Consider the following 115,343-nt stretch of genomic DNA (forward strand, 5'->3'; position numbering starts at 1 on the left):
TGAAAGAAACACAAAAAATGTTGAAATCCAATGAAAAATAACTATATTTGAACCGTCTAATCAGACGCACTTAGTGGTATACTTTTCAATTACTAAGTGGAGTACTTTTCAGTTATTATCTACATTCCTTGCAGGCGGAAACCGCTTCTGGAAAACCTGTCGGTGAATTTGTACAGGTGGAAGTCGATGCGAAAAACTCGGATAACTGTATCGAAGCGACTGTAGAGATGGGAGAAGAGATAAAAACCTGGTCCGAGCATACCCCGAATGTCTACAGGATGAATGTCTTGTTGCAGTCGCCGGATGGGGTTGACAGAAAGACTTGCGATTTCGGTTTCCGTGAGTTCAAGGCAAACGGTACGCGTTTCGAGGTCAACGGGCAGCCCGTCTTCCTACGCGGTACGCTCGAATGCTGCATATTCCCGCTGACAGGATATCCTGCCATGCAAAATGATTATTGGGCGAAGATCTACCGTACCTGCAAGGAGTACGGCTTGAATCATGTCCGTTTCCACTCCTGGTGTCCTCCGGAAGCCGCTTTCCATGTGGCCGACAGTATGGGAATCTACCTGCAAGTGGAATGCGGCGGATGGGCGGAAGTCGGGAGCGGCAAACCGCAGGACCGGTGGTTGAAGGAAGAGAGCGATCGCATCCTCGAAGAATACGGCAACCATCCTTCCTTCTGCATGATGGTCTACGGCAATGAACCCGGTGGGGCGGACCAGGTGCGCTATCTTTCCGGCCTGGTCGATCATTGGAAGAAGAAAGATCCCCGCCGTGTCTACTCCAGTGCCGCCGGATGGCCGTATGTCGAGAATGCCGACTACTGGAACACTCCCGACCCGCGCATACAGGCTTGGGGGGCCGGTATCAACAGCATTATCAACCGCGAGGCTCCCCGGACGGATTACGATTTTGCCGGCAAGATCCGGACAAACATGCCGACCGTCAGCCACGAAATCGGGCAGTGGTGCGTCTACCCCAACTTCAAGGAAATAGAGAAATATACAGGCGTGCTGAAAGCCAAAAACCTGGAAATATTCAAGGAGACTTTAGCCGATAAAGGCATGGAAGATATGGGAGAGAAATTCCTTTATGCTTCCGGGCGTCTGCAGACCCTCTGCTATAAGGCGGATATCGAAGCCGCTCTCCGTACGCCGGGTTTTGCCGGATTTCAACTGCTTGACCTGCACGATTTTCCCGGACAGGGGACGGCGCTGGTAGGTGTGCTCGACCCCTTCTGGGACGATAAAGGGTATGTGACGGGTGAGGAATACCGCACGTTCTGCAACAGCACTGTTCCGCTGGCCCGTTTCCCGAAAATGGTCTGGTTGAATAATGAGAAACTGGAAGTCCCGCTCGAAATAGCCCACTTCGGCGAGAAGCCGCTTCCCGAAACAACGATCCGCTGGACGGTTTCGACTGCGGACAAACAGGTCTTGAAGGAAGGTTCTTTCACGCGTGAGCTGCCCCTCGGCAATTGCTTACCGGCCGGAACGATTGGCTACGACCTTTCTGAGATCAAGGAACCTTCCCAACTTCTTGTCTCTGTCCAAATTGGGGACACGGATATACGGAATCAGTGGAACATCTGGGTCTATCCGGCAGTGAAAAAGACGGTCGATAATCTCCCGTATATCACGACACGCCTGGACCGTACGGCGCAGGATAAACTGGATAAAGGGGAATCCGTCCTGCTGCTGACCTACGGAACCGTCCCGCCTGAAAAGGGAGGCGACATAGCCGTCGGCTTCTCCAGCATCTTCTGGAATACGGCTTGGACCCGTGGGCAGGCTCCGCATACGCTGGGTGTCTGCTGTGATCCGAAACATCCGGCATTGGCCGCTTTCCCGAATGAGGGAGTAAGCGATTACCAATGGTGGGATCTGATGAACCGTTGCGATGCCATGATCTTGGATGATTATCCGAAGGATTTCCGCCCGATCGTCCATATCGTCGACGACTGGTTTACGAACCGCAAACTCGGAATGCTCTACGAAGCCCGTGTCGGAAAAGGCAAACTGTTGGTTTGTGGCGCCGACCTGCAAAACGATTTGGACAAACGCCCGGCAGCAGCCCAGTTCCGGCAGAGCCTTCTGGAATATATGGCCTCCGACCGCTTCGACCCGGCAGTGTCCTTGCAGCCGTACGAACTCGATGCTCTGTTCGATTACGGCAAGATCCATAGCACTGAAACCCGGTCTGGTGAAGCCATTAAGCAATTATTAAATCAATACATCCTTCGATGAAAAGGATGTATTAAAATTCAGTCTTTAAAACAACGAAGCCCCGGAGATGTCGATCACCTCCGGGGCTTGTTTTCTGTATGCTTTCGTCCTTCACAGGGCTACCGGCTACATTGAACTTTTCAATTCAATATACTTTAGTATTATTAATATTAAATCCGACCGCCTGTTCGCCTGTCGCAGGGTAATTGCCGTTTTCACGGCACGCGGCCAAACATTTTAGAATTATTTGATTATAAATATCTTCCTTTATTTTACGATTGCCTTAATAGCAGCTTCGCCTTCGACAGCTACTACTACCACACCTGCCGGAGCAGCGATTGCAGCGTTGTCGGAAGTCAGAACCGTGTTGGCTACTACCTGGCCTAAGATGTTGCTGATAACCACCTTCTTGCCGGCAGCGTTAGCGATGGTTACCTGACCTTCGCCTGCGATAACCGCTACTTCAGATACTGCTACGCCTTCGTTGGCGGTAGGAGCTTCTGTTGCAGCCATATTGAACTGAGCAGCTTCATTGATGCTCGGAACCATTACCAATACATCATTACGAACGGCAATGAATTTGTTTGATTTCTGGTTTTCCAGAGAGATGGAACCGTTTTCGTTAGCAGTGAATGCCCAGTTGGCAATGTTTCTATGATTCTTCTTGATGACAACAGTGTCTTTGTCAGCAATAGCATGTCCGTTGAACAATGTGATTGTATCGGCTTCAACAACACCTTCCAGGAATCCTACGCGAGGAAGCGTCTCACTTGTATAACCGTCAATCTTTACAGAATCTTCGAAAGATACCAGATAGTTCATTTCACCCTTAGCCTTGCAGTCGTCAGAGATATTCTGGCCTGTAGCGATGTAATACAACGGTTTGTTTACGTCAGCCATCGTTGCTGTGTCGACATACATCTTCAGGTTATCGATCGTGTAATCAGCTTTCAGTTCCTGACCTACGCGTTTCAGGGCGGCAAAGTTGTCTGATGTGATTGTCAGAGCCATTGCGTTGTCTGTTGACAGCGTGATAGTCTGGTGAGCCGGTTTCTGGATTGTCTTGTCGTAATCAGGAGTACCGTCTTCGATCATAAAGACAGTGTTGGCAGCTGCGTTGTTGTATGCAGTCTGACTAACAGCGCCGTCGGTGATGTTTACAGATACTTTCTGGTCATACAAACCGCTCTGCGTGCGAACACCGGCTTCTGTATTTTGAGCAATAGTAAACTTTGTGCCATAAGCACCCTCGATAGTAATACCAGAACCTGCAGTCACTTTTGCAATCGGCGTATAGATCTTTTCCATAACCAAAGAATATTTGTCTTTGCCTACAGCCTGGAAGTAAACAAATGCAGTATCCGTTTCTGAAGTAGTCAGCACTTTTGTTGCATCTGTTGCATTCGCATTTTCCCATGCTACAGAAGTCATCTTATAAGAATTCAATGCCTTGTCATAAGCCAGATAAGATTTCTTGTCGGCACTCAACAACATATAAGAAGTACGTTTCAGAGAGTCATTCTCAGCGTCACCAAACTTCATTTCTTTATTCGGTTTCAGGCGGAACATTACTTTCTTGTCAGCATCAACTGTTGCAACGATAGCAGAGTCTTTTGTCGTCAGATAGACAGGATCATTGCTCAAAGCCTGAACCTGAATAGCAAATGTCAGATTGTCAACCTGGGAAGCAGTGAATTTCTTATAACCGACATAGTTGCCAGTAGCTTCCGGACATTTAACCAAAGTAACAGTCTTAGAACCGATCATATATACTCCATTGGCAGCATCCACGTCATAAGCTGTCCCATTAGCGCCAGTCAGTTCTTTTCCACTTTCGCGGTTAACCAACTTGTAAGAAGTGCCGCCATTAGAAACCAGATTCCACTGTGTTGAAGGAACATAAGCAGAGGCAGAAGCCGATTTAGCGTCACCGGCAACCCAATAGTTATCTGTAGCCTTGTTGTCTTCATCCATTTCTTTTACGAAATAAGCAACCTTTGTATCAAGGTTCTTAACTGCGGTAGAAGAACCGAAAGTGATGGACATGTTCTTGTAGGCTTCCAATGCTTCAACTGTAGCCTTATCACCCAATGTCAATGCTTTTGCATCTTTCAATACGTTGATGAATGCCAGGTATCCGTCTGTGGCAGTCGTTACATCTAAATCATCATTTGCAGAGGAAATATTTGCAGCATAAGTACCTTTCTTTTCAACATCGCCCCAATATTCATCATCTCCAGGAGCAGTCGGTACAGCAACAGGATAGATATCTACATTGCCTTTAGAATAGTTATAGCTAACAGAGAACATATAAGAAGCGAGGTCACGACCCTTTGCCGGAACTAATGAAAGACCATTTGCTGAGATACCAATTGTATCTTCAGTAAATGCAAACTGAGTAGTACCTGCGATATAAGCAGTATCGACAACTGCGAAATATTTCACAGTCTGTTTTGCACCGTTCTTAACTGTCTTACCGGTTGCCAGGAAGAACATCTGGTTTGCGTCATCAGTGGCATCGAAAGCGATATCACCAGTGGTCGTTGTGGCAATAGTTAAATTTGCAGTAGTTCCATTATTAGCATTATCTCTTGTATAAGTCACCGTATTAGTCGCTTTTACCGACAACGCCTGCAAAGTCTTTCCCGTAAAGATGTTATCATCCGAATTCGGAGTAAACGTCAGGTCGAAACCTTTTTTGTTTTTCTTTGCGTTCAGGTCTTCAGTGGTCATTACTACAGGAGAGTTGTCGTCAACAAGTTTCAACTGCAATAGAGTGGCTGTTGCAGCATCACCTCCAGAAACAACAGCACCACTACCATCCAATTCTGCAACAGAGACAATATCTGCTTTATCTCCCCACAAAGTAGCAGTAACCAAACCATACTCTTTACCATCTTTATAAGCCGTAAATTTTCCCGCGCTTCCCCAAGCAGCAGCAGAACTGTTTACCCATTGATTCAAAACACCATTCGCTTTGATAAGGGCTGCAGCAACATTTCCGGTTTTGCCTGTTTCAGTTGTTTTACCCGGGATAGCCAAAGATAAGACAGCTTTTGTTTCCTTATTTACCAATTTGTAAACATCAGTCGCTGTAGCTGTATTTTCTTTTGTTATTGTCCAAAAGAAACGATCATCTAATGAAGTAGTTTTTGTTGCTAAAACTAAACTATCGGTTTTCAGAGCATCAACACCTAAAACGTTAGACGACCCATCTTCCAAACGATAATACTTGTCCTTGTCCGGTGTTGTATCGGCTGCTGCCATCACCGTCGAAGACAAACCACCGGCTACCAGAGCGGCAGCCAAAAGAGTAGAAAATCTCTTGTTCATAATCATTAAAAATTAATTGTTAATAAAATAGTGTATAAAAATCCAACAACTAATTTCACGAAGGGGAGAAGCAACTCCCCGCGAATGATTATGAACGGGCATAAAAAAACGCGGGCTTGCTGTCTATTACTAACTCAAAGGCTCTGGTAAGCCCGCTAAACAATAATAGAACAACAGCCCGCGCTTATACGATATAACAAACCACCGATCAGAAACGGCAGACATTATACGTGTAAGCGCAAGCATTTACTGTCCATTATCCCGTTTAGCTAAAAATTTACCAGATTTTTGAGTTGGAATAATCTTCGTAAAATGCTTACAATATGTAAACGATCCCGCACTCCGTGAGCCGCTGCCCACTACGGAATCGTTGCAAAGGTAAATAGCTTTTCCGAATCAACAAGAAAAAATACTCGTAATTTTCCAAAATATATGGGTTACAGGACAAAACACTACCCTTTAGGCAACATATCCTTTAGGTTTGAGGATAAAAGAAAGGTACAGAAGGCAGGTGATGACAGCCTGAAGATTTGGATTCAGGAGTTGGAATAGCGTTCGTTACGCTTTTCTTTTGGGTTGGCATAAAGCTATCCGAAGCCGTGTAAAAGTCACATAACGCAAGAGTTCAGTTACTACCTCACTGTAATCTAATTTTGTAACAAAAAAAGAGTGAGTTATGCGAAGTCTTATTGTCTTTCATAAGTCTTTATTTCAACAGCTTACGATTTTGATTATCACCACTTTCCAATATGCTCATTTGATGGATAGCTATTTGGTTTAGCTTAACAAGACGTTCCCTTTGTGTCATATTCTGTTCGATAAACACAGCATTTAGATTCTCCATATTCGACAAACCCACATACCAAAATGATATGCTATATCCCGATGTGCATACGTACCACCGTAGCGACCAGCCTTAGAACGAATGTCAATTGCACTGGTCCGTTCTATCCACGTTTTCACCGAAAGCACAAAATTGTTGCTTCCTGCCGCATTTTTAATTGTACCGAATTCGGTACAATTTACAAAGATTCAATTGGCTAAATCTAACTGATGAAAATCTAAAATACAAGTACCTGATATACTTCGAATGAAGTAAAAAACGGATCTCAGGACAGTCTATTTATGGACATTGATAACCAACCAATTAGAGTTTCCTTGCGTAGGAAACGAAAATTCCCTGCGCGGGGAACGCAAATTTCCTGCATAGGAAACGAGAGTTCCCTGGGCTGGAAACGGGAGTTCCCTTTGCGGGAAACTCCACGGAAGTAAAGGGGCGATGGAACTAAATCCTGCTGAAAGGTACAAAGATACGGTTAAAGAGACCTTTTAATCGTACCTTTGCATGGTAATTGAAGAATAATATCGATTTCGTACGGATGAAAAAGAAATTTTGGATAACCTGCATAAGCGCATGCCTGTTGGCTGCCTGTTGCGAAAAGGAACCACTGCCTGTCACACCGGCAAGCAGTGACCTGCAGTTTGATCACTTGGCCACGACTTGGGACGAAGGTGTCCCGTTAGGAAATGCCACAGTAGGAACATTGGTCTGGCAACGCGATTCGGTGCTGCGCCTTTCGCTGGACCGGACGGATCTCTGGGACTTGCGCCCGTCGGATAGCATTGCCGGCGGGAACAACCGCTTTGCCTGGGTATGCGAGCAGGTGAGGAAAGGCGACTATCTGCCGGTGCAGAAGAAATACGACCACCCTTATAACGCTTTGCCTGCCCCCTCCAAGATTCCGGGGGCGGCTTTGGAATTTCCGTTGAAGATCGGGAAGGTCGCTTCCGTACATCTTTTTCTTACTAATGCCCTCTGTGAGGTGGTCTGGGAGAACGGGACGAAGCTGAAGACGTTCGTGCATGCCGGCGAACCGGTCGGATGGTTTGTCTTCGAGAACCTGCCGGATACGGTTTCGCCGGAAATCATAGCACCCCGATACAGCGATCCGGATGAGGTCGCAGGCGACAACTCGCATGCCGGCCCGGCCTTGGGACGCCTCGGATATAAACAGGGGACGATACGGAAGGAATCCGGCACGACCACTTTCCATCAGGAAGGGTGGGGAGGCTTTTCGTACGATGTGGTCGTCCGTTGGCAGCAGAAAGGCGGCACGCTCAGCGGCGTATGGAGCCTGACCTCTTCTTCGTCCGCCGACCGCGCGGATCGGGAAACGGCAGAGGCGATGGAGCGCGGCGTGGAGGCGGACTACCGCACGCATATGGACTTCTGGAAAGGATTTTGGGCACAGTCGTCCGTCTCGCTGCCGGATACGCTCCTGCAGAAACAGTACGACAACGAGATGTACAAGTTCGGGTCGGCTGCCCGCGAGGACTCTTATCCGATCTCCCTCCAGGCGGTATGGACGGCCGATAACGGGATGTTGCCGCCCTGGAAAGGAGACTACCATCATGACCTGAACACACAGTTGAGCTATTGGCCCGCCTATGCCGGCAACCATTTGCAGGAAGGGATGGGCTACCTGAATACGTTGTGGAGCCAGCGTGACGTATATAAGAAATATACCCGCGAGTATTTCGGAACAGACGGGATGAATGTCCCCGGCGTCTGTACCCTGACCGGCGAGCCGATGGGAGGCTGGGTGCAGTATTCCATGTCGCCGACGGTCGGTGCGTGGCTGGGGCAGCATTTCTACCTGCATTGGAAGTATTCGGCAGACCGTGTTTTCCTGAAAGAGCGGGCCTACCCGTTCCTGAAGGACGTGGCGACTTATCTCGAACAGATCTCCACGGCCGATGAGGACGGAGTGCGCTGGCTGCCGCTGAGTTCCAGTCCGGAGATATTCGATAACTCGATCGATGCATGGTTCAAGGATATGACGAATTATGACCTTTCCCTGATGTACTTCGCGTTCAACGCCGCTTCCGAGCTGGCCGCCGAATTGGAGCTGGCGGACGAGGCGGCCCACTGGAAAGCGATCGGTGCTCAGTTGCCCGATCTGAGTCTGGATGAGGATGGGGCTTTGGCCTTTGCAAAAGGTTTTCCCTACAACCAGTCGCACCGCCATTTCTCCCACGCCATGTCGATCCACCCGCTCGGTCTCGTCGATTGGAGCCAAGGCGGGAAATCTCAGGAGATCATAAAGGCGACCTTGAAGAAACTGCAGGACTTCGGCCCCGATTACTGGTGCGGCTATTCCTATAGCTGGTTCGGTAACATGAAAGCCCGTGCCTTCGACGGGGAAGGGGCTGCCGATGCGCTCCGCACCTTTGCCGAATGCTTCTGCCTCCCGAATACGTTCCATGCGAACGGCGACCAGACGAAGAGCGGCAAGTCCCGATTCACCTACCGTCCGTTTACCCTCGAAGGCAACTTCGCCTTTGCTGCCGGCATACAAGAGATGTTGCTCCAAAGCCATACGGGCGTTATCCGGGTATTCCCGGCTGTTCCGGCTGCTTGGCAGGATGTCTCCTTTGACAAACTGCGTGCGATGGGGGCTTTCCTTGTCTCGGCCGAAAAGGTGGCGGGGCAGGTTCGTCAAGTCCGTATCCTGCCCGAACAGGGCGGGACGTTGCGCCTGGCCATTCCCGAAGGGTGCAAAGTCGCTTCCGTAACAGGCAACAAGGGAGAAAAGCAGGAGAAGGAAGGCATCCTGATCCTGGAAACAGAGAAAGGTAAAACTGTAACAGTACAATATAATTATCCGCATCGGGTTGTGATCGATTCGAAGGAAGATGATAGGTGAGTTAAAACCTTTGTGCTCTCTTTGGATAAAGGAAATACCCGCTTTTCGGAAGCAATGACGATTTTTTAGGCACGGATTTCACGGATTTACACGGATAAATTTATTTTCTTTCTGTGTGATCCGTGAATCCGTGCCTAAATTATATCTATTGTAAACAGGATTTTGTTTCGACACACCTTCACCCTTTTGAGAAAGCGTGCATGCTAAAAAAATACCCTCTATCCTGTCTGGAGCCACCTTATAGGGTGCAGCCGGACGGGATAGAAGGTATATTTTTTAGCTTTAAGAGTATAGATCAGAACAGGTCTATTCCAGCAAGAGCGGCAGCCTCCGTACGGGCGGCGATTTCCGCTGCCTCCACTTTTACGTAACGGGCTTTTACTGCTTTCTTGAAATGATGGTAGCGTTTGGACGGATCGTTGATCAGGTTGCCGAATTCGAAGCGTTCCACCTCTTTCCAGTTCTTCCCGTCGTCGCTGATCCGGATGATACCGGCGACTGTCCCTTTTCCGCCCTGCTTTTGGGGCGTGTAGGCAAAGCCGCTTATTGTTTGTTCGTTGCCGAGGTCGATGGCAACGTAATCCGGGGTCTTGCCGGCTATCTTCCATCCTTTCTTGACCAGCCCGAACCGTTCCTGCAAGGTGGCTCCCTTTTCTCCGTTCAGGATGGCTACCGCTTTCAGTTCGCTGTTTCCCATCTGGAAAGGAGCTTTATATTCGGTAGAACTTGCCGATGGTTCCGTTCCGTCTGTCGTATAGTAGATCTTGAAACCCGCGTTCAGGTTCTCGGCAATGTTCTCGCCATGCGCTTTCCAGCCGAATTCCTGTGCCATCGGTTCGATGGTAACCAGTCCGTCCATGCTTCTCTGTGCGCTCAACCGGGGCGGACGGGCTTTGTAGTGATGGGCGGAGATGGTACTGATCGCGGGTGTCAGGCGGGATTCGAGTATGCGGACCCGGATCTTGTCCGTCGTGACATCCGGGAAGCGCAGGATTCGCTTGTAGCCGATGTTGGTGGCATGGGCGATCTCTTTCCATCCTCCGTCGATCCAGGCGTCCACGGCGTGTTTCTCCACCCGTTCCCCGTTGGCGGCAATCGCTTCCTGGAGAACCAGGCGGTTGAGGGTGACGGGTCGGGGAGTGGAGATGACGATTCCCGTCCCGTCCTTATCGGCCATCAGGTAGGTGTCTGCATTTTGGTCGAGCACCTCTTTCGGGCCTTCTGCCTGACGGAACAGGTCGGTCCCGTAGGTTTCCCGGATTCGCTGGCCGGTTTCCTTCAATACGGCTACATCCGTCGGAGAGAATTTGCCGTCCCGGTTGGGCGGGATGTTCAACAGGAAGGTGGAGTTGCCTCCGACGGCGCGTTCATAGATGTCGAACACATCGTCGGTGCTTCGTACCTTCTGGTGCGTGTCGTCCCGGTAGAACCAGCCTTCGCGGATGGAAGTGTTGGTTTCGGCCTGCTGGTAATGCAGGTAGCGGGCTTTATAGAGCTGTTCACGGCTTCCGAGGTCTTTGTCCGTCATATCGGCAAAGTTCGACATCGTGTCCGGATTTGCCTGGTAGGGGATCACGTTCCATTCGGTCGACCGTGTGGCGCCGGCTTCGTTACCGCACCAGCGGACATCTTCCCGTCCGAATATGACGGCGTTGGGAGCAAGCGCCTTGATCAGTTTCTTCCAGGCGGGGTAGTTGTAGGTCTGTCCGCCTTTCCGCTTGGGGTGTGCCCCGTCGAACCATACCTCGTGGATCGGGCCGTATTCGGTCAGGATTTCGAAGAGCTGGTTCAGGAAGTACTCGTTGTAGTCGTCCACCACGAATTCGAAACGGGTCTTGTTGGCAAAAGGCCGTCCGGGGACTTCGCGCGGGATGGTCCGTTTGGTGTATGGGCTGAGGTTGCCGTACAACCCTTCCGGGTTTTCGATATGGTACAGGTCTGCCGGTGACAGATAAATACCTAACTTCAATCCGTACTTGCGGCAGGATTCGGACAGGTCTTTCAGGATGTCGCCTTTGCCGTCGCGGAAACCGGTGGACATGATGCCGTGTTTCGTGTAGCGGCTTTGCCACAGGACAAACCCGTCATGATGCTTGACCGTCAGGATCACCATCTTCATGCCGGCCGCTTTCATGGCCTCGCACCACTGGTCCGTGTCGAGTTCTTTCAGGTCGAAGACTTTCGGGTCTTCCTTTCCGCTTCCCCATTCCAGGCGGGTGAAACTGTTCGGCCCGAAATGGATGAAGGCGATAAACTCGTTTTGCAATGCTGCCAACTGGTTGGGCGAAGGCACGACATGGGCGGCTTTCGCGATGATGTCCGCGTGGCTGTCGCCTGCTTCGACCTTGATCGTGTTTTGAAATGGCATCTGCTTGTCCTGAGCTTGCCCTTGTAGGGAGAGCATGGCTCCGAGCAGGAGGATAAAGGTGTGTCTCATGTTTATAAATGATTATTTGGAGATATTGAAATTGTTTGTTTCTACTATTTGCCCATCCCGGAGGAAGACTACCTGGTAATCCGCCTTATCCGTCCATTTCCCCTTTTCAGGGGTAAAGGTGAGGCTTGCTTTTTCATACGGTTGCAGGGGCTTGACCGTATGACGGCCCATTCCTGCCCCGGCCTGCTTGATTTCGACTGTCATTTCTCCCGATACCGATAGTCCGAAGTTCTGGACTTCCAGTTCGACTTCGTTCCGGCCTTCCCGGTAAACGGGACGTCGGCAGGACAATAGAGCCGGCTTGTAATCGACATAAGGCAGGTTCGCATATCCGAACAACAATTTTCCGTTTTTATCCTTTCCGATCATCTTCGGAGCGAATTCATCCGGTGTGATGCCGCTTCCCTTACCGTCGAATGTCAGGATAAGGTCTTTTCCGGATGCTTCGGTTTTGACCACTTTACACCCTCTGCCGAAGTTCACTTCGTTGTAGGAGCCGAACCGCAGGGACGGCACATCGATCTCCCGGAGCGGGTCGAAGCCTTCTTCCGCCAGGACCTTGACCCGGATGGTTTCAGTGGAGGCCGTTATCGGCGTTCGGTTCAGGACGGATAATAGCATCCCCTTGTTCATCGGGATACAGATATTCTTCGAACTGTGGTTGTCATTGCCATGATCGTCCCATTTGACGGTATCGATGACGGCAAAGTTCATCTGCTCTACACGTCCCTGTTTGTCCTGGAAGACTTTAGGGCGTTCGTATTTGAACCAATGCTCGACATGCCCGTCCCGGTGGAAGGAGATGCCGGGCACATAGGCTTCTCCTTGTTCCGTCACCCAGTGGATGCCGTCTTTGGAGCGTTGGTAGAAGGCGATACGTCCCAGCCAGTCATTCACGATCAGGTGGTATTGCAGGGAATCCCGCCAGATGACCGGGTCCTCGAACTCTCCTTTGACAGGCGGATAGACCCGCTTGTCCGTGATCTGCTCGTAAGGGGCGATGCCGTCTTTGCTGATCCAGATGCCTCCTCCGCGGCAAACCGTCAGGTAAGAGCCATCCTGCCTTTTGGCAAAGCTGAGGTTGCTCAGTCCCTCGATGATCTTCCGGTCGCGGGGATCGAACGTGAACTTTCCGTATTGCCAGGGGCCGTTGACATTGTCCGCTATGTAATACCCGTCGATGACATATACGACGACCCGGCCGTCGTTGAGGACGAAAGCCTCCGGGTTATGTCCTTTCCCGATCGTGTCCTGGAGGACGAAAGGCCCGTGCAACCGGTCGCCGGTCGCATGGTAAACGGTGGAGTTGGGCCATTCCATATGCCCTTTGGGAGCGCTTTCCGGCCATCCGCATACGAACAGGTGGTATTTCCGGTCCGGCGTTTGCAGGATATTGCCTCCCCAGAAGGAGATATCGGGACGTTCGATGCCGTTGTCGATATAGCGGGGGCGTACACTGTCCGCTCCCCACGTGTCTCCGGAGAGCGTACCTTCGGGCATGGCTTCGAAACGGTCCATATAGCGTCCGCCTGTTATGAGACGGTCCCAATCGGCGGGGCGTTCCCTTTCCGTAATCTGGGCGGTCAGTGACAGGGGAACCAGACAGGTTGCTGCGAGCAGCAGGTGTAGTTTGTGTGTGTTCATCTTGTTCAGGTATATAAATGTTTGCCTCACGACGCTTGTTGCAAGGCAAATATACGGAAGACTATTCTATATATCGGTAAATGGACTCCGGTTTTTCATGGAAACTTCAATTTGATATCCAGGGGGAGAGCCGGGTGCAATTGTGCGATAGTGAACTGCCTTTGTGCGTGTTCGCACGATGATAGGGGAACGTATGGGTCTATATCGTATTATATAATAGATATTTAGCAATATGGCATGATTCTTGCAACATAATGGGAAAAACAGGAATAGAACCATGATTAAGCATTACTTGAAAGTTGCATTACGCAATTTGATGAACTTCAAAGTTCATAGTCTTATTTCGGCTATTTGTTTGGCGATAGGCATCACCTGCTTCAGTATGATGAATTATTTTATTGATGCCGTATCCGGTAATATTAAATTGTCCGATGATAGCCATATCCAGTTGGTGGGGACATCTCCCCAGACAGCCGCTGATATCTATTTGTTTAAGGAGGATTTTGATTATCTGAAGGGGTTGCCGATAGCGGGCATGGATGCCCTTGTGGCTTCTTCCTCCTATAGCGATAGAAAAGAAATTACGGCGATTGATAAAGAACAACGGGAACTGCCGTTTCTGGTGTCGTTCAAAAATGTATCCTCTAATTATTTCGCCTATAATTCGTTGAAATTGAAGTATGGCAATCAAGAAGTAACAGCTCCCGACGAGGTGATCGTCTCCCAATCGTTTGCCCGGAAAGCCTTTGGAAAAGAAGATCCGATAGGCCAGGTTATCCGTCAGGAGACAGAGGCTAACAGTCCGTCTGATTTCATCAAAGTGTATAAAGTGGTCAATGTCGCTTTGACAGAAGAGAAGGACTACCGTGGAAAAGCAATCGATTGTTATTTTCCTCTGTCCATGCAGTCCCGTACGCCACTCAGTATCAGATCACGCCTCACCGGACCAACTACGGCGGAGAACCTGAACGAACAGTTAAAGAACATGACTTGGAAGCATGGAGACCAGGATATCTGTTTATATGCTTTTTTGGAGTCGGAACGGAATGGCAGTGTCCAAAGAACGATAAGTATTCTGCTCTCCCGGTTCATAGCTTCGCTGATTTTGTTGTCGGGTTTGATCAATTTCCTGAAGTTCATTATCCAGATGTTCTATAACCGGCAACGCGAACTGGTGCTTCGCAAATGTATCGGTTCGGACATCAAAGGATTGTTTGCCCTGCTTTTCGCCGAAATCTTCTGGATGCTATCCGTCGCTTTCTTTCTGTCATTGGTCGTGACGGAAATCATCCTCTCTTTGGCATATACGTACATCCCTCCGGACGACATGATCTCATTCTCCTTGGTAGATCTATATGGTTCGCAGTTAGGTTTGTATCTCGTTTTGTTGTTGATCTGTATGCTCGCCATTCTCTATCCTATCTATCGGTTACGCCGGTTGAGTGCCCTCCATTCGATCGTGCAGAGACAGAAGCGGCATGTGTTTCGCAATTTCATGATCGCTTTGCAATTGGCGATCTCCCTCTTTTTCACAGGCGGTGTATTCGGCATAACGCTTTTGTTCGATGAGATGTTTGGAGGAATGTACCATCCTTTGAGCGCGGAAGAAGAGAACCAGGTTATTTCGATATCGATCAATACCATACGCATGCAGAACAATATGGATGCCATTCTTTCGGATATCCAGTCCTTGCCGGAGATAACCGACCGGATATCCGCTTTTAATACCTTCGATGCCGATGTTTATACCTACATGACCTACATGAAAAACGGAAATCCGAGAGGAAATGTGCTGATGGTCCAGGCAGAACCCCACTATTTTGAGTTCTTCAAGATCCCGTTCTCCGGAAAATTGGTGGATAAGGATGCCCGAGGTTTTGTTTATGTAAGCGAACGGTTTAAAGAACAATTGCAGAGGGATAGTATAGAAGGTAGTGTCACGTTGGATGGCGAAGAATACCGGATTGCCGGGACTTACCGTGCACTGAACAAGGAGGGCGCTCTGAACAGGGAAGTCGGTTCTGTCTTTTTAGTTAACCCGCAAGCCTACACTTATTATTTCAAGACCTCCCATCCGGATATTACTCCGGTCGCCCTGAAAAAAATAACGGAGATCTGCCGGCGTTATGTACCTGAGACGTTGCCTCTTGACATCCGTAATATGGGTGATTCCAAACAGTCCGTTATGGGAACTGTGGCACTCTTGAAAACGGCATCCCTGTTGTTGGCGATAGTCAGTATGCTTTTGTTGATATTGAGCATTTATTCCGGAATCTCCATGGATGTGGTAAATCGGCAAAAGGAAGTGGCCATCCGAAAAATAAACGGAGCTACCCCGAAAGTGATTGCCCTGTTGTTCGGCAAAATCTATCTGATTATTTACCTTTCTGTCTTCGTCATTATCTATCCGTTAGTACGATTGGTGTTGATAGGGATCGCTCAAAAAAGCAGTTTGAAAAGCATCTATAGTTGGAATTGGGGAATCTTGTTGTTCTTCACGATGGCTCTTTTGATCTTTCTGGTTACGGCATACAAGATTTATAAAGTAATGCACCTGAATCCGGCAAGTATTCTGAAGAAGGAATAAAAACGATCCCTACTGCGTCTACCTGTTATGGAAGTGTGTCAGAACTCCTTTATCACGATCTTTTAGGCACGGATTTACACGGATAAATTTATTATCTTTCCGTGTAATCCGCGTAATCCGTGCCTAAATTATGTCTATTGTAAGCAGGATTTTCTTTTTGACACACCTTCTTTCCTTCTATATCAGTAAATGGACTCGGGTTTTTCCCGTGAACTTGTTTGTCCGGAAGTCAGGAATGCGCCGATGGCAGCGGGTGAAGTATGCTGTGCCGGATTGAATTTACCGGATTTCATATACTCTATGATGCTGTACAACAGTTGTTTCTTTTCCGGATTCTTTTCCTGCTCGCGGAGCAGGTCCATGCTGCATACGACTAACTTCCCGTTCAGGCAGTTCGTTTCGAACAGATTGGTCAGGCGGCGGTTGTTGGCGAAGTTGTCCACGCATTCGATGAGGGGAGTGACTTCGGTATACAGGCTGTCGATACAGAGTGTCTTCGACTGTGTCGTGAGCCGCCACCATTGCCAGTCGGTATGGCTGTCGGTCGGAAAGTGTGCGAATGCCGGGTGGGCAGGGTCGAGCAGCAATCCCATTGTTCCTGCCTGTTTGGGGAAATGCACCGGGCTCCAGAATACGGGGACGAACTTTCCTTCCAGTCCTTTCAGGGATTCGTAAGGAGGGTTGAACAGCACCTTCTTCCCTTCTTGCAAGGCCTTTTCGGCAATGGCGAAACGGTCTGTGACGACGATGTCCCCTTTGTCGACGGTTAGGGATGCCGGGTACACCCATATCTTCCATTCGTTTGTGTAGGAGCTTCCTTTCAGTGTTGCCGACAAGGTCAGTTCTTTAGCTTCCGTGATTGGGTCCAGGGGGCAACGGATGTCTCCGGCAGGGCTGTTTTCTCCGACGGGCAGCGAACGTGCCGGAAATTCTCCCTGCGCAACGGCTTGTCCGTCCGGGGCGGTCAGTTTCCAGCCGATAACGGCATTTTCGATCGTTTTGTCACTGTAGTTCACCACTTCGATGGCGGCTTCAAACGGTTCGCTGGTAGTATATACCGCTTTGGTGAAACGGGCCAACGGGGTAACCGGGGCGCAAGACTGGCGGAAGGCAGCGGCCTTTGTGACGCCTTTGCTTTCCCAGAAAGCATTCAGCAGCCCGACAAGAGCTGTCCCCTGTCCGGGGAAGTCGTGCAGGTCGAGCAGTTGGAAACCGCTGATTCCCGGAGTTTTCATTGCTCTTTCGATCTCTTCTTTGTAAAGCAGGGCTGCCAGTTTGCCGGTTGCCATCAGGTAGTCGTCTGCCTTGCCGGCCAGTCCTTTCTTTTCGAGGTCTTCTTTCACGCCTTTGAAGTTTAGCGGGTCCAGTACGCCGGTATATTTTCCGATCTCTTTCAGGTCGGGATAGACTGCATACTGTCCTATTTCATGTGTGATAAGCGGCACGTCCATCCCTTCGACCGATGCGGAATAATCTTTGTCGAACCGGGGGGATTCGGTGTTGAACACGCCCTGGCCGCGCACCCATCCTTTCTTCGTCCATTGGGTGATGAAGAAATCATCATCCGCTTCCGGCCAGTCTCCATGTCCTTTCTCAAAAGTGAAGGAGGTCGTCGTGTAGAGATGGCGCGGGTCCTTTTCTTTGACATGATTCAGAAGCGAGCCCAAGAACTCGAAGTCATATTGCAGCTCGTTCCCAAGACTGAACAGGCAGAAGGAAGGATGGTTGCCGTATTCTTCCAATATGCGGTCCGCTTCGGCATATAGATAGGGAGCGCGTTTGTCATTGCATAAATTGGTGGACCAGAGCGGCAGTTCGACTTGCAGGTAGAAACCGAGCGAGTCCGCCACTTCGAACGCCGCTTCCGGAGGGCACCAGGAATGGAAACGGAGGTGGTTCAAACCCCATTCGCGGGCAGTCGTGAATACCTTTTCCCATCCTTCGTGTTCCATCGGAGGGTATCCGGTAAGCGGGAATATGCAGCATTCCAATGTCCCTCTGAGGAAAATCTTCTGATCGTTCAATAATAAAGCCGGCCCGTTCTTCCCCAAATCCCGGAAGCCGAATTTGATTTCCCGGATATCTTTATGAGGGTCTGTTTCAATGGAAGCCCGAAGGGTGTACAAGGTAGGCGTGAACTCGTTCCATACCTTCACTTCGCCTTCGATCGGGCAAATCAGCTCGATCCGGTTTTCTCCAGGCTGAAGTGTCACGTGTTGTTGTACTTGTATAACGGGATCTGTTGCCGTCCGGATGTCGGCTTTCAGGGTACCGGATGTTGCCGTTCCCGTATTGTTTACGAGGCATTTTACTTTTACTTGCTTGTTCTTATTATCCGGGTATGCTTGTAGGTCGCGGATCGAGACGGCATCTTTTGCTGTCAGCGAGATTTCTCCGATGATCCCGTTCCACATGATCTGTGTCTCGTTGGTATAGGCATGCGCCATATCGCCGGCCGTGATATCGTATCGTTTCCGGTTATCGACGCGGATCGTGATTTTGTGTCTGCCGGGAGTCAACTGTTCCGTCAAGTCGTACAGGTGTGGAGCGACCAGGCTTTCCTGCATGCCTTCGACCTGTTTCCCGTCCACCCATACGGATGTTTGCCAGATGACGCGTTCCAGTTTGAGTTCGATCGCTTTGCCTTTCCAGCCGGAAGGTATATCGACTTCTTTGCTGTACCAGGCCGGTCCGACGTAACTGTTTTTACGGGTCAGGTGGAGGACTTGCGGCTTTTGGATGGCAGGTTTTAATTTGTTGGGCGTTCCGTACCCGGCATCGTCGGTTGTTCCGGGCAGCTGGATCGTGTTTTTAAAGTTCTGTCCGGCCCAGTTCTCGTTTATTCCGGTATCGGTACTGTCTAACGCAAATTCCCATTCCCCGTCTAAGGAAATGCGGGCGGGATTGTTTTTGCATGAAAACAGGCACATCAGGAGGCCTGCCGTCAGGAGGTAAATGTTTATTCGTTGCATGGGTATTAAGTTTATCGTGTGCAAATTAAATCCTTTTCCAGCGTTTAAAGAATAGACTAAATAGGGATAATAATGGAGAATCTTATGATTGTATCCGACTGTCGAAAAGTAGCAAAATGTAGTTAATGACAATTTGTTAGATTTGCCCCTTTGGAGGGTGGGGAAATGTCTTTACTGCCGATTTAGCTTCTCGTTCCGGGATGGTCTGCCTTTGACTGAGTTCCGTTTTGTGTTGTTCTTTGTTCCATACAGATGCTTGCTTTGCAAGCTCAGAAAGCTGTTTTCATGCGGGAGCGAAACAGAACCGGCCCTACAAACATTTGATTGATAAGGCCGGTTCTGTCCTATTATCTGATCCCCAACTTTGCTTTGATCGCCTTCGGTATCGCATCCTTATGAACCATCACATAGATGGTTTTGGCGCGGACGAAGCTCTCGGACATGTTCAGGTAGCCGCCGAATTTGTTGCGGTCGGTTCCCCATGAGTTCTTGGTGATGTAATATTTCGTGCCGTTCTGGTCTTTGGTGATGCCGGTCACGTGCATCAGATGGTCGTCGGTAGTCACGAACGATTCGAAGCCTGCCTGGCGCACTTCCGGGGTCACGTTGATTTCCGGGTAGGGACGTTCGAACTTGAAGACTTCTTCCAGGCGTTCCTTCTCACCTAATTTCTCGAAGCGGGCGCGGTCCGTATTCGACAGGTCTTCCACCTTCTTCACTTCCGGGTTGATGGCGACACCGTTTGTAAAGGAGAATCCCTTCTCGCTCACGTCTCCGTCCCAGCAGACCGTATAACCGTTGTTCAGGGCATAATCTATCGTTTGCATCATCTCGTCGAGCGGCAGGTTGTACATTAGGGAATGTTCCCAGTTGTCGGGTACTTCCACGTCGAACTTTACATAATACGGATGATGCGTGAAACTGGTCAGCTCGATGTAGTCGTCCATATTCAACCCTAATGATTCGGCAAACGACTTCGGTGTATATTCCTTCCCCTTATACGTGAATTTCTCCGGCAGCTTTCCTAAATAGGTGTCGAACAGGTTGGCAATCAGTTTGTCATATTCCGGACTGCGCTGTTTCGCCTTTACTGCCACATCGGCGATGGCGTGCATGTAGCGGACCATCTCGCTGTGGTTATGCCGTTCGGAGTCGTAGTTGATACCCGTGTACACCTCTTCGGGTACGATCCCCACCTGGCGATACGCGTTCATAAAGGTATGCGAAAGGCTGCCCTGTCCGATGTTACCGTCCCCACGGCGCAGGTAGTTGTCCTGCAACTGGTTCATGTATTTCTGGCGGACGATGAACATCTCCGAAAGGTCATACGTGCCCTTCCCCATACGGAGCAGTTCGGATTCCATAAACGAAGTCGTGGCAAAGCACCAGCAAGTCCCCGTTGCCGCCTGGTTCTTAACCGGGGTAGCGGGAACCGTTACCACCTCTGTAAACTGATACCCCTGGCCGAACGCCGCCGAAGCAGAGAACGCCAACATGCAAGATAGAATAAGTGATTTCATAACATCCATTATTTTTTAATTTTTAATTCTTAATTCTTAATTTCCAATTAATCAAAATCCCCTCGCGAACATCTTCCAGAACTCGTCCGCCATCTCCTGCCAGCGCAGGATTGTCGCTCCTGTGAAGTCAGCCGTGTAGCCAGTCAGGAAAGCCCGTGCGGCCTCTTCCCCTTTGCCGTCCTGCAACTCTTTGTAGCGGCTTTCCACGAAAGGCATTTCCGATAAGCCCTTTTCCTCGAAGTGGGCGACCGCACCGTTGATCTTGTCTTTGGTCAGTCCCCAGCGGACCGTAGCCAACTTGTTTGCTGTCCGGTATTTCCAGACGATGGCATCCTCACGGTGGCGGTGCTGTCCGCAGATACCGAAAGCGACCGGCAGGTCGGTCGTACCCGCAAAGATCGGGATACGCGGGCTCTGTCCCGGATTGTCGAACGACAGCCAGGCGACGCCGCCCACGGCATCCGGCAACCAGCTGCGAAGCTGTATCACGTGCGAATAAGAACATTGCGGAACGGCTACCAGGCGATTGCGTGTCACTGTCCCTTCCTTCACACCGTTCAGCATATTCAGCATATCGGTTCCCATCCAGGGATTAGCTGCCGGACTCGTGATCGTATCCGTTTCCTTTGTCTCCCTGTTCTTGACAGCCACTTTCAGATTCTTCGTCATATCCCATTCCGTCCCTTCGTAGGTCTGGCGCAACAATGCCATCACATCCGTTACGGCGACCGCTTTGTCCGGCTTTACGCTGATCGGCAGCTCTTCCGCATCGTACGACAGTTTGAGCGAAGGAGCCAGTGCGTTCAGGATGAAATACTCGCGGATGCTGAATGCCTTCGGCTCGCCGAAATAGTTGCCCCCGCTGTAGGCTTTCCAGAACTTGAACGGTTCCTTGCCGTCCCAGAACCCCATCTTTTTGGCAACGGAGAATACATTTTCCGAAGCCATATAACGATCCTTGTCTTTCAGGTCGAGCGTAGAGATACGCGAGATATTGGCCGATACCCCCACATGATCGTCCGGAATGCGGACAGCCGCCCATACGCCCCCGATCTTGTCCGGCCCTTCGCCGAACACCTCGAAATGCCAGACCTCGTTCGGATCGGCAATCGTCAGGCATTCGCCCGAATCCCCGTAGCCATGTTCGGCAACCAACTGTCCGATCAGCCGGATCGCCTCGCGTGCCGTCGTGCAACGCTGCAAGGCGATCTTTTCCAGTTCCTCGATCATGAACATCCCTTTCTTGTTCTGTAATTCTTCACGTCCGGAGATGGTCGTCTCGCCGATCCCCAATTGCTTTTCGTTGAGGCAAGGATAGGAAGTATTCAGGAACTGGTAGGTGGAACGGGCTTCCGGGATCGTCCCCTTCAGCTCCATCCGCGTACGGTCGGCAGGATATTCGGTGTGCATCCGTCCGCTATAGATGGCGACTGTCGTGTCGCGCTCGTAGCGTGCCGCCGGGATGATCTCCATCCATGTGCGGTAGTTCCCGTCGCAGGTGTGGCTAGTCATGACCGAACCGTCGGCTGATGCTTTCTTGCCGACCAGGATGCTTGTACAACTTTCGGGAGTGTTGACCGGACGGGAGTATTCGATTTCCTGGGCCCGGAGGCTGTTCCCGTAACAGGTAAGTGCAATAATAAGGATAATTAGTCTATTCATGGCATTATATTTAATTTTGCGGCTAAAGATATGAAATTTTGTTATATTTGCTACCTCTTGCCAGGGGGTAATCCTTTGGCAAAAGAGAAATATCTCTGCCTTGCCGGGGGATTAATCCCCTGGTAAAAGAGGAATATCCCTGTAAGGAAATAATTAAATATAAATATGCCATGAAGAAACTAATTTATTTAAGCACATTACTATTTCTATTCGTATTGCCGATGATGGCACAACAACCTTTGTTCCCGACGCCGGCAAAGGTGCAGAACGCGAAAGGTACGTTCACCATTGGAAAGAATCTCCAAGTACAAGGCAATGGCGGGTATGCCGACAAGTTAGCCGCCGCCCTGCCGGCCGAGTTGAAAGAAGCCGGCCTGCAATCGTCACCTGCCAGCGGAACCATCCGCCTGGAACTGACAAACGACTGCAAGATGGCCGATGAAGCCTATACGCTTGTCGTCCAACCGAACAGCATCCTGCTGCAAGCCTCTTCCGAAGCCGGGCTGTTCTATGCCAAGGAAGCCCTTCTGCAACTTTCCCGCTTCGGCAAAGGCAACGTGCGTGCCTGCAAGATACAGGACCAACCCCGCTACGGCTGGCGTGGATTCATGCTCGACGAGAGCCGCCACTTCTTCGGTAAGGAAAAGGTAAAACAATATCTGGACATCATGGCGTCCCTTCGCCTGAACGTGTTCCACTGGCACCTGACCGACGAACCGGGTTGGCGCATTGAGATCAAGCGCTATCCGAAGCTGACCACCGAAGGGGCTGTCGGCAACTGGCACGATCCGAAAGCGCCCGCTACGTTCTACACCCAGGAAGAGATCAAGGAGATCGTCGCCTACGCAGCCGCCCGCCACATCATGGTCGTTCCCGAATTCGACATGCCGGGCCATGCTACCGCCGTCTGCCGTTCCTATCCCGAAATCTCCGGCGGAGGCGAGGGTAAATGGCAGCATTTCACGTTCCATCCCTGCAAGGAAGAGACGTTCGAGTTTATCAGCAACGTGCTCGACGAGATCGTCGCCCTGTTCCCGTCTCCCTATATCCATATCGGAGGCGACGAGGTGCACTACGGCAACCAGAGCTGGTTCACCGATCCCGAAATCCAGCAGTTCATCAAAGATAAGAACTTAGGCAACGAAACGGGCCTTGAACAGTATTTCATCCGCCGCGCCGCCGATATCGTAGCGTCCAAGGGCAAGACCATGATCGGCTGGGACGAGATGATCGATGCCGGTGTCTCTCCCGACAAGGCTGTCATCATGTGGTGGCGCCACGATCGCAAACACCAGCTGGTGAAGGCGCTCGAAAACGGCTACCGGGTGATTATGACCCCGCGCCGTCCGTTGTATGCCGACTTCATCCAGTACGGCGGCCATAAGGTGGGCCGTGTATGGGGCGGTTACAACACGATCGAGGACATCTGTCGTTTCCCCGAACCTATCATCCATCTGACACGCGATTATGAGGACCAGGTGATGGGCCTCCAGTTCTCCCTTTGGACGGAACGGGTCGCCGATGCCAAGCGTCTGGACTATATGACATTCCCCCGCCTGGTCGCTGTCGCCGAATCCGCCTGGACCCCAGCCAAGTCGAAGGAATGCAGCCTCTTCATGCAGAAGCTCCCCTACTTCCTGCAATTCCTCGGTGAAAAAGGCATCTACTACTTCAACCCTTTCAACCCCGAATCGACCCCCGAACCCGGTGCACCGGACAAGGATGATGTGCTGAAGAATGGATAATATATAGATGGAAAAAGTGTATATTTGCATTTGACGTAACAGAAAGATAAGAAAGGAAAACTGGTATGGATCCGGATGTCAAAAACAAAGTGGAATATATTATTGCTGTGATAAGTGAGTTTGCTGCGGCACACTCACTTAACACATTGCAAGCCTATCGCTACCTGGAGAGGTTCAAAGGCCTTGACTTTGTGAGCCGTTTTTACAATGTGGAGCATACACTCTCGTTTGAAGACGTAATAGAAGATCTTACAGCTTATTGTCACAGGAAAGGAGGGGCATTGGTATGATATTGTATCATGGCTCAAACACTGACATTGCAGAGATAGACCTTTCGATGTCAAAGGTAGGTAAAGATTTCGGATGCGGTTTCTATCTTTCGGCTGATAAGGAGCAGGCTTGGGAGCTTGCTGCCCGGAAAACAGAACAATTGGGAGCAGGGGTTCCTATGTTGAACTCTTACGAGTTTGACGAGAGAAGTTTGCACGGTATAGGTTTGTCGGTTCTCGAATTTCGGGAATACAGTAGGGAATGGGCCGAGTTTGTGTTGATGAACCGTCGGAATCGTACGCGTGTACCCTCGCATAGTTATGATATTGTTATTGGTCCTATTGCAAATGATTCGGTCGGCTTTCAGATACGACGACTCACTTCCGGTCTGATAGATATGGATAAGTTTCTTGAAGAACTTAAATATATGAAAGGGGTGACTATGCAGTACTTTTTCGGTACGGAGAAGTCTATCCGATATTTAACCAAAGTAAGAAGTGGATTATGACCAAAGAACTATTTATGATAGAAGAGATTTCCAAGGAAATCGTATTGTTGCTTATGGAGGAGCATCAAATGGATATGAGTGAGGCTCTCAAGGCACTCTATACATCTGATACATATAGCCGGCTCATAGATCTTGATACAGGGCTATATGCTCAGAGTACAGCCTATGTGTACGAATATCTTGAAAAAGAATTGGTAACGGGGAAAATGATGTAAAGAATTTCCGATACCCGAACCCAGTGCACCGGACAAGGATGATGTGCTGAAGAATGGATAAAATATAAAGCACTTCTTTTGCCGTCGGCTTCAGCCGACGGTAGATAAAATCTCCGGCTTTGCCGGTTCCTCTGTGGGGTTTAGCCCCTTGAAAATAAGATATACTTTTTTCTTTCAACCGTCGGCTGAAGCCGACGGCAAGGGAGATAGATTCCTATTGCTTGGATTATATGCTGATTTTATAGGAAAAACAGCTCATTTTTCCCCCTTTTTGAAAAAAGCGCAAAAAAAGGGACTGCTCGAGACTTGCCAGAAAACATCTCTAAACAATTGATTACGATCTATATAGTAAAGTCTTTTATCTCCTGGTGGAAAGTACATTTCTTACCCTGTTTTTGAGGGTAGTTTTTGCTCTGTTTTTTGCTTGTATATTATTGGGAATGAACAAGATAAATGGCTTTTTCCAAAATGACTAAAAAAACGTACGTTTAAATTCGTCATAATTCAGCTACAAAAATACAACTACTTTTTAAACCTGCAATTCTTTCTTCAAAGTTTTTTCCTTTTCTATATCGTTTCTTATCAATTAGATAGCCTTACCTGTACGAAAAACCTTCTTTTGACTACAAACCTTCCGAACCGCCTCCGAAAATGACGAATTTAAACGTACGTTTTAGCTGTCAAAGTACAGATGTTAACATACATCTATATAAGGTATGGCAGCTAAGGGTTGGACGATATTATTTCAATATTCATAGTATTATTAATTTAAATGTTTAAAGTATGAAGAAGAGAATCTTTACTCTTATGACGGCGGCTCTGCTCATGACAGGTCCTGCTGTTAATGTTGCGTATGCTGCAGCTGGCGTTGGAGATAATGTAGCTGTTGCAGCAACTAAATCTTCTGTTTTGGAAGGAACTAAATTTTATTTAGGGAAAGCTGGTTCTGGTAATGTTGCTTTTAAGGCTGTTGCAGAAGTTGAAATTGACGGGACAAAGTATTTCACTTGGGCTGCTGCAGATGAAACTGTAAATGATGCTGATGCTATTACTACTGACGTAGCTGTTTTTGAAGTTCGTGATGTTAAAAGCTATGGTGCTAAAGGAGTATCTTTTGAGTTATGGTCTACGGGTAAGAAAGTCGTAGTTAAATCAGTAGATGGCACTGCTGCTAAAGCAACAGACAAATTAGATGCGTTATCAACTCGTTTTGTAGCCAGCTATGATGATGCAAAGGATTTGTCAACTCTTGGTTTTACTGTACTTTATACAGAGAATATTCCATCTGTAAAAATAGATGTACAGGCTTATCTGGCTACTGCAGAACAAGATGCTGCTTTCTTGCAGGATTACAATAGCAAAGGCCTTACTTTTGGTTTCGAAGGTAAAAATGTGATTGGTAATGCTTTTGAAGAAACATTACAGGTGGTTCCGGTTGTGGATAAAGCTCTTGATGGAACTAATCCTACTACAGGTGGTTTTGTTTTGGCCAAAGGAACAACTGATGATATGAAAGCATTTGTAGCTGCTGCTGCTAAAACTGATGGAAGTATTATCGCAGCTGCAAAGAAGGTTTCATTACTCTCTATTACAGACGAAACTTACAAGATTAACGGTGCTCAGGATAAAGAAGCTGCTGTTATCAAAGTTTTGGAGAAAGGTAAATATGTACCTGTTGTTGCTACTCAAATGCCTGAAGTTCTTTTCACTAAAGTTGAACAGGCAGACGTGTTGAACAACCCGGCAGCTTTGACGCTGACAATGGGAGATGTTGTTGTCGGTGGTGTTCAGCCTGACGGTAAAGGTGACAATGTGTATGTTACAACTGTTTTGAATAATGGTACTTCTACTTTGACAGCTAACCCTGCTATCTTAGGTACAAGCACCTACCTGGATGCCTCTGTTCTGTTGAAGAAAGATGCTGTTAACACTGTTAATATCTATTTCACAAGCGGAAAGCAGAGTATTGATGGTGATGCTAACCAACAGTATGAATATCACAAATATCTGGTTGCCGGTGCCGGTGCTTCTGCTTATCAGTTGGAAGCTTGTGCTAAATCAGAGATCGACTTGGCTTCTCCGATGACACAGTGGGTTGTTTCTGGTTTCGATGGTAAATATACGTTTACATTGACTAACCGTGAAGCACATACTGCCGGTGCAACATTGAAACTTGCCTTGAAAGCTACAGATGTAGATGGTGAATATGAGATTATTGGTGGTATGCTTGATGGAGGTTCTCTTTCAACTTCTGGATCAGGTGAAGAAATCAAGGGTGGTGTTACTGCAAGTGCCACAATTGAAGGAAATGCAGAACTGGTAGGAAAAGTAGTTCGTTTCAACTCCGTTGCCACAGCAAAGACTGACGGTTTCCTGGAAATGACAAAGGCTGAACGTGAAGGTGGTTTCCATCTGTTGTTCTCTGGTAAAGTGCCGGGTGGTGTTGCTGAAATGTATGGTGTGCTGAGTGCTAATAATGCTACCGGAACTTACACTCCTGCTGAAGATAAGGGTGATTATGCTTTCACTGCTGAGGTTGTTAAGGATGGCACTCCGGCAGTTGCTAACTATATCATTAATGATGTAGATGCTGCTTATCTGGATAAAGATGGAAACATCGTAACGGTTAAAGATACGTTGGCTGTTCCTTCTTATAAATTGGTAGTTGGTACGAACAGCTCATCTAAAAAGGTCCTTTACCTTAAGAAGGATGCTGCAACGACGATCGATAAAGACGATACTAACGAAGGTGAATTCTTCTTCCGCAAGAACTATGACGGAACTTATGCAATGGGGTTGATTAGCACAGATTATGCTGGTAGTGTTAAAGCTACTGCCAAAGCTGTAGAAGTTAATACTGCCGGTACTGCTTTTGCTGCTGCTGGTACCGCTACCCTTTACGCTCCTACAATCAGCAACGTTACCATCGAGTTCAACGACAACTCCGATGCAACCTCTCTGCCTGCCGAACCGCGTCACGTATCATTCGATAACGTACTGGGTTCTGTAGCTATGCAGATGAATAAGAACAATCTGGAAGAAGGTATCCTGAGCAAGGACGGTTTGACTTTCTGGTTGGATACAGTGGGTAAGGCTGACGTTCCTAAGTTCTATATCTCTCGCGGTGTAGAAGGACAGGATGAAAGACTGTTCATGTTCAACTCTTCCGATTCTCTGGGTATCTTCTCTGAAGACGACGCTCAGTTGTCTGAAAACAAGAACTACCTGTTGGAAGGTTCTGCCAATGATCCGAAAGCCATCTTCCGTGCTGCTACTTTGACAGCCAAAGATACACTGACAACTGCTGTGGACGGTGATCTGGTTAAGAATGATCTGAAAGCATATCAGTACACGATCCAGTTGAACGACGAAGATGTAGACAACGAATATGTTGTGAAATCTGTTAAGGGTGGTTGGTTGTATGCATTGAACGGCAAATTAGGCTTCACTGCTACACGTTCACAGGCTATGGTCTTCACCCTCGGCGACGAAGCTCCTACCTCCAATGATGCGGTCGAAGTTTCCGAAATCAAAGTAATCGCCGGCGAAGGTCAGATTCAGATTGTTGGTGCTCAGGGTAAGAAGGTGGTTGTTTCCAACATCTTGGGCCAGGTGATTGCTAATACGGTTGTTGCTTCCGACAATGCTGCGATCGCTGCTCCGGCAGGTGTCGTTGTGGTAGCTGTTGAAGGCGAAGCTGCTGTGAAGGCTATCGTTAAATAACGATTGATACTAAATATACAATACTGTCTGTCGTAAGGGCGGTTTGCGAACCGCCTCTACAGATAGATGACATTTTATAATCAAATAATCTAAATAATATCACGCGGTGTCCATCCGCTTTTTGGCGGAAGGCCCAATTACCCCGCGAGGGAGAACAAGTGGTAGTATTAATACTAAAGTAATGAAATTAAAAGTTCTACTGCCAGTACCTCTGTGAAGAAAGAAAGCAGATCAAAAAGGAGGCTGTGTCGTAATTAAGTTTTACGGCGCAGCCTCTGTTTTTGTGGTTCCGAGATACACGTATAAATAGGTCAGGATGGGGCGTATTCCCCCCATTTTTGACCTGTTTCGCTATTTTTGAGCACATTTTCTTTATGTTGAAAGCAATGGCGAAAAGGGCAAAGTCCATTGTGATCTTATCCTTTTCGAAGTGGTGGAAGCGTTTGTATGTATGCCATGTTGGACTTCATCTGTCCGAAGACAGCCTCCGGTTCGATACATCGTCGTCCGCGGTATCTGAGACCTTCTTCGGATGTCAACAGTTTCCGGGCTTTTCGTTTGTATCCGTTGAGTCTGTGGTTGACCTCGATTGTCCGTCGGTCACCACGGGCTTTGTAGCAGAGGCAGCGTAGCGGACACCCCTTTGCAAAAAGTAAAATCTCACCGGCAACATTTGCATATTGGTAAAAATTGTTTACCTTTGCAGTCGCAACGCGCCTGTGGTGTAATTGGTAGCCACGCCAGACTTAGGATCTGGTGTCGAGAGACGTGTAGGTTCGAGTCCTATCAGGCGCACCTTCAAAGACAAAAGAGCTTGTTCTGATGAGAACAGGTTCTTCCTATTTTATATTGATTATCAATGTAGTGAAACTGAGATTTCATAATAGGCGAAAAGATACTCACGATTCATGATTCCTGCACCACAGAAACCCCTATAAACAATTAAAGGCTGTCTCACGACAACCCCTAACCAACTTTGTTAACCTTAAATCTAATACTATTATGAAAAAACCACGATGCAAAGATACGGCCTTTTTCCAATTTGCCAAGAGTTGAAATGCTAATTTGTGTTGTAAAGTATATAAGAAAAACTAATTCATGAAAAAGTAAAGAAAATATGCAACCGTAACATCTCCTTGCTCGTCTATAAAAGAAAATAAACGAAAATACGACAAGACATGAAAACAAGAGCATTTTTCTTTATGGTTTGTATCTGGCTGCTGGTAACGAACGGATTTGCCCAGAATACGATAAAAGGAGACGGGAATATTATCACGAAAGAAATTTCCATATCCGATTATGATGAAATCTCATATGTGGGAAAGGTGAACATCGAATATGAACAATCCAATGCATCTCCCTTTTTTAAGATAACGATAGACGAGAACATATTGCCCTACCTCGACATAAAAGTAAAGGGCAAGACATTGATCGTACAGCCAAAAGATGAAAAAAAATATTTTAACGGAAATTCTTATGGACTCAACCTCCAACCGACTGTATGTGAAATAAAGACCAACTCCCGTGAGCTGAAAGAGATAAGTGCAGTAGGTGGCGGGGAGTTTGTCACCAAAAGTCCTCTTAAAACCGATAAACTGGATATCAGCATTGCCGGGAGCAGCACAATAAACCTCGATAAGCAGCTAGAAGCACGCAAAATCAACTTTAGCGTGGCTGGATCGGGAGATATCAAAGCAACCAAACTGAAAGTAGACAACCTGGATTGCAGTGTGGCAGGCAGCGGCTCCATCCGGCTCAAAGGAGAGGCCGAAAGAGGAGACTTGAGTGTAGCCGGCGGTGGGGATATCAGCGCATTCGAATGTATCCTTCGGAAAGCGGAATGCAGCGTTGCAGGTGGCGGAGACATTGAAGTACATGCGGCCGAACAATTGGACGCCAGCATAGCCGGCGGTGGCCACATACGATATGAAGGAGATCCGGAGCTCAGCAAAAGCGTCATTGGCGGAGGTTCGATCAAGAAAAATTAATACTTATAATACCATAGAATATGAAAACGACATTAACAGCATTAATAGCTTTCTTGTTTATATGTACGGCAGGTGGATATGCCGAAAAAGTGAAAGGTAACGGAAATATTATTTCCAAAGAAATCCAGATATCCGATTACACGGAGCTGAATATCAAAGTAAAAATCAATTTCAACAATAACGGTTCCCTATTCAATAAAAAAGAATACAAAGGTCCGGCATTTAATTATATGCAAGGATCAGGAAGTTCCAACCTGCAAATTACAGTAGACGAGAATTTGTTCCCGTTACTGGACATATCTGTTTCGGACGGATGCCTGTATGTCCGGACAAATGAAGAAAAACAAGAATTATATCCGACGGAGTTTATTATCAACAGCTCTTCCCAGATCCTGGAAAAAGCAAAAATATCCGGTTCCATAGATTTCTTTTTGCAGAATAACCTTTCAGGTGAAAACCTGAAGGTAGAAGTATCCGGTGCGTCGGATGTATATATGAACAAACCGGTCCGTATCGCAAACGCATGTGAAATAAAAGTCAACGGTGCCGGCGATATGGAAGCAAAAGACCTGATATGCGGGAATATCAAAGCAGGCGTTGCCGGAGCAGGTGATCTGAATCTGAAAGGAAAGGCCGAGAAGGGAGAATATAAAGTATCCGGCAGTGGAGACATAAGTGCATACGGATTCATGGTAAAAGACCTGAGATGCAAGGTGAGCGGCAGTGGAGATATTGAGGCATACGCAACCGAAACGCTCGAAGCATCCGCTTCCGGAAGCGGAGACATCTGTTACAAAGGAAATCCTAAAGCTAATACACGCTGTTCGGGAGCTGCCGATATCACAAGAGTGAAATAAATTTCCTACATTTGTAACCGAAGTGCGGCAAACGCGTCCATAAGTATAACATAAAGAAGACATACATGAAAACAAAAGGTTTACTAATGATCGCTTTCCTGATAGGAATGTTTTTCTCTGTCCAGGCAGCAGACCATGTGAAAGGAAACGGAAAGCTCTCGACCAAGAAAATAACGATCGACGACTTCAATGCCATCAAGTTCGACGGGGTGATCGACTTCAACTACGAGCAGTCGGAATCCACTCCGCATATTGAAATAACCGTAGACGAAAACCTACACCCGTACGTGAACATCGACATCAAAGACCGTGTTCTTACCGTCGGGTTCAAGGGCGTAAAGGTCGACCATTTCACCAAATTCATCGTCAAGACCAACTCCAAATGGCTGAAAGAAGTAAAAGCTTCCGGCAACGCGAACTTCATGGCTAACAGCCCTCTGACAGGTGACGAGTTGAAAATCAACGCTAATTCCAACTGTCTCGTCCAACTAAAACGGAAAGTCGAAGTCGGCAAGCTCGACCTGAACGTCTCCGGTAGCGCCAATATGGTCGTGAATGAACTAAAAACCGACAAGTTAGAATGCAGCATTAACGGATCCGGCACGATCAACCTGAAAGCAGGAAGCGCCGAAGAAGCAGACTACAACATCACGACCGACGGTGAAATCATGGCTTTCGGGGTAGCAGTGCCCGAAGTAAACTGTAAAATCACAGGGAAAGGTTCCGCTCAGATCCATCCGACCAACAACCTGAAAGCAACAGTCGTCGGTAAAGGAAATATCCGCTATAAAGGTCCGACAGCCGTACAACAGAAAGTCATCGGCAAAGGAACCGTTGAAGAAGTAAAATAAAACTACAGCCAGCCTTCCTTCCGATACCATTCTATGCTTTCTTCCAGGCCACGGCGTAACGGGTAAGCCGGGACGAAGCCCAATTCATCCTGAAGCGGTGTAACATCACAAATCCAGTTACGCTGTTTCAGGATTATATATTTATCCGTATTCAATGTCATACTCTTCTTCAGCAACTTGCCTATCCACTCGGAACCCTGGCAGGCTATATGCACCAGCCCCATCGGAATACGGGCATGCAGGACATGTTTCTTCCGCAGGATTTCCTGTATCATCCGGGCAAACGATTCATCCGTATAGACATCACCGTCCGCCACGAAATAATGACGGTTCCGGACAGCCTCATTCTCCAAAGCAAGGAAAGCGGCGGTAGCCAGATCCTTTACATATATAAAAGTAATGCGCTGGGGCGTAAAGCCGACGGCAAAATCAAAACCGGACTTTATACTTTTGATCTCCATGAAGTAATCTTTCTCGCCCGGCCCGTACACTCCTGTCGGACGCAGGATCACATACGGGAAATAAGATTGGTGCCGCAAATAATTCTCCGCTTCCAGCTTGCTCTTTCCATAGTCCGTATCGGGCAATTGAGGATCATTCAGCGAGATAGGACGGAACGTTTTCTCGTCCCCACGGCCATAGCTGCTCAGGCTGCTCATCAGCAAGAACTTCTCCGGCTTGCAACCTGCTGCGGCAAGCGCTTCGATCAGGTTGGCCGTATTTCGGGCATTGATACGATAAAAGTTTCTTTTATCAAGCGTCTTGGTCAATCCGGCATTATGGATCACATAATCCCAAGGACCATGTTCACGGACAAAACCGGCCAACTGCGCGATCAAGGACTCACGGTCGGAATATTTCAAATCGATAAAACGAATCCGTTCATCCTGCAAATTAGCACGGCTACTTGTCGAACGGACACCCGCCCAGGTTTCATATCCCCGTTCAAGCGCCTCCTTCACCAGGAAACCGCCGATAAAGCCACTGGCCCCCGTAATCAATATTTTCTTCTTCATTGAAAAATCAGGAATTATCCGTTTTCTAATTCTTTTTAATGTAATAAGTATAGTAATACAGCAACAGACCGATCCAGTTCAATACGACAATAGTCAGTATCCAAAGGATTTTTTGTCCGCGACTGATGAAAGGATTCTGCCTCACAGCGGTAATGCCGAAAATAAGGACAGCGATACCGACAATATATCCGACCTCCGGTAGGCCTATCAAACAAAGTTTATTCATGTTCGTGTTTTTTCAAAACCCGGTGCGGCAAATCGCCATGTCCGATCAGTTCTATAGGACAAGCATATTTTTCGCCCAGCCACTCTTCGGACACATCCGCTCCAGGATGGTAATGTAATGTTTCGTTTACACAAGCAATGTTTTTCACCATCGCCAATACAGTCCCGATATCATGTGAAACCAGAATGATCGCGCTCTCCTTATTGATTTCGTCCAAGAGCTTATAGAAATGAGATTCGAACCGCTTGTCCACATACGAGTTCGGCTCATCCAGGATCAGCACTTGCGGACGGGAAACAATGGAGCGTCCCAGCAACACGCGCTGTAACTGTCCGCCGGACAGTTCGCCGATCGCCCGGTTCGCCAAACCTTCCAGTCCCATTTTTCCAAGCACTTCCTCCACACGCTGTTTTTGGCTTGCATTATAAGAACGGAAAAGCGGCTTTTCCGAAGCCAGCCCCGAAGCGATCACCTCGCGCACCGAGATCGGGAACTTCTTATCGATGTTGTTCAATTGGGGAAGATAGCCGATCCGGAGAGAAGGGACAGCCTGTCCGTCCTCATAAAAACGGACTGTACCGGAGACAGGCGGCAACAGGCCGAGTATAACCTTCAGTAAGGTTGTCTTTCCTCCCCCGTTCGGTCCGATAATCCCCAGGAAATCATCTTTCCAGACCGTCAGAGAGATGTCCCGCAATACGGTTTTATTGCCGTAGGCGGCCGTCACATGTTCTATGTCAATCAGTTTCTCCATCGGCCAGTGCTTTCGCTATATGAATCAGTTCCGTATTCCAATGATAATCCAGCGGGTTGATCTTCACGAGCCGGCAACCTGTTTCCTTCGCAATCAGTTCGGCATTTTTCTGGTCGAACTCCTGTTGGATAAAGACAACTTTCGCGTGGCGCTCTTTTGCCGTCGTCACCAATTGCTTCAACTGGGCCGGCGAAGGTTCTTTTCCATCCATCTCGATACAGAGCTGGATGAGGCCGAATTCATCGGCAAAATAGGTCAAAGCAGGATGATAGATGATAAACGTACGGTCGGTCAGCGGATCGAGCAGGCGCTTGATCTCGGCCTCCGTCTTTTCAATCTCCGCCAGCAAAACTTCATAATTCTTCCAATAATACTCCGTATTCTCTTTATCCAGTTCGATAAAAGCGTTCAGCGTATTCCAAGCAATGACCTTTGCCCCTTCGATGGAACTCCAGATATGCGGATCGATACCGCCTGCATGATGGTGGTGATGTCCGTTATCGTTATCCGTTTCATGCCCATGCTCTTCTTCTTCCGTCTCTTTTACAAACTGCATACCCTTCGATACATCGAATATCTTCAAATCGGGATTGTTCTCGCGGATCTTCTGCATCCATACCTGCTCGAAGCCGATATGACCGATTTGCAGATACGCTTCGCTCTGTCCGATCTGCACCATCTGCCTCGGAGTCGGATCATAGGTCTCCGGACTCTGCCCGGATGGAACTACACAATGGATAGCAAACTTATCTCCTGCGATCTTTTCGGCAAAGAAACGTTGCGGCTCTATCGTCACCGTCACCACCTTTCCTTCCGTCAACTTTCCGGTACATGCGGCAAGTAGCGACAGTACCGTCAACAGGATATATATTCCGGTATATTTCATCTTATTTTTTATTTTGACAAGGATACAAAGATAAAAACATTCCGGCAAATAACCATTCATGTTTTTATATAGTATCACCGCAGAGAAAATTATTCTATTGGCTCATATCCTTAAACATGAATATTTTGAAAATAAATTTGTTTTCGCCTTTCCTATACATAATATTTGCCTATATTTGTCCGTGAAGTATCAATAGTTCAACTAAAACAATTAATTATGGACAAATTTATCAATCCCTTCTCTGATTACGGCTGGAAAAAGATTTTCGGCAGTGAAGTAAGCAAAGATCTTATCATCAGTTTCCTCAATGAAGTCATCCAACAGGAAGTCATCGTCGACATCACGTTCCGCAACGTCGAGATGCTCGGTTTGAAACAAGACCAGCGCCGGGCTGTTTTCGACATCTTCTGCGAGAATGAAAAGGGGGAAGTCTTCATTGTTGAAATGCAGAAGAGCCGACAGAAGTATTTCTCCGACAGGGTGTTATACTACGCCTCGTTCGCCATCCAGCAACAATCCATGATCGTAAAGGAGAGACTCGAAAAGGAACCGGACGAAATAGTCCGCAAACGCTGGAACTACCAGATCAGCAAGGTATATGTCGTGTGCATCCTTAACTACGTGATGGACCCGTCCCGTCCTGATAAATACCGCTGGGATGTCGTGCGCATGGACCGGGAGTTGAAGATCCCTTTCAGCGAGACGCTCAACGAAATCTATATCGAAATGCCGAAATTTGTATTACCTTTGTCGGAGTGTGATACACTTTACAAGAAGTGGTTATATGTCTTAAACAACATCGAGATCATGGAACGATTACCGAAAGAACTGAACAATCAGATATTCCGCAAGCTGAAAAGTATCGTGGAGGTAGAACGCATGACGCCCGACCAACGCCTGGAATACGAACTGAGCCTTTCCGTCGAGCGTGACCTCTCCGCCGCCCTCGACACCAGCTTCGAAGACGGGATGGAAAAAGGATTGGAAAAAGGCAAGGCGGAAGAGCAACGCCTTATCGCTGCCAATTTTAAAAGACAAGGGATCAATGTCGAGACGATTGCTCAATGTACCGGTTTGTCGGTGAAAGAAATTAACGAGTTGTAACAGAAAAATCATCATTTAACAATTCAAATCTTCTTAAACACGATTATCCCTTCTTATCCTGATCTGGGAAGGGGGTTATTGTGTAATATTGTTTCGTTAACAACAAAACACATTCTTTGGGAATAGCTGTAAATTCTGGTTCTTCATCGGGAAATAAAGGTTTTCTGCCATGAAGTGCGCGGTTTTTCACAACGAAGACGGTCGCTATCACCGTGAGCTGCCGTTGCCACGGACTATGAAGACGGTCTTCATGGTAACGAGGACGGTCGTCACGGTGATGAAGACGGTCGTCATGCCGGCAAAGGAGTAAATCTCTTTTGAGATATTCAGACCTGCGGCAACATTTATTTGCTACAAGCGATTCTCCGGGAGTTCAGTTTTTCCATAATGTCAGGATATTCAGCTTTTCGGAAACAAAGGAATTTTGTTTTTCGATTTTCTGCCGTGCTCGTTTTACCGGTTGCTTATTAATTCCAATCTGAAAGAGGAAAATGTCAGACACGAATCGCCCGGGATTTCATACCAAATAGAAAAACATTCCAATAAGGGTTATTGTCTGTTTTGCAAACATGGCTTATCCTTGTGTTTATCTCTTATGTTTTCGGTATGAGCCATTTCTATTTCTTGGTTGGAGAGATAATTTCCGTCCTTTATCAAAATCTGATGGGTGAAAGTGATGGAATCTTCTTTTTTTAGGAGGATTTGAACTGTTTCCGCCTGTTTATCGAAACATCGTCCTCCCAAGTTATTAATCGCAAACAGGCCGTATCCGCGTGCATGCGACCAGCCCGGATAATTGGGATTTTCAGGATGGTCTATGAGAGCGATCGATATTTTCTCGTTTTTTATTTTTCCGTTCAAAACAACCCAAGCCGAACGTTTTCCCCAAACGTCGTCACCGGCGTCTCCTTCTTTATTTTGATAGATCCCGGAAATGTCGGCTTCAAGGTTTCGATCTAAACGCATACCGAGTAAGCCTTCTTTATTTTCTATGATGAAAATAGAATCTCCGAAAGCGGTCAGTGTAGTGGTTCGCTGAATGCCTCTTTCGTGTGGCTTACCGGTGAATGCGTAGGTGGTTTTTTCTTTTAGTAGAATAAATCCATTGTGGTTTGTCCAATCTGCTTCGACTGTAAATTTGTTTTCTTTCTCGTTTATATTCTTGATGCCGGTAAACCGGATAATGCCGTAATGCTCTTTTTTATCATGGGGAATGTGATTCGAATTGTTCCAGAAATCCAATCCATTGATATCTCCGAAGCTAAACCATAATCCCATCTGATGAGGATGGTCTATCCGTTCATTGGCTTTCGGGCGGGCAGGGTAGCCGCGAGTGATTTCAGTACCGGATGCAGTGTAGATAGGATAAAGAACTTGTTTATATAGAGTGTCGGAGTAAAGAAATTCTGTAAAAAGAACTTGGTCTATGTATATGCTTATCTTTTGTGAGTCGGGCTTCTCTATAAAATGCATGTATGAATCCTGACCTATTACAAAACTACAATAGGAAAGAGAAAGGAGGATAAGTAGAATCAGTTTGTTCATGGAGTAAAAGTAATCAAAAATGGGGTAAAAGGAAGGGACAAAACTACCCTGTCCCGCACTTGACACGGGAACAGGGTAGTTTGATATCCTCTTTGATGTTTATAAGATACGTTTATACAACTTCTTTTCCTGTGGCTGGATCGAAGTTAAATCTGCGATTTTTACCGGTTGTCCGGATGCTATGCTGTTGCGGGCTGCGATTCCGATCAGGCAGGCCAAAGCACCGTCGCGGGTGTTTGCACACTGTTGGAACGGATCTTCGATATTGGGCAGGAATATCTGGTCTTTTAATAACGCATCTCCGCCTCCATGACCGGATGTTCCGAATGGAATCTGGATATATTGCCGTTTATTGAAGTTCTTGAACAGAACGATTTCGTCATAATTGGCATCCGATGTCGGTTTGGATTCCTGAATCCAGGCTTCCAGACGTCCTTTTGTTCCGTTGAACGCGATCCGGTAGCCTTCGTACGGAGAATAGGTTGTCAACGAATAAGCTACTTGTACGCCATTTTTATATTTGATTGTTGCTGCCATCTTGTCGAAGATGTTTACATCCTTTTTGAACACACAACCGTCGCGCAGGTAACCGTCGTATTTTTCATTGGCCACGTACAGTTCCATGTAGTTCTTGTTTTTGGTGATGTCAAAGAAGAACTTGCATTTGTCTGTATGCGGGCATGTACGGCAGTTTTCTGCCCGTATGGTACCATTTTTCCCATAATGGTTGAGAGCTCCAAGCGCATAAACGCTTTCGGGGTCGCTGTCGATCCACCAGTTCAGAAGGTCGAAATGATGGCTGGCTTTGTGTACCCATAATGAACCGCTGCATTCAACGAGTCTGTGCCAGCGGCGGAAATAGTCGGCTCCGTGTGAAGTGTCCAGGTACCAGTGGAAATCGACCGAGGTGATATCACCGATTTCTCCGGCACGAAGCAGTTCCCATATTTTAGCCCGGTGAGGGGAATAACGGTAGTTGAACGTGACCCGGCATGTCTTACCCGTTCGCTTTTCAGCATCCAGAATCGCCTGGATTTTCTTTTCATCGGTCGTCATCGGCTTTTCCGTGATAATGTCGGCTCCCAACTCCATTCCCCGGATAATGAATTGATGATGTGTGCTATCCATTGTCGTGACAATCAAAACATCCGGTTTTGTCTCGTTCATCATTTTCTCAAAGTCGGTATATGTCGGACAGGAAGTGCCGATGATACGTTTGCCGGTTTCAACACGTCCTTCGTTTTTATCGCAAAGGCCTACGAACTCAAGATAATCAGGATAACTTTCCAGAATGTCCCTTCCCCACATGGATGTCCCACGGCCACCTGTCCCGACAAGTGCGATCCGGAGTTTTTTACCTGTGGGTGTTGCAATACCGGCAGTTTCTGCTTTTATATCAGATAGAGGATTGAGCAAGGCCGTTCCGGCAATCGCCCCTGTTGTTGCAAGAAAATGTCTTCTTGACATTTGATTTGTTGTGTTATGCATAGTAAACGATATTAAGTGTTTAAAATTATTTATCATATTCTGGTAGCTGGTGGAATTCGTCTTTATTCGTGACAACATCCACTTCATTCTGAGGAATCGGACGGATGACATGATAGGCTTTCATCTTATCTTTGACATCTGGATTGTATTTCAATGCGCGTTCCAACAGTTTGCCGGTACGTTTCAATGTGTACCACCTGAAACCTTCCATACTTAATTCGCGCATATACTCATCAAGGATAAAATCGAGCGTAATCATATCGGGGGTGACTTTCAGTGCTTCCTCATGTCCTTCGGTCAATGCCCTTTTCCGCAATTCCGTAATGACTTTAGCTGCTTCCTCTTTTTGTCCCATATACATATATAGTTCTGCTTGGGACAAATATACTTCACCTAAACGAAACCAGATAAAATCTTTGTGACCTTTTTCATCTTTTGCAAATTCACGGGATGAATCCAATAGTTTCAGATTGGTATGGTAGCAGGAACGTCCGTTCATCGTAGGTTCCCCTGTTTGTAGATTGTACATATGGTTCAATCCTTCAACAAACAGTTCATGACCTAATGGGTGAGTCTCTCCTCCCTTTCGTCCAGCCGCTACTTCTTCGTCTGTCACAGGTCGGAAATGGCGGATTAGGACTGTGTCGGAATAAACAGGCTTCTGATTCCAATCGGTCGGAATCCAGCACCAGTATTCTTGTAATGAACCATAAAGGCGCTTATCGTATTCATTGAAATTTTGAATCATAAATAAGGATGGCATAGTCCAGCGATATTCGCGTCCATAATATAGGGAATGGCTCCATAAGGTTGTGATTGCTTTGTTGTCGACAGCAGATTTGTTGTACCAACCGACACCGTAGCGATGAAGTCCGTTTTCACCTCCGCCATTATAGGTTTTATCAGTCGAATATTGTACAGACCAGATAATTTCGTCATTAACCTGGTTGTCAACATCGAATATCTGTGTGTAATCGTCCAGTAATCTGTAATTATAGTCGGATCGTAACGATTTTGTCAAAGCGAGAGCATCTGTGTAGCAACGCTCTTTTGTGTATCCGGCAGCAGAAATCACATCGTCTGGATAACCGGCCAGCGACATCAAAACTTTCATTAGGATGAATTTGCGTATTCCTTCATTCATGCGCCCCCATTGACAGTTTTGTGGCAGCTTCAATCCGATAGCGGCAATGTTGAGATCTTCCAGCATTTGTTTGTAGAAAGTTGCAACGCCGGGTTGATATCCAATTGTTTTGACACCGGTGGTACTTTCTGTCGTGAAATGTGCTCCGTCTCCATAGGTTTCCGTGATGATCCAGAAATAAAAAGCGCGTAGGGCGTGTGCTTCTGCGCGAAGTTCAGCTCGTCTGTTTTCATCTTTGATCTCTGCCGTTTCAATGATTTCGGTTGCCAGGTTCGCAACATTGAGAGAGTTATACAATTGTTTCCAGAAATCCCGGTTCCAGCCATTGTTTATCATTTGGGTATCGAAATATTCTCCGAAATAACGCCAGTCATTTCCATTTACGGCAACCAACTGCTCATCTGCTCCCATCGAGCCGAACAGATACAATCTTTCGAGAAAATCACGGTGCGTATTATACAAACTTAGTACTAATCGTTCACAACCCTCTTCTGTCTCCGAATAATTGGTTGTTATATTCCCTTTAGGGTCTTCAGAAAGAAAGTCGGAACAGGAACAAAGAGTACCTGCGTATAATGCAATAATAAAGGTCCAATATTTTAGTTTCATAATTTATTACAGTTTAAAAGTCAATATTTATACCCATCGTATAAGTTGTCGGAATATTATAGTCAAAATCAGGAGCTTCCGGGCTTACATCATTTTTACATGCTTTGTAGATATATCCGAGATTCCGGACTTGTGCATAGAGCCGTGCTCGTAAGATCTTCCAGTTTTTCGGCATTATTTTGCTAAAATCGTATCCTAATGTTATATCCTGAATTTTGATATAGTCTCCTTTCATATATCCACCTGTTCCGGCAAATGGGTCATATCCGCTTAGTTTATCTGCGCGGGTATATTCGTTTGTCGGATTGTCGGGTGTCCAGTATTTGAAGTTGGACGGCATCCAGCGCAGTCCGTCACGTGTGATTAAGCTGGCATAGGTATTAGGATGGATCAGGCTTCCGAAATTCATGTTTAGATTGATGGAGGCATCAAAAGCACCGAAACGGAATGAGTTCAGTAAAGATGCGATGATTTTTGGATCTTTTTGTCCTAATATTACTTTGTCCAACTCTCCGATCGAACCGTCATTATTCTGATCTTTAACCTTGATGTCTCCAGGGATAGCACCATATTTTTGTGCTTCCTTTTCTTCACCTAACTGCCATATTCCTATCATTTCATAGTTGTAATGTACTTGTAAAGGTTTACCTATAAACCATGAATTGTTACGGATGTCGCCGCCTCCCAACAGTTCCGTGATTTTGTTCCAATTGCGGGCAAAAGTTACAGTTGTTTCCCAAGAGAACGATTTAGTCTTCAACGTATTTGCCTGGATATTCAGCTCAATACCTTTATTTTCGGTTTTACCGATATTTTGCCAAACCTTGGAGAAACCGGTGAAAAAAGGTAACGTACGTTCCATCAGCAAATCGCTTGTTTTGGTGATATAACCCTCAAGGTAGCCGGATACACGATTGTTCCACAAGCCGAAGTCTACTCCGAAGTTTGCCGTACGCGAAATTTCCCATCCCAAGTCTTTATTTGGTATCATAGAAGGACGATATGCGAAAAATTTGTTGCCGGCATCCTCTCCGAATAGATAGTCGTATTTGCTTAATCCGGCAATCGTTTGGTAAGGATCGATGGCAGAGTTTCCTACGGCTCCGTAGGAGGCTCTTAATTTCAGAGAATTAAGCCATTCTCTTTTTCCGAAGAACTTTTCTTCTGAGATACGCCAGGCAACGCCTCCCGATGGGAAAAAAGCCCATTGGTTCCCTGCCGCCAATCGGGAAGAACCATCGGTACGGATAGCGATGTTAGCATAGTATTTACCTTGATAATCCCAGCGTGCACGCGCAAGGAAGGACGCTAAGGTCCAATGTTGGTATGAACTTCCGATTTGTAGGTTTTCGGCAGCGGTTCCCAAGTTGTGGAATGATGTGGAGGCCACCGGCTGATTTTCCCCGCTCATTTCTCCTGTCTCTTTTGTATAACCCGTCGCTTCAAAGACTCCGTCCAATACAAGGTGATGCTCTCCGAAATCTTTGTCGTAAGAGAGAATATCGTTGAAGGTATATTCTACTTCATCCTGATATTTTTTACCGGCAAGCGGAACAGTTCCTTTTCGTTCGTATGAGTTTTCTCCGAAAAAATAACCGTTTTTACGATCGATGATGTTATAAGAAATATTGGCTCTGTTATTCAAATATTTTGAAAAACGGATATTGATATATCCGGTGAGGTATGCCGCATTTTTAATAAATTCATTTGTATAGTTGTCTTTGCCATAGTTGGCTAATACGTTATAGCCGGATGTGTTCTGCGGTGCCGGATAATAATTCAGGCTTCCATCCTCGTTGTAAGGTTTTGCGAGTGGAGTCATGTATTGTAGCTTTTCCTCGAACTTTGTCATACCCTGGCTATTATTTCGTTGTAAGCGGGCAGATAATCCGACTGACACGTACTTATTGATTTCATGGTCGAGATTCAATGTGATATTATATTTGTCTTTGAAATTTATTTTGGAATAACCCTCATCTTTGGTATAGTTTAATCCAAGATGTAATTTGGTTGTTTTATTTCCTGCACTGAGACCGATATAATGACTTTGTGTCTGGCCATTTCGGTACAACAAATCGATCCAGTCTGTAAAATCGCGGCTTTTTATGACTGCTAATTCGGCCGGTTCGAATACGTCTTCATCTGTAAAGGGCTGGTCCCATCCGTTTCTGTATCTATAACCGTCACGGCGGAACTGAATATACTCGTCTCCACTTTGCATTTTCACTAAATTAGGTACGCTGATACCTATATAACCGCTATATGAGATACGGGTTTGCTGCTCTTTCGCTTTCTTTGTCGAGATCAGAATTACCCCGTTTGCGCCTCTCGAACCGTATATGGCTGTGCTGGCTGCATCTTTTAATACTTCTATAGACTCTATATCGTTGGTATTAACAGCTTCCATACGTCCGGGAACTCCGTCTACGATAACCAGAGGATCATTACTTGCATTCAGTGAACGATTGCCACGGATACGGATAGAACCGGATTCATCGACTTTAGAGGAAGATGTGATGTTCATACCGGCTACTTTTCCTTGTAGGATATCAGTAATATCGGTTGAGGCAATCGCCGAAATCTTATCTCCTTTTACACTGGAGACAGCGCCTGTCAAATCGGATTTTTTCATTGTTCCGTATCCGATTACAACGATTTCGTCTAAGTTTTCGGAGTCTTCGACCAAGGTGATGTTAAATGTATTTTTTTTGCCGACTTTGATCTCTTGTGACAAATATCCTATGTAGGATACCGTAAGGATAGAGTTTTCCGGAACCTCTAATGTAAATCGACCTTCGTGGTCGGAAATATTACCGATAGTAGAACCTTTGACGACGACGTTTGCTCCTATTATGGGTTCTCCGTGTTCATCTTTAATGACGCCGGATATTTTTTTGTTTTGTTGAGGTAATCCGGCTCCTGCTGATTGGCTTAATATCTCTTTTTTAACAATAATGATATGATTCCCTTTTAGTTCAAAACCAAGATCTTGTCCTTTCAATATGGTTGATAAGACCGATTTGACCGTTTCGTTTTCTACATGAATAGATACTTTGCGATCGATGTCGACATCTTTCACATCAAACCAGAATGAATAGTTTGTCTGAGCTTTGATTTCAGAGAAAACTTCATTGATTGTCGTGTTATTTACTGTAATGGAGACTCGGGCTTCCTGTGAATATCCTGTAGCTGAGACAGAAAATATTCCAAACAAAAGTAACAGAATTGATATTTTCATGATATTCAAGGCCTTATTCTTGCATATAAGCGGGTATAATTTTCCTATATCCTGATATTTTTTATACATTTGTATCGGATTTAAAGTTAGTAATCAGAAATTTAAATCTATTCTCGGGATCGGAGAGTGTTGCAGCATTCTCCGGTTCTGTTTTTTTATTGTACTACTTCATAGGCAAATGATTATTTAAGATTAAACACAAATATGAATTAATAGACGTCTATGATATTCCCTTTTATCGTATATGTGAATTTTTCATTAGATGACATGACTTTAAATATCTGTTCGATTGTTTCGTTATTAACAAAGTCACCAATGAAACAACGTTTTTTGATGGACTCTTTGTGGATGTTTATTTTTACGTTGAAGGTCCTTTCCAGTATTTTAGTGATTTGCTCGAAACTTTCTCCGTTGAATATAAATTTGTTGTCAATCCATCCAATACAATTTTGGGAGCATCCGGTGTTATGGCAAATGCCGGTTTCTTTTGTTTGTGTATTGAAGTGGGCGATATCTTTAGGAATCAATTTCAACATATCCCCGTTATTTGTTTCCATTTCGACAGAACCTCTTAGCAAAGCGACTTTGATTTCTTCGTTATCTTTATAGGCTCTTATATTAAAGCAAGTACCCAATACTCTCACTTTTACTTCTCCTGCGTCGACAATAAAAGGACAGTTCTCATCTTTTGCTACTTCCAGATAGGCCTCGCCTGATAATTTGAGCAGGCGGTTTTTCTTTCCAAAATCGGAGTCATATTGGATCTTTGAACCTGCATTCAGCCATACTTTCGTCCCGTCTTGTAATGTCAGTCTTGTTTTTGAGCCATTGGGAACTACGATTTCTGACAATCGGAGGATATTCTGATCTGAAGAATGAATGTAATATTGATAAGTCAGATAGTTGAGAACAATGAATGAGATTAGGATGGCTGCATATGACAAAATGTTCTTTAAGCGAAACGATTTTCGCGTGTTGATCGTGCGCTCTGTCCGGATACGTTGTTTAAAGAGCAAAAAGGCACGATCTGAATCGTATTGTTCTCCTTCCTGGACAACCTCCATTGAATCCCAGAGCTGTTCCATATTTTTGAAATATCGGCTGTTCTCATCAGAAGCATGGATCCATTCCTGCAGGCACAAGTCGTAGTCTTCCGATATCGTCCCTGTCAGCCGGTCGATTATGAGATTTAACCAATGTTCTTTATCTTGATTCTGTGTGTTCATTTTTTCTGCTTATATAAGTAAGACAAGTCGGAAAAGATTTAGGGTAAATGAAAAACGGATTTATTTTCCGAAAGGGAAAAAAATAAGTAAAAACAAGGGTAAATAGTCTTTTAATTCTTCCCGTAATTGAGATAGAGCAGACTTGATGTGGTATTTGACTACATTGACGGAAACGTTGAGCTCTTGAGCAATTTCTTCGTATTTGAGGTTTTCGAAACGGCTCAGGCAGAATATGCGCTGGGTAAGTGCCGGTAAATTGTTTATGCAATTTTTTATTTTGACGTCGAGTTCTTTTTCTATCAGGCTGGACAGCGGATAGCCGTGTTGTTCTTCATAATGGATCTGTTCTTTTTCCAGCAGATCTCCAATATGCGAACGGACATCTTCCCTTTTGTCCAATTGGGCAAGATAATTCAGGCACCGGTTGCGGACAGCTTTAATTAGATAACTGCGTAACGAATGGTTAATGTCTATTTCTTTCCGGTTTTTCCATAGGGCAAAAATAACATCGCTTACAATCATCTCTGCGGTGAAAGTATCATCTACATATTCTTTAGCGATGATACAAAGTATTTTGTATTGCCGCTCGTATATGTATTTGTATGCTTTTTCGTGGCCTGCTTTAAGGCCTTCGATGATTTCTGTTTCCGGATTCATTACATTTTTTTACATTCCTGTCGTAAATAGACAATATTTTACTTTTTGACAGCCGGTAAAAGTATAGATGAAAAGAAGTGGGCTGTTGTCCACACTTCGTAAGGTATCGCCAGAAACCTATGCATACATAGACAAACAGCCCACTCTATAGTGGTTGCTTGCACCTTGTATGCTGTTAAAACTGGCGATTTCAACGAAGTAAGGCACTTCCAAATTTTCTCGAATAGTTCCTCTGAACATTGCAAATATAAGAATTTCTGGTATATTTACATGTGCCAAATGAATAACTTTGGGATAAATTGAGGGGCTTTTTTATCGGGAGTATTCCGTTATTCGTCGGGATTTGGCCGTTGCTGGCCGTTTTTCTATTGTATAAACGGTTGTGTGACGGTAGTTTTGCAACAAAATTAAAAATGTACGAGTATGAGAACAGATCATGAGGGGAATTTTGTCAGAGGTGGTTATCCCCGCCACAGTAAACTGAATACAATTGTGACGGCTGCTGTATTTATTATAGTAGGTTTGTTGTTCCTTGGACGGAATTTCGGGGTAATCGATTCTTATCTGTTCGATATCCTGGTTTCCTGGCAGATGCTGCTGATCGTGGTCGGTATTGTCAATTTGATTAAGCGGCATTTCCTGGGTGGAGTGATTACGATTGCAGTGGGAGCTTATTTCCTGTTGCCGGATATAACCGGAATAGAAGGTGAGTGGGCGGGAATGTTCTGGCCTGTCTTGCTTATTCTGGTGGGAATCATGATCCTCTTTAAACCGAGGCATCACTGTTTTAATGGTCATGGAGAGGGAAGATGGCCGGAGTATGCTAAGGAGGTATATAGCTCTGAAGACGGTTTTGTTGTGTCGGACAATACTTTCGGATCGGTCCGGCAGATTGTTTTGGACCCGGTGTTCAGAGGAGCGCGGATTAAAAACACATTTGGCGGGACTATCCTGGATTTGAGGCGTAGCAAGCTGGAGGCTCCACAGACATGCATAGATATCGATTGTACATTTGGGGGAGTCGAGATTTATTTGCCGGCGGACTGGAATTTGCAGACACAGATTGATGCGCTTATCGGAGGATGTGACGATAAACGATATAATACTTCTGTGGAGATAGATCTGGAGCATACTTTGATTGTGAGAGGAAAAGTTTCATTCGGAGGAATCGAATTTAAAAGTTGATCTATGCAGACGCATCCGTTTATAGAATCGGTCATAAATCGTATGGTGGGGATCGCCCTGACGATTCTGGTTTGGATGATTTATTCATGGCTCCTGTTCTGCTATGGGGAAGAGGGGTTTTGGATGGCTTGCCTGGATGGATGGGTCTCTGTCGGTTTATTGGCTGTCGCCGGATTTCTGTACGGGTATATCGACGGTGCTATTCATGCCTTGCAGATACAGATTGCCTTGGTTGTGTTGGTGCAGGCGATCAGTTTGGTAGGAGCCTTTGAACTGCAAGTACTTCTGGAATGGGGAAGTATCGGGGATTTTATGAATAGTATATCCCTTCGTTTGGTCTTTGGTGTATTATGCTGGATTATCTTACTGCAATGGTATCGGATGAACCGGATAAACGAGCCGGATTTAGAGGAGATGCCCGAGGATACCGGTTACAAGCTCCTGAAAGAACGTCTTTCTCTTTAAAAAGGAAAGGTCGAGATGTTAATTTTAGCATAATTTGATCCCATTGTATAAAGCTTTGCCCTTTGTAACATTTTTTACCGAAAAGTTCCTCCTGGCTTAACATATATTGTCTGTGAAAGGCTTGACAAACGGGCTTGACGCATGTATCTTTGCATCGTGGTTTTTTCATAATAGTATTAGATTTAAGGTTAACAAAGTTGGTTAGGGGTTGTCGTGAGACAGCCTTTAATTTTTTATAGAGGTTTCTTTTCCTCTTTTTTATCTTTCAGATGATGAGTCTTGTTATATTTATATACACTCTTCCTTTGTTTTAAAAAAGAACGTGTATCTTTATCTTCAAATAACTGGAATGTGATGGAATTACGAACAGCGAATGTGACGCGCTATATCATGCCTCTCCGCGAAGGCGGATCGTTGCCGGCATTGGCCGAAGCCGATGACGAATTTAAATATGTCGTGAAGTTCCGCGGGGCAGGCCACGGGACGAAAGCGCTGATAGCCGAACTGGTTGGCGGTGAAATAGCCCGTGCACTTGGTTTCCGGGTTCCCGAACTGGTCTTTTTGAATCTGGACGAGGCCTTCGGACGTACCGAGGGTGACGAGGAAATCCAGGATTTGTTGCAAGGTAGCCGGGGGTTGAACCTCGGACTGCATTTTCTGTCGGGAGCTCTTGCCTTCGATCCGGTAGTGACGAAGGTCGGGGCTGAGTTGGCGTCCCGCATCGTGTGGCTGGATGCATTCCTGACCAATGTGGACCGTACGTTCCGGAATACCAATATGCTGATGTGGCATAAAGAACTGTGGCTGATCGATCATGGCGCTTCCCTTTATTTCCATTATTCATGGGTGAACTGGCAAAAACATGCCGTAAGCCCTTTTGTGCAGGTCAAAGATCACGTGCTGTTGCCCGAGGCTTCCGGGTTGGAAGAGGCAAATGCCGATATGAAACGCTTGCTGACGGAAAAGAAGATTCGGGAGATCGTGGCTCTGATTCCCGACGACTGGTTGCATTGGAGCGAAAGTCCCGGTACGCCGCAAGAGATAAGAGAGATTTATATCCGGTTCTTATGTGAGAGACTGGCACATTCCGAAACATTTATAAAAGAAGCACAGGATGCAAGGAAAGCACTTATATGAATATGCCGTTATCCGTCTGGTTCCCAGAGTAGAGCGGGAGGAGTTCTTCAATGTGGGAATTATCCTGTTCTCGAAAAGAGCGAAGTATATCAAGGCGCTTTATAAGATAGACGAGAACAAGCTGGACCTGTTTTCTTCCGAGTTGGATCGTGAAACGTTGTTTGCCAATTTGCATGTTTTCGATAAGATCTGCTCCGGTGCGAAGGAGGGTGGTCCTATCGCCGCCTTGGACATCCCGGAACGGTTCCGCTGGCTGACAGCCGTGCGGAGTGCCTCTATCCAGACTTCGCGTCCGCATCCAGGCTTCTCCGACGACTTGGACCGAACGTTGGAGACATTGTTCAGAGAACTGGTTCTGTAGCGATTGCCTTGTCCGACGGCCATGCCCATGGAGTGATTGTCGCATGCTCATGGAATAACCGCCGCATGCCTATGGAACAAAAGAGTGACGGCGGGCGGGAAGTCATGGTTCTGCCGGAGGCGGGAGAAAGGGCGTGTCAAAAATTTGGACGTTCGGGCGTCCAAAAATTAGACGGTAGGCGGGAGATGTTTTTGAAATGTCGCTGAAAACCTGATTGTTACATTTCTGGCACGTCATTTGCTCCCTTTCTGCCATGATGAATGCGCAAATAACGATTAAACGAAGCTTATCTCTTTTCCTTCTCGTCTTCCTGGTCTCGCCGGGAAGTTTGCGGGCACAGTCCGGTTGGACGGTGGACGATTGCATGCGTTATGCTGTCGAACAGAACTACCGGATACGGAACAGTCGCTTAAATACGCGAATTGCAGAGGAAGACCTTACCGCCGCTTATGGCGATTTCCTGCCCTCGGTGAGTGTTAACGGTGCGTTGGGCAAACGTGTGGCGGGTACTGTGGATCTGAATGTGTCGCTTCCGGTGTTCGATGGGTTTACACGTGTCAACCGTTTACAGTTCCGCAAGCTGAACAGGCTGATCAGCGGCCTCGCGGAGAAGACCGAGGAGAATCGGGTCGCTTTTGAGGTGATGGAGGCTTTCTTCCGCCTCTGCTTCGACGAAAAGATGCATCAGCTTGCCGTCGAACAGCGGAAGTTGAGCGAGCGTTATCATGAGCAGATGCTCGAATATGTGGATCTGGGCATGCGTTCCCCTTCCGATTTGCAGGAAGTGAAGGCACGCTTGCAATCCGATGTTTACCAGGAGACGGTAAAGGCGAACGGTTGCCGCTTGTCGTTGCTTGCCTTGAAGGAATTATTGAATATGCGGGATACCGATACATTGGCCATCTTTCCAGATGAGGAGAGCGAACTACCCGTATTGCCTGCTCTCGAATCCAACGAGATCTGTGCCGCCTCCGAAACTTCCCTGCCGGAGTTCCGGGCGATGGAGTTGAGGGAAAGAGCTTCCCGCAAGTCCTTGGCGCTGGCATCCGGCGCTTTCTTTCCCTCTGTCAAGGCGGAGTTCAGCCTCTATTCCGGTTACTACGATACCGGAAGGGATGAGCAGGGCGGGGTCGTCCCGATAAAAGAGCAGTTGAAGAATAATATGAATAAATATATCGGTGTGAGTGTTTCGCTGCCTTTGTTCAGTGGACTTTCCCGCCTGACCGGTGTCAGGAAGGAGCGTTTCCGCCTGCGCCGGATACAAAATGAGAATGAGCAGCGACGTCTTGGTCTCTATAAAGAGATAGACGATGCTTGTCTGTCTCTTCGGGCAGCCATTGAGGAGCATAGGCTGGCGCTCGAACAGCTTCGTGCTTCTTCTATCATGTTGAAAGAAAGTGAGGAAAAATGGGAGGAGGGAATGATCTCCGTCTTCGAACTGATGGAAAAGCGGAACCTTTACATCATGGCAAAGGCGGAGTTAAGCCGTGTCCGGTTGCAGTATGCGTTGAAAAGGAGATTGGTGGAGTTTTACCGAACAGGGTCGTTTGTTGCGTTGGGCATGATCCGAAAGTAACGGGTATAAATATAATAATGAATAATGATGAATAATAACATGGACACCCGCATCAAGCGGAAGTCTCGGCTTCGGAAGAAACACATCTATGCCGTATCAGGAGGTGGCATCGTGCTGTTTTGTCTGTTTTGGTTTATCTTTCGTGACACATCCTCTTCCATGAAGGTGGAGAAAGAACGAATTACGATCGCCACCGTGCAGAAGGGAGAGTTTAACGATTATATCCGTGTCATCGGACAGGTATTGCCGGACCGTATCATCTATCTCGATGCTATCGAAGGAGGCCGTGTCGAAGAACGTCTGATCGAAGAAGGGGCGCAGGTTCGGGCGGGCGACGTGATCCTCCGTCTCAGTAACCCGCTCTTGAACATCGGTATCCTGCAGAGCGAAGCTGATCTGGCCTATCAGGAGAACGAACTGCGCAATACCCGTATCAGTATGGAGCAGGAGCATCTTCGGTTGAAACAGGAACGCATTGCCTTGAGTAAAGAACTGACGCAGAAGGAACGCCGTTTCCGGCAATACGACCGTCTGTATAAGAAGAATCTGTTGTCCCGCGAAGACTATTTGCAGGCGCAGGAAGATTATGAAGCCGCCCTCGGACAATTGACTGTCGTGGACGAACGGATCAAACAGGACGACTTGTTTCGCAGTAGCCAATTGCAGAGCCTCGACGAGAACATCCGGAATATGAAGAAGAGCCTCGCTCTGGTTCGTGAACGACTGGAAAACTTGAAAGTGAAAGCTCCCGTCGACGGACAGTTAGGAAATTTGGAAGCTCAGATCGGCCAGTCCATCGCACAGGGCGAACGTATCGGCCAGGTGATCACGCCCGAACTGAAGGTGGAAGCTAAGATCGACGAACACTATGTGGAACGTGTCATGCCCGGTCTTCCTGCGAGCTTCGAACGCGAAGGAAAGAAATACGATATGGAGGTGGCAAAAGTCTATCCCGAAGTGCGGGAAGGGCAGTTTCGTACCGACCTGCGTTTTGTCTCCGGCCGGCCGGAAAATATCCGTGCCGGGCAAACCTACCACCTGAACCTGCAATTGGGCGATCCCGTGCAGACGGTGATCGTCCCACGCGGGAGCTTTTATCAGGCAAGCGGCGGCGAGTATATGTATGTGGTGGATGAGGAAGGAAAGACGGCTCGCCGCCGCCCTGTCCGTATCGGCCGGCAGAACCCGCAGTATTACGAGGTCGTGGATGGACTGCAACCGGAGGAGAAGGTGATTGTTTCCGGATACGACCTGTTTGGTGATAACGAGAAACTGATACTAAAATAATATATTTGCTTTATGATTAAAACAGAGAATCTGTCTATGGTCTTCACAACGGAAGAGGTGCAGACGAAAGCATTGGACGAAGTGAATCTTGAAATCAAACAAGGTGAGTTTGTCGCCATCATGGGACCTTCGGGCTGTGGCAAGTCGACCTTGCTGAATATCTTGGGAACGCTCGATTCGCCGACTTCCGGCAAATACTTCTTTAACGGCAAGGAGGTGGACAAGATGGGAGAGAGCCGGTTGACGGCTTTCCGCAAAGGGAATATCGGTTTCGTCTTCCAGAGCTTCAACCTGATAGACGAGTTGACGGTGTTCGAGAACGTGGAATTGCCGTTGGTCTATCTCGGCGACCGGAAGTCTGAACGCAGACGGAAGGTGATGGAAGTTCTCGACCGGATGAATATCGCCCATCGTGCCGGACATTTCCCGCAGCAGCTATCCGGAGGACAACAGCAACGTGTGGCGATCGCGCGTGCCGTGGTGACGGATTGCCCTTTGATTCTTGCCGATGAACCGACAGGAAACCTGGATTCGACGAACGGGGCGGAGGTGATGGAATTGCTTCGCGAACTGAACAGGCAGGGGACGACAATCGTCATGGTCACCCACTCGGAGCGGGATGCCGGCTTCGCACACCGGATTATCCATCTTTTGGACGGCCGGATCGTTTCCTGAATATTCATCTTTGAAAATCTTCATCATAATGATAATAACAAACTATTGGAACAGTGCGTGGCGTAGCCTTACCAAAAGGAAAGGTTTCAGCGCCATCAATATAGTCGGTCTGGCAATCGGCATGGCGGCCGCCCTGTTGATCCTGACCTATGTGGCTTTCGAGTACAGCTACGACGACATGCACAGCCGGCAGGACCGGCTCTTCAGGGTTGAAGCCCGCTTCTATGAGAACGGGGAGCTGACGGACGATTGGGCCAGTTCGTCTGCCGGCTATGCTACGGCTATGAAGCAGAACATGAGTGCTGTCGAGGATTATACACGCGTCGGAAGCCAGTATTATCCGGAGCAGGTCGTGAAATACAACGAACTGTTGTACCGCGAGACCGGTATCGGCTATGCGGAGGCCAACTTTTTCGACTTCTTTGACTTCAAACTCTTGAAAGGAAATAAGGAGAGTTGTCTGGACGGACCGAACAAGGTGGTTATCACCGAACGTATCGCCCGGAAATATTTCAAAGGAGAGAATCCGATCGGGAAAATACTGATCTTCCGGAGCAATATAGGGGAAGAAGCTTGCGAAGTGACGGGTATCATGGAGGATATGCCGGTCAATACGCATGTCCGCTATCATCTCCTGATCTCTTACAATACGCTGCCGAAGTGGATGGATGAATATTGGTATCGCCACGAAGTCTATTCGTATGTCCTGCTGAAGTCGGCAAACCTGAAAACGCAGGTGGAAGAGGATTTCCCGGCAATGGCGGAGAAGTATAAGACGGAAGAGGCATTGAAGAATAAAACTTGGGCGATCCAGTTGACGAACCTTCGCGATATCCACCTGAATCCGCAGAAAGCGTACGAACCGGAGGTGAAGGGGAATCGTTCTTCCATCTGGGTGTTGATCTGTACGGCGCTTGCCATCCTTTGCATTGCCTGGATCAACTATATCAATATGACGGTGGCCCGTTCGATGGAACGTGCCAAAGAGATCGGTATACGCCGGGCTTCGGGGGCAAGCCGGAAGCAGGTTATTTCACAGTTCCTTTTCGAATCGTTGGTGACGAACAGCCTCGCTTTTATCCTGGCTATCGGGCTGATGGAGGCGTTGATGCCTTCCTTCAACAACCTGACGGGACGGGATCTGAGTTTCTCCGTCTGGTTTACGACTTCGCTGGGGGGATATCTGTTGCTGATCTTTGCGATCGGTGTGTTTCTGTCCGGCTTTTATCCGGCGACGGTCTTGTCCGGTATCAAGCCGATCCGGATGCTGAAAGGGAAGTTTACCCATACGCGCGGGGCGACGACCACCCGTAAGGTGCTGGTGGTGTTGCAATACACGGCTTCCTTGGTGCTGCTTTGCGGGACGTTGATCGTGTACGCTCAACTTCGATATATGCGGAATGCTTCTTTGGGAGTACGGGTGGATCAGACGTTGGTGCTTAAGTTCCCGGCACAGTGCGAGGAATTGGCGATGAAGTTGGAGGCTTTTAAGAAAGAGGTGGCGTTATTGCCCTCTGTCGGGGCGGTGACGGTTTCCGGTGCAGTTCCCGGAACGGAAGTGACCGACTTCCTGTCTATCGTACGCGAAAGTGATGTGACGAAGCAGACGCGCCTGTTGGAGATGTTGAACTGCGACGAGTATTTTCTGGATGCCTACGATCTGAAGTTTGTTGCCGGCCGCGGTTTCTCCGAAGATTACGGGGGAGATGTTTATAAGATCGTCCTGAACGAATCGGCTGTCCGTACGTTAGGATTCGAATCGTCCGATATCGCTTTGGGGCAACGCTTGTCTGTCGAAACTGTCGACCAGCCGATGCAGATTATCGGGGTCGTGAAGGATTACCATCAACAATCGCTTAACAAAGATTTTACGCCGATCTTGTTTGCCCTGCATGAGAAGTTGAGTTGGATGAAGCAACGTTATATCTCTGTCGTTATGGAGAACGGTAACCCGCGTGATCTCGTGAAACAGGTCGAAGGGGTGTGGGAACGTTATTTCCCCGATTCCAGCTATGATTATTTCTTTCTCGACCAGTTCTTCGACCAGCAATACCGGCAGGATGAAGTGTTCGGGCTGATGGTGGCGCTCTTCGCGATACTGGCGATCTTTATTTCTTGTATGGGATTGGGGGTCTTAGTCATGTTCTCTTGTTCGACCCGTATCCGGGAGATGGGAATCCGGAAGGTTCTGGGAGCTTCCCGGATGCAACTTTTCTATGAGTTGGGACACGAGTTCTTCCTGTTGATCGCCATAGCTGTTGTCATCGCCCTTCCGCTTTCGGGTTGGATCATGGGGGATTGGCTGAACCATTATTCGTTCCGTACGGACTGGAAAGCGTGGTTCTTCCTCGTTCCGGTCGTTTTATTGTGTGTGATCTCCTTGCTGACCATCGGTTGGCAAACCGTCAAAACTATCTTTAGCAAACCGGCTCGCTCTTTGCGTTACGAATAAAGTAAAAATGTACGCTATTGCTGCCAGATTAGCCAATAGCGTACACTTTTATTCTATCGGGGCAAAAGGAAGTTCCGTGTCTTTCCTATAGCCTGTTCCGTTGAAGGTGGCGATCAGCTCGCCCGTTTCGTTGGTGATGCGTACTTCACAGTTGGCGAGCCGCTTGTGGCTGAACGCTTCACGAGCTTCGGCATAAAGAAACCCTTTGCTTTCGGCTTTGAAGAAGTGGATACTGGATGTGATGGAGAGCGTCAGGCGTGCATGGCTATTTGTTGCGGCAGCGAAGGCCAGGTCGGCCAACGTGAAGATGGCTCCTCCCTGGCATACGCCGCCGCCGTTCAGGTGTTCCGGTTTGATTTCCATGCGGGCCTTTGCATACCCGTTGCCGGTTTCCAATAGTTCGACACCGGCCAATAGGGCAAACTTATCGCCTTGAAGAAATTCGTGTATTGTCATAAACCAGTCTTACTTGCTTAATTTCCATTCGGCTCCGTCTTTCGTATCTTTGATCTCGAAGCCGATAGCTGTCAGTTCATTACGAATCTTATCCGATGTCGCCCAGTCTTTATTGGCTTTTGCCTGCTGGCGAATGGTCAGCAACAGATCCATGGCCTTGCCGAACGCTTCGTTGCTGTTGCTTCCGGCTGAAGCAGCTTCATCTTTCATTCCGAGAATATCGAAGATGAACGTATGGAATACATCCTGTAACTCTTTCAGGTCTTCGACCGAAATCGTAGCCTTGCCGTCTTTTACGGAGTTGATGGCGCGGGTTGCATCGAACAGGTGGGCGATCACGATCGGCGAGTTCAGGTCGTCGTTCATCGCATCGTAGCATTTGCGGCGCAAATCCTTTACATCCACGGTTGAAACATCGGCTGCCTTCAACTTCATTAGATGGTTGTAGGCGTCCATCAGACGTTCCAATCCCTTTTCGGCTGCTTGCAGGGCTTCGTTGCTGAAATCCACCGTACTGCGATAATGGGCCTGGAGGATGAAGAAACGGATGGTCATAGGCGAATAGGCCTGGCTCAACACTTTATTGTCTCCGCTAAAGAACTCGTCCAGCGTGATGAAGTTACCCAAGGACTTTCCCATCTTCTGTCCGTTGATGGTGATCATATTGTTGTGCATCCAGTAATGGACCATATCTTCGCCTTGTGAAGCGACTGCCTGTGCAATCTCGCATTCGTGGTGCGGGAAGATCAGATCCATGCCACCGCCGTGGATATCGAAATGTTCGCCCAAGTATTTTTTGCCCATCGCCGTGCACTCGCAATGCCAGCCGGGGAACCCGTCGCTCCACGGAGAAGGCCAGCGCATGATATGTTCCGGTTGCGCACATTTCCAAAGGGCAAAGTCGATCGGATTATGCTTCTCGTCCTGTCCGTCCAACGCGCGGGTCGTATTCAACATATCGTCGATGTTACGTCCGGAAAGAACGCCGTAGTTATGATCCTTGTTGTATTTCTCCACGTCGAAATAAACGGAACCTTCGCTTTCATACGCATAACCGTTATCCAGGATCTTCTTGACCAGTTCGATCTGCTCGATGATATGGCCGGACGCATGCGGTTCGATGCTGGGAGGCAGTACGTTGAGTGCTTCCATTGCATGGTGGTAACGGTTCAGGTAATACTGCACGACTTCCATCGGTTCGAGTTGTTCGAGACGGGCTTTCTTGGCAATCTTGTCTTCGCCGTCGTCCGCGTCATGTTCCAGATGGCCGACATCCGTTATGTTGCGTACATAGCGTACTTTGTATCCTATATGAGTCAGATAACGGAACAGCAGGTCGAATGTGATCGCCGGACGTGCATGCCCCAGATGGGCATCGCCATAAACGGTGGGACCGCAGACATACATACCCACATGCGGTTCGTGCAGCGGGATGAACTGTTCCTTTTTTCTTGTGAGTGTGTTGTAAATGCTTAATGGATGTTCCATATCTATTTGTATTTAAGAGGGGCAAATATAGGAATAATCTCTGCCTTCGCCAACCTGTTTAAAATGTATTTCATTAATTAACCTGTAATGGAGGCGGAGTTGCAGGCGATCGTGAACCGGAATGTACTTCCCTTTCCTATTTCCGACTCCACCGAGATCTGTCCGCCCAGTTTATGCACGATCAGCTGGCAAATGGAAAGCCCCAGACCGGTACCGGGTACGAAACTGTCGAATTTGGTGAAGCGTTCGAATACCTGTTCGAGGTTCTCCTTCTCGATCCCTTTTCCCGTATCGGTTACATAGAACGACAGCTCTCCTTCGGTTACCCGGTATCCCATCGTGATGGAACCTTTGGAAGTAAACTTGGCTGCGTTGCTTAGCAAATTGGATAAGACCTGCGTCAGCCGGTTCTTTTCGGAACGGATTATGCAGGTAGGATAGGGGATGTCGCAAATAAGTTCGACTCCCTTTTCCAGTCGTGGCGTGTACACTTGCCGGAGATCGGTCAGGATCTCCGAAACGTTGAAATCAGTGATAATGAATTCTATCTTTCCGGCTTCTATCTTGGATAAGTCGAGGATGTCGTTGATGATCTGAAGCAACAGGTTGTTATTGTTTTCGATAATGCGGACAAACTCGGCTTGCTCTTCCTTGTCTTCCGTTTGCGCCAGAAGTTGTGAGAAGCCGACGATAGCGTTGAGCGGCGTCCGTATCTCATGGCTCATATTGGCAAGGAAAGCGCTTTTCATCCGGTTGGACTCTTCCGCCTTTTCCAAAGGAGTCAGGTCTATCTGCAATCCGGTCAGCTTCGTAACGAACCCATCCGCATTCTTTTCGAGCGGGACAGCGAAAGAGTTCACCCATCTGTATTCGGTTTCTCCTTCCAGCATGACGCGAAGGTGAAGGGAGTGGGAACCGTCTTTCCCTTCCGTGCGTAAATCCTCTTCATTCTTTAAGATGAGCCGGTCTTCCGGATGGAGGGAGAAGTTGTACGGTTTACGGATAAACAGGTCCGGTTGTGTCGAATCGACGAAAAGACGGGTGAATTTCCGGGTTGCGACATCATAATCCCATTGGATGATGTTGGCGGAACGGATCGCCAGTTCGGAACGCTGGATATACTTGCGAAGGGCCATTTCGCGTTTGGCTTGTGCGGTGATGTCCTTTTGCGTCCCGATCAGACGCCTGACTTTTCCGTTCTCGTCCTTGACTCCCATCGCGTAGATTTCATACCACCGGATGTTACCATCCGGTGTGACAAGCCGGAATATCTCGGCTTTCCTGTCGCATTTTCCTTCTACGATGTCCCAGACGAGGCGGCGATGCTTTTCCTGGTCTTCCGGCACGAGCTGCTTGGTTACATCTTGTAATTTCATTCCTGGCTGGGGAACCGTGCTTGTGTCTGCCAGGTCGAAACCGTCTTCTTCCGGCAGGTATGACCATACCGATAGTTCGCCTGCCTGAAGTGCAAGCGTGAGCTTGTTTTTCAGATCGATCGTTTCCTGCTGGGCTTTCAGCCGTTCGTCGATCTCTCTTTGATGCTTATTGTTCTTTTTGCATAGTAGAAAAATAAGTATGGAGAGAAGAATAACGGCTAATGCCGATAATACCAGAATTAAAATTTGTAGCATTACTTTATTTATATGTACCTATCAAAGTATCCGACAATGGGCAAATTTACAAATAAATGGTATATTTGCCCGTATAATTGAAAATATAATCAACGAAAGATTAAGCCATGAAATTAAACTCTGTTTTGACATTCTTGTTTATCGCCCTGTTTACGGCTTGTAAAGGCGGCGCGTATGATCTGTCCACGTATGGACTGAAACCTGATACCGGCGAAAACGCTTCTCCATTGATCGCGAAAGCCCTTCAGCAAATAGCGGCGGAATCGGACTCCGACACGGTCCGGATCTTCCTGCCGAAAGGCCGCTATGATTTTTACCCTTCGGGTTCTTCGGAGCGTGAATATTTCATCTCCAACCATGATCAGGATAATCCGAAGCAGGTGGGGCTGGCTTTCGAGAATATGAAGAACGTGGTTTTTGACGGACAAGGCTCCGAACTGGTTTTCCACGGACGGATGCTTCCGGTCTCTTTGGTAGGTTCGGACAATTGCACGTTGAAGAATTTCAGTATCGACTTTGCGAATCCGCATATCAGCCAGGTGAAAGTGTTGGAGAACGACACGGTCGGCGGTATGATCACCTACGAGGTCGCTCCCTGGGTGGAATATGAAATACGCGACAGCAACTTTGTCGCCAAAGGGGAAGGTTGGGAACATGTCCCTGCTTGGGGTATCGCTTTTGAAGGAGATACGAAGCGATTGGTCTATACGACCAGTGATATCAGTGTGGGCAGCAAGCAGGTCGCCGAGATCGCTCCGCGTAAGATTCTCGCTCCCTGGAAGAACAAAAAGCTGATACCGGGTACGGTTGTCGTTTTCCGTGGATACGGTCGTCCGACTCCGGGCGTTTTCATGTATCATGATACGAATACGACACTCGAAAATATACAGGTGCATTATGCGGAAGGAATGGGCTTGTTGGCACAGATGAGCGAGAATATCACGCTGGATAAATTCTCGGTCTGCCTGCGTGGCAAGGATGATCCGCGTTATTTCACGACACAAGCCGATGCGACTCATTTTTCAGGCTGCAAGGGACTGATCCGTTCGGTCGGCGGTCTGTACGAAGGCATGATGGATGATGCCATCAATGTGCATGGAACCTATCTGAAAGTGCAAAAGCGGATAGACGACAAGACGTTGGTCGGCGAATACATGCACGGGCAGTCCTACGGTTTCGAATGGGGCCGTCCGGGTGATGCCGTCCAGTTTATCGATTCCAAAACGATGGAAATTTTAGGGGAACAGAACGAGGTAACCGCTATTGAAGCTGTCGATAAACCTGACGATCATGGTGCGAAACAGTTCCGCATCACGTTCGAGAAGCCTGTCGATCCCGCTATCAGTGAAATCGGCACTTACGGCATCGAGAATCTGGAATGGACGCCGGAGGTTTATTTTGCCGACAATGTGATCCGTAATAACCGTGCCCGCGGTTCCCTGTTCAGCACTCCGAAGAAGACTGTAGTCGAGAATAACGTTTTCGATCACACTTCCGGTACGGCAATCCTGCTGTGCGGTGACTGTAACGGATGGTTCGAGACGGGGGCTTGTCACGATGTGGTGATCCGGAATAACAAGTTTATCAATGCGTTGACGAATCAGTTCCAGTTTACGAATGCCGTTATTTCCATCTATCCGGAGATACCGGATTTGAAAGATCAGAAGAAATATTTCCATAGCGGGATCGTGATCGAGGACAACGAGTTCGACACCTTTGACATGCCGATCCTGTATGCCAAATCGGTGGACGGCCTTGTTTTCCGCAATAATGTGATCAGGCAGAATCATGATTATCCGGCTTTCCATTGGAACAACCATCGTTTCTTTTTCCAGCGTGTTATTAATAGGGAGATCAAGGATAATCGATTTGAGGGAGGGTTTGACGAAGCTAAGGATATAATTACTGAGAACTAACCGTCTCAGTAATTATATTTAATGATCCGTCCAATCCCCGTTCTCCTTTATCAGCTGGACCAACCGTTCTACGGCTTCTTCTTCGGGAATGTTTTTCAGGACACATTCTTTGCCTTTGTACAAGCTGATCCGGTTTTTTCCGGCGCCGACATAGCCGTAATCGGCATCCGCCATTTCGCCGGGGCCGTTCACGATACACCCCATGATGCCGATCTTCAAGCCTTTCAGGTGTGAAGTGGCCTCCTTGATACGGGCGATTGTCGTTTGCAAGTCATATAAGGTACGTCCGCAGCTTGGGCAGGAGATATATTCTGTCTTGCTGATACGGGTACGGGTCGCCTGCAGGATGCCGAACATGCAACTGTCCGTTACCATCGTTTCGCAGCCTTCGTTGTGAAGCATGACCCCGTCGCCGAAACCATCTAACAGCAAAGTCCCGAAGTCGGCGGCCGATTTCAATTGCAACGCTTCGATATCCGTCTCCCGATAGTCGCGGTGCAGGACGACCGGCACATCGCAACCGGCTGTCAGCAGGCGATGCATGGCTGCCCGCTCGGCGGCGATACCATTACGGTGATGCGTGCTCAGGATCACGATTACGGAGGTATCCTTTTTCAGAACCTCGATTACGCGGTCGGTCAGATCCCGGTAGGTGAGGCGGATAAATTTCAAAGGGACGGAATAATCTTTCAGTTCTTCTATTTCCGATGCGATAAAGAAAGGATAGGCATTCGGACGTTCTTTCCAGAAGTGGGCGTCTACCAAAAGACGGAAGTTGTCCGGCAGGTTATCCGGATCTTCCTTACCTATATATATATAGTCCGGCTGTGACGCATGATCAAACTCGAAATCACCGTTGCTGCGGTCGGAAATGACGATCGGTGGGAAGTTTCCCCCGATCCCTTCCGTCACCCGGCTGCTGCGGCGTTCGACAGCAACCGGATCATATCCCGGAGCAGGTGCGGCCTTTACCGGTTCGTGCCCTTCGCGTTCGAGTATGTAGTCGACCAGCTTGCGGGCAACCGGGATTTCTGCCTCCGGATCTTCGCTCAAAGAGACGCGTATCGTGTCGCCGATGCCATCGGACAGCAAGGCGCCGATGCCGACGGCACTCTTGATGCGGCCGTCTTCGCCGTCGCCGGCTTCCGTCACACCGAGATGCAACGGGTAGTGCATATCTTCAGCATCCATCGTCCTGACCAGCAGGCGGACGGTTTTCACCATGACAACCGTGTTCGAGGCTTTAATGGAAATCACGACATCGGGAAAGTCTTCATCCCGGCATATACGCAGAAATTCCATGCACGAGGCAACCATGCCTTCGGGAGTGTCGCCGTACCGGCTCATAATTCGGTCGGACAGCGAACCGTGGTTCACGCCAATACGGATGGCGGTTCCGTGTGCTTTGCAGATGTTAAGGAATGGTATGAAACGGTCGCGTATCTTCTGTAACTCTGCGGCGTATTCCTCGTCGGTATATTCCAGCAGGTCGAATGTCTTCACCTTATCCACGTAGTTTCCGGGGTTGATGCGCACTTTTTCCACCTCTTCGGCAGCAGCATCGGCCGCACGCGGGTTGAAATGGATGTCGGCGACTAACGGAGTCGTATATCCGGCCTCGTTGAGTTGTTTGCGGATTACGCCTAAATTACGGGCTTCACGTTCTCCCTGGGCGGTGAAACGTACATATTCGGCACCGGCTTCGATCATCCGGATCGCTTGGCAGACGGCCGCATCGGTATCCATTGTGGAGACGTTTGCCATCGACTGGATGCGAATCGGATTATCGCCTCCTAACGGAGTATTCCCTATGTTGGCAACAGACGATTTGCGGCGGCGATAGTTAAAAAAATCTTCCATCTTTATAATTGAAAATGGAAAATTGAAAATTAAAAATCAAAAAACAGGCAGAGACAGCATCTTCCCATTTTCAATTTTCAATTTTCAATTTTCAATTGGTCAGTTTGTTTTGTATTTGAAAGAAACCTTAGCCAGTTCTTCGTTTGCTTTTACGATTTTCTTTTTAAGATCTTCCTTATAGGCTGCAAGCTTATCTTGAAGCTGTTCGTCTCCGACGGCAAGCATTTGGACTGCCAGGATACCGGCGTTCAAAGCACCGTTGATGCCGACAGTGGCAACCGGGATTCCCGGAGGCATCTGTACGATGGCCAGCAAAGCATCCATGCCGTCGAGCGTCGAATTGATAGGCACACCGATCACGGGGACTGTCGTCATCGAAGCGATCACACCGCACAGGTGGGCAGCCATACCGGCAGCCGCAATAATCACTTTGATACCGCGGCCTTTGGCTCCTTTGGCGAATGCTTCCACCTCGGCAGGCGTACGATGGGCGGACAGGGCGTGCATTTCGAACGGGATCTCCATCTCGTCGAGCAGCTTGGCCGCTTTTTCCATTACGGGCAGATCCGAAGTACTGCCCATGATAATACTTACTACAGGTGTCATTTCGCAATCATTTGTTCGTATTCGGCAGCAGACATCAGTTCATCCAGTTCGGAAGGATCTGAGATGGAGATCTTGATCAACCATCCGTTGCCATAAACATCTTCATTCACCAGTTCAGGTTTGTCATCCAGCTCGGCATTCGCTTCGATCACCTCACCGCTTACCGGCATGAACAGGTCTGAAACGGTCTTGACTGCTTCGATTGTACCGAAAACTTCTTCTTTGGCAACGACTTCGCCTTCTGTCGTGATGTCGACGAAAACGATTTCACCCAGTTCGCCCTGAGCGTAATCAGTAATACCAACGTAGGCTACATTGCCTTCTACACGGATCCATTCATGATCCTTTGTGTACTTTAAATCTGCAGGAAAATTCATAATTTTAGTGTTTTTATTAGATGAATAAATAGATATAACTCAAGAATGAGGCTACAAAGGTACATATAAATCCGAGACAAAACCCGGCATATACCTGCATAGGAGTATGCCTTTTCAGAAAGATGCGCGAAGTACCGACCAGTCCCGCTATTATGATCACGATGATAAAGGCCCAGTAAGGGTTTATCAGGTGGATACGAGCCACGCCCATAATACCGCCCAACAACCCGCCTATCCCGATCGCATGGGCGCTGATCTTCCAGAAAAAGTTGACGAGCAGCGCTAAGATTAATGCCACACAAGCACCTAACAATAAGGAAATAAACCAGAACGGCAACATCATCTTATACATATAAAAAGCGCAGACCATGATCGACGTGATAAAGATCAGATAGGGAACCACGCGCTCATGCCGGTCCGACAACTCCATATCGACCGCCGCCCCGTTTTTTACCATCATAAAGATGAAAACACCGGGGATAACCGCCGTGGACAGGAATGCTCCGCCCGCGAGCAACAACTTCATTGCCGGCGGATAGATTGCCAGATACGTGAAGGTGAGAGCCAGCACGACTCCATACGTCACCATCAGCAACGGATGGAACATACCGGATATGATATTTGAAAATAACCTCATGACGCTTCAAATTTATATTTCTTTTCTGAGCCGTGCAACCGGAATGCCCAATTGTTCGCGGTATTTGGCTACCGTACGGCGGGCGATGATATAGCCTTTCTCTTTCAGGATGGAGGCCAGCTCCTCGTCGGTAAGCGGTTTACGCTTGTCCTCGCCGTCGATATGCTCTTTCATTATCTTCTTCACCTCGCGGGTGGAAATTTCTTCGCCGCTGTCGGTCTGCATCGATTCGGAGAAGAAATATTTGAGCGGATAGATACCGAAATTCGTCTGCACGTACTTGCTGTTGCTCACACGCGAGATCGTCGAGATGTCGTATCCGGCCTGTTCCGCCACATCTTTGAGGATCATAGGCCGCAGGGTCGCTTCATCGCCGGTGAGGAAGAAATCGCGCTGCAAGAGGATGATCGTTTCCATCGTGCGCTGCAAAGTCTCCTGACGCTGCTTGATGGCATCGATGAACCACTGGGCGGAATCGAGTTTCTGCTTCACAAACTGGACGGCTTCCTTCATCTGGGCTGTCTGGTTCGCCTTGTTGCCGGCATAATCCTGAAACATCTCCGCATATTCGCGGTTGATGCGCATATCGGGAATTCCCCGGTTGTTCATGCTCAGGATCAGTTCGCCGCCTACCGCTTCCACTACAAAATCAGGAATGATCTGGCTCAAAGCTGTCTCCATAGAACCGCCCCAACTGGCGCAAGGTTTAGGATCGAGGGTCGTTATTTCACGGATGGCCTTTTTCAGCGCAGTTTCGTCGATATCCAGCCCTCTCATGATCTTGTCGTAATGCTTGCGGGTGAACTCTTCGAAAAAGTCGGTCAACATCCGGGTTGCCAACTCCGTCTCAGGTGTTTTTTCCCGGCGGGCCAACTGGAGCAGAAGGCATTCCTGAAGATTACGGGCTCCGACTCCTGCCGGATCAAAGTCTTGTATGATGGTAAGAACTGCCTCTATTTCTTTTTCCGTCACCTCCTGTCCCGCTTGAAACACCAGGTCATCGGCTATGGCGGACAGGTCACGGCGCAGATAACCGTCATCATCTATATTTCCGATGATATATTCGGCGATCTTCACCAACTTCTCCGGCAAATCCCGCAGTCCGAGCTGTTGGAGCAGATATTCGTTCAAGGATTCGCTGACCGAGAAGGGGACATCCTCTTTCTTCTCCGCCCGCTCGCTCAGCTCACGAAGTTTGTAATCGGGTATGTCGTCCTCGCTCATATAGTCACCGAGTGAAAGGTCGGTGTCTGTCTCGTTTCCTCCCTCCATCTCGTTAGATGCCAACTCCTCACCACCTTCGTCAGTACGGTCAAAGTCATCCGCAATTTCCTTTCCTTCTTCCAAAGCGGGATTGTCTTCCAGTTCATGCTTCACGCGTTCTTCCAGCTCTATGGCGGGGAGTTCCAGAAGCCGGATCAACTGAATCTGCTGCGGAGAGAGTTTTTGCTGTAACTTTTGTTGTAACTGTTGCTTCAACATAATCGAATTCAATAATGAAAGGACAATCAACCCGACCGTCCAATGTTAGAACATGCAAATATAACTTTTTACACCGAATGACCTCGACATACAAGATATAATAGTTCTAAAAGGAAGCATCGAACCGCTATGGTATGGTTCAATACGGCATATATGGAATACACCTGTTTGTTAAAACCGATAAGGGATGTTGTGGGAACAAGCCTCCGTCTTGATGCCTTACGCCCGGGATCCCGAATATTATTATTTCCAAAAACAACTCAAAATCAAAACTATTTTCTATTTTTGCGATCAGATAAAGAATCTGATATGACTCTTAAAACATCGCCATACGATCGGTTGCCCCGGGAAGAATTAATACGATTACTGGAAGCCAGAGATAATGAATCTGACAATGCCGAGGTTTGTATATCCTCGGAAACGCCAACTATCAAACGTATTATTTCTGAAGTCCTGGTGATCCTTTTCAACGAAGAGAACAAGCCTATCGAAAAAGCAATGAACTTGTTACTGGACTATTTCGTTGCCGATTGGGGCTACGTTGCCATCTTTGAGGAAGACGGGCTGACGGCCAATTTTACCTGTGAAGTGTTGAGTGAGTGGACAAAAATCCCTAAAGATGACCGGAATAAGTTGACGTACGACACGATCCCGTGGATTATCGACACCGTCAAAGCCGGACACGATATCGTGCTGGGAGATATTGCCGGCCTGCCCGCCGAAGCGGATATCGACAAAATCCTGTTGACCGAACAGCAACTGAAGTCCATGCTGATCATCCCGCTTACCTTCCATAATAAAGTACAAGGCTTCATCGGTTTCGATTCGATCCGGACGAGCCGTTTCTGGACAGCTTCGGAAGTGGAGGACATGCACATCATTGCCGGTATTTTCTCCATCATAATCGAGCGTTGGCAAACCAATAACAACCTGGAAGAGTCGAGAAAACGCATCTCCAAGCTGAGCACAAAGTTTCAGCAGTTTTTCAATAATCTGCCGATCGGGGTGGAGCTATACGATGCGGAAGGGAGCCTGATCGATATAAACGACGCCGACACTAAAATCTTCGGCAGCTCCCGTGAACAGTTGTTAGGAGTCAACCTGTTCGAGAATCCGGCCGTCCCTGAGAAAATCCTTAATCAGATCAAGAGAAAGAAGGCATTCAGTTTCCCGCTTGCATACGATTTCAATTGCATCCGGGATTCCCGCTACTATCGTTCCGATATTTCCGACCAGACCAAATACCTGATGGTGAAAGGAATCGGGTTGAACGACCGGGAGTTCGGACATATCGGCTATTTACTGATCATCTCCGACGAGACGGAAAATCAGGCCAAAGAGGAGCAGACGCAAAACAACCTGGCGATCCTCAAGGCCGTTCTCTTGTCCGGCCATTCCCTTATTGTCGAATATGATATCGAAAAGAAGGAATTGTTTGTCAATCCGCTTCTGAACGAAACACCGGAAGATAACAAGCTTTTCAACTACTTGAGAAATAATAAGTATATGACGCTCGAAGGCGTACAGCGGATTGTCCGTTCGGCCGATAATGTCAACCAGCTTTTCCAGGTGATAGAAGGGAAGCAGGATCATTGCAGCTTCGAATGCCGTACCGCCATCGAAAACGAAACGATCTGGATCCGTATCAACGCGCAGGCTTATAAGACGAAAGGAAGCAAGCGGCAGAACAAAATGATCTGCCATGTCACCAACATCACCGAAGAAAAGCTGTTGGAAGAGAAACTGCATCATGCAGAATACGAAACCCGGCAGTCGGAACTGGAGATACAGAAGGTACGCGAGGCGGACAAGCTGAAATCCGCCTTCCTTGCAAATATGAGCCACGAGATCCGGACACCGCTCAACGCCATTATCGGATTTTCCAATATTCTCGCCGAGACTGAAGATAAGGAAGAAAAAGAAGAGTTTGTCAAAATAATCAATAAGAACAGCGACCTGCTCCTGCGCCTGATTACCGATATCCTGGACTTTTCCAAAATAGAAGCGGGTATCTTAGATTACTCGCTTGCCGACGCCAGCCTGAAGGAGATCTTCCATGAGCAGTATCAGGTGCACGCGTTGAAAATGCCCGAAGGTGTTTCCCTGATCTGCGACTTCGACGCGCTGCCGGACATCCTCGTCCATACCGATCCGAAGCGGGTCACGCAGGTGATCTCGAACCTGATCTCGAACGCTGCCAAGTTTACGGAGGAGGGAAGCATAAGGATTTCTTACCGCATCGTGGAAGGGCATGTGCTGATCGAAGTAATCGATACGGGCATCGGAATCCCGCTCCAGCATCAACTGACGATCTTCGACCGTTTCGTGAAAGTTAACTCGTTCAAGCAGGGAACGGGCTTAGGCCTGACAATCTGCAAAACCATCATCGAAGCCCTCAACGGGACAATCGGCGTCGATTCGAAGCCGGGAGAAGGCGCACGGTTCTGGTTCACGCTTCCCTACAACGGATAGCCTCTCGCGTTTGCAGCAGGACGGAAAGCAAAATCAATCCCAATCCGGCATAGAAAGCAAGGTTCAACTCTTTCGCCTCGCCGAAAAAGAGCATGGCCAGGATAATGCTATAGACTGGCTCCAGGTTATAACTCAGATTCACGGTGAATGCGGATACCTGTTTCAAGACTTGTATCTGCAAGAGATACAGCCCGATCGTGCAAACCAGCGAAAGCAACAACAGATAGAGGAAATTAGTCATCCCCGGCAAGATCGTCTCCACCGGAAAGAAATGCAAATGGAACGGCAGCAAACAAGTCAGTCCTAAAAAGCCGCCAACCATTTCGTAAAGCAACATCATGCTGGAGGCGTGCCGTACGCCCACTTTCTTGTTCGTGATGGTGAAAAGGGCCGCCAGTGCCGAAGATATCACGCCTATGATGATTCCCGTCCGGTAACGCGTGTCGAACTGGAAGATCAAAACGATGCCGCACACGGTCACCATACTGAACAAAAGCTCTTTTGCCGATACCCGCCGCCCGATGATCAGTGGCTCCAATAAGGCCGTGAAGAAGCCGACCAGCGAAAAGCAAACCACTCCGATCGAGACATTGGCCGCCTTGATGCTTCCATAGAAGAATACCCAGTGAAGCCCTAACAGCAGCCCGGTTCCTGCTATTTTCAGCACTTCGCGAAAGGAAGTCCGCTTCAACTTCCCGCTTCCCCAAAGGATCAGAAAGAGCATAACGGCAGCAAAAAGCATGCGATACCAGACGAGCAATCCCTCATTGAGTGTGATCAACTTCCCGAACAAGCCGGTAAAGCCTGCTAAAAGAATCGAAATATGTAGTTTTATGAATGCTTCTTTCATCTTCCCGCCATTATTCCGCAAAGATACGTTTTTCCCCTGAAAGGCATTCCTCTGACCGGCCGTAACCGGGGCAACCGCCCCCCCCCATAACTATGCCGATCGCGTTTCCTTAGCAGGGAACTACAGTTTCCTCGGCAGGAAACCGGCGTTCCCCAGGCAGGAAACTGTAGTTCCCTCGGCGGGAAATTCTCGTTTCCTACCGTAGGAAACTGCAATATGCTATACAATAAGCGTTTGCAAACATTATCAGTAGCGGAAACTTCCGCCTCCCAAAAACTCGCGTAAAAGGGAAGTACCCGGAAGCCCGACGTCGGGGATATAATTGAAGTAGCGGAGGAAACGGAGCAGACGATACGCCTCGGCATTCTCCGGATCGCATTCGCGCACTTCGCCCAGGATCGGTTCGGCTTCCTTGCGCAGGGCGGCCAGCTCATACAACATGGCGCTGTTGAACATCGCATCCGCGTTCTCCTGATACGGGAATATCCATTTGTCCTCGCCCCGGCGCACACTGGGCCAACGGGCAATCGTGTCACGGGCGGAATATCCGCGGAACCGGTAATCGCGGATGATGCGGCGCAAGAGGCGGTTGTCGGTCGTCGGAATCCAGTTGTGGTTATCCAGCGAGATGGAAGTCAGCACGGACACGTAGATCCGGTATTTGTATCGATCCTCGATCATGGAGGTCAGTTCGGGGTTCAAGGCGTGGATGCCTTCTATCACCAGGACGGAGTTTTTGTGCATCTTCAGTCTCTTTCCTTTGAAAACGCGGCGGCCTGTTTCGAAATCAAAGCTCGGCACATCGATCTCTTCGCCTGAGAGGAGTTTCTGCAATTCACTGTTGAAATAAGGCAGGTCGAGCGCATACAGCGATTCGAAGTCATATTCGCCGGATTCGTCCTTCGGCGTATCTTCACGGTTCAGGAAGTAATCGTCCAGTGAAAGTCCGACCGGATGGATCAGGTTGGTAATCAGCTGGACTTCCAACCGTTTGCAGAAAGTCGTTTTACCCGAAGAAGACGGTCCGGAAATCAGCACCATGCGGATGCCGTTGTCGTAGCGGGCGGCAATCTCTTCCGCGATCTTGGCAACCTGCTTTTCCTGCATGGCTTCGGAGACCATAATGACTTCGGATGCCATGCCTTTCTCTATCGCCCGGTTCAGGTCTCCGACGTTGTCCAATCCGACCGTGCGTTGCAGGGTCAGGTGTTCCTTGTAAACCTGGAACATTTTATCCTGGCGGATGACCGGTTCCAATTCCGCCGGATTCGCCCTTTGAGGCACGCGCAGCAACACGCCGTCGAAATAGGGAACGAGGTCGAAATGCCGGATATAGCCGGTGGAAGGCGTCAGGCAACCATAGAAGTAATTGATGTAGCCGTCCAGTTCGTAATAGGACGTATAAGGCATACCGGCGCTTTCGATCAGGCGGGCCTTGTCGTTCATGCCTCTTTCGCGGAACAGGACGGCGGCATCGACCGTGCGGACCGTCTTCAAATGAAAAGGAAGGTCGGCGTCGATGATTTCACGCATCCGCTTCTTGATTTTGCCGATCGTCTCCTCGTCTATGTCTTTGCCGTTGTGGATGACGCAATAGTAGCCTTTCGAGATGGGATGCTCCAGGTTCAGGGTTGCCGAAGGGAGCACGTCGTTCACCGCTTTCGAGAAGATATGGCAAAGGGAACGGACGTATGTCCGCATTCCCGAAAGCTCGGAATAATCGACATATTCAATGTCTTTCGGATGCCAGCAACGGAAGGTCAGCCCTTCTGTTTTATTATTTACCTGCGCATTCATCGGGCGTAACCGGAGCGGTGCGCCGACCAGCGAATAGATGTCCAACAGCGAAGAACCCATCGGCACTTCTCTATAAGTATTGTTATTTTTGCAATAAATTGTAATAGTTTCAGACATGGTATCTCAGTTATTATTTATACTTTTGTCCCCTAAAGTTAGGAATATTAATCGGATATACATCCACTTAAACGTATTTTAAATGGACTATTCATTTTTTGATTTTCTACGCCTTATAGGTTCCCTGGGGTTGTTCCTGTATGGTATGAAGATCATGAGCGAAGGTCTGCAGAAGTTTGCGGGGGACAGTCTGCGCAGGATTCTGACGGCCATGACGACCAACAGGGTTACCGGTGTTCTTACGGGGGTCTTGATCACCGCCCTGATCCAATCATCGTCCGCCACTACGGTCATGGTGGTCAGTTTCGTAAACGCCGGCCTGCTCACCCTTACCCAATCCATCGGAGTCATAATGGGAGCCAATATCGGTACGACCGTTACCGCCTGGTTGATCTCGGCTCTCGGATTCAAGGTCGATATTGCGGCTTTCGCCCTTCCTTTACTCGCGTTCGGTATTCCGCTTTTGTTTTCCGGGAAAAGTTCACGTAAATCGATCGGAGAATTCATATTCGGTTTCTCTTTCCTCTTTATGGGGCTTCAAGCCCTGAAAGCCAATGCTCCGGATCTCGGAGCCAATCCGGAGATGCTTGCCTTCGTGCAGAATTATGCCGATATGGGCTTTTTCTCTATCATCCTCTTCCTGTTTATCGGGGCTATCCTGACCATGATCGTGCAGGCTTCTGCTGCAACGATGGCCATCACGTTGATTATGTGTGCCAACGGGTGGATCGACTATCAATTGGGTGTGGCGCTCGTATTGGGTGAGAACATAGGAACGACGATCACGGCCAACCTGGCGGCTTTGACCGGTAACACGCAAGCCAGGCGGGCGGCTTTGGCGCATCTTGTCTTTAATATATTCGGCGTGATCTGGGTACTGATTCTGTTTTATCCGTTCACCAATGCCGTTTCCTGGTTCGTCACGAACGTGATGCGCATTTCCGATCCATCGGTGGCAGTCTCTTTCAAGCTGGCGGCTTTCCATACGGCTTTCAATATCAGCAATACGTTCATCATGATCTGGTTTGTCGGGCTGATCGAGAAAACAGTCCGGTTCCTTATCAAAGGCAAGAAGGAGGAAGACGAAGAGTACCGCCTGCGCTATATTACGGGGGGTATGCTGTCGACCGCCGAACTTTCGATCTTGCAGGCACATAAGGAGATCACGTTGTTTGCCGAGCGTACCGGCCGTATGCTGGATATGGTGAAAGAGCTGTTCTACGAGAAGAACGAGGATGCTTTCCTGAAAACCTATAGCCGTGTCGAGAAATACGAAAGCATCAGCGACCGGATGGAGATAGAGATCGCCAACTATCTGACCTGCGTAGCTGAAGGCCGCTTGAGTTCGGAAGGTAAGGAAGAAATCCGCATTATGCTGCGTGCCGTATCGGAAATCGAGAGTATAGCAGATTCTTGCAATAACATGGCGCGAAGCATCAAACGCCGCAACGAGTTCAAATCGACATTCACAGACGAGCAGAACCATAATGTGGACCAGATGCTGGCACTTACGGAGAAAGCCTTGCATCGCATGATCGAGATACTGAAGAAGTCGGAGCTTGTGCGCGACGATGTCAACCCGTCTTACAACATCGAAAACGAAATAAACAATTACCGCAACCAGTTGAAGATCCACAATGTGGAAGACATCAACAACAAGAAATACCAGTATCAGGACGGTGTCTACTACATGGATATCATTGGTGAAGCCGAAAAGTTGGGCGACTACGTGCTGAATGTGGTACAGGCGGTTATCGAGAAGAAGATATAAGAATATTTGAAGCATTAAAGAACCAGGTTCGCGGATGACGCGGATGAAACGGATGAAAGCGGATTTTAATTATTTTATCCGTTAAGATCCGCCCGATCCGCGTCATCCGCGAACCTGGTTCTTTAGTGGGACATTTAGTTTCACACCTTCCAACAACCGAGCTGTTCTTTTATATTGGACTTGAGTGGATCACAGCGTCACACCGGATTTGAAGATTGCGATCTCCCTGTAGCCGTTCTTTTCGTTGTTAGTCGGGATGCCGCTTGCGATACCGATGATAAACCGGATAAAGCATTCACAAAGTTCCTCCATGCTTTTGCCCTCCAAAAGGGAGCCGGCATTGAAGTCGATCCAGTTCGGCTTGCGGGCATATAGATTGCTGTTGGTCGAAACTTTGACCGTCGGAACAAACGTTCCGAACGGAGTTCCTCTGCCGGTCGTAAACAAAACCAGATGACAGCCGGAACCGGCAAGGGCCGTACTGGCCACGAGGTCGTTTCCGGGAGCGCTCAACAAATTCAGTCCTTTTGTCTTTAGCCGTTCGCCGTAAAGCATGACATCCCGGACAGCAGAAGTTCCGGCTTTTTGCGTACAACCCAGTGACTTTTCTTCCAGGGTGGAAATGCCTCCCGCCTTATTACCCGGAGAAGGATTCTCGTAAATCGGCTGTTTGTTCTCTATAAAATAGGATTTGAAGTCGTTAATCAGATGAACGGTCTTCTCGAAGACGGCTTTCGATTCGCTCCGGTTCATCAGAATCGTCTCGGCTCCGAACATCTCCGGAACTTCCGTCAGGACAGTCGTTCCTCCCTGTGCTACCAGAAAGTCGGAAAAGACACCCAGCAGCGGATTGGCCGTAATGCCGGAAAAGCCGTCCGATCCTCCGCATTTCAATCCTACACGCAATTCACTTAAAGGAATATCCGTCCGCTGGTCGTGCGAAGCAATCGCATAGAGTTCCCGCAACAGTTCCATTCCCGTTTCCAGTTCATCGTCCACCTTCTGCGTTTCCATAAAGCGGATGCGTTCCGTATCGTAATCGCCAAGCATTTCCCGGAAAGCGCCGGCCTGGTTGTTTTCGCAGCCTAATCCGACAACGAGAACGGCGCCGGCATTCGGATGCAGGACCATGTCCCGCAAAATCTTCCGGGTGTTTTCATGATCGTCTCCCAGTTGGGAACAGCCATAGTTATGAGGGAATGCGACGATCGCATCGACTCCGGCGCCTTGCGTCTCCTCACGCAATTTGTCTGCCAGCCGGTGGGTGATGCCGTTGACGCAACCGACGGTCGGGATCACCCATATCTCATTCCGGATTCCCACTTCTCCGTTTTTGCGGCGATATCCTTTAAAGGAAAGCGGTTTTCCGGATGGCTGTTCCGGAATGGGCTGCGGATTGAATTCATACTCCCGTAACCCTTCCAGATTGGTCTTGATATTCTTTTCGTTCACCCAACTTCCGGCAGTGATCGTCTCGCGGGCATGTCCGATGGGAGCACCATATTTAACGATAAGGTCTTTCTCCTTAAAGTCCTGTAAGGCTACTTTGTGTCCTGCAGGGATATCCTGCAGGACGACGATCGTTTGACCGTTGATGTCCAAAGTTGTACCGGCCTGTAAATCCTTTACGGCGACAACGACATTGTCTGCCGGATTTATCTGTATATAAGTCCGCATCAGCAAATTTCTTTAACGACATTAAGCATTCCTTTTTCTTCAATGGCATCCAGGAACCCTTTTACCATACCGGTCAATCCCGGAATGCGGTTCAGGTCTTCCCCCCAAATGGAAGTCGCTGCCAATACGCCTTCGGCGACCTGTCCGGTCGAGCCGGTAGCCCAAAGGCCCTGTAGCAGTTGAAGGATTTCGGCGGAATCATTCGGCTCGGATCTTGTCCCGTCGGTACGGACATATCCCTTATAATAGGTAATAATGGCTGCCAAGCCTAACACCAGTCCTTGGGGCAACTCGCCTTTCCGTTCCAGATAGGTTTTCAAACCCGGCAGGTCGCGTGTTTCATATTTAGGGAAGGAGTTCAGCATGATGGAAACGACCGAATGGTCGACGAACGGGTTATTGAAACGCTCCATGACGTCATTGCCGAACTGCACCAGTTCTTCTTTCGGCAAATCCAATGTTTCCAGCAGTTCTCCGAACATCACCTTGCGGATATATTTCCCCAAAATATCGTGTTGGCAGGCATCCCGCACGATATTCACCCCGGAAAGCCAGGAAACGGGAGCCAAAACCGTATGAGGGCCGTTCAAAAGGGTCACCTTCCGCTGGTGGTAAGGCTCCTCGCTCGGAACAAACAGCACATTCAAGCCTGCCTTGTCTGCCGGGAACTCGTGGGCAACCGATTCGGGCGCTTCGATTACCCATAAATGGAATATCTCCGCCTGCACGACCAGATTGTCGTTATATTGCAGTTTCTCTTTGATCGAATCGATCTCTTTACGCGGGAATCCCGGAACAATACGGTCGACCAGCGTCGCATATACACCGCAACAGTCCGTAAACCAGGCTTTGAAATCTTCTCCTAATTGCCATAAATCGATATACTGGTAAATGGTTTCTTTCAGCTTATGCCCGTTCAGGAAAATCAATTCGCATGGAAAGATAATCAAGCCTTTGTCTTTGTCTCCGTTAAATGTCTTGTAACGGTGATAAAGCAATTGTGTCAGCTTGCCCGGATAGGAAGAGGCAGGCGCGTCCTCCAACTTGCATGCCGGATCGAAGGCGATTCCTGCTTCCGTCGTGTTTGAAATGACGAAACGCATCTCCGGCTGTTCCGCCAGTTGCATAAAAGCGGAAAAGTCCGCATAAGGATTCAACGCACGGCTTATCACATCGATCCGGGTAAGGCTGTCGACCTTTTCGCCTTTGTCCAACCCCTGAAGATTGACATGGTACAAGCCATCTTGTGCGTTCAACATGCCGACCATCCCCCGGTCGATGGGCTGGACTACCACGACACTGCTGTTAAAATCTACTTTCTCGTTCATTTTCTGGATAATCCAATCCACGAATGCACGGAGGAAATTGCCTTCGCCGAACTGGATGATCCGTTCCGGATACAGCATTTTGCCGGCAGTTTTTTCATTCAACTCTTTCATTTTAATCTTAATTTAAAATCTGTTCATTAATGGCAATCAGAGCCGATTATATAAATTCGGGCTCTAATTTAAAGGAAATCTCGGATTTATTTAGTATGTTTGCATAAAACTTATCCATAACTGGCAAGAACAGGCTTTATTTATACCATGAAACATTTTCTTATTAACACATCTGTTTTACTATCTATTTTAATTATGACGACATCCTGCTCACCTAAGGTCGAAATGATTCCGGCAGAGTTGGCTTATCAGGCTGAAGCGACTACCGGAGAAGGTTCTATCTGGCATCCCGAACGTCACACCTTATTCTGGGTGGATATTGAAGGGCAAACATTATACGAATATCATCCCGATACAAAAGAATGCAGTTCCTGGAAATTCGATCGTATGGTATCGACGGTGGTTCCCGAAACGGACAGTACGGTTATCATAGCCCTGCAAAATGAAATCGTACGGGTAAACCTGCATGACGGACATACCACTTCTATCGCTCCGATACCGGACGAAAACGGAAAAGTGCGCTGCAACGACGGTAAATGCGATCCTGCCGGACGTCTATGGATCGGGACGATGGGGTTCGGTGCGCCTAAAGATGCCGGGACCTTATATGCTGTTTCGCCTGCCGGAACCGTCACTGAAAAACTGGAAAAGGTCACGATCTCAAACGGGATCGTCTGGTCGTCCAATAAGAAGTTCATGTACTACAACGATACGCCGACCGGCAAAGTAGCCCGCTACCGCTACGATGCCGACAACGGAGAGATCCTGTTCGACGGTATAGCCGTTACTTTGCCCGATGGAACGGGAGCGCCCGATGGTATGGCAATCGACAGCGACGACCACCTCTGGGTTGCCCAATGGGGCGGTTATGGTGTCTATTGCTACAATCCTTACACAGGAGAGTTGCTGGCAAAAGTAGAGGTGCCGGCGCCTAATGTCGCTTCCTGCGCTTTCGGAGGCAAAAAAATGGATACGCTTTATATTACAACGGCTCGTGCAGGATTGTCCGAAGAGCAACTTCGGGAATACCCGTTAAGCGGCAGTGTATTTTGTTGCAAACCGGGGGCTAAAGGTGTAAGGGCCAACTGTTTCGGGGAATGAAATCTCCCGAAGATTATTTATCACAAATGTAAACAGCTTCTCGAAATTTATTGTTTACTTTGTAAAACATTGAAAAAGAAATATGACTAAGAATAAATCTGAAAAGAAAAGTAATAAACCGGGGAAGAAGAAAAGCAGCTCCAAAGGTGAAAACAAACGGATGAAAAAAGAGGTTATGATCAATGCCATCATCGACGTTTTCAAGTCTTCTCCCAAAGAACCTTTTAACTATCGACAGATCAGCAGTCTGATAGGAGTAACCAATCAGGTGCAGAAATTGCAGGTGGTGGATATCCTGTACGATCTTTCTTCCGATAACTTCATATCCGAGATAGATCGGGGTCGCTACCGTTATAACGATTGGGGAACGACTGTTGTCGGGACCTTTATGCGCCGTCAGAATGGCAAGAACTCTTTTATTCCCGAAGATGGGGGAACGCCTATTTTCGTGGCAGAGCGAAACTCCGCACATGCGCTTAACGGCGATAAGGTAAAAATACAGCTTCATGCCAAGAGAAAAGGAGCTGATCCGGAAGGCGAGGTTATCGAGATATTGGAGAGCCAGCGACGCTCGATCACCGGAAAGCTACAGGTAACCAGAGGCTTTGCGTTTCTTATTACGGAAGACAAGACGCTCGCAAACGACATCTTTATTCCGAAAGACAAGCTGAAAGGCGGCAAGACCGGCGACAAAGCAATCGTCCGTATCACCGAATGGCCGGAAGAAGCCAAGAACCCGCTGGGTGAGGTGGTCGATATCTTAGGTGCTGCCGGTGACAACAATGCGGAGATGAACGCTATCCTGGCTGAGTTCGACCTCCCGTATAGCTATCCGGCCAACGTTGAAAAGGCTGCGGAAAGGATATCGGAAACTATCTCTGAGGAAGAAATTGCCAAACGTGAGGATTTCCGTAACATCACGACTTTTACGATCGACCCGAAAGACGCTAAGGACTTCGATGATGCCCTTTCCGCCCGTAAGCTGGAAAATGGCAATTGGGAAATAGGCGTCCATATCGCCGACGTGACCTATTACGTCAGACCGGAAAGCCTGATAGACCGGGAGGCTTTCAGTCGTGCGACATCTATTTATCTTGTGGACCGCACCATCCCGATGCTGCCGGAACGTTTGTGCAATCAGATCTGTTCGCTCCGGCCGGATGAAGAAAAACTTTGTTTTTCCGTGATTTTCGAGCTGAGTAAGAATGCCGAAGTCCGACAATCCCATATCACCCGTACCATTATCAAGAGCGACCGCCGCTTCACTTACGAAGAAGCTCAGGCTGTCATCGAGACGGGAGAAGGTGAATATAAAGAAGAAATCCAAGCACTTAACGGCCTGGCGCAAAAACTGCGCGACCGGCGTTTCAAAGACGGGGCAATCGCTTTCGACCGTTACGAAGTCAAATTCGACATAGACGAGACCGGTAAACCGTTAGGAACTTATATCAAAGAATCGAAGGAAGCCAATAAACTGATCGAAGAATTCATGTTATTGGCAAACCGTACGGTCGCCGAGTTCGTCGGATTGAGCAAGAATAAGACAAAGAAAACGTTCGTCTATCGTATCCATGAACAGCCGGATGCTGAGAAACTAAAAGACTTTTCCGCATTCATCAGCCGCTTCGGTTATAAGATGCGTACGGAAGGGACGAAAACGGATATCTCAAAAGGGATTAACAAGCTGCTGGATAGCGTACAAGGTAAACCGGAAGAGAATCTGGTGGAGACGCTGGCCATCCGTTCCATGCAGAGAGCCCGTTATACGACGGATAATGTCGGCCACTATGGGCTGGCAATGGACTATTACACACACTTCACTTCTCCCATCCGCCGTTATCCGGATATGATGGTGCACCGTTTGCTGGAACGCTATCTGTCAGGCGGTCGTAGTGTGATAAAGAGCAAATATGAGGATTATTGTAAACATTGTTCCGATATGGAAGTGTTGGCTTCAAGTGCTGAACGCGCTTCTATCAAGTACAAGCAGGTCGAGTTTATGAAGGATAAGTTGGGGCTGGTATTCGACGGAACCGTGTCTGGTGTCGCCGAATGGGGGTTGTACGTGGAACTGAATGGAAACAAATGCGAAGGGCTTGTTCCGATTCGCGACCTCGATGACGACTTTTACGAGTTTGACGACAAGAACTATTGCCTGCTCGGACGTAAAACAAAGCGTATTTACCGATTAGGAGATGCCATCACGGTGAGAGTGGCACAAGCTAACCTGGAAAAGAAACAACTGGACTTTGCACTGGTCTGAACAAATGACAATTGATAATTGACAATTGGTCCGGGCCTTGGCCGGTTCGTTACATCTTAAATTGTCAATTGTCAATTGTTCATTGCCTTGCTCATTGTCAATTCCAGAAGATAAGTCCTGCCATTCCACAGGCTATCAATCCCAATCCTAAAAGAGCATAAAAGATACGGGCGCCTTTGCGTCCCAGCCACTTGACGAATGTCATGGCTCCGCTGGTCTGGAAATACCAGTCGAGATTCAGGATCGCAGCGATAATCGAGAATGCCCCTAATGCGATAAAGAGTATCAGGATAAAATATTCGGTAGGTTCCATCTTACTTCACTTCTACGGTGCGGGAACCGTCCGGGTTCTCTGTAATGGCGACTTCCACAACGTCACCCGGCAATAATTCTTCGATCTTTTCCGGCCATTCGATAAAGCAGAGAGCACCGCTATAGAAATAGTCTTCCGTGCCTATATCTTCCGCTTCACTTAGTTTGTTGATACGGTAGAAGTCAAAATGATAGATCAGTTCACCGGTTTCGCTGCTGCGATATTCGTTGATAATGGCGAACGTTGGGCTGTTGATGACATCCTCTACGCCTAACTCTTCGCAGATAGCCTTGATAAAAGTGGTCTTCCCGGCTCCCATATCGCCCCGGAAAGCGAAAACGGTACGGTCGTCCATTTCGGCAATAAACTCTTTGGCTGCTTGACGGATCGTATCTAAACTTTCGATTTTAATTGTACGCATAACTTTAATAATTGACAATTGGCAATTGACAATAGACCATTCAGAAAGAAAGAGAATCGGTAACTGGCAACCGGCAATTGGTGTTTATGGTTGCAAAGTTAAAACAATTGTCAATTGTCAATTGCCAATTGCCAATTATTTTGCAGTTGCCGATTATTTTACTGTCATCGTGATGAAAGGAACCAACATTTCCTCCATCGAGATACCGCCGTGCTGGAATGTGTTCTTATAATAAGAGACATAATAATTGTAGTTGTTCGGATAAGCAAAGAAATCGTTGTTCATCGCAAAGATATATTTGCTGCTCAGGTTCGGGGATGGTAACCCCGCTTTGTCGGGAAAACGGATGTCAAACACGTCTTTCGGATTATAATTCAAGTTCTTGCCTACCTTATAGCGCAGGTTGGTGTTTGTATTCTTATCGCCTATCACCTTCTGCGGGTTATCGACGCGGATCGTACCGTGGTCGGTCGTGACGATCACTTTATACCCTTTTCCGGCAATGCGCTTGAAAAGTTCCAGCGTACCCGAATGTTGGAACCAGGAGCGTGTCAGGCTGCGATATGCCGCTTCGCTCTGTGCCAGTTCGCGGATCATCTTGTTTTCGGTACGGGCATGGGACAGCATATCGACAAAGTTCAGTACCACCACATTCAACTGGTTATGAAGCAGGGAAGGAACGATATTCAGCAATTTGTCGTTATACTGCGAATCATGTACCTTATGGTAGGAGAAGGTATATTTCTTGCGGAACCGCTCGATCTGCGTCTGGATAAGCGGTGCTTCGTTCAGGTTTTTCCCTTCCTCGCTGTCCTCGTCCACCCAAAGTTCCGGAAACATCTTTTCGATCTGCAAAGGCATCAGTCCGGAGAAGATCGAGTTGCGGGCATACTGTGTGGCGGTCGGAAGGATGCTGTAGTACAGGCTCTCGTCGAACGTATAGTATTCGGCAAGCAGATCTTTTACTTCGCGCCACTGGTCGAGACGGAAATTGTCGATCAGGATGAAAAAAACTTTATCTCCGTTGTCGAGCATCGGGAATACTTTCTTTTTAAACAAATCCGGACTCATCAACGGGCGGATATCGGGATTCTGAATCCAGTCCACATACTTCTTTTTGACAAATTTGCCGAATGCACTGTTTGCCTCCTGTTTCTGCATGCGGAGCATGTCGGTCATCGGTACCTGGCTGTTTTCCAGTTCGATCTCCCAATAGACGAGCTTCTTGTACACCTCCATCCAGTCGTCGGTCGTCAGCGAGTCGTTGATCTGCATGCCGATACGCCCGAACTCCTGCTGATAGCCGACAGTCGTCGTCTCGGATATGATTACATTCTTATGGACATTCTTCTTGATAGACAAGAGCAGTTGGTTCGGATTGACCGGTTTGATCAGGTAATCGGCGATCTTGTTACCGATAGCCTGGTTCATGATGCTTTCTTCCTCGCTCTTGGTAACCATGACGACAGGGACATCGGGATTGATCGCCTTGATCTGCGCCAATGTTTCCAATCCGGTCAGCCCCGGCATATTTTCGTCCAGGAAAATAATGTCGAACGACTCTTCCTTACAGCATTCGATGGCATCCTGCCCGCTGATTACCGGAATCACCTCATATCCCTTGTCCTGCAGGAAAAGGATGTGCGGCTTTAACAAATCTATCTCATCGTCTGCCCAAAGCACTCTGTCTTTCTTTGCTGCCATAGTTTTATCTTTCTTTTTTGAAAATGAACAAACCGGGTTCATCCCTACAAATGTATGATATTATAACGATATACCCCTTTATTTTGTATGTTCTTCCCTCATTTTTTAGGCTCTTTTGTATTACCTTTGTATAATATAAACGAGTTAACTATACACGTATGAGACTATCCGTATTTGCCCTGATCTGCCTGCTTCTTACTGCATGTGCCACACAGGAAAAAGGCCGTGAGAGAATATCTTTCAACAAGGAATGGCGCTTTGCTCTGACTGAAAAACAAGCCAATGCCTCCGCACCCGGTACGGATGACAGCGATTGGCGGGTCCTGAACCTGCCTCACGACTGGAGCATTGAGGCGGATTTCTCCCTCGATAACCCGGCGACTCCCGGAGGCGGTGCGTTGCCCGGCGGAACGGGATGGTACCGGAAACACTTCAAACTGCCGGAAAGCGACAAGGGGAAGGTCATCTATGTTGATTTCGACGGCGTTTACCGGAACAGTAAAGTCTGGCTGAACGGGCATTTGTTAGGTTTCCGCCCCAACGGGTATGTCTCGTTCCGTTATGACCTGACACCCTATCTGAATTATGGCAAGGAGGAGAATGTCTTGGTTGTACGGGCCGATAACAGCGAGCAACCTAACTCCCGCTGGTATTCGGGTTCCGGCATTTACCGGAATGTGTGGTTGGTGAAAACCGGACAAGTCCATGTGGACAATTGGGGGACGAACATCACTACTCCGGTCATGAATGCGGACAAGAGTACGGTCGAGATTGAAACGACTTTGAAAAACGAGGCATCCGATGTGACCGTGGAAGTTTCCACCCTGATACAAGACAAGGAAGGAAAGACCCTCTACCGGATATCCTCCCCGGCCGAGATAGCCGCAGGAGGAAAGAAAATGGTTACACACACGATAGAAATGTTCTATCCGGAACTATGGAGCGTCCGGAATCCTTATCTGTACACCGCCATAACCGAGGTGAAAGTCGGCAATAAACTGACGGACCGCTATCGAACCACATTCGGCATACGCAAGTTCGATTGGGACGAGCATACGGGATTCTCCCTGAACGGAGAACCGACCAAAATATTGGGCGTCTGCCTGCATCATGACCTGGGATGCCTCGGAAGCGCGGTCAATCCGAGGGCGCTCGAGCGTCAATTGCAAATGATGAAAGACATGGGCGCCAATGCCGTCCGCACCAGCCATAACCCCCCGGCACCCGAACTGCTCGACATCTGCGACCGGATCGGATTGCTGGTGCAGGACGAGGCTTTCGACATGTGGCGGAAACGGAAATCGCCGTACGACTATGCCCGATATTTTGACGAATGGCATGAAAAGGACTTGACAGACCAGATCCTGCGCGACCGTAACCATCCGTCCGTCTTTATGTGGAGCATCGGAAACGAAGTGCTGGAGCAATGGCAACATGCCGATGCCGACACCCTCAGCCTCGAAGCCGCCAACCTGATCCTCAATGCAGGCCATCCGGTGGATGACAAGATCTTGTCCGATACCGCCATGAGCGTACAAGGATTGATCGCTCATTCGCTGGCGGCGATCGTCAAGCGCCTGGACAAGACACGCCCTGTCACTGCTGCCAACAACGAAGCGACGCCGGGTAACCTGATCTTCCGTTCGAATGCGTTGGATGTATTGGGGTTCAACTATCACGAAAAGAATTACGAGCCGTTCCCGCAGAATTTTCCGGGCAAGACGTTGATCGTAAGCGAGTCTACTTCCGCCCTGATGACACGCGGCTACTACCAGATGCCCTCCGATTCGATGTATGTCTGGCCGAACACCTGGCGGGATCGTTTCGACCGCCCCGAACATCTTTGCTCGGCTTATGACAACTGCCATGTGCCTTGGGGTTCGACCCACGAGGTGACTTGGCGGGAAGTCAAGCGGTTGCCTTATGTTTCAGGTATGTTTATCTGGACGGGCTTCGACTATCTGGGCGAACCGACACCTTACTGGTGGCCGAGCCGTAGCAGTTTCTTCGGTATTGTCGACTTGGCAGGTATTCCGAAAGATGTCTATTATATGTACCAGAGCGAATGGACCGACACGCCGGTCCTTCATCTTTTCCCGCACTGGAACTGGAAAAAGGGAGAGACTGTCGATGTCTGGGCCTACTATAACCAGGCGGACGAAGTGGAGCTTTTCCTGAACGGCGAGAGTCTGGGTGTCAAGAGCAAGCCGGACGATGCTTTCCATGTCTGCTGGCGGGTTCCTTTTACGCCGGGTACGTTGAAAGCCGTTTCCCGCAGGGACGGCAAGGAAGTGCTTGCACGTGAAATCCGTACGGCCGGCGAACCAGCCCGGATCATGCTGATCCCCGATCGTTCCGCCTTGCACGCCGATGGCACGGATCTTTCATTCGTGACCGTGGAAATACAGGACAAAGACGGAAACTTGGTGCCGTATGCCGACAACCTTCTTCGCTTTACGGTCGAGGGGGACGGCTTTATCGCCGGGACAGATAACGGAGATCAGAATGATCCCGTCAGCCTCAAGAAACCGGAACGCCACGCTTTCTACGGAAAAGCAATGGCGGTCGTACAAAACACGGGCAAGGCAGGCGCCATCCGGTTGAAAGCTACGGCGGAAGGCCTGCCGGATGCAATCGTGGAAATAAAGGTAGGGGAATAAGAGGAACAGGGATTGGCTACATACCCTGTTAGTGCGGAATCCTCTGTCACTCTATCACACTTTACCATGCGAGTTCTGATAATCATAGTGCATAGGAGTGATAGATGCCGTATTTGTCTATCACTTATCTATCACTTATCTATCACTTATGTATCACTTATGTATCACCGGTTTTCTGAAAGTCATAGTCGAAGTTTTGCAATATAAGTATGTGCTAATCAATCGGTCGGTATGTATTGCTTCCGGACACCCGGGTGTCCGGAGCGGAAACATCCGGGTGTAGGGGACGGCTACACCCGGATGTTGAAAGTTGCAAGATGGGGATGTTTGCGAGCATTTCCGCTTGTTTTCCGTACTTTTCCTGCTTGTTTTGTAGAAAAAGCGCCTTAAGGAGACCAAAGTACTCCGGTGCAGACGCATATAGGTGTACTTAGTATAATTTAAAGAATAATGGAACTTCCGGGAGATGGTAATCAGGGATATTTATGTAAATTTGCCCGGAAATAAAGAGTTTATGGAAGTAAAGATCATCAATAAGTCACACCATCCGCTGCCCGGATACGCGACTCCGCTGTCGGCGGGAATGGATATTCGTGCAAATCTGACGGAACCGGTAGTGTTGAAACCCCTTGAACGGAAACTGATTCCGACCGGACTATATATCGCGCTGCCGGAAGGCTATGAGGCACAGATGCGCCCCCGTAGCGGCCTGGCATTGAAACATGGCATCACATTGCTGAACACGCCGGGCACTATCGATGCCGACTATCGCGGCGAGATCGGCATAATCCTGATAAATCTCTCATCCGAACCGTTTACCGTCAACGATGGGGAGCGTATTTGCCAGATGGTGATCACGACTCACAGCCAGGTCGTTTGGCAACCGGTGGAAGGGCTGGACGACACCGAACGGGGAGCCGGCGGCTTCGGTCACACGGGGAAATAATTAAAAATTAAGAATTAAGAATTAAAAAATATGGGAGGGATGCTAAAGTCTCTGATCTCGATATCTTTTCTGTTATTCCTGGTCGGGAGTTCGCAATCGTTGAGGGCGCAGGATCAGGATGCGAAGGTAGGAACAACGCCGAAGCCGAATAAGGTGAGCGCCGGAGATCAGCGGAAATTCGATTACTTCTTCTACGAAGGGCTGAACCTGAAGACTGCCGGAAAATTCGATGCCGCTTATGATGCCTTTAACCATTGTCTGGCGATCGACTCGACTGCCTCGGCCGTCTTATACGAGCTTTCTTCGTTTTATGCCCAGCTGAACCGTCCGGAAAAGTCGCTGGAGATGTTGCGGCGTGCGGTGGCTTACAGTTCCGATAATTTTACCTACCGGCTGGCGTTGGCGACAATGAGCCGCAACCTCGGCATGTTCGGCGAGGCGGCGGAAGAGTATGAGAAGCTGGTGAAAGAATATCCCGGAAAACCGGAGTTGAACTATTACCTGGCGGATGCGCTTACGCAGGAAGGTGAAATCGGGAAGGCGATCGATGCCTATGACGCCCTCGAATCGTCCATCGGCATGAGCGAAGCGCTTTCGATGCAGAAGTATAAGTTGTATAACGCGCTGGAGCAGACCGGTAACGCCTTCAAAGAGGTGGAAAAGCTTGCCGCCAAGTTCCCGATGGAATCCCGCTACCAGATCATTCTGGGGGATCTCCACCTGGAAAAGAACGATACGGTCAAGGCATTGAAATATTATCAGAAAGCACACGAAATCGATCCGGGAAGTCCCTATTACATTGTCTCCATGGCGAACTATTATGAAGCCGTCGGCAATAAGGACGCCGCCGAGACACAGATACGCAATGCATTGGTGAATGAGAAACTGGATGTCGATACGAAAGTCGGTATCCTGTCCCGCTATATTCTCAAACTGCAGCAGACGAAGAAGGGGACCGAGAGCGCGAATGCCCTTTTCCAGACATTGCTGGAACAGCATCCGGAAGATATCGATCTGAAACAGATGTACGGCAGCCTGCTGATTACGCAGGGAAAGACGGACGAGGCGCGTTTCCAGTTCCAGCTGATTACCGAGATGGAACCTTCGGATGCGGCTGCCTGGCAACAACTCCTGAACCTGGCGTTGAAGTCGGAAGACATTCCCGAAGTGATCCGTATCTGTACCCGTTGCCGGGAGCTTTTCCCCGATGCGCCGGAGTATTACTTCTATCTTGGGATCGCTTATTTCCAGCAGGAAAAGTACCAGGAGGCACTGGATACCTACAAGGCGGGCCTGGCGATTATCCCGGAGACGAACGTAGGGCTGAAATCCGATTTCTACGGGCAGATAGGCGATATCTACTATCAGGTCAAGAATATGCCGGAAGCCTACAAGGCGTATGACGAAGCGCTGAAATACAACGACAAGAATGTGGTTGTCCTCAATAATTACGCCTATTTCCTTTCACTGGAAAAGAAAGACCTGAAAAAGGCGGAGCGGATGAGCGCGTTGGCGGTCAAACTGGAACCGGACAATTCGACTTACCTCGATACCTATGCCTGGATATTCTTTGTGCAGGGAAACTATACGCTTGCCAAGATATACATAGAGAGTGCGCTTGCCAAGGATACGACCGAAAGCTCCGAGTTGGTGGATCATTACGGCGATATCCTCTTCATGAGCGGCGATAAGGAAAAGGCGCTTGAACAGTGGAAGAAAGCGAAGGAGATGGGAAAAGAAAGCGATGTGCTGGATCGTAAGATCGCAGAGGGAACCTATATAGAAGAGGAGGTCAAGAATGAATAAGATAAGCCTTGCCTTTGCGCTGGCCTTTTTTATCGCCCTGTCGTTCACGGGCTGTAAATCGACCAAGAAGGTCGGTACGGTCGAAGCGGGCGGAGCGAAAGCGCATAACGAGTTCTTTGCGCTTATGCAGGAGCAGGCGTTCAAGTATGAAACCCTGACTGCACGCCTGAACGTGGACTTGGACCTGCCGGGCAACAATATGAGTTCGCGTGTGGACCTGAAGATGGTAAAAGACAGTGCTTTCCAGTTGTCCGTGCAACCTTTTTTAGGCATCGAGGTTTTCCGCGCCGAGATCAGTGTGGACAGCGTAAAGGTGATCGACCGCATGAATAAGCGCTATGTGGCTGACAATTACGCCAACCTGAAAGGGCAGACGCCGATCGAGTTCAATTTCTATAATCTGCAGGCGCTTTTCACCAACCGTCTGTTCCTTCCCGGACAGCAAGGGATCAGCCCGAAGCAGTACAACCGCTTTAAGCTGAAGCAGGACGGCCCCGTGGCCGAAATACAGGTGAAGGATGTGATGGGGCTGCTGTACACCTTTATGGCGGACGGGGAGGAGAAGATTCTCTCAACCTGTATCGCCGAACCTTCGGACCGTTACGCCTTGCAATGGGACTATGCCGATTTTCGCCTGGCGGACGGACAGCCCTTCCCGATGAAGATGGATGTGCAGGTGATGAAGGATGGTGCTTCGCAAGGGGGGATCACGTTGCATTTCTCCCGTATGCAGACGGATGTCCCGGTGAAAATGGAGTTTTCCATTCCTGCCAAATATAAACGTATCACGTTGGCTCAGATCATCAAATCGTTGAGTAGTAATAAAATGTAAGATGAGATACTTCTGGTTCGTCATATTCGTGCTGTCGATCGGTCCTGTTTCCGCACAGAACTCGGCAAGAGTACGCGAACTCGAAAATCAGCGTAAGGCCGCACTTGCCGAGATCGAGATGACCAGCCAGCTATTGGACGAGACGCGGCAGACGGCGCGTAACTCGCTGAACCGGCTGAACCTGCTCTCCAAACAGATCCTTTCCCGTCAACAGGTCATCAGCCTCCTGAACCAGGAGATCGGGGAAATAGACAAGCAGATCGCCGCTTCCCGCCGGAACATTTCCCAATTGGAAAGAGAGTTGGGGAATAAGCGGCAGAATTACGGGAAATCGGTTCAAAGCATATACAAACGCCGCAGTTCGCAGGATAAGTTGTTGTTTATCCTTTCCGCCGACAATTTTGCCCAGTCCCTTCGCCGTATGCGTTACCTTCGCGAGTATGCCGACTGGCAGAAGAAGCAGGCATCCGAAATTATCGATAAGCAGAAAGAGATTGCCGGCAAGCAGAAAGAACTGGAAAAGACGCGTGACGAGAAGAACGCCTTATTGGGTGTGCGCGAGGATGAAAGCCGCAAGCTCCAGACCGAGGAATCGAGCCGGAAAGAGGAGGTGCAGCAGTTGAACAAGAAACAGAAGCAGTTGCAGGCCGACCTGAAAAAGAAAAAGCAGCAGGCTGATGCCTTGAACCGCCGGATCGAAAAGCAGATAGCCGAAGAAATCGCCCGTGCCGAAGCCGAGGCCAAAGCCGCCCGCGAGCGGGCGGCCCGCGCTGAAAGGAACCGTGTGGCACGTGAAAAGGCGGCTGCCTCAGGAAAGAAAGTCCCCGAAACAAAACCGGAGACGGAGCCGGTCCGCGAGGAACGTGTCGCCGACACCAAAGGCGGGTATGCCATGACAAAGGCCGAGAAGCGCCTGTCCGATGATTTCGCAGGCAATAAGGGCCGTTTGCCTTATCCTGTGTCCGGTCGCCATACGATTGTCGCGACCTTTGGCGAACAGCAGCACCAGGAACTGAAGTATGTCCGTACGAATAACAGCGGCATCGACATCCAGACCGCTCCGGGTACGGATGCCCGCGCCGTGTTCAATGGCGAGGTGACGCGCGTGTTCGTTGTTCCGGGATATAACAACTCGGTCATTGTCCGCCACGGTAACTATCTGACGGTCTATAGTAACCTGAGCCAGGTCTATGTGAAGGCAGGCGATAAGGTGAGTACCCGCCAGGCGATCGGAAAGATCTTTACCGATACCGAGGACGGCAATGCCACGATCCTTCATTTCCAGCTTTGGAAAGAAAAGACGAAACTGAACCCGGCGCCGTGGCTGGATTGACGCAGGGGGTGCGTCAGGGGTGATGCAGGGGGTGCGTCAGGATGGACGCCGGTGTTGCGTCAGGGTTGGCTCCCGTCATGCGTCAACCGGAGTTTCCGGAGTGCGAACCTCACATCCTCTTTATTGATCAGGAAGTCCTTTGGCCGGGTTCCCGTTTTCCGACAAAAGATAATCATGGAGAATGCCAGCATGATGCAGAAGGCTATACTGGTGCTGATGGCCGATCCGACCACTCCGTAAGACGGAATTAGCAGATAGCCCGAAACAAGCAGGCTTATCAAACCGGTAAAGGAACTGCCCGCGCTGTAGCGTATTTTCCCGCTCCCGATAAAATATTGGCTTAATATGCTGTTACAGGCCAATGCAATGATCCCGGTTGACAGACCCGTTATGACGTTGCGCATCCCTGCAAACTCGGCACTGAACAGATAATCCGTGTACACCCATTCCGGTATCAGAAGAATACAGCCGGTCGCAAGCGTGACGGCACAAAAGGTTAGTTTGAAGAACCGGAGCGTGGTCTGCTTCTGCTCGCCGGGATCATGTGTCCGGGCAACGCAGCTATACGCGATAAAGCCGATGCTGCGGTTGATATGCCAGACACTTTCGGAAATCTTGGTTCCCGCATCCAATAGCCCGACGCTTCCTAACCCGGCAAACCGTTTGATCAGGAAATAGTTGAGGCGGGTGGTCAGGATTTCGGCGATATTGTCCGCACTTCCCCAAAGCCCGTAGGTGAACATCTCCTGCAAAAGAGCGTATCGGGAACGTCCTTTCCGGGGATCTGCCTCTTTTCTGTTCAGAAACGGCAGGAGCAGGAACAGGCTGACAAGGAACGCAATGCCGTTTGTGAGATACATTCCCCACAGATAGGCGGCCACATTCTGTATTTTCAGTCTGTAATAGAGGAACAGCAATACAAAGAACAATAATCCGCCTTGCAGGACAAAGGTGAGGTTGAACCCGAAGATCAGATTCTTTCCCAACAGGAAACGGGAGTTCGCGGCAACGAGGGAAGTCAGGATGGAAAGAATATAAATGTCAAAGGCATACCCTTCGGGAAGCAGTCCGAGGATAGCCATGCAGCCGCAAGCGATGCCTGCTCCGACCGGTGTCCAGCAGTAGGAAGGCAAAAACACGGCTTTCATGGAATAGCGGTTCATGAAATAGACAATTGTGTTTCCCGCCAATATTCCGCAGAACATGGTTGCAATTCCTACTGCCGCCAGGATCAGTCCGACCAACCCGACTCCTTCGACTCCCAATACCTTGGCATTGATAAAGATCAGCGCCAGGTTCAGGATGGCAATCAGATAGCGTGTACCGATGGTTGTGAAGAGGTCCCTCATATTAACTTGCTCATTTCCAACTTTCAATCGTCAATTGGTCGAGCAGCTTGATATACGTGTCGATCGCTTCCCGTATCTCCATCAGGCCGATATATTCGTCGGCGGCATGGGAACGGGCGGAGTTTCCCGGTCCGATCTTCACGGAAGGGAAGTGCATGAGGGCCTGGTCGCTCAAAGTAGGCGAACCGAAAGGTTCTTTCCCCATCATGACGGCACGGCGTACGAACGGATGTTGCAGATCCGTACGGGTGGAGTTGAGGCGGAAGCTGCGGGCCTTTATTTCGCAGCCGACCTGCGGCTTGATCAGTTCGAACAGCTTTTCGTTGGGATAGAATTCGTTTGTCCGGATATCGACGGTGAATTCGCAGCGGTCCGGAACGACATTGTGCTGTGTCCCGGCATGGATAATCGTGACGCTCATCTTTACCGGTCCGAGGAAATCGCTTTTTTCCGGGAACTGATAGGTGTTGAACCACTCGATGTCTTTCATGGCAAGCGTGATCGCATTGATCCCCTCGTTCCGGGCGGCGTGTCCGGCTTTGCCGGTGCTGACGCAGTCCAGTACCATCAGTCCTTTTTCGGCTACGGCAGGTTGCATGCCGGTCGGTTCGCCGACAACGGCGAATGCGATGGGGGGAAGGTCGGCAAGGGCGCTTTCCAGCCCGTTCTTGCCGGAGACTTCTTCTTCGCATGAAGCCAGGAAGATCAGGTTGTAGGGTTGTTCCTTCCCTGACAACGCCCTGAATGCCTCGTAAAGAGAGACTACGCTCGCGCCGGCATCGTTGCTGCCGAGGCCGTACAGACGTTCGTCTTCCGTCTCCTCCGGATTGAACGGGTCTTTCGTCCAGCCCGAAGCCGGCTTGACTGTGTCGATATGGGAGTTGAGCAGTAGGGTCGGCTTGCCCAAATCGAAACCGGGGGCGATCAGCCACAGATTGTTCCCTTTGCGGTTCACCTTATACCCGGCCTTTTCCCAGCTTTGCTTGAGAAAATCAGCCGTTTCTCCCTCTTCCCTGCTGAAAGAAGGACGTGAAATCATCCCTTTTAATAGGTCTATTGCGTCGTAGTACATGATATGTTTTATTCCGTTAATATTCTATCCACCGTCTCCCTGTCTTTTTTCAGTTGGTCGATCAGCTGGTCGAGGGTGTTGAATTTGATGTCGCCTCGTACGTGTTGTATGAACGTGACTGTTATTTCGTTATTGTAGATGTCGCCTGAGAAGTTGAGGATGTTTACTTCCAGCGTGATGTTGTCCCCGTTGTCCAGGGTCGGGCGGTTGCCGATGTACAGCATTCCCTTGTAACGCTGTCCGTTCAGGTACACCCGAACGGCATATACGCCGATGCCCGGAATAATCTTGTAAGGTTCGTCCACTTGGATATTGGCGGTCGGGAAACCTAATTTCCGGCCGACCTTATAACCGCTGACGATGCTTCCCTTCAGCCCGTATGGATAAGTCAGCAGATGAGCCGCCTCCTCCACACGGCATTCCGCAAGGAGTTTCCGTATTTCGGACGAACTGACGGCCGCCTCGCCTTCACTGTATTGCGAAGCCTTGATAACCCGGATGCCGCAAGTCTCGCCATAGGTTACATACTGCTCGAAACCATCTTCGCGGTTATGCCCGAAACGGTGGTCGTAGCCGATCAGCAACGTGTCCACATGCAACCGGTCTGCCAATACGGTAGTGATAAACTCTTTTGCCGTCAGGCGGGATAGTTCGAGGGTGAAGTCCAGCACGATGCAATAGTCGATCCCGGTGGAAGCCAGCTGTTTCAACTTTTCTTCGAACGAATTGAGCAACTTCGGCTGATAGTCGGCGTGCAGGACTGCGCGGGGATGTTCGGGAAACGTGATGACGGCGGAAGGCAAACCGGCGGCTTCGGCCACCTGCTTCAGTTCGTGAATCAGAAAACGATGTCCCAGATGAACTCCGTCGAAAAAGCCGATAGTGGCTACCAGCCTTTTCCCTTTCAATGTCTCCGTGTCTCTTACAACAATCATCTTTTCAGTCTTAGGTACTTATAATTATACCTACAAAAGTACATAAAAACTGCGAGTAATAATAATACGGAAATAAATCGTACATTTGGAAAGTGATTTGAATGAAAAACATTTGTATTAAGTTTATATGAAAAAAACATGTATCTCCCTATGCCTAATCGCATTTGCCGCACTTCAGGCATACGCCGCATCTTCCTGGAAAGAGACAAGAACGGTTGTCTTTACTCCCGCAGGAAGTGAAAAAACACATCTGCTTCAACCCGATCAGAGCATTTCCGAAACCGTCACCTTCGGACAGTCCGGAATCCCGACGCGGAAATTCCTGCGTGTGATCGGAGGAGTGAAGATGCCTGCCCCTTTCCGGAACAGAGGTGAAGAAATGTTCCGCCGGTCCGAGTTTTATATTGACGACAACCTGGATTCGGTGATCCGTAAAAAGGACCGTTATTCGCTTTATTTCAAAGGCGAAGACAATGATTTCGAGCGCCATGCCTATTACCGCATTTCCGGTAAGTTGCTGAAACCGGGTGAACTGACGGTTACGCTGCCGGTCGTGAAGAAACAGGGTCTGACTGTTTCCGGGAAGGGCGATTTCGGAGTCGGGATCGAACTGTTCTACCGGAAACCGGGACGGGCGGCTGACGATATCTATGACAAGCCGGACTCCGTGTTCTACATGCCGGTCCCGGAAGGTACGGGAAACTATCAGACGGTGTCGGAGACATTCGTGTTGCCGGAAAATGTGGCTTGTGCTTTCCTGCGTGTCGGCGGGACGCATTTCAGCGGCGAATGTTGGGTGGAAGCTCCGCGCCTGGCACAGGACAAGAAAGCGGTTTGCTCCATACCGTTCACCCGATTTGCTCAAAAACCGGACGACTACAACTACTGGATCGGCTGTAACCTCGCAACCCGCAGCTGGCCGATGTGGAAGCTCGAATTTAACGGGGAGACGATCTTCGAGGGAAACATTTTCGACCGCGCATCCAATGTGGCGGACTTCTATATCCCGCTTCCGTCTTCCTTGCAAGGCAGTGGCGAGATGAAACTGACGCTCCGGAAAGAACCGCATCGCGCCGCTTATCCGTATGAACTGCGCGGCCTGGAGATCATCGAAGAGACCGCACGCGATTTCGAAGTCGTTTCCGTCCCTGAATATGTTGCCAAAAACGCCTCTTTCGGCATATTGGTGGAGACGAACAAACCGAATGTCAGCCTCAAAGTGAAGGCAAACGGTGCAGCCGCACCTTCCGAGCAGGAATGCCTGTTTGAAACTCCCGGTCTGCATGTCGTGGAAATGCGTGCAGGCGAGGCCGGCCACGCCATCCCGTTGGTGTTTGACGACGGCAGCCGTACGGAACAGGCGCAAATCCGCCAGGTGATCGACAAGGAGGCTGAACAGATCTACCTTTCGTCCGGTGACGAAATCTATATCGACAAGCAATATACGCCGTATGATTATTTCTTCAAATGGTATATCTCCAACCGGGTCGGCAACTGGTATCAGTTCCGCCCTTCCTACCAGTGGAGCGGTTTCCGCGTAGCCGATCCTGCCGTCATCGGCCATTACACCCGGTTGCTGGACCAGCTGAAGATCCCGTACGCCTGGCAAGTCGAAGGACGTACGCTGGCAGGCAGCCGGATCAATCCCTCCTTGGAAACATTGGCCTCCCCGATGTTCCGCGGCAAGCAGGCGCATGAGAATGACGGCGGCTACTATTACTGGCAGCATTTCCAGTACCAGGGAGTATTCTCCGATATGGCGGCCCGCAACCGTCCTTATGGCGGAATCTTTGCCAAACATCGTCCGATTTATACCGACCACGGTGTCTTTATCCATTATGATCCGGAGGGAGTGACGGACATGGCCGACGGCGCCCGCAAGCTCGTTGCCAATTTCCGCTGTTCCAAAGGTCCGAGCACGCGCCATACGGGACCGTCCACGCTGTTCCGCTATCTGTATCAGGCCGGTTACGACTGGCTGGGAGCCGAACAGATGTACGGGCCGGAAGAAATCATACTCTCTTCCCTGCGCGGTGCGTCCCGCGCCTACAGCCGTCCGCTTTACGGGACGCTTCATGCCATGCAGTGGGGCTCAGGGCCGTTTACCGATCCGAAACATTCCCTGCGCCTGTATATGTCGCTGGCCGTTGCTTATATGCACGGTTCATCCCATATGAATACGGAAGAGGCCTTGTGGACGGACGAATACATGAACGACCGTTATTCCGTTTCCGGCAAGGAACACCTGTTCGCCCAGCATCAGATGCTCGATTTCGTGGAAACGCATTCCCGCCGTGGCGACCTGAGAAGCAATATTGCCGTGATCCAGGGACGTAACGACGCCTGGAAGTCGTTCGGCCGCGGTAGTCTGTGGTCGCAGAAGGGTGATAAATGGAAGTTCGACAAGGCATGTGAAAGTTTCGATCTGTTGAATGTCTTCTATCCGGACAATATCGTGGATGGCTGCGGGCCGGAAGGTTGGTTCACTTCCACCCCTTACGGCACGGTCGATCTGCTGCCTGTCGAAGCGCCGCAAGACGTGATGGACCGGTATAAGGCGATGATCTTCCTCGGATGGAACAGTTACGACGCGGATGACTTCCTGCGTATCCGCGATTTTGTATTCAAGGGCGGAACGCTTTTGCTCACGGCAGCCCATCTGAACGAAGAGTTGCAGCCCGACCAGCCGGTCCGTTTCCCTGCCGACGACGCGGTTATCCGTGAGATGTTGGGAGAGAACTACCGGCAGTTGGCAACTAAGACGGAGATCGGCTTCGGTTCGGGAAAAATCATCTATTTCCCCCGGAAAGCCTATCCTGCCGAAACGACGTTGAAAGCCGACTACGTGGCAGCCATGAAAGAGATCGCTGCCAAGACTGCCGGCGAGGAAGCCTGCAAAGGCTGGATGGAAGCGGCTCCTTCCGTCGGCTTCACGGTTTGGGACCATTCGGACGGCCGTACGATCTATCTGCTGAATGCCGATTGGGCGAGCGATCAGGATCAGCGCCCGGCCACCTTTATTTATAAAGGTAAAAAGTTCCCGGTAGCTGTGCGTCGTTATCATATCGAGACCATCCACTGCGCTGACGGATTGGCTGTCATGCCGGCTTCCAATACGACGGATATCCTGTCTGTCTGCAAGAAAGGAAACGGTTGGGCGGTCAAGGTCCAGACTGCCGGAGACGATGTCGTCCAATGTATGAATGCTGTCACCGGAAAGGTCGAACCGCTAAAATTCAATGGGCCGGGCGTGCATGACGTATTTGTTAATGAATAATTGGATTTTTTCTATATTTGCAAATATGGGGAATACATCTTTGGACATAGATCAATATCAGCATATTTATACGGAGTATGCCCCGATGTTGATGCGCTTCGCGGAGAAGTTCGTTTCCGGCTTCTTTGCCGAAGATATTGTTCATGATGTATTCCTGAAACTGTGGGACAAGCAGGTGTTCCGCCTTCCGGAGAATGACCTGAAACGGGTGCTTTATGTCTCCGTCCGGAATGCCTGCCTGGATTATCTTCGCCGGATAAATATGGAGCAGGAGATCATCGATCATCGCGCCCTTCAGCTAAAATTGGACGAACTTGACTTCTTTGAGGCATCCGACGAACTCTTCATGCGAAAAGACCTGCTCGATCTGTTGATGAAAAAGGTAGCCGAGCTGCCTGAAAGAAGCCGGCAAGTCTTCCGCATGTCCTATCTCGAAGGCATGAAAGCGGCCGAAATAGCGGAACACCTGAATCTTTCCGTACGTACGGTCGAGAACCTGCTCTATCGTTCCCTCCTTTATCTGCGCAAGAACTGTTCGAATCTGTTCCTGCTTATCTTCCTTCTCGATTGAATGCTGTTCCTGTTTTTCAACATAGGCACTCTTTCGTAAGTTTCCAATAGGGATATTGTCCTGTAGATGCAAGTGTAATCTGTTTTCTACATTGTCGGGAATAAATTCGACATTGTCAAGTATATGTTTGACATTGTCGGGAATATATACGACATTGTCGAAAACAAATTACATGCCGGGGAATTTTGAAATACTATTGGTGAAATCCTGATAATTGCCGGGTGAACAAAGCAAATAAAGTCAGCCCTGCGCCCCCCTTTACTGTATATGTTATCTCTATAACGCGCCTTTTCCCAATGATAAAGATATGAAATAAAATGAATAACGGTAACCGAATGCTCTGTTTTAGCGATGCCATGGAGATATTTTATAAAAAAATCATTTTTCTTGTGAGTACTTTTTTCCTCCCGTTCGTTGTGTATATGTAAGAGCCAAGTTAACCATGTGTCGACTTTGTATCTACATCTAATAATTAAGAAAACATGGAAAACGAACATTCGGAATTAATCATCGGGTATTTGCAAGGACGGCTGCAAGGTCGGTCTTTGGACGATTTTTATGCTTGGGTGAATGAAAGTGCGGACAATAAGAAATTGTTTTTCGAGATGAAAGCGCTTTATGAAGCCTGTGCCCCCTCCCGCGATGCTTCTGAAATACATGATAGCTGGCTTCGCCTTCTCGATAAGAGAAAGTCCCGCCAGCGCAAAAGGTTTACCTTATTGATGCGCATAAGTACTTATGCGGCTGTGGCAATGTTTGCCGCAGCGATTACTTCTACCGTATTTCTCTATTCTTCAAGGGAACATGCTGACCGGATTACCAGTTATGTAGGTGGGGACGGGCTTGAAGCGGATGTGGTTGTCTTGCCGGACGGAACCCGCGTCAGTCTCGGAACCCGGACTTCTTTCTCCTATGATTCCCGTTATGGTAAATCCGAACGTATCGTGTATCTGGAAGGGGAAGCCTATTTTGAAGTCGCCAAAGAGAAAGATAAGCCTTTTATTGTCAAAACGAACGAACAATCTGTCGAAGCGCTCGGGACGAAGTTCAACGTCTCCGCTTATCCGGCCGATTCGCTCCTGACGACAACATTGCTGGAAGGTTCTGTCCTGCTGACTACGCAGCACCTGTCACACCCTACGATCCTGAAGCCGAACGAACAGTTTGTCTATAACAAAAAAACGCAATCGGCCCTCCTGCAACAGGTCGACGCCAATCGGTTTGTCTCGTGGACAACCGGATATTATTATTTCCCCGAACAAAGTCTGGAAGCTATCCTGTACCGGTTGAGCCATGTCTACGGCGTGCAGTTCACTGTCAAGTCGGAAGCGTTGAACCACCGGAAATTTACCGGGACTTTCTATCGCGGGCAAAGTCTCAAGGACATCATGGAGATTATCCATCTGTCGATCCCGATCCGGTATAAGATCGACGATCATCACGTGACAATATCGGAAATCTAAATAAAAACAAATTGCTAATCTTTGTAGGAAATATGAATACCAGTTAGTAGTAAACAAAAAAGAAGAGAAAATCTTGCCGGATCTTCTCTTCTAAAGTGTGAACAATTAAACTCCCATTGCCGTGGGATCGTGTTTAATCTTAAAAACATTCAAAAATATGAATAATCAACGTATAGTTGTTTCTCTTAACCTGAAAAGAACTATAAAAATCATGAAATTAACCGTGTTAATGTTGGCTGTTTGCTTGTCGAGCGTGGTTGCTTCCACCTATGCACAAACTGCCACTCTAAATGTTTCAGCTAAGAATGAGACGTTAGAAAAAGTGTTGAAACAGATCGAAAAGCAGTCTGAATTCCTGTTTTTCTATAATCTGGAAGAGATCAACAAGAATGAAAAGATCTCTATCAATGAGAAGAATGCTACCATTCAGACTGTCTTGGACGCCATTGCAGCTAAAACAGGTTTGAAGTACACGATCAAGGATCGTCACATCGTCCTGACTTCCGAAGTCGCTCCGGCGTCTGCCGCTGTCGCACAACAGGATCGTAAGGTGACCGGTACTGTAAGCGATGCTTTCGGCCCTGTTGCCGGTGCGAACGTCATCCAGAAAGGTACGACCAACGGTACGACTACCGATATGGATGGTCACTTCTCCATCGAAGTGCCGGCCAATGCGACTTTGCAGATTTCCTTCATCGGATACATTCCGCAGGATATCGCTGTGAAGAACCAGAGTGTGATCAACGTCCTGTTGAAAGAAGATACGCAGGCTCTGGAAGAAGTGGTGGTTGTCGGTTACGGTACGATGAAGAAGAAAGATATGACAGGTGCGGTTTCTTCTGTCAAGATGGACGACAGCCCTGTTTCGACAGTTGCTTCCGTGGGGCAGGTTTTGGCAGGTAAAGCTGCCGGTTTGCAGGTGAATACAGTCAGTGCGCAACCGGGTGGAAAGACTAATTTCCGTATCCGTGGAGCGGCTTCTTCTGATATTGCGGGGAATGACCCTTTGATTATCATTGATGGTTTTCCTGTCAGCAATCCGGGTGATGTAGATGGAGGATATTATAAATCGGGTAGCCAGGATAATATTTTAGCATCGATCAATCCGAACGACATCGAATCTGTAGAAGTATTGAAGGATGCCAGTTCGACTGCTATTTATGGTTCTCGTGCCGGAAACGGTGTGATCATCATTACGACGAAACGAGGAAAAACCGGTGCTCCGGTCGTGCGTTATTCCGGAACTGCTTCTGTCCAGACGATGGCAAGGTCGTATGAAATGTTGGACGCAACCTCTTTTATGAATCTGACAAATGCCTATACTCGTGAGAACTGGATGTATGAAAATAAGATCGGCATATATGGAGGTATGAGCGAAGCGGATGCTTCATCGCCTTATGTACCTAAGTATTCAGATGCTGAGATTGCTAATCCTGTTCGCAATACGGATTGGCTGGATCCTGTACTTCGTACCGGTGTTCAGACATCCCATAACGTATCCATCAATGGTGGTACGGAAAATACGCAATATATGATTTCCGGTAACTTCCTGTTGCAAGATGGTGTTGTGCAGAACAATGGAATGGATCGTTACTCACTTCGTGCCAATTTGGATCAGCGTTTAAGCAAATATGTGAAAGTGGGTTTGAATTTGACCGCTACCCGCAGTCAATATGATAATGTCCCTCTGGGAGATGGCGATAGTGAAAATGCCAGTTTGTTGGTGGCTGCGGCACGTTTTAATCCGCTTATGCCGATTTATGACGAGAACGGCAATTACACGATGAACCCGGACGCTACTTTCTTGCCAAACCCGGTTTCCATGTTGGATATTACGGATAAAACGATGAAGGACAGATTGCTCAGTACATTCTATATCGATATTGAGCCGATTAAAAACTTGCATGTCAAAGGTAATTTCGGCTTAGACCGTAACTATCAGAAACGTAAGACGTATCTGCCTACAACGACTTTATACGGACAGAAGCAGAATGGTGCTGCAACCATTGCCCAGCAAGATAATAACGATTATTTGATGGAATTGACAGCATCTTACCTGAAGTCTTTCGGGGACCATAGTATCAACGCTTTGTTGGGACATTCTTATCAGCGTTTTGACAAGGAAGGTTTAAATGCCGGTAACAATGATTTCCTGATGGATTCTTTCTTGTATAACAATTTGGGAGCCGGTAATGCGGATAAGCCAACTGTAGGTTCGAATGCTTCCAGCTCAAAGATGTCATCTTTCTTTGCTCGTTTGAACTATACTTATAAAGATCGTTATTTGGTAACGGCTTCGTTGCGTGCGGATGGTTCTTCTAATTTTGCCGATGGCGAACGCTGGGGATATTTCCCTTCTGTAGCCTTAGGATGGCGTTTCTCTGAAGAAAGTTTTATGGAAAATCTGAAAGGTGTTGTTTCAAATGGTAAACTGCGTTTAAGCTATGGTGAAACCGGTAACTCGAATGTCGGCAACAAAGCCATGAGTTTTTATGGCGTAGGAAATAACAACATATTCGGTTCTTCTTCTACTCTGGGGGTTTATCTGACCCAATTGGGTAACCCGGCCCTGACATGGGAAACAAGTAAAGAATGGAACGTCGGTTTGGATTTGGGCTTTTTGAATAGCCGTTTCAATGTAACAGCTGAATATTTCCATCGTACAGTTTCCGGTTTGCTGGCAGAACGTCCTTTGCTTTCTTATAATGAAGTAAGCAAAATTGTGGCAAATAGCGGAATGACGGTCAGCCAGGGTGTCGAACTGACCATCAATACGAATAATATCCGGACAAAAGATTTCGAGTGGACATCCGATTTTACCTTCTCTTTATATCGTGATAACTGGAAAGAACGTATCGACAGCTGGGTTCCAAGTGCATGGGAATCTTATGATGGCCCGATGCGTTATCTCTCCGGATATGTTTCCGACGGACTTGTACAGCCGGGAGAAGAGGTGCCTTGGATGACGAATGCTCTGCCGGGACAGGTGAAAATTAAGGATATTAACGGATTTGTTTACAACGCAGACGGTTCTTATAAAGTAGACGAACATGGCATTCCTTTGAAGACAGGCAAGCCTGACGGAAAACTGGATGATGCCGATAAAGAAATTTATGGCCGTAAGGATCCGGGCTTTATGTTAGGATTTAACAATACGCTCCGTTGGAAGAACTTTGATTTTAATATCTATTTCTACGGTCAGTTCAACACTTTGTTGGATACAAACTACAAGAATTATTGGGTGTCTTATAATATTGGAGATTTACGCCGTGGTTATAACTTGCCGACTTCTGCAACAAATGTATGGAGTTCTCAAAATACGGACGGAACGATGGCCGGTTTCTTACAAGGGTACAGTTCTTATGGCACGGGAGATTATTATCTGGAAAAAACATGGTTTGTCCGTTGCCGCAATATTACGTTAGGGTATAATATCCCGATTGAGACATCTAAACATATTTTATCTAATCTGCGTGTATATGCGGATGTTAATAACCCGTTCATTTTTACGAACTATGATGGCATCGACCCGGAAACGGATAATTCGGCAAAATGGTCATACCCGAACGTTCGTTCATTCAGTTTAGGAGTTGATATTACATTCTAATTAATTATCGATAAAATAGCAAAATAATGAAACAGATATATTTATATATGTGTGCAGGACTGTTGGGGCTAACTACTTCTTGCATGGATTTAGAACCGGAGGATTATAGCCAGATCAATACGACTCTTTTCCCTCAAACGGAAAAAGATGCTTTGGCTTTGATGACTGCGAATGTGTATGCTACATTTAGAAATAATTCTTATGGTGGTATATTCAATAACGCTTCCGGTGTTCAGACGATTGGTGAAATGACAACAGATGTTGCAGCTTGTTGTTGGGGTGGAACGGCCTGGATCCCGTTGCAACAGCATACATGGGATCCGAATCATCAGTATTCGACGATCAATTATACGAATTTTGCAAAAGATTTAGGCAAGATGCTCTTAGTGCAGGATCGTATTAAGGATCTGCAACTGAGCGACGATATGCGTGCCCGGTTTGAAGCGGAAATTCATCTGGGACGCGGATGGTTAGGTTATTTGTTGTACGATTTCTACGGACCGGTTCCTTTGGCTACACTTGAAGAATTAAACAGTCCGTTGAACGATGTGGTTGTTGCCCGTGCTTCTGAAGAAGAAATGAAGACGTTTATTGAAACGGAGTTGAAAGCTGCTATTGCAAGTTCGGCTCTGCCGACAAAAGCATCAAAGGATGAATATGGCCGTTTCGATAAAGGTTTGGCTTATACAGTCCTGATGAAGTATTATATGTCTACGGAGCAGTGGAGCAAGGCTGAAGAATGTGGCCGTGAACTGATGAAGTCTGACTATGGATATGGATTGATGGATAATTATGCCGATATCTTCACGCTGGAAAATGAAGGGAACAAAGAGATCATTTTCGCCTGTGTTGAACAAAGAGGTATTAGCCTGCAGCTATGGCACGACCATGCGTTACCCGGTAACTTCCCGGTGCAGAATACTGCTATTCAACGTTGGGACGGTTATAAAGTGCCTTGGGCGTTTTACAATACATTTGAGAACGGGGACGATCGTCTGACATCTGCCTTGGTCGGAAAATATACGGATAACGCCGGTAATGTCATCTTTGACGAAGCTCTAGATAAGGTAAACCATACTGAAATTTATCGTCAGGGTGCTGTTCCTGTAAAATACGGAGAGGATCCCAACTCTACGGGTGACGGTAGCCAGATAGACTGGATCGTGTATCGGTATGCCGATGTTGTGACTTTGCTTTCAGAAGCAATTGTCCGTAATGGCAATGCCGTGACGCAGGAAGCTGTCGATTTATTGAATATGATCCGTGAACGTGCGAAACTACCGGCAAGAAAAGTTTCTGATTATGCAAATGTACAGGCTTTCCTTGATGACATGTTGTTGGAGCGTGGTCATGAACTTTGGTGGGAAGGAAACCGCCGTTCCGATTTGATCCGTCATGGCAAATTTATCCAGTCGGCGATTGATCGAGGTGAAACATCTACTGATATTCGTGAACGTTTTGCAATTCCTCAGGCCGTTATCAACGAGGGTAAAGGCAAGATCATTCAGAATCCGGGTTATTAATGTAGTTCGTATTTGATAATGGAAAGGCCGCGAAAAGAGCGGCCTTTCTTGTAAAATAATGATGATACATGAAAAACATAAAATATTATTTAGCAGTACTAGCCTATTTATTAAGTAGCAATATTGTTGAATTAAAGTCGCAGAATGTTTCGGGACGTTTGGAGCCGGCAATCCCTCTTCGAAATCCGGATAGAGGTTTTCATTTGGAGTCCAATTATTTTGTACATAATTATATCAATCCTTTCAATCGCTTAGAGACTTACCCCGGAGGATTTGTAGATGAACGCTTGAAGCGGTTCGGTGCGGAGAAAGACAGTATTACGTTGACACAGTTATATCTGTATTTATCCGATTATGTAGATCGGGATATTCCACAAGAGGCATTCGAACGGATGCAGGTGATTTTTGATAATTTGGAGGCAAAGGGTTTTAAGGCGATCTTACGGTTCGCATATAATTATACGGGTCTGAATACCTCCGGAGGCGAAACAGAGGCTATCATCTCTCGGCATTTGGAGCAACTCCGCCCTTTTTTACGGAAGAATTTAGGCTTGGTTGCAACTTGTCAGATGGGCTTTATCGGTGCATGGGGAGAGTGGCATAATTCTCCGTTGAGCAAAAATCAAGAGGCAAAAAATAAATTGGTCAATACATTATTGGATATTTTCCCGAAAGAGTATTGTTTGCAGATGCGGTATCCGAGGCAAAATTTCTGTTTCATTGATGGACGGTACTTATAGGGTTGCTATTTGGATGCCCGACGCACAATCGTCTTTGGTCCATCATCCGACTTATGATATAAAATGGGTGGAAAACCGAGGACTGCAACATCTGTATAATGAGAAAGCCGTATTAAATATAGTAGGCTTGTTAAAATGGTAAATCTGAAAATATTGTTTTATGAAAAATGTATATATAACTGTTTGTTTGGGATTATTAATGTCTGTCTTTTCTGCTATGGCGCAGGATTATCCCGCCAGCCCGTTGGAAAAAGAGGGATACCGTTTGATCTTTCACGATGAGTTCGAGGGGAAAGAGATCGACCGGGCGAAATGGATTCCGGAGTATCTGCCTTCCTGGCCGAAAGACCGGACTGTCTGTACACCGACATACGAAATGAAAGACGGCGTGATCCGGCTGACGATCGATCGGGATTCGAAGAACGAGTTTGATAAAGGGATGTATATATCGGGCTTTATGAGTGCCAGCCGTACAGGCATGCATCATTATGACCCGGAAAGAAAGGCGCTTCACCGGATTAAGACCGAAGCTACGCAGATCAACCAGTATGGTTATTACGAAATGCGGGCGAAGATGCAGGCCGGAGGCGGTGTGCATTGTGCTTGGTGGCTGATCGGCTTTGAGGATGATCCGAACCAGAGTTGCGAGATCGACATCTTTGAAATATTGGGAACGGATGTGGATCGCATCTGGTCGACCGTGCATAGCTGGAAAGACTCGACGATCCGATATCATACGGAACATCCTTGGTTTGCCAATAAGAAGTTGGCGGATGAGTTTCATGTATATGGCTTCGACTGGACACCGGAAGGCGTAACCGTTTATGTGGATGGCATACAGGTGATGACGCATAAGGCGGCGATCACGTATCCGCTGATCCAGATTATCTCTTTCTATGACAATCGGAAAGCGAAGAACGGCTGGACAGGGACGTACGATCCCTCTGTCCCGTATCCGAAGAGTTTCGATATCGACTATATCCGCATGTACAAGAAGATACCCGACAGCTGTCTGGCGGTACCGGAAAATGAACTGCGTATTACTGCAATCGAGCCTGCCCGCTTGCAGGTATCCGAAGGAAAAGCTACCTTGCGCGATATTGACGGACATGTGACACGCGAATTGTTGTACACGCCTTCGTTTGTGAACGTGCATTATAACGACGGGACGGTAACACAGCAGTTCGTGGAATGGGAACCGTTGAGCGATACTGCCTTCCGCCTGGTTCAGGATGCCGGGACCGTTATCGTGAACGGAAAGATTACCGGCCTGTCGGATGATTTGCTGAAAGGGCAGGAAGCGACATTGATTATAACAACAACTAAAAACGATTGATATGAAGAACATAGTGACCTTGGCTCTGGCTATCGCATTGGCACTTGGGTATTTCACCTCTTGCAACTCCGGTGTGCAGCATCGTACTTTCCGGGGCATTTATGCGGATGATCCGGCAGGTATGGAAGGACTGTATAATCCCGAAAGAGGGTTCCGTCTTGAAGTGGCGCTGGATGTAACGGAAAAGAACTATGTCTGGGCTCCCGAAGAATATCCTGATATCACCTCCTATCTGGAAGAGCAGTCCGAACTTTATGCATCCGACAGTGTTTCCCTGGTTCAGACCTATTTCTATCTGACGGGAGCAGTCGGAAAGGATTTGACAGAGGCGGATTTCCGGACGATGAATATTTTTCTTGATAAACTGCGTGAACTTGGCAAGAAAGCAGTGCTCCGTTTTGCCTACGAAACCCAATTTATGGGAAGGGCGGCAACGGGGCCGACGTTGGAAGATATCGTCCGTCATACGGAACAGCTCCGGCCTTTTCTCGAAAAGAATAAGGATGTGATCCAGGTCGTGCAAGCCGGTATGATCGGCGCTTGGGGAGAATGGCACAGTTCCTTTCACGGCTTGGAGAAGTCGGACGAGACGAAACGGACTGTTTTGCAACACATCTGCCGGATGGCACCGGAAGGGCGGGCTGTCCAGATACGGGTTCCCGAATATAAGAACTTGTTGGATCCGGTTTCGGATGATTATAAGCGTGTCTCTTTTCACGATGATTTTATTGTGATCAAGCAACATCGCTGGGATGGTGAAATGTCCGAAGGCACGCCGGCTTACGAACAAATTGTGCGTGAGTCTCCTTATCTTCCGGTCGACGGGGAACTGCCCTGGGGGACCTGGAGCATGAATGAGGACCCTGATAATCCCGAAGCCGGATGGGTGATCGACGGATTGCAGACGGCACGGCGCCTGTTCCTGCAACATTTCACTTCGCTTAGTGCGACCCATAACTATAAAGAAAAGAATACGAAAGAGAAGTATTCCATGATGTATTGGAAGGAAACCCCTGTTTCCGTAGAATTCCTGCGGGAAAACAAGATGCCGGTATCGGACGGATATTTCACCAGGAAAGACGGTTCTGTGGCAGAACGGAACGTATTCGATTATATCCGGGACCACCTCGGTTACCGTATCGAGTTGCAGGAGATGACGGCTCCGGCGACTTTGCTTGCCGGGCAGGCTAATCCGGTCGAGATATCTTTGGTAAACCGGGGATTCTCGACCTTGTTTAACGAACATCCGGTCTATCTGGTCCTGATCGACGAGTCTGGCAAGGTCTGCCATGCCGCCTTGACCGATGCGGATGTGAACGACTGGCAACCGTATGAGCCGGGTGATAGCGCATGTACTCCGTTGCTGCATACAATTTCGACCGATCTGCAAATTCCGGCAGACCTGGAAAAAAGGACGTACCGCCTCGGCCTATGGATTCCGGACGGTTCCGCTCGTCTGCAGTATGATAACCGTTGCGCGATCCGTTGCGCGAATGGCGATACGCAATGGTGGGTGTCGCCTGACGGAAAGTATGGTGTCAATATCTTAATGAATAAAATCTCTATCAAATGAAAATCATCCATATCCTCGGCTTGCTGCTGGTTGCGCTTGCCGTTAAGGCGGCTTCCCCTATCGAAGGGTTGCTGGAACGTATCGACAAAGGTGCATCGCGTAAATTTGTGATTGAACAGGTCAAATCGCCTGCCGATTTCTTCGAACTCGACCAGAAAGGCGACAAGGTGGTGATCCGTGGAAACAATTATGTGAGTATCGCTTCCGGGTTGAACTGGTATCTGAAATATTATGCCGGGATTCATCTTTCCTGGAACGGCATGCAGGCGGAGTTGCCCGAAGTCCTGCCCGCCGTGAAGCAGAAGGAACGTCATGAGACGGATATGAAATACCGTTATGACTTCAACTATTGTACGTTTTCCTATACGATGGCTTTCTGGGATTGGGCGCGTTGGGAGAAAGAGATCGACTGGATGGCGTTGCACGGGATCAACCTGCCGTTGGCGATGGTCGGGACGGATGGTGTCTGGTACAATGTATTGAGCAAGTTGGACTATACGAAGGAGGAGATCGACGAGTTTGTAGCCGGTCCCGGTTTCCAGGCTTGGTGGCTGATGAACAACCTGGAAGGTTGGGGCGGTCCGAATCCGGACAGTTGGTACCGGCAGCAGGTCGCTTTGCAGAAACAGATCGTGAAGCGGATGCGTGAGTACGGTATCGAGCCGGTCTTCCCCGGATACTCCGGCATGGTTCCCCATAATGCAAAAGAAAAGTTAGGCTTGAATGTCTCCGATCCGGGTTTGTGGTGCGGATATCGTCGTCCGGCATTTTTGCAGCCGACCGACCCTCGGTTCCAGGAGATTGCTTCCTTATATTATAAGGAGATGAATAAGTTGTACGGCAAAGCGAACTATTACAGCATGGACCCGTTCCATGAAGGCGGGAGTGTGGCCGGCGTGGATCTGGATGCGGCCGGCAAAGCGATTATGCAGGCGATGAAAAAGAACAATCCGGAAGCCGTTTGGGTGGCGCAGGCCTGGCAGGCGAACCCGCGTCCCCGGATGATCGAGAATCTGAAAGCCGGTGATCTGATCGTGTTGGATTTGTTTGCGGAAAGCCGTCCGCAGTGGGGGGATCCGGCCTCTACCTGGTATCGGAAGAATGGTTTCGGGCAGCACGACTGGATTTACTGCATGTTGTTGAACTATGGAGGAAACGTCGGGTTGCACGGAAAGATGAAACATGTGATCGACGAGTTCTATAAGGCAAAGGAAAGCCCCTTCGGCACGACGCTGAAAGGGGTCGGCATGACGATGGAAGGAAGCGAAAACAACCCGGTGATGTTCGAGCTGCTGACCGAACTGCCTTGGCGCTCGCAGCGTTTCGATAAGGATCAGTGGTTGAAAGCCTACACGGCGGCCCGTTACGGAAAGAGCGATCCGGCTGTTGAGGATGCATGGGTTCTGTTGAGCAATTCCATCTATAACTGTCCGGACGCGAATACGCAGCAGGGAACCCATGAGTCCGTGTTCTGTGCCCGTCCTACCGATCATCCGTATCTGGTTTCGAGCTGGTCGGAAATGGAAGATTATTACGATCCGAACGATGTGATCCGTGCCGCCGCCATGATGGTGTCTGTTGCCGATCAGTTCAAGGGAAACAATAATTTCGAGTATGATCTGGTCGATATCGTCCGCCAGGCAATCGCCGAGAAAGGACGTCTGACGGAAAAAGTCGTGGAAGCGGCCTTCGCTGCCGGCGACAAGGTTTTGTATAAGGATGCCGCCGACCGTTTCCTGCGCCTGATCCTGTTGCAGGACGAATTGCTCGGAACACGCCCGGAGTTCAGGGTCGGAACTTGGATTGGCCGGGCCCGCAGTCTGGGAAATACCTCCGAAGAAAAGGACTTGTACGAATGGAACGCCCGTGTGCAGATCACGACCTGGGGCAACCGGTTGGCGGCCGACGAAGGCGGCTTGCGTGATTATGCCCATCGTGAATGGAACGGTATCCTGAAAGATTTCTATTATATGCGTTGGAAGACCTGGTTCGACTATCAGACACGGCTTTTGGAGGGTAAAACTCCGGCAAAGATCGACTTCTATGCGATCGAGGAACCTTGGACAAGGCAAACAAATCCTTACTCCAACCAGCCGGATGGCGATTGCATTCCAACCGTAAAACGTATATTTGCCGAAATATTCGGCAACTGATGATTTATTGTCGTGAGAGAATTCCTGTTGTACTTTCTTTTAGGCACGGATTACTCTTGGTGGAACGGCTATAGCGCCTGCTATGACCTGAGTAATCCGGCGGCTGCCGAACATCTGAAACAACAGTTGCGCGGCATGCAGGAGAAATACGGGGCGGATGGTTTTAAGTTCGATGCCGGTGACATCGGCCATTATAACGACCCGGAACTGGAGTTTTACGATAAGTCGGCTACTTCCGTCGATATGTGCCGGTATTGGGCGAAGATCGGGTTGGACTTCCCGTTCAATGAATACCGGGCCGGATGGAAGATGGGCGGCGAAGCATTGGTCCAACGCCTCGGTGACAAGGATTACTCTTGGAAAGCAGTCGGTCTGCTGATACCCGACATGATGGCTGCCGGCCTGTTGGGCTATGCATACGCCTGCCCGGATATGATCGGCGGCGGACAGTTCGCTTCTTTCTTGGGGGTAGACCAGACGAAGCTCGACCAGGAATTGATTGTCCGTTCCTGCCAGGTACACGCCTTGATGCCGATGATGCAATTTTCGGTAGCCCCGTGGCGTATCCTCGATGCGGAACATCTGGCGATCTGCCGCGATTATGCCCGTCTGCATGAAAAGATGGGAGCATACATCCTCGAACAGGCGCATCATGCCGCAAAGACCGGGGAACCGATTATCCGTCATATGGAATATGCGTTCCCGCATCAAGGTTTCATCGATTGTAAAGACCAGTTCATGTTGGGCGACAAATATTTGGTTGCTCCGGTACTGACGAAAGGGAATACACGCAAAGTGCAGTTGCCAAAAGGCGTATGGCTGGACGATACGGGCAAAAAGTTCAAGGGGCCGAAAACGATCGACGTGGCGGCTCCTTTGGAACGCCTTCCTTGGTTTGAAAAAATAAGATAAATACGCAGAAAGTTTCCGGAAAACACTCTTTCCGGAAACTTTCTGTTAGGAAATTTATATTATCTTTATCCGCGAATAAAGGAACCATGGAAACTACCTCGGAGATAAAAGCTTTTAACAAATTGTTTGCCGATTATCACGGATTGTTTGTGCGTTTCGCCAATACGTACACACAAGATGAAGCGGCAGCGGAAGATATTGCTGTCGAGGGGATCATGTATTACTGGGAAAACCGCCACGCGCTTGCATCCGATTCGAATATCCCTGCCTATATCTTGGAAGCGATCAAACATAAATGCCTGAACTACCTTCGCCATCTTCGTGTCCGCGAGGATGTGGAACAACGCATCCAGGAACACCAGCAGCGGGTGAACGACCTGCGGATCGCCACCCTTGAAGCCTGCGACCCGCAGGAAATCTTCAGTTCGGAAGCCGGACGGCTCGTCGATGAGGCCTTGGCGATGATGTCCGACAAGACCCGCCGGATCTTTATCATGAGCCGCTATGAAAATAAAACCTATCCGGAAATCGCCGCCCATTTTTCGCTCTCCGTCAAGAGCGTGGAGTTCCATATTTCCAAAGCATTGAGGATCTTAAAGGTGCAGTTGAAGGATTATATGACTATCCTGTTGTTCATATGATTTAGGGGGTTCTCCGTTTGAAGTGCTTATTATTATAGGAAGTTTGAAAAACACATTATCAATTAAATAACATGAAAAAACAGATTTATTGCCTTTTATCTCTTTTATGGATCAGTTGCCTTTCCGTTTCGGCAGCCGATCGTTGGGTCATTAATCCTGCCGGTGGTATTACCTGGCAGATAGACGGACGCGTCCCGCATGAAGACCATATCGAAATGAGCGGGTTGAAAGTTTCGACCGTCCTGCGTTACGGAGTCGATGCGAACGGGGCTTTTCTGCTGAACAGGAGTCTGGTATGGCCGATGCTCCGCACGATCCCAAACAATACGCATGCCAGCCTGATGCGCCGTTTTGCCTGGGACGTGACGGATATGGTCGAAGTAAACGGGCAGTCGTTGCTGAACGAAAAAGTAAAAGAGGTCACGTTGAACGGCACGATGGTCGTGCAGAGCGAATATGTGCTTCCCCGCAAAGGCAAGCTCGGCCTGACCCGCATCCTGTTCCCTTCCACCAAGAATCCTGCTTTTTGTGAAAAATATATTTTGCGGAATACAGGCGAATCCGTCGTGTCGGTGGAAATCCCTTCTTCCCGTTCGGTGATCGGGACGGATCCTGCGAAAGGGGTGGAGGGTAGCTACAAGCTGGTTTCGACTATCAACGGACAAGCGGCCCGCCAGTTGCAACCGGGCGAGGAGTTGACCTTCAGCGCGACCTTCGCCGGATATAAGAAGGATGAAAATGAACAGGCTTTCGACATAGAGCAGGAATTGCAGGCCCGCCAAGCGTTGATTGCCGGATTTTGGGACAAGCTGGTCTTAGATACGCCCGATCCTGTCATCAACACGATGTTCGCCTTTGCAAAAATACGCGGTGCCGAAAGTATTTACGACACGAAAGGCGGCTTGATGCACGGCCCCGGCGGCGAATCCTATTATGCCGCTATCTGGGCGAACGACCAGGCGGAATATATCAATCCCTTCTTCCCTTATTTAGGATATGAGATTGGAAACCGCTCCGCACTGTGTTCCTATGAGCACTTTGCCCGTTTCATGAATCCGGAATACAAGCCGATCCCCAGTTCGATCATAGCCGAAGGCATCGACATCTGGGCGGGAGCCGGCGACCGTGGCGATGCGGCAATGGTTGCGTATGGCGCTTCCCGTTATGCTTTGTCATGCGGAGACAAGGAGGAGGCCGAAAAATTATGGCCGCTGATCGAATGGTGCCTGGAATATTGCCGGCGCAATTTGAACGAAGGCGGAGTTGTGGCTTCCGATGCGGATGAACTGGAAAACCGTTTCCCTGCCGGAAAAGCAAATCTTTGTACTTCTTCCTTATATTATGATGCTTTGATCTCAGCCGGTTATTTAGGAAAAGATTTGGGTAAGCCGGTAGCTGCCTATGCTCGTCAGGCTACAACGCTGAAGAAAAATATCGACCGCTATTTCGGCGGGACCGTCGAGGGATTCGATACTTATAAATATTATGAAGGCAACGATGTCCTGCGTTCCTGGATCTGCATACCGCTCACGGTTGGAATCCAGGACCGGAAAGATGCGACCATACAGGCTTTGTTCTCGCCGCGCCTGTGGACGGAAAACGGTTTGCTGACGCAGGCCGGAAGTGAAACATTCTGGGATCGTTCCACCTTGTATGCTTTGCGTGGCGTGTATGCTTGCGGCGAAACGGAGAAAGCCACAGATTACCTGAAGTTCTACTCTTCCCAGCGTTTGTTGGGAGAACATGTCCCTTATGCCATCGAGGCATGGCCGGAAGGCAGCCAACGCCATTTGTCGGCCGAAAGCGGTTTGTATTGCCGCATCATCACGGAAGGCATGTTCGGTATTCGCCCGACCGGCCTGAATTCATTTGTCTTTACTCCCCGCCTCCCGCAGGAGTGGGATCACATGAACCTGCGGAAGATCTGCGCTTTCGGAAAGGTCTTCGATATCGAGGTGAAGCGTGCCGGAGATAAATTGCAAGTTGCCGTTCTCTCCGACGGAAAAACGATCAGCAACCGGAAAATAAAAGAAGGTGAAAATATCCGGATAAAATTTTAGGGGGTTGCTTCCGGGGAGTGCTTATATAGTATATGGACAAAAAAGTATTACATCGGTTTTTTGCAGGGACAGCTTCTTTTGAGGAGGAAGAGGCTGTCTGCAATTGGGCGGATGCTTCTGATAAAAATAGGGAAGAGCTGATAAAAGAGCGGAAATATTTTGATGTGCTGTTGTTGCATCAGGCGAAAAATAGCCTTTCGGAACGGGCCGCCCGCCGTTTCAGTTTGCCTTCCGTTATAGGAGAATCCCTGAAGATAGCTGCTGCAATATCCGTTTTGATAGTATCCGCCTTGTACATATATGACCGTATGGCGAAGCCGGCTCCTGCGTTGGCGATGAACAAGATTTCCGTCCCTCCGGGTCAGCGGGCGAATATCACCCTGTCCGATGGGACGAACGTTTGGCTGAACGCTTGTAGCGAATTGACCTATCCGGCCTCTTTTAAGGAGGAAACCCGTAACGTCTCGCTGAAGGGGGAAGCCTATTTCGACGTATCTAAAGATGCGGAACATCCTTTTGTCGTACAAACGAATCGATACGATATAAAAGTTTTGGGAACGAAATTCAATGTCCGGGCGGAGGAGCTGAATTGTGAGTTCTCCGCTGCTCTGTTGGAAGGTTCTATCGAATTGACGAACAACCTGGAACCGGGATCGAAGCTTCGGCTTGCCCCTATGCAGAAAGCTGAATTGAGAGGCAATGATATGGTGGTCGAATCGATCCGCAACCTGGATGATTATCGTTGGAAAGAGGGGCTGATCTGTTTTGAGGATATCCGTTTTGCCGATTTGATGCAACGCTTTGAAAAGACATATGATATCCGTATCGTAATCCGGAACGAAAGACTGCATGACTATAAATGCAGCGGTAAATGCCGTGTCTCGGACGGTGTGGATTTCATCTTGCAGGTGTTGCAACGCAGTACGCGTTTTAGCTTTACCCGTAGTGACGATAACACGATTATCTATATCAAGTAAGTAACCTTAAATTAAAAACGAGAAATGCCTATGGAATGAAATAAAGCACGGAAAACAATGTAAAAAGGCGATGAATGTGCGAGATTCACCGCCTTGCAACTAACACATGTCTAACACAAGTATTAATCTTTAAATATCACAAAGTTATGAATAAAATACCTTTGTCGGGGTTTTGTCTCTTATTAAAATCACGGCATAAACATTTATTTAGGATTATGAGAATAACCTATATGTTATTATTTGCAGCCATTCTCTGCTTGCATGCAGAGAATGCGATATCGCAAAAGATCACCCTGCAGGGTGATAATCTTTCAGTGAAAGATTATCTGAATATTATTGAAAAGCAGACGGAATATCTTTTTATCTATGACGCAGGCGTGAATGTGAATAAAAGGATATCCGTTAATATGGTCGGTAAGTCCATCAAGGAGGTTCTGGATAATCTCTCTACCCAGTTGGGATTAAGTTATTCCCAAAAGGGTTCCTACATTGTCCTGTCGAGCCATAAGGCAAAGGATCCATCCGTCCCGGTCGTTGCCCAGCAAAAGAAGACAATCACAGGGGTGGTCACGGACGATCTGGGTGAACCGATTATCGGAGCCAACGTGATTGAAAAAGGAACTACAAACGGCATTATCACTGATATCGATGGCAAGTTTACGCTGGAAGTCGCTCCGGGAGCGGTCGTACAGATCTCATATATCGGTTATAATACACAGGAAGTAAAGGTCGGTAACCAGTCGACCTTGGCTATCCGGTTGGTCGAAGACACCCAGGCATTGAGCGAGGTCGTTGTGGTCGGTTACGGTGTTCAGCGTAAAGTGACGACTACCGGCGCCGTTACCAAACTGGAAGGGGACGAGATCAATAAGATGACCGTCGTGAATGCCACAAAGGCATTACAGGGTTTGAGCCCCGGTATCACGGTCGTCGACCGTGGCGGCGCTCCGGGTAGTGACGATCCTGAAATCTACTTGCGCGGTGTCGGTACGACCGGCAATGCCAAACCGCTGGTATTGGTGGATGGTATCGAAATGTCACTCAGCCAGATCCCTTCTTCCGAAATCGAGAATATCTCCGTCTTGAAAGATGCCGCATCTGCTTCTATCTACGGTTCACGTGCTGCTCACGGTGTAATCTTGGTAACGACCAAACGCGGCAAGGAGGGGAAAGTAAAATTATCGTACGACGGTACGATCGGTTTCCAGGACCGGGCGGTAAAAGCCGAGCAGGTTTCCGCACGCGAGTATATGACGATGGTAAACGAGGCGCTTGTCAATTCGGGAGGTTCGATCCAATATTCGGAGGATGATATCCTGGCAACGGAAAGAGGCGATGATCCGTATAATCATTCTTACTTGAACTGGGGGAACGAAGTATATAAGCCCACTTATATCACGCAACATACATTGAACCTGACAGGAGGAAGCGAAGTCGGACGCTATCTGGTCTCGTTTGATTATCTCGACCAGCCGGGGTTGGTTAAGAATACGGAGTACCAGCGTTACAGCTATCGTGTCAATACGGACTTGAATATCGGAAAGATGCTAAAAGTCAGTAGTGACGTGACCTATCGTCACATCGACCGTTTGTGGCCGGAATCTCTGGGAAGCGTGCAATATGAAGTATGGAGTATGCAACCCACCTCTCCTGTAAAATATGAAAATGGTGATTACCGGCTGGACAAGCAAAACCGGAACGCGATTTCCCTTATGGATATGGACGTGGTCGGGGAAGACCGTTATAACAAGGATATTGTTTACGGACAGGTAAAAGCCGATTTCGAACCGATCAAGGATTTGGTGTTTACGGGTATGGCCTCATTGAACGGTTCCTGGGACAGAAGAAAGATCCATTATAAGAATTATAAATACTACAATGAAGCCGGTGAACTGGTTACACAACGTAATAACCCGAACAG

The 115,343-nt window shown here is 48.3% G+C and carries 77 protein-coding genes, 1 tRNA gene and 3 pseudogenes (1 of these 81 running past the window's edge); 45 read left to right on the forward strand and 36 right to left on the reverse strand.

Translation table 11 applies throughout. The annotated features are described in order from the left end of the window. Positions 1 to 128 precede the first annotated feature (128 nt). Positions 129 to 2,249 (forward strand): glycoside hydrolase family 2 TIM barrel-domain containing protein, encoded by a 2,121-nt coding sequence (locus tag ACW6QF_RS06410; protein ID WP_456087195.1) that lies wholly within the window; start codon positions 129 to 131, stop codon positions 2,247 to 2,249. A 246-nt stretch (positions 2,250 to 2,495) separates the two neighbouring features. Here ACW6QF_RS06410 and ACW6QF_RS06415 read toward each other — a convergent pair whose 3' ends face one another. Together ACW6QF_RS06415 and ACW6QF_RS06420 are read right to left on the reverse strand one after the other, a co-directional pair. Then, positions 2,496 to 5,561 (reverse strand): DUF6383 domain-containing protein, encoded by a 3,066-nt coding sequence (locus tag ACW6QF_RS06415; RefSeq protein ID WP_456087196.1) that lies wholly within the window; start codon positions 5,559 to 5,561, stop codon positions 2,496 to 2,498. Positions 5,562 to 6,267: 706 nt separating this feature from the next. Beyond that, positions 6,268 to 6,584: pseudogene (locus tag ACW6QF_RS06420) on the reverse strand (KilA-N domain-containing protein); the annotation flags it as partial. A gap of 356 nt (positions 6,585 to 6,940) precedes the next feature. Here ACW6QF_RS06420 and ACW6QF_RS06425 point away from each other — a divergent pair. Beyond that, positions 6,941 to 9,268 (forward strand): glycosyl hydrolase family 95 catalytic domain-containing protein, encoded by a 2,328-nt coding sequence (locus ACW6QF_RS06425; protein WP_456087197.1) that lies wholly within the window; start codon positions 6,941 to 6,943, stop codon positions 9,266 to 9,268. A gap of 295 nt (positions 9,269 to 9,563) precedes the next feature. Here ACW6QF_RS06425 and ACW6QF_RS06430 read toward each other — a convergent pair whose 3' ends face one another. Together ACW6QF_RS06430 and ACW6QF_RS06435 are read right to left on the reverse strand one after the other, a co-directional pair. Next, entirely contained in the window at positions 9,564 to 11,705 is a 2,142-nt protein-coding gene (locus ACW6QF_RS06430) for an alpha-L-fucosidase (RefSeq protein ID WP_456087198.1), read from the reverse strand. Positions 11,706 to 11,717: 12 nt separating this feature from the next. Next, positions 11,718 to 13,349, reverse strand: a complete 1,632-nt coding sequence (locus ACW6QF_RS06435) for a glycoside hydrolase family protein (RefSeq protein ID WP_456087199.1) — start codon at positions 13,347 to 13,349, stop codon at positions 11,718 to 11,720. A 277-nt stretch (positions 13,350 to 13,626) separates the two neighbouring features. Here ACW6QF_RS06435 and ACW6QF_RS06440 point away from each other — a divergent pair, with 277 nt between their 5' ends. Then, positions 13,627 to 15,936 carry an ABC transporter permease gene (locus ACW6QF_RS06440; RefSeq protein WP_456087200.1) on the forward strand — a complete coding sequence of 770 codons (2,310 nt, stop codon included), beginning with the start codon at positions 13,627 to 13,629 and terminating at the stop codon, positions 15,934 to 15,936. Between the two features lie 182 nt (positions 15,937 to 16,118). On the opposite strand, the gene ACW6QF_RS06445 is transcribed toward ACW6QF_RS06440, so the two are convergent. From ACW6QF_RS06445 to ACW6QF_RS06455, 3 genes are all read right to left on the reverse strand, one after another. Next, positions 16,119 to 18,908: a sugar-binding domain-containing protein gene (locus tag ACW6QF_RS06445; RefSeq protein ID WP_456087201.1), complete on the reverse strand. Its 2,790-nt coding sequence runs from the start codon at positions 18,906 to 18,908 to the stop codon at positions 16,119 to 16,121. A 347-nt stretch (positions 18,909 to 19,255) separates the two neighbouring features. Further along, positions 19,256 to 20,428 carry an aminopeptidase C gene (locus tag ACW6QF_RS06450; protein ID WP_456087202.1) on the reverse strand — a complete coding sequence of 391 codons (1,173 nt, stop codon included), beginning with the start codon at positions 20,426 to 20,428 and terminating at the stop codon, positions 19,256 to 19,258. 51 nt (positions 20,429 to 20,479) lie between these two features. After that, positions 20,480 to 22,090: a dipeptidase gene (locus tag ACW6QF_RS06455; protein ID WP_456087203.1), complete on the reverse strand. Its 1,611-nt coding sequence runs from the start codon at positions 22,088 to 22,090 to the stop codon at positions 20,480 to 20,482. A gap of 170 nt (positions 22,091 to 22,260) precedes the next feature. On the opposite strand from ACW6QF_RS06455, the gene ACW6QF_RS06460 reads away from it, so the two are divergent. The 5 genes from ACW6QF_RS06460 (at position 22,261) to ACW6QF_RS06480 (ending at position 28,551) form a co-directional block, all read left to right on the forward strand. After that, positions 22,261 to 23,835: a beta-N-acetylhexosaminidase gene (locus ACW6QF_RS06460; RefSeq protein WP_456087204.1), complete on the forward strand. Its 1,575-nt coding sequence runs from the start codon at positions 22,261 to 22,263 to the stop codon at positions 23,833 to 23,835. Between the two features lie 65 nt (positions 23,836 to 23,900). Next, positions 23,901 to 24,125 (forward strand): DUF3791 domain-containing protein, encoded by a 225-nt coding sequence (locus tag ACW6QF_RS06465; RefSeq protein WP_298550955.1) that lies wholly within the window; start codon positions 23,901 to 23,903, stop codon positions 24,123 to 24,125. Next, positions 24,122 to 24,613, forward strand: a complete 492-nt coding sequence (locus ACW6QF_RS06470) for a DUF3990 domain-containing protein (protein ID WP_456087205.1) — start codon at positions 24,122 to 24,124, stop codon at positions 24,611 to 24,613. The genes ACW6QF_RS06465 and ACW6QF_RS06470 overlap by 4 nt, the downstream gene beginning before the upstream one ends. A gap of 14 nt (positions 24,614 to 24,627) precedes the next feature. Further along, positions 24,628 to 24,828 carry a hypothetical protein gene (locus ACW6QF_RS06475; RefSeq protein ID WP_374044532.1) on the forward strand — a complete coding sequence of 67 codons (201 nt, stop codon included), beginning with the start codon at positions 24,628 to 24,630 and terminating at the stop codon, positions 24,826 to 24,828. A 783-nt stretch (positions 24,829 to 25,611) separates the two neighbouring features. After that, the gene (locus ACW6QF_RS06480) at positions 25,612 to 28,551 is read left to right on the forward strand and encodes a DUF6383 domain-containing protein (protein ID WP_456087206.1); all 2,940 of its coding nucleotides are present in this window, start codon (positions 25,612 to 25,614) and stop codon (positions 28,549 to 28,551) included. 196 nt (positions 28,552 to 28,747) lie between these two features. Here ACW6QF_RS06480 and ACW6QF_RS06485 read toward each other — a convergent pair. Then, positions 28,748 to 29,195 (reverse strand): annotated as a pseudogene (locus tag ACW6QF_RS06485) (transposase); the annotation flags it as partial. 69 nt (positions 29,196 to 29,264) lie between these two features. On the opposite strand from ACW6QF_RS06485, the gene ACW6QF_RS06490 reads away from it, so the two are divergent. The 4 genes from ACW6QF_RS06490 to ACW6QF_RS06505 all read left to right on the forward strand — a co-directional run bounded on the left by ACW6QF_RS06490 (position 29,265) and on the right by ACW6QF_RS06505 (position 32,247). Continuing rightward, positions 29,265 to 29,346 (forward strand) — tRNA-Leu (locus tag ACW6QF_RS06490). Between the two features lie 383 nt (positions 29,347 to 29,729). Then, entirely contained in the window at positions 29,730 to 30,539 is an 810-nt protein-coding gene (locus ACW6QF_RS06495) for a head GIN domain-containing protein (RefSeq protein ID WP_298550949.1), read from the forward strand. Positions 30,540 to 30,559: 20 nt separating this feature from the next. Then, positions 30,560 to 31,396, forward strand: a complete 837-nt coding sequence (locus ACW6QF_RS06500; RefSeq protein WP_456087207.1) for a head GIN domain-containing protein — start codon at positions 30,560 to 30,562, stop codon at positions 31,394 to 31,396. A gap of 65 nt (positions 31,397 to 31,461) precedes the next feature. After that, a complete protein-coding gene (locus ACW6QF_RS06505) occupies positions 31,462 to 32,247 on the forward strand; it encodes a head GIN domain-containing protein (RefSeq protein WP_456087208.1) in 786 nt (261 codons plus the stop codon). A gap of 2 nt (positions 32,248 to 32,249) precedes the next feature. On the opposite strand, the gene ACW6QF_RS06510 is transcribed toward ACW6QF_RS06505, so the two are convergent. The 4 genes from ACW6QF_RS06510 to ACW6QF_RS06525 are packed head-to-tail and all read right to left on the reverse strand — an operon-like array spanning position 32,250 to position 35,129. Beyond that, positions 32,250 to 33,263: an NAD-dependent epimerase/dehydratase family protein gene (locus ACW6QF_RS06510; protein ID WP_456087209.1), complete on the reverse strand. Its 1,014-nt coding sequence runs from the start codon at positions 33,261 to 33,263 to the stop codon at positions 32,250 to 32,252. 25 nt (positions 33,264 to 33,288) lie between these two features. After that, positions 33,289 to 33,489, reverse strand: a complete 201-nt coding sequence (locus ACW6QF_RS06515; RefSeq protein WP_298550941.1) for a PLDc N-terminal domain-containing protein — start codon at positions 33,487 to 33,489, stop codon at positions 33,289 to 33,291. After that, positions 33,482 to 34,243, reverse strand: a complete 762-nt coding sequence (locus tag ACW6QF_RS06520) for a metal ABC transporter ATP-binding protein (protein WP_456087210.1) — start codon at positions 34,241 to 34,243, stop codon at positions 33,482 to 33,484. The genes ACW6QF_RS06515 and ACW6QF_RS06520 overlap by 8 nt, the downstream gene beginning before the upstream one ends. Continuing rightward, positions 34,227 to 35,129 carry a metal ABC transporter solute-binding protein, Zn/Mn family gene (locus ACW6QF_RS06525; RefSeq protein WP_456087211.1) on the reverse strand — a complete coding sequence of 301 codons (903 nt, stop codon included), beginning with the start codon at positions 35,127 to 35,129 and terminating at the stop codon, positions 34,227 to 34,229. The genes ACW6QF_RS06520 and ACW6QF_RS06525 overlap by 17 nt, the downstream gene beginning before the upstream one ends. A 216-nt stretch (positions 35,130 to 35,345) precedes the next feature. Between ACW6QF_RS06525 and ACW6QF_RS06530 the strand changes: the two genes are divergently transcribed. Continuing rightward, complete coding sequence (locus ACW6QF_RS06530; RefSeq protein WP_456087212.1) at positions 35,346 to 36,233, forward strand: Rpn family recombination-promoting nuclease/putative transposase; 888 nt, start codon at positions 35,346 to 35,348, stop codon at positions 36,231 to 36,233. A 549-nt stretch (positions 36,234 to 36,782) separates the two neighbouring features. On the opposite strand, the gene ACW6QF_RS06535 is transcribed toward ACW6QF_RS06530, so the two are convergent. The 6 genes from ACW6QF_RS06535 to ACW6QF_RS06560 form a co-directional block, all read right to left on the reverse strand. Next, complete coding sequence (locus ACW6QF_RS06535) at positions 36,783 to 37,778, reverse strand: DUF6807 domain-containing protein (protein ID WP_456087213.1); 996 nt, start codon at positions 37,776 to 37,778, stop codon at positions 36,783 to 36,785. 99 nt (positions 37,779 to 37,877) lie between these two features. After that, on the reverse strand, positions 37,878 to 39,266 hold the full coding sequence (locus ACW6QF_RS06540; protein WP_456087214.1) for a Gfo/Idh/MocA family protein: 1,389 nt from the start codon (positions 39,264 to 39,266) through the stop codon (positions 37,878 to 37,880). A gap of 25 nt (positions 39,267 to 39,291) precedes the next feature. Further along, on the reverse strand, positions 39,292 to 41,019 hold the full coding sequence (locus ACW6QF_RS06545; protein WP_456087215.1) for a RagB/SusD family nutrient uptake outer membrane protein: 1,728 nt from the start codon (positions 41,017 to 41,019) through the stop codon (positions 39,292 to 39,294). Positions 41,020 to 41,032: 13 nt separating this feature from the next. After that, positions 41,033 to 44,257: a TonB-dependent receptor gene (locus tag ACW6QF_RS06550; RefSeq protein WP_456087216.1), complete on the reverse strand. Its 3,225-nt coding sequence runs from the start codon at positions 44,255 to 44,257 to the stop codon at positions 41,033 to 41,035. A 209-nt stretch (positions 44,258 to 44,466) separates the two neighbouring features. Continuing rightward, complete coding sequence (locus tag ACW6QF_RS06555; protein WP_456087217.1) at positions 44,467 to 45,483, reverse strand: FecR family protein; 1,017 nt, start codon at positions 45,481 to 45,483, stop codon at positions 44,467 to 44,469. Between the two features lie 60 nt (positions 45,484 to 45,543). Further along, positions 45,544 to 46,140 (reverse strand): RNA polymerase sigma-70 factor, encoded by a 597-nt coding sequence (locus ACW6QF_RS06560; RefSeq protein ID WP_456087218.1) that lies wholly within the window; start codon positions 46,138 to 46,140, stop codon positions 45,544 to 45,546. A gap of 423 nt (positions 46,141 to 46,563) precedes the next feature. Between ACW6QF_RS06560 and ACW6QF_RS06565 the strand changes: the two genes are divergently transcribed. The 8 genes from ACW6QF_RS06565 to ACW6QF_RS06600 all read left to right on the forward strand — a co-directional run bounded on the left by ACW6QF_RS06565 (position 46,564) and on the right by ACW6QF_RS06600 (position 55,278). After that, on the forward strand, positions 46,564 to 47,325 hold the full coding sequence (locus ACW6QF_RS06565) for a LiaF transmembrane domain-containing protein (protein ID WP_456087219.1): 762 nt from the start codon (positions 46,564 to 46,566) through the stop codon (positions 47,323 to 47,325). 3 nt (positions 47,326 to 47,328) lie between these two features. Further along, entirely contained in the window at positions 47,329 to 47,790 is a 462-nt protein-coding gene (locus ACW6QF_RS06570) for a hypothetical protein (RefSeq protein ID WP_456087220.1), read from the forward strand. A gap of 354 nt (positions 47,791 to 48,144) precedes the next feature. Then, positions 48,145 to 48,927, forward strand: coding sequence for a HipA family kinase (locus tag ACW6QF_RS06575; protein ID WP_456087221.1), 783 nt, complete (start codon positions 48,145 to 48,147; stop codon positions 48,925 to 48,927). Further along, complete coding sequence (locus ACW6QF_RS06580; protein ID WP_298553147.1) at positions 48,905 to 49,288, forward strand: DUF3037 domain-containing protein; 384 nt, start codon at positions 48,905 to 48,907, stop codon at positions 49,286 to 49,288. Before ACW6QF_RS06575 ends, ACW6QF_RS06580 begins: the two co-directional genes overlap by 23 nt. Positions 49,289 to 49,541: 253 nt before the next feature. Next, on the forward strand, positions 49,542 to 50,864 hold the full coding sequence (locus ACW6QF_RS06585; protein WP_456087222.1) for a TolC family protein: 1,323 nt from the start codon (positions 49,542 to 49,544) through the stop codon (positions 50,862 to 50,864). A gap of 39 nt (positions 50,865 to 50,903) precedes the next feature. Further along, positions 50,904 to 52,151: an efflux RND transporter periplasmic adaptor subunit gene (locus ACW6QF_RS06590; protein ID WP_456087269.1), complete on the forward strand. Its 1,248-nt coding sequence runs from the start codon at positions 50,904 to 50,906 to the stop codon at positions 52,149 to 52,151. A gap of 12 nt (positions 52,152 to 52,163) precedes the next feature. After that, positions 52,164 to 52,826 (forward strand): ABC transporter ATP-binding protein, encoded by a 663-nt coding sequence (locus ACW6QF_RS06595; RefSeq protein ID WP_298553143.1) that lies wholly within the window; start codon positions 52,164 to 52,166, stop codon positions 52,824 to 52,826. A gap of 28 nt (positions 52,827 to 52,854) precedes the next feature. After that, the gene (locus ACW6QF_RS06600) at positions 52,855 to 55,278 is read left to right on the forward strand and encodes an ABC transporter permease (RefSeq protein WP_456087223.1); all 2,424 of its coding nucleotides are present in this window, start codon (positions 52,855 to 52,857) and stop codon (positions 55,276 to 55,278) included. Positions 55,279 to 55,326: 48 nt separating this feature from the next. Here ACW6QF_RS06600 and ACW6QF_RS06605 read toward each other — a convergent pair whose 3' ends face one another. From ACW6QF_RS06605 to ACW6QF_RS06615, 3 genes are all read right to left on the reverse strand, one after another. Beyond that, positions 55,327 to 55,734: a PaaI family thioesterase gene (locus tag ACW6QF_RS06605; RefSeq protein ID WP_456087224.1), complete on the reverse strand. Its 408-nt coding sequence runs from the start codon at positions 55,732 to 55,734 to the stop codon at positions 55,327 to 55,329. Between the two features lie 9 nt (positions 55,735 to 55,743). Continuing rightward, positions 55,744 to 57,222, reverse strand: coding sequence for a cysteine--tRNA ligase (cysS, locus tag ACW6QF_RS06610; RefSeq protein ID WP_298553136.1), 1,479 nt, complete (start codon positions 57,220 to 57,222; stop codon positions 55,744 to 55,746). Between the two features lie 77 nt (positions 57,223 to 57,299). After that, positions 57,300 to 58,853, reverse strand: coding sequence for a PAS domain-containing sensor histidine kinase (locus tag ACW6QF_RS06615; protein WP_456087225.1), 1,554 nt, complete (start codon positions 58,851 to 58,853; stop codon positions 57,300 to 57,302). 107 nt (positions 58,854 to 58,960) lie between these two features. Here ACW6QF_RS06615 and ACW6QF_RS06620 point away from each other — a divergent pair, with 107 nt between their 5' ends. Then, complete coding sequence (locus ACW6QF_RS06620) at positions 58,961 to 60,769, forward strand: alpha-1,3-galactosidase-related protein (RefSeq protein ID WP_456087226.1); 1,809 nt, start codon at positions 58,961 to 58,963, stop codon at positions 60,767 to 60,769. Positions 60,770 to 60,787: 18 nt separating this feature from the next. Here ACW6QF_RS06620 and ACW6QF_RS06625 read toward each other — a convergent pair whose 3' ends face one another. The 5 genes from ACW6QF_RS06625 to rpoN all read right to left on the reverse strand — a co-directional run bounded on the left by ACW6QF_RS06625 (position 60,788) and on the right by rpoN (position 65,731). After that, on the reverse strand, positions 60,788 to 62,629 hold the full coding sequence (locus ACW6QF_RS06625) for a 4-hydroxy-3-methylbut-2-en-1-yl diphosphate synthase (protein WP_456087227.1): 1,842 nt from the start codon (positions 62,627 to 62,629) through the stop codon (positions 60,788 to 60,790). A gap of 99 nt (positions 62,630 to 62,728) precedes the next feature. Continuing rightward, positions 62,729 to 63,235, reverse strand: a complete 507-nt coding sequence (gene purE / locus ACW6QF_RS06630; RefSeq protein WP_293733066.1) for a 5-(carboxyamino)imidazole ribonucleotide mutase — start codon at positions 63,233 to 63,235, stop codon at positions 62,729 to 62,731. After that, the gene (gcvH, locus tag ACW6QF_RS06635) at positions 63,232 to 63,612 is read right to left on the reverse strand and encodes a glycine cleavage system protein GcvH (RefSeq protein WP_298553128.1); all 381 of its coding nucleotides are present in this window, start codon (positions 63,610 to 63,612) and stop codon (positions 63,232 to 63,234) included. Before gcvH ends, purE begins: the two co-directional genes overlap by 4 nt. 16 nt (positions 63,613 to 63,628) lie before the next feature. Then, a complete protein-coding gene (locus ACW6QF_RS06640; RefSeq protein WP_298553127.1) occupies positions 63,629 to 64,249 on the reverse strand; it encodes a hypothetical protein in 621 nt (206 codons plus the stop codon). A 12-nt stretch (positions 64,250 to 64,261) separates the two neighbouring features. Next, complete coding sequence (rpoN, locus tag ACW6QF_RS06645; protein WP_456087228.1) at positions 64,262 to 65,731, reverse strand: RNA polymerase factor sigma-54; 1,470 nt, start codon at positions 65,729 to 65,731, stop codon at positions 64,262 to 64,264. 309 nt (positions 65,732 to 66,040) lie between these two features. Between rpoN and ACW6QF_RS06650 the strand changes: the two genes are divergently transcribed. Beyond that, positions 66,041 to 68,203, forward strand: coding sequence for an ATP-binding protein (locus tag ACW6QF_RS06650; protein ID WP_456087229.1), 2,163 nt, complete (start codon positions 66,041 to 66,043; stop codon positions 68,201 to 68,203). On the opposite strand, the gene ACW6QF_RS06655 is transcribed toward ACW6QF_RS06650, so the two are convergent. Next, positions 68,181 to 69,053 carry a DMT family transporter gene (locus ACW6QF_RS06655; RefSeq protein WP_456087230.1) on the reverse strand — a complete coding sequence of 291 codons (873 nt, stop codon included), beginning with the start codon at positions 69,051 to 69,053 and terminating at the stop codon, positions 68,181 to 68,183. The genes ACW6QF_RS06650 and ACW6QF_RS06655 overlap by 23 nt on opposite strands. 246 nt (positions 69,054 to 69,299) lie before the next feature. Next, positions 69,300 to 70,967 carry a nucleoside kinase gene (locus tag ACW6QF_RS06660; RefSeq protein ID WP_456087231.1) on the reverse strand — a complete coding sequence of 556 codons (1,668 nt, stop codon included), beginning with the start codon at positions 70,965 to 70,967 and terminating at the stop codon, positions 69,300 to 69,302. A gap of 82 nt (positions 70,968 to 71,049) precedes the next feature. Between ACW6QF_RS06660 and ACW6QF_RS06665 the strand changes: the two genes are divergently transcribed. Next, on the forward strand, positions 71,050 to 72,738 hold the full coding sequence (locus tag ACW6QF_RS06665; protein WP_298553123.1) for a Na/Pi cotransporter family protein: 1,689 nt from the start codon (positions 71,050 to 71,052) through the stop codon (positions 72,736 to 72,738). Between the two features lie 189 nt (positions 72,739 to 72,927). Here ACW6QF_RS06665 and ACW6QF_RS06670 read toward each other — a convergent pair whose 3' ends face one another. Both ACW6QF_RS06670 and ACW6QF_RS06675 read right to left on the reverse strand, forming a co-directional pair. Beyond that, positions 72,928 to 74,415 carry a UxaA family hydrolase gene (locus ACW6QF_RS06670; protein WP_456087232.1) on the reverse strand — a complete coding sequence of 496 codons (1,488 nt, stop codon included), beginning with the start codon at positions 74,413 to 74,415 and terminating at the stop codon, positions 72,928 to 72,930. Then, on the reverse strand, positions 74,415 to 75,854 hold the full coding sequence (locus ACW6QF_RS06675) for a tagaturonate reductase (protein ID WP_456087233.1): 1,440 nt from the start codon (positions 75,852 to 75,854) through the stop codon (positions 74,415 to 74,417). The genes ACW6QF_RS06670 and ACW6QF_RS06675 overlap by 1 nt, the downstream gene beginning before the upstream one ends. Before the next feature lie 195 nt (positions 75,855 to 76,049). Here ACW6QF_RS06675 and ACW6QF_RS06680 point away from each other — a divergent pair, with 195 nt between their 5' ends. Further along, positions 76,050 to 76,955 carry an SMP-30/gluconolactonase/LRE family protein gene (locus ACW6QF_RS06680; RefSeq protein ID WP_456087234.1) on the forward strand — a complete coding sequence of 302 codons (906 nt, stop codon included), beginning with the start codon at positions 76,050 to 76,052 and terminating at the stop codon, positions 76,953 to 76,955. A gap of 82 nt (positions 76,956 to 77,037) precedes the next feature. After that, positions 77,038 to 79,218: a ribonuclease R gene (rnr, locus tag ACW6QF_RS06685; RefSeq protein ID WP_456087235.1), complete on the forward strand. Its 2,181-nt coding sequence runs from the start codon at positions 77,038 to 77,040 to the stop codon at positions 79,216 to 79,218. Positions 79,219 to 79,315: 97 nt separating this feature from the next. On the opposite strand, the gene ACW6QF_RS06690 is transcribed toward rnr, so the two are convergent. The 3 genes from ACW6QF_RS06690 to porX all read right to left on the reverse strand — a co-directional run bounded on the left by ACW6QF_RS06690 (position 79,316) and on the right by porX (position 81,656). Further along, positions 79,316 to 79,531, reverse strand: a complete 216-nt coding sequence (locus ACW6QF_RS06690; protein ID WP_298553115.1) for an immunity 17 family protein — start codon at positions 79,529 to 79,531, stop codon at positions 79,316 to 79,318. Position 79,532: 1 nt separating this feature from the next. Further along, positions 79,533 to 79,952: a tRNA (adenosine(37)-N6)-threonylcarbamoyltransferase complex ATPase subunit type 1 TsaE gene (gene tsaE / locus ACW6QF_RS06695; RefSeq protein WP_298553113.1), complete on the reverse strand. Its 420-nt coding sequence runs from the start codon at positions 79,950 to 79,952 to the stop codon at positions 79,533 to 79,535. A gap of 153 nt (positions 79,953 to 80,105) precedes the next feature. Further along, positions 80,106 to 81,656 (reverse strand): T9SS response regulator signal transducer PorX, encoded by a 1,551-nt coding sequence (porX, locus tag ACW6QF_RS06700; RefSeq protein WP_456087236.1) that lies wholly within the window; start codon positions 81,654 to 81,656, stop codon positions 80,106 to 80,108. A gap of 158 nt (positions 81,657 to 81,814) precedes the next feature. Between porX and ACW6QF_RS06705 the strand changes: the two genes are divergently transcribed. The 5 genes from ACW6QF_RS06705 (at position 81,815) to ACW6QF_RS06725 (ending at position 89,233) form a co-directional block, all read left to right on the forward strand. Beyond that, positions 81,815 to 84,316, forward strand: a complete 2,502-nt coding sequence (locus ACW6QF_RS06705) for a sugar-binding domain-containing protein (RefSeq protein ID WP_456087237.1) — start codon at positions 81,815 to 81,817, stop codon at positions 84,314 to 84,316. A gap of 514 nt (positions 84,317 to 84,830) precedes the next feature. Beyond that, a complete protein-coding gene (gene dut / locus ACW6QF_RS06710) occupies positions 84,831 to 85,262 on the forward strand; it encodes a dUTP diphosphatase (RefSeq protein WP_298553106.1) in 432 nt (143 codons plus the stop codon). A gap of 39 nt (positions 85,263 to 85,301) precedes the next feature. Continuing rightward, on the forward strand, positions 85,302 to 87,068 hold the full coding sequence (locus tag ACW6QF_RS06715) for a tetratricopeptide repeat protein (protein WP_456087238.1): 1,767 nt from the start codon (positions 85,302 to 85,304) through the stop codon (positions 87,066 to 87,068). After that, the gene (locus ACW6QF_RS06720; RefSeq protein WP_456087239.1) at positions 87,061 to 87,900 is read left to right on the forward strand and encodes a DUF4292 domain-containing protein; all 840 of its coding nucleotides are present in this window, start codon (positions 87,061 to 87,063) and stop codon (positions 87,898 to 87,900) included. Before ACW6QF_RS06715 ends, ACW6QF_RS06720 begins: the two co-directional genes overlap by 8 nt. Position 87,901: 1 nt before the next feature. Further along, a complete protein-coding gene (locus ACW6QF_RS06725) occupies positions 87,902 to 89,233 on the forward strand; it encodes a murein hydrolase activator EnvC family protein (protein ID WP_456087240.1) in 1,332 nt (443 codons plus the stop codon). 59 nt (positions 89,234 to 89,292) lie between these two features. Here ACW6QF_RS06725 and ACW6QF_RS06730 read toward each other — a convergent pair whose 3' ends face one another. The 3 genes from ACW6QF_RS06730 to ribF are packed head-to-tail and all read right to left on the reverse strand — an operon-like array spanning position 89,293 to position 92,589. Then, a complete protein-coding gene (locus ACW6QF_RS06730; RefSeq protein ID WP_456087241.1) occupies positions 89,293 to 90,582 on the reverse strand; it encodes a lipopolysaccharide biosynthesis protein in 1,290 nt (429 codons plus the stop codon). Between the two features lie 10 nt (positions 90,583 to 90,592). Next, a complete protein-coding gene (locus tag ACW6QF_RS06735; RefSeq protein ID WP_456087242.1) occupies positions 90,593 to 91,654 on the reverse strand; it encodes a M20 family metallo-hydrolase in 1,062 nt (353 codons plus the stop codon). Between the two features lie 8 nt (positions 91,655 to 91,662). Then, on the reverse strand, positions 91,663 to 92,589 hold the full coding sequence (ribF, locus tag ACW6QF_RS06740; protein ID WP_456087243.1) for a riboflavin biosynthesis protein RibF: 927 nt from the start codon (positions 92,587 to 92,589) through the stop codon (positions 91,663 to 91,665). A 127-nt stretch (positions 92,590 to 92,716) separates the two neighbouring features. Between ribF and ACW6QF_RS06745 the strand changes: the two genes are divergently transcribed. The 14 genes and pseudogenes from ACW6QF_RS06745 to ACW6QF_RS06810 all read left to right on the forward strand — a co-directional run. After that, complete coding sequence (locus ACW6QF_RS06745) at positions 92,717 to 95,866, forward strand: hypothetical protein (protein WP_456087244.1); 3,150 nt, start codon at positions 92,717 to 92,719, stop codon at positions 95,864 to 95,866. Between the two features lie 25 nt (positions 95,867 to 95,891). Then, positions 95,892 to 96,437: an RNA polymerase sigma-70 factor gene (locus ACW6QF_RS06750; RefSeq protein WP_298553089.1), complete on the forward strand. Its 546-nt coding sequence runs from the start codon at positions 95,892 to 95,894 to the stop codon at positions 96,435 to 96,437. Positions 96,438 to 96,919: 482 nt separating this feature from the next. Beyond that, on the forward strand, positions 96,920 to 97,900 hold the full coding sequence (locus ACW6QF_RS06755; protein ID WP_456087245.1) for a FecR family protein: 981 nt from the start codon (positions 96,920 to 96,922) through the stop codon (positions 97,898 to 97,900). 157 nt (positions 97,901 to 98,057) lie between these two features. Then, positions 98,058 to 101,507 carry a TonB-dependent receptor gene (locus ACW6QF_RS06760; RefSeq protein ID WP_456087246.1) on the forward strand — a complete coding sequence of 1,150 codons (3,450 nt, stop codon included), beginning with the start codon at positions 98,058 to 98,060 and terminating at the stop codon, positions 101,505 to 101,507. A gap of 23 nt (positions 101,508 to 101,530) precedes the next feature. Beyond that, a complete protein-coding gene (locus tag ACW6QF_RS06765) occupies positions 101,531 to 103,030 on the forward strand; it encodes a RagB/SusD family nutrient uptake outer membrane protein (RefSeq protein ID WP_456087270.1) in 1,500 nt (499 codons plus the stop codon). A 68-nt stretch (positions 103,031 to 103,098) separates the two neighbouring features. Beyond that, a complete protein-coding gene (locus tag ACW6QF_RS06770; RefSeq protein ID WP_456087247.1) occupies positions 103,099 to 103,770 on the forward strand; it encodes a DUF4874 domain-containing protein in 672 nt (223 codons plus the stop codon). Between the two features lie 160 nt (positions 103,771 to 103,930). Beyond that, the gene (locus ACW6QF_RS06775; protein ID WP_456087248.1) at positions 103,931 to 105,106 is read left to right on the forward strand and encodes a family 16 glycosylhydrolase; all 1,176 of its coding nucleotides are present in this window, start codon (positions 103,931 to 103,933) and stop codon (positions 105,104 to 105,106) included. A 1-nt stretch (position 105,107) separates the two neighbouring features. Then, complete coding sequence (locus ACW6QF_RS06780; protein ID WP_456087249.1) at positions 105,108 to 106,679, forward strand: DUF4832 domain-containing protein; 1,572 nt, start codon at positions 105,108 to 105,110, stop codon at positions 106,677 to 106,679. After that, on the forward strand, positions 106,676 to 108,832 hold the full coding sequence (locus ACW6QF_RS06785) for an alpha-N-acetylglucosaminidase (RefSeq protein ID WP_456087250.1): 2,157 nt from the start codon (positions 106,676 to 106,678) through the stop codon (positions 108,830 to 108,832). The genes ACW6QF_RS06780 and ACW6QF_RS06785 overlap by 4 nt, the downstream gene beginning before the upstream one ends. 57 nt (positions 108,833 to 108,889) lie before the next feature. Continuing rightward, a pseudogene (locus ACW6QF_RS06790) lies at positions 108,890 to 109,744 on the forward strand (glycoside hydrolase family 31 protein); the annotation flags it as partial. An 86-nt stretch (positions 109,745 to 109,830) separates the two neighbouring features. After that, on the forward strand, positions 109,831 to 110,385 hold the full coding sequence (locus ACW6QF_RS06795; protein WP_298553076.1) for an RNA polymerase sigma-70 factor: 555 nt from the start codon (positions 109,831 to 109,833) through the stop codon (positions 110,383 to 110,385). Between the two features lie 71 nt (positions 110,386 to 110,456). Next, on the forward strand, positions 110,457 to 112,445 hold the full coding sequence (locus ACW6QF_RS06800) for a hypothetical protein (RefSeq protein ID WP_456087251.1): 1,989 nt from the start codon (positions 110,457 to 110,459) through the stop codon (positions 112,443 to 112,445). 32 nt (positions 112,446 to 112,477) lie between these two features. Further along, entirely contained in the window at positions 112,478 to 113,422 is a 945-nt protein-coding gene (locus ACW6QF_RS06805; RefSeq protein ID WP_456087252.1) for a FecR family protein, read from the forward strand. Between the two features lie 215 nt (positions 113,423 to 113,637). Further along, positions 113,638 to 115,343, forward strand: the 5' portion of a protein-coding gene (locus ACW6QF_RS06810) for a TonB-dependent receptor (RefSeq protein ID WP_456087253.1). It continues 1,573 nt past the right edge of the window; only the first 1,706 of its 3,279 coding nucleotides appear in the window; its start codon is at positions 113,638 to 113,640; its stop codon lies off the right edge, out of view.

It is taken from the genome of Parabacteroides sp. (genome assembly GCF_977054455.1).

Bases quoted from the DNA above. Each gene is read 5' to 3' on its own strand.
- ACW6QF_RS06415 (WP_456087196.1), bottom strand. From the start codon at position 5,561: ATGAACAAGAGATTTTCTACTCTTTTGGCTGCCGCTCTGGTAGCCGGT.
- ACW6QF_RS06425 (WP_456087197.1), top strand. From the start codon at position 6,941: ATGAAAAAGAAATTTTGGATAACCTGCATAAGCGCATGCCTGTTGGCT.
- ACW6QF_RS06430 (WP_456087198.1), bottom strand. From the start codon at position 11,705: ATGAGACACACCTTTATCCTCCTGCTCGGAGCCATGCTCTCCCTACAA.
- ACW6QF_RS06435 (WP_456087199.1), bottom strand. From the start codon at position 13,349: ATGAACACACACAAACTACACCTGCTGCTCGCAGCAACCTGTCTGGTT.
- ACW6QF_RS06440 (WP_456087200.1), top strand. From the start codon at position 13,627: ATGATTAAGCATTACTTGAAAGTTGCATTACGCAATTTGATGAACTTC.
- ACW6QF_RS06445 (WP_456087201.1), bottom strand. From the start codon at position 18,908: ATGCAACGAATAAACATTTACCTCCTGACGGCAGGCCTCCTGATGTGC.
- ACW6QF_RS06450 (WP_456087202.1), bottom strand. From the start codon at position 20,428: ATGAAATCACTTATTCTATCTTGCATGTTGGCGTTCTCTGCTTCGGCG.
- ACW6QF_RS06455 (WP_456087203.1), bottom strand. From the start codon at position 22,090: ATGAATAGACTAATTATCCTTATTATTGCACTTACCTGTTACGGGAAC.
- ACW6QF_RS06460 (WP_456087204.1), top strand. From the start codon at position 22,261: ATGAAGAAACTAATTTATTTAAGCACATTACTATTTCTATTCGTATTG.
- ACW6QF_RS06465 (WP_298550955.1), top strand. From the start codon at position 23,901: ATGGATCCGGATGTCAAAAACAAAGTGGAATATATTATTGCTGTGATA.
- ACW6QF_RS06470 (WP_456087205.1), top strand. From the start codon at position 24,122: ATGATATTGTATCATGGCTCAAACACTGACATTGCAGAGATAGACCTT.
- ACW6QF_RS06475 (WP_374044532.1), top strand. From the start codon at position 24,628: ATGATAGAAGAGATTTCCAAGGAAATCGTATTGTTGCTTATGGAGGAG.
- ACW6QF_RS06480 (WP_456087206.1), top strand. From the start codon at position 25,612: ATGAAGAAGAGAATCTTTACTCTTATGACGGCGGCTCTGCTCATGACA.
- ACW6QF_RS06495 (WP_298550949.1), top strand. From the start codon at position 29,730: ATGAAAACAAGAGCATTTTTCTTTATGGTTTGTATCTGGCTGCTGGTA.
- ACW6QF_RS06500 (WP_456087207.1), top strand. From the start codon at position 30,560: ATGAAAACGACATTAACAGCATTAATAGCTTTCTTGTTTATATGTACG.
- ACW6QF_RS06505 (WP_456087208.1), top strand. From the start codon at position 31,462: ATGAAAACAAAAGGTTTACTAATGATCGCTTTCCTGATAGGAATGTTT.
- ACW6QF_RS06510 (WP_456087209.1), bottom strand. From the start codon at position 33,263: ATGAAGAAGAAAATATTGATTACGGGGGCCAGTGGCTTTATCGGCGGT.
- ACW6QF_RS06515 (WP_298550941.1), bottom strand. From the start codon at position 33,489: ATGAATAAACTTTGTTTGATAGGCCTACCGGAGGTCGGATATATTGTC.
- ACW6QF_RS06520 (WP_456087210.1), bottom strand. From the start codon at position 34,243: ATGGAGAAACTGATTGACATAGAACATGTGACGGCCGCCTACGGCAAT.
- ACW6QF_RS06525 (WP_456087211.1), bottom strand. From the start codon at position 35,129: ATGAAATATACCGGAATATATATCCTGTTGACGGTACTGTCGCTACTT.
- ACW6QF_RS06530 (WP_456087212.1), top strand. From the start codon at position 35,346: ATGGACAAATTTATCAATCCCTTCTCTGATTACGGCTGGAAAAAGATT.
- ACW6QF_RS06535 (WP_456087213.1), bottom strand. From the start codon at position 37,778: ATGAACAAACTGATTCTACTTATCCTCCTTTCTCTTTCCTATTGTAGT.
- ACW6QF_RS06540 (WP_456087214.1), bottom strand. From the start codon at position 39,266: ATGCATAACACAACAAATCAAATGTCAAGAAGACATTTTCTTGCAACA.
- ACW6QF_RS06545 (WP_456087215.1), bottom strand. From the start codon at position 41,019: ATGAAACTAAAATATTGGACCTTTATTATTGCATTATACGCAGGTACT.
- ACW6QF_RS06550 (WP_456087216.1), bottom strand. From the start codon at position 44,257: ATGAAAATATCAATTCTGTTACTTTTGTTTGGAATATTTTCTGTCTCA.
- ACW6QF_RS06555 (WP_456087217.1), bottom strand. From the start codon at position 45,483: ATGAACACACAGAATCAAGATAAAGAACATTGGTTAAATCTCATAATC.
- ACW6QF_RS06560 (WP_456087218.1), bottom strand. From the start codon at position 46,140: ATGAATCCGGAAACAGAAATCATCGAAGGCCTTAAAGCAGGCCACGAA.
- ACW6QF_RS06565 (WP_456087219.1), top strand. From the start codon at position 46,564: ATGAGAACAGATCATGAGGGGAATTTTGTCAGAGGTGGTTATCCCCGC.
- ACW6QF_RS06570 (WP_456087220.1), top strand. From the start codon at position 47,329: ATGCAGACGCATCCGTTTATAGAATCGGTCATAAATCGTATGGTGGGG.
- ACW6QF_RS06575 (WP_456087221.1), top strand. From the start codon at position 48,145: ATGGAATTACGAACAGCGAATGTGACGCGCTATATCATGCCTCTCCGC.
- ACW6QF_RS06580 (WP_298553147.1), top strand. From the start codon at position 48,905: ATGCAAGGAAAGCACTTATATGAATATGCCGTTATCCGTCTGGTTCCC.
- ACW6QF_RS06585 (WP_456087222.1), top strand. From the start codon at position 49,542: ATGATGAATGCGCAAATAACGATTAAACGAAGCTTATCTCTTTTCCTT.
- ACW6QF_RS06590 (WP_456087269.1), top strand. From the start codon at position 50,904: ATGGACACCCGCATCAAGCGGAAGTCTCGGCTTCGGAAGAAACACATC.
- ACW6QF_RS06595 (WP_298553143.1), top strand. From the start codon at position 52,164: ATGATTAAAACAGAGAATCTGTCTATGGTCTTCACAACGGAAGAGGTG.
- ACW6QF_RS06600 (WP_456087223.1), top strand. From the start codon at position 52,855: ATGATAATAACAAACTATTGGAACAGTGCGTGGCGTAGCCTTACCAAA.
- ACW6QF_RS06605 (WP_456087224.1), bottom strand. From the start codon at position 55,734: ATGACAATACACGAATTTCTTCAAGGCGATAAGTTTGCCCTATTGGCC.
- cysS (WP_298553136.1), bottom strand. From the start codon at position 57,222: ATGGAACATCCATTAAGCATTTACAACACACTCACAAGAAAAAAGGAA.
- ACW6QF_RS06615 (WP_456087225.1), bottom strand. From the start codon at position 58,853: ATGCTACAAATTTTAATTCTGGTATTATCGGCATTAGCCGTTATTCTT.
- ACW6QF_RS06620 (WP_456087226.1), top strand. From the start codon at position 58,961: ATGAAATTAAACTCTGTTTTGACATTCTTGTTTATCGCCCTGTTTACG.
- ACW6QF_RS06625 (WP_456087227.1), bottom strand. From the start codon at position 62,629: ATGGAAGATTTTTTTAACTATCGCCGCCGCAAATCGTCTGTTGCCAAC.
- purE (WP_293733066.1), bottom strand. From the start codon at position 63,235: ATGACACCTGTAGTAAGTATTATCATGGGCAGTACTTCGGATCTGCCC.
- gcvH (WP_298553128.1), bottom strand. From the start codon at position 63,612: ATGAATTTTCCTGCAGATTTAAAGTACACAAAGGATCATGAATGGATC.
- ACW6QF_RS06640 (WP_298553127.1), bottom strand. From the start codon at position 64,249: ATGAGGTTATTTTCAAATATCATATCCGGTATGTTCCATCCGTTGCTG.
- rpoN (WP_456087228.1), bottom strand. From the start codon at position 65,731: ATGTTGAAGCAACAGTTACAACAAAAGTTACAGCAAAAACTCTCTCCG.
- ACW6QF_RS06650 (WP_456087229.1), top strand. From the start codon at position 66,041: ATGACTCTTAAAACATCGCCATACGATCGGTTGCCCCGGGAAGAATTA.
- ACW6QF_RS06655 (WP_456087230.1), bottom strand. From the start codon at position 69,053: ATGAAAGAAGCATTCATAAAACTACATATTTCGATTCTTTTAGCAGGC.
- ACW6QF_RS06660 (WP_456087231.1), bottom strand. From the start codon at position 70,967: ATGTCTGAAACTATTACAATTTATTGCAAAAATAACAATACTTATAGA.
- ACW6QF_RS06665 (WP_298553123.1), top strand. From the start codon at position 71,050: ATGGACTATTCATTTTTTGATTTTCTACGCCTTATAGGTTCCCTGGGG.
- ACW6QF_RS06670 (WP_456087232.1), bottom strand. From the start codon at position 74,415: ATGCGGACTTATATACAGATAAATCCGGCAGACAATGTCGTTGTCGCC.
- ACW6QF_RS06675 (WP_456087233.1), bottom strand. From the start codon at position 75,854: ATGAAAGAGTTGAATGAAAAAACTGCCGGCAAAATGCTGTATCCGGAA.
- ACW6QF_RS06680 (WP_456087234.1), top strand. From the start codon at position 76,050: ATGACGACATCCTGCTCACCTAAGGTCGAAATGATTCCGGCAGAGTTG.
- rnr (WP_456087235.1), top strand. From the start codon at position 77,038: ATGACTAAGAATAAATCTGAAAAGAAAAGTAATAAACCGGGGAAGAAG.
- ACW6QF_RS06690 (WP_298553115.1), bottom strand. From the start codon at position 79,531: ATGGAACCTACCGAATATTTTATCCTGATACTCTTTATCGCATTAGGG.
- tsaE (WP_298553113.1), bottom strand. From the start codon at position 79,952: ATGCGTACAATTAAAATCGAAAGTTTAGATACGATCCGTCAAGCAGCC.
- porX (WP_456087236.1), bottom strand. From the start codon at position 81,656: ATGGCAGCAAAGAAAGACAGAGTGCTTTGGGCAGACGATGAGATAGAT.
- ACW6QF_RS06705 (WP_456087237.1), top strand. From the start codon at position 81,815: ATGAGACTATCCGTATTTGCCCTGATCTGCCTGCTTCTTACTGCATGT.
- dut (WP_298553106.1), top strand. From the start codon at position 84,831: ATGGAAGTAAAGATCATCAATAAGTCACACCATCCGCTGCCCGGATAC.
- ACW6QF_RS06715 (WP_456087238.1), top strand. From the start codon at position 85,302: ATGCTAAAGTCTCTGATCTCGATATCTTTTCTGTTATTCCTGGTCGGG.
- ACW6QF_RS06720 (WP_456087239.1), top strand. From the start codon at position 87,061: ATGAATAAGATAAGCCTTGCCTTTGCGCTGGCCTTTTTTATCGCCCTG.
- ACW6QF_RS06725 (WP_456087240.1), top strand. From the start codon at position 87,902: ATGAGATACTTCTGGTTCGTCATATTCGTGCTGTCGATCGGTCCTGTT.
- ACW6QF_RS06730 (WP_456087241.1), bottom strand. From the start codon at position 90,582: ATGAGGGACCTCTTCACAACCATCGGTACACGCTATCTGATTGCCATC.
- ACW6QF_RS06735 (WP_456087242.1), bottom strand. From the start codon at position 91,654: ATGTACTACGACGCAATAGACCTATTAAAAGGGATGATTTCACGTCCT.
- ribF (WP_456087243.1), bottom strand. From the start codon at position 92,589: ATGATTGTTGTAAGAGACACGGAGACATTGAAAGGGAAAAGGCTGGTA.
- ACW6QF_RS06745 (WP_456087244.1), top strand. From the start codon at position 92,717: ATGAAAAAAACATGTATCTCCCTATGCCTAATCGCATTTGCCGCACTT.
- ACW6QF_RS06750 (WP_298553089.1), top strand. From the start codon at position 95,892: ATGGGGAATACATCTTTGGACATAGATCAATATCAGCATATTTATACG.
- ACW6QF_RS06755 (WP_456087245.1), top strand. From the start codon at position 96,920: ATGGAAAACGAACATTCGGAATTAATCATCGGGTATTTGCAAGGACGG.
- ACW6QF_RS06760 (WP_456087246.1), top strand. From the start codon at position 98,058: ATGAATAATCAACGTATAGTTGTTTCTCTTAACCTGAAAAGAACTATA.
- ACW6QF_RS06770 (WP_456087247.1), top strand. From the start codon at position 103,099: ATGAAAAACATAAAATATTATTTAGCAGTACTAGCCTATTTATTAAGT.
- ACW6QF_RS06775 (WP_456087248.1), top strand. From the start codon at position 103,931: ATGAAAAATGTATATATAACTGTTTGTTTGGGATTATTAATGTCTGTC.
- ACW6QF_RS06780 (WP_456087249.1), top strand. From the start codon at position 105,108: ATGAAGAACATAGTGACCTTGGCTCTGGCTATCGCATTGGCACTTGGG.
- ACW6QF_RS06785 (WP_456087250.1), top strand. From the start codon at position 106,676: ATGAAAATCATCCATATCCTCGGCTTGCTGCTGGTTGCGCTTGCCGTT.
- ACW6QF_RS06795 (WP_298553076.1), top strand. From the start codon at position 109,831: ATGGAAACTACCTCGGAGATAAAAGCTTTTAACAAATTGTTTGCCGAT.
- ACW6QF_RS06800 (WP_456087251.1), top strand. From the start codon at position 110,457: ATGAAAAAACAGATTTATTGCCTTTTATCTCTTTTATGGATCAGTTGC.
- ACW6QF_RS06805 (WP_456087252.1), top strand. From the start codon at position 112,478: ATGGACAAAAAAGTATTACATCGGTTTTTTGCAGGGACAGCTTCTTTT.